This is a genomic window from Hydrogenophaga sp. PBL-H3 (assembly GCF_010104355.1).
Classification (GTDB): Bacteria; Pseudomonadota; Gammaproteobacteria; order Burkholderiales; family Burkholderiaceae_C; genus Hydrogenophaga.
This window is the reverse complement of the sequence record NZ_CP044972.1, coordinates 113,394-223,921: the sequence shown is the minus strand read 5'-3', so window position 1 is coordinate 223,921 and position 110,528 is coordinate 113,394. Positions and strand designations below refer to the sequence as shown.

The following is a 110,528-nucleotide window of genomic DNA, read 5'->3' as shown; positions in this document are numbered from 1 at the left end:
AAACCACGCTTCGAATCAATCGCTTACAGGACCTAGCAGGGAATATGCCAACTTCGTGACCCCTACCCCGTGGGGTTCGTTGCTGCCGCGACCATTACAGTGGCCCGCGCGAGGCTTGAGCAGGCGCGCAAAGCCAACCCGCCGGCCTGCACCCTCTGGGTGCGCACCAAAAAAGTGCCCGCACGAAAAGCAGCCCGCCCCGGGCAATGGCGGCCGTGATGCACCGAAACAGGGAGTGAATCGAGATGAGTCTGTCTTTGGTGCGCAGCCGCGCCTTGCTCGGCCTGGACGCGCGGCCCGTGCAGGTCGAGGTTCATCTGGCCAACGGCTTGCCCAGCTTCACGCTGGTGGGTCTGGCCGACACCGAGGTGAAGGAAGCCCGCGAACGCGTGCGTTCGGCCATCGCCAACGCCGGTCTGGAATTTCCGTCCAACAAACGCATCACGGTCAACCTGGCGCCGGCCGACCTGCCCAAAGACTCCGGCCGGTTTGATCTGCCGATTGCCCTGGGCATCCTGGCGGCCAGTGGCCAGATCAGCGCGGCGCGCCTGGCCGACTGGGAATTCGCCGGTGAACTGTCGCTCGGGGGCGAACTGCGCCCGGTGCGCGGCGCGCTGGCCATGAGCCTGGCGCTGCACCGCGACGCCGGCGTTGACGCCACCAACGCCCGCCTTGTGCTGCCGCCGGGCAGCGCCGAAGAGGCCGCGCTGGTGCCACAAGCCCGGGTCTACCGGGCGAGGCATCTGCTGGATGTGATTGCCCGCTTCCTGCCCGAGAGCGCCGCCGCGTCCGAGCCGCCTGACGACGGCGGCTGGGCCCGATTGAGCGCCCAGGCCATTGCCCACACCGGGCACCCCACCGATCTGGCCGACGTAAAAGGCCAGGCCGCCGCCCGGCGCGCGCTGGAGATCGCCGCGGCCGGCGGGCACAGCCTGCTCATGCTGGGGCCGCCGGGCTCGGGCAAGTCCATGCTGGCCCACCGCTTCGCGGGTTTGCTGCCGCCCATGAGCACACTGGAAGCGCTGGAGTCTGCCGCCGTCGCCTCCCTGGCCAGGCGTTTCGAGCTGGAGCGCTGGGGCCAGCGCCCGACCTGCGCGCCGCACCACAGCGCCAGCGCGGTGGCCCTGGTGGGTGGCGGCTCGCCGCCCCGTCCGGGCGAGATTTCGCTGGCCCACCACGGCGTGCTGTTTCTGGACGAACTGCCCGAGTTCCCCCGCGCCGCGCTGGAGGCGCTGCGCGAGCCGCTGGAGAGCGGCCACATCCGCATCTCGCGCGCGGCCATGCAGACCGAGTTTCCGGCGCGCTTTCAGCTGGTGGCGGCCATGAACCCCTGCCCCTGCGGTTTTCTGGGCCACCCGACCCAGGCTTGCCGCTGCACGCCAGACCAGGTATCGCGCTACCAGGGCAAGCTCAGCGGCCCGCTGCTGGACCGCATCGACCTGCATGTGGAAGTGCCGGCCCTGCCGCCCGAGCACCTGCTGACCCACCGGATGGGCGAAGCCAGCGCCGCCGTGCGCGAGCGCGTGGTGGCCGCGCGCGACCGTTCGCAGGCCCGGCAAGGCATGGCCAACCAGTCGTTGGCCGGCCGGATGCTGGACCAGCACGCCCTGGCCGAACCCGCAGCGCTGCAGTTCCTGCACACGGCCGCCGCGCGCCTGTGCTGGAGCGCGCGCGGCACGCACCGCGCACTGCGCGTGGCGCGCACCATCGCCGATCTGGCGGGCGCCCAGGGCGTGAACGTCTCCCACGTGGCCGAAGCGGTGCAGTACCGGCGGGTGTTGAAGAAGACCGGCGCTTGAACGCGGTCGTCCTGTCATGGGGCAACTGGTAAGGTTTGCGGTTTCCCTTTCCATGCAGGAGACCGACATGACCTACCCCAACACCCAACTCTTCATCCACGGCCAATGGCGCGAGGCCGCCGCCGGCGAGACGCTGGCCGTGTTCAACCCGGCCACCGGCAAAGAGATCGGCCGCGTGGCGCATGCCCGCCAAGCCGACCTGGACCTGGCCCTGGACGCCGCACAAAAGGGCTTTGAAGTCTGGCGCGACAAGCCACCCATCGAGCGCGCCAAGGTCATGCGCGCTGCGGCTGCCTTGATGCGCGAACGCGCGGGCGCCATTGCCGCGCTGCTCACGCAGGAACAAGGCAAGCCGCTGGCCGAGGCCAAAGGCGAGGCCATGGCCGCAGCCGACATCATCGAATGGTTCGCCGACGAAGGCCTGCGCGTGTACGGCCGCATCGTGCCTTCGCGCGGCAACCTCGCCATGCGCCAGATGGTGCTGAAAGACCCGGTCGGCCCGGTGGCCGCGTTCACGCCGTGGAACTTCCCCATCAACCAGGTCGTGCGCAAACTGGCCGCTGCCCTGGCCACCGGCTGCTCCATGATCGTGAAGGCGCCCGAAGAAACCCCGGCCGCCCCCGCCGAGCTGGTGCGCGCGTTTGCCGACGCGGGCTTGCCACCCGGCGTGTTGGGTCTGGTCTACGGCACGCCGTCGGAGATCTCCAGCTATCTGATCGCGCACCCCGTCATCCGCAAGATCACCTTCACCGGCTCCACGCCGGTGGGCAAACAGCTCGCGGCCATGGCTGGCCAGCACATGAAGCGCGTGACCATGGAGCTGGGAGGGCACGCGCCGGTGATCGTGGCCGAAGACGCCGACGTCGCGCTGGCCGTGAAGACCGCGGGCGGTGCCAAGTTCCGCAACGCGGGACAGGTCTGCATCTCGCCCACGCGCTTCCTCGTGCACGAGAGCATTGCCAAAGAGTTCTCGGCCGCGCTGGTGAAGCACGCCGCCGGCCTGGCGGTGGGCGACGGCACGGCCGAGGGCACGCAGATGGGACCGCTGGCCAACCCGCGCCGTGTGACGGCCATGGCCGAGTTCACCAAGGACGCCGTGGAACGCGGCGCCACGCTGGCCACCGGCGGCGAACGCATCGGCGAGGCCGGCAACTTCTGGCAGCCCACCATCCTCACCGACGTGCCGCTGGACGCGCGCGTGTTCAACGACGAGCCCTTCGGCCCCATGGCCGCGGTGCGAACCTTCAAGACGCTGGACGAGGCCATCGCCGAGGCCAACCGCCTGCCGTTCGGCCTGGCCGGTTATGCCTTCACGAGCTCGCTGAAAAACGCGGACCTGCTGGCGCGCCGTGTGGAGGTGGGCATGCTGTGGGTGAACATGCCCGCCATGCCCTCGGCCGAAATGCCGTTCGGCGGCCTCAAGGACTCGGGCTACGGCTCGGAGGGCGGCCCGGAGGCAATGGAGGCTTACTTGAACGCGCGGTCGATTTCGATCATGAACGTCTGACAGCGCGCCGCCCGGCTCACCGGTTGGGGCCGAGGCGGTTCGTCAGCGCCACCACCAGCGCGCTCATGAAGAAAAACGCCTGCAACTCCAGGCGCCAGCCGCCGCTGGAAGCCAGGTCGAGAAAGTGGCCCATGTGCGCCAGGGCCACGGCAAACGCCATGTTGATCGCCATCACCAGCGCAGCCGGCACCACCCACACACCGGCGAGCAGGAACAGCGGTGCGATCAATTCACCGAGGTACACGCCGTAGGCGACGTAGCCAGGCAAGCCCCTGGCCACCAGCATGCCTTCGATGCCCCCCACACCGCCCATCACCTTGGCCCAGCCGTGAAAGATCATGAGGATGGCCAGGGTCCAGCGCAGCAGGAGGACGCCAGCGCGGGGGTGATCGAGGAGTGCGTTGAGGGTTTTCATGGAATGTTCAGATGGTTGAGAAGTCGCCTCGCGGCTGGGCGCTTTGTACATGAGCAGGTTCACACCAACCTAAAAGCAACATAAACTTGCATGTAATTAACGTTTTGACAAGTTTTAAGATGCCCAAGGCTTCACCTTCACTGCAAACGCTGCCTCCGGAAGCAGCCGCGGCGCTCGTTCGCCTCGGTGAACATCTCGCGTTGGCACGCGTGCGCCGACAGGAGTCGCAGCGAGCATGGGCGCAGCGCCTGGGGGTCTCGATCCCCACGCTGGCCCGGCTGGAGCGCGGTGACGCGGGCGTGAGCGCCGGCATTCTGGCCACCGCGCTCTGGATGGTCGGGCGCACGCAGGCGTTGGGCGATCTGGCCGCACCCGAGCAAGATGCCGGCGCACTGGAGCTCGACATCCGCGCCGCACGCCGCACCCGCGCCGTGCGCTCGCAGGCCTCCATCAGCGCGCGCCTGTCGCGCAAGCCGGGGTCGACATGAGCACGGCTTCTCCCTACATCGTGGCCGACACGCTTCACCTCTGGTACCTCGGCCGGCCTGCGCAGCCGGTGCGAGTGGGTTCGCTGCACCTGGTGATGGGTGGGCGCGGCGTGTCGCTGCGTTACGCGCCCGACTGGTTGCGCCAGGGATTTGCGCTCAGCGAAGACCTGCCCCTGATCGACCGCGAACACCTTCCCACCGAGAAGGACTGCGCCGCCGGTGCGGTGGACGACGCACGGCCCGACCGCTGGGGCGAGCGCGTGATCCGCCTGCTGTACCGCCCGCCGCGCCTGTCGCTGCTGGAACTGCTGTATTTCACCGGCGACGACCGCTTCGGCGCGCTCGGTGTTTCGACCTCGTCCGATCACTACCTGCCGCACGAATCACCGGCCTTGCCCCAGCTGGGCGATGCGCAGGCGCTGCACGCCCTGGTGCGCCGCGTACAACAAGGTGCATCAGTGGACGAGGTTGAGCGCCGACTGATCGCGCCGGGGGCCACCATGGGCGGCGCACGGCCCAAGGCCCTGGTGGACATCGACGGCCAGAGCTGGGTGCTGAAGTTCGGTGACGAGGCCAGCTCCTTTGAGGGCCTTCTGGAACACGCCAGCCTGACACTCGCAGCGTTGGCGGGCATCCGCGTGGCCACCACGCGCCCGGTGCCGCTGGCCAGTGGCATCGCCCTGGCCATCGAACGCTTTGACCGCGCGCAGGGCCAGCGACTTCACGCCCTCTCGGCCCACGTGGCATTGCGCGCAGCGGGCAGCGAACCCGGCTACCCCGCGCTGGCCCAGTTGCTGCGTCGGCGCGGTGTGGTGGCCGACGGCTTGTGGCGGCACGACATGCACGAGCTGTTTCGCCGGCTCGTGTTCAATATCCTGATCGACAACACCGACGACCACGAGAAGAACCACGTTCTGCTGGTGCAGGACACCCAGCAGTTGCGCCTGTCACCGGCCTTCGACGTGCTGCCCGCAGGTCAGGCGCTGGGCTACCAGTCGATGCACGTCGGGAAAGACGGCTCCGTCAGCCGCGTGGACAACGCTCTGTCGATGGCCGCCATGTACGGACTGGGTGATCGCGAGGCGCTTGATGAGGCCCGGCGCGTGGCGCGGGTGGTGGACGGCTGGCAGGCCCATTTCAACTCACTGGGCGTGAGCGCCGCCACCACCGCGCTGCTGGCCGATCAGATCGACCGGCCGTTCCTGCGCGAACAACGGCGCTCGCTTCTGAGCGCCTGATTCAAAGGTTCGGCGCCAGCCAGCGCTGCAGTTCTTTTTCGGCCACCGCGCTGCGCTGCGCGAGGTCGGCCAGCTGGTCGTCGCCGATCTTGCCCACGTTGAAATAAGTGCTCTGGGGGTGAGCCAGGTAGAAGCCACTCACGCTGGCGGCCGGTGTCATGGCCAGGCTTTCGGTCAGCGCCATGCCGATGTCTTCGCATTGCAGCAGCTCGAACATGGGGCGCTTGACCGTGTGGTCCGGACAGGCGGGGTAGCCCGGTGCCGGACGGATGCCCTGGTACTTCTCCTTGATCAACTCGTCGTTGCTCAGCGCCTCGTCGGCCGCGTAGCCCCAGAGGTCGGTGCGCACCCGGTGGTGCATGCACTCGGCCAGGCCCTCGGCCATGCGATCGGCCAGGGCCTTGAGCATGATGGCGGAGTAGTCGTCGTGGTCGTCGATGAACTGCTTTTCCTTCTTCTCCACGCCCAGGCCGGCGGTAACGGCGAACACGCCCACGTAGTCGTCGGCCACACCCTTGGGCGCCACGAAGTCGGCGAGACAGCGGCTGGGCCGCATCACGCCGTCCACCTCGAAGCGCTCCGCCTGCTGGCGCAGGCCGTGCCAGGTGAGCGCCACCTCGCGGCGGCTCTCGTCGGTGTAGAGCTCGATGTCGTCGTCATTCACGCTGTTGGCCGGGTACAGGCCCACCACCGCGCTGGCGCTGAGCCAGCGGCCTTCAATCAGACGCTGCAGCATGCGCTTGCCGTCGCTGAACACGCGCCGTGCTTCTTCGCCCACCACCTCGTCTTTCAGGATGTCGGGGAAGGGGCCGGCGAGGTCCCAGGTCTGGAAGAAGGGCGCCCAGTCGATGTACTTCACGATCTCGTTCAGATCGAAGTTCTTGAACACACGCTTGCCGATGAAGCGTGGCTTCTTCGGCTCGAAGTTGCGCCAGTCGATGGGGGTCTTGTTGGCGCGCGCCTTGGCCAGCGGCCACAGCGGCACCTGCTTCTTGTTGGCGTGCTGGGTGCGCACCTTGTCGTAGTCGGCGTTGAGCTCGGCGATGTACTGCGCCGCCTGGTCCGACAACAAGCCCTGCGCCACGCCCACGCTGCGCGAAGCATCAGGCACATAGACCACGGGGCCGCTGTAGTGCGGCGCGATCTTCACGGCGGTGTGCACCCGGCTGCAGGTGGCGCCGCCGATCAGCAGCGGGATCTGCTTCTCGCGGAAGTGCGCGTCCTTCTCCATCTCGCCGGCCACGTACTGCATCTCTTCCAGGCTGGGCGTGATCAGGCCCGACAGGCCCACGATGTCGGCACCCTCGGCCTTGGCCATGGCCAGGATCTCGTGGCAGGGCACCATCACGCCCATGTTCACCACCTCGTAGTTGTTGCACTGGAGCACCACGGTGACGATGTTCTTGCCGATGTCGTGCACGTCGCCCTTCACCGTGGCGATCACGATCTTGCCCTTGGGCTTCACGTCCGCGCCCGAGGCCTGCAGGGCCAGCTTCTCGGCCTCGATGTAGGGCAGCAGGTGCGCCACCGCCTGCTTCATCACGCGCGCGCTTTTCACCACCTGCGGCAAAAACATCTTGCCCTGGCCAAACAGGTCGCCCACCACGTTCATGCCGTCCATGAGCGGGCCTTCGATCACGTTGAGCGGGCGGCCGCCACCGGCCTCGATCTCGCGCCACATCTCTTCGGTGTCCTCGCTGATGAAGTCGTTCATGCCACGGACCAGCGCATGGCTCAGGCGCTCGCGGATCGGCAGCGCGCGCCACTCGTTTTTCTTGCTGTCGTCCTTGGCCGCACCCTTGGCGTTTTCCGCCACCTCCACCAGGCGTTCGCCAGCGTCGGCCCGGCGGTTCAGCACCACGTCTTCCACGCGCTCGCGCAGCTCGGGTTCGAGCTCGTCGTACACACCCACCATGCCGGCGTTGACGATGCCCATGTCCATGCCGGCCTGGATGGCGTGGTACAGGAACACGGTGTGGATGGCCTCGCGCACCGGGTCGTTGCCGCGGAAGCTGAACGACACGTTGGACACACCACCGCTCACCTTGGCACCCGGCAGGTGCTGCTTGATCCAGCGCGTGGCGTTGATGAAGTCGACCGCGTAGTTGTTGTGTTCCTCGATGCCTGTGGCAATGGCAAAGATGTTGGGGTCGAAGATGATGTCTTCCGGCGGAAAGCCCACCTCGTCCACCAGGATGCGGTAGGCCCGTTCGCAGATCTCGACCTTGCGCGCGTAGGTGTCGGCCTGGCCCTTTTCGTCGAACGCCATCACCACGGCGGCGGCGCCGTAGCGCTTGACCAGCCGCGCCTGGCGCTTGAACTCGTCCACGCCCTCTTTCATGCTGATGGAGTTCACCACGCCCTTGCCCTGCACGCAGCGCAGGCCGGCCTCGATGACGTCCCACTTGGAGCTGTCCACCATCACCGGCACGCGCGCGATGTCGGGCTCGCCGGCAATCAGGTTGAGGAACTTCACCATGGCGGCCTTGCTGTCCAGCATGGCCTCGTCCATGTTCACGTCGATGATCTGCGCGCCGTTTTCCACCTGCTGCCGCGCCACGGCCAGCGCCTGCTCGTACTCGCCGTTCAGGATCATGCGGGCGAAAGCCTTGGAGCCGGTGACGTTGGTGCGCTCGCCGACGTTCACAAACAGGCTGTCCGAACCAATGCGCAGCGGCTCCAGGCCGGAGAGCAGCATGGGCGGCACGGAAACGGAAGAGGAGGACAGGGAAGTGGAGACGGAGGACATGAGACTCACCAAGGCAGTGTGGGGACAACAGACTGTGGTGAGCGTCGTTTTGGGCCTGTTCGTGCCCACCCAAGCCTGACGCACGGTGGGGACCGTGAAAGTCCGCCGGCGCTGCAACGCTCCTTGAGAGGCCACGATTTTAACGCGCCAGGCCTCGCGGCAGGCCAACACCCGTTCGGGCTGAGCCTGTCGAAGCCCTGCATGCCAGCTCCGCGTGAGCCCTTCGACAGGCTCAGGGCGAACGGGTCTCTGGTGCGGCGCTCAACAGGCGATCTGGTGCGATGCTTGCTTGACCCTCCCCATGCCCCACCGCACCGACCCCGACCACACCGGCACCGACTGGCACGCCCAGGAGCTGCTGCTGATGCGCGAGGTGATGAAGCTGGTGGGCCGCAGCCTGGCGCCGGCCTTTGTGTTGCGCGAGATGCTGCACCTGATGAGCGAGCTGCTCGGCCTGAACCGCGGGCGCATGGTGCTGGCCGACCAAGGCCACCCCGGGCAGGCCCGCACGGCCTCCATCCGCCACGCCTACGGCCTCACGGCTGGCCAGGTGGCCAGCGGCGTGTACCGCTGGGGCGAGGGCATCACCGGGCGGGTGCTGCAAACGGGCCTGCCCGCCATCGTGCAAGACGTGGACGCCGAACCGCTGTTTCTGTTCCGCTGCGTACCGCGCAGCCAGCTGCCGCCGCAGACCGTGGCCTTCATCGCGCTGCCCATCGAGGTGAACGGCGCCACCATCGGCGTGCTGGCCTGCCACCGCATCCGCAGCCGCCAGCGCCATTTGAACGACGACCTGGCGGTGCTGCGCATCCTGGCCACGCTGGCCGGCCAGCTGCTGCAGCTGGAACAGTTGGTGGCCGAAGAAACCCGCCAGCTCGAAGAGCGCAACGCCGCCCTGGCCCGCGCGCTGGACACCAGCACCGCGCGCTATGGGCTCATTGGCCGCTCGCCCGCGCTGCTGCAGGCGCTGGGCGAGCTGGAGCGCGTATCGCAGTCGCAAGCCACGGTGTTGTTGCTGGGCGAGTCGGGCACCGGCAAGGAGCTGTTTGCCCGCGCCGTGCACCTGGCCAGCGGCCGGCACGACCAGCCCTTCATCAAGGTGAACTGCTCGGCGATTCCCGAGACGTTGTTCGAATCCGAACTGTTCGGCTACGAGCGCGGCGCCTTCACCGGCGCCAACACCGCGCGCCCGGGTTGGTTTGAGCAGGCTAACGGCGGCACCATTTTTCTGGACGAGATCGGCGAGCTGCCGCTGGCCATGCAAAGCAAGCTGCTGCGCACCCTGCAAGAAGGCACGCTGGTGCGCCTGGGCGGCACGCGCGAGCTGAAGGTGAATGTGCGCCTGGTGGCCGCAACCAACCGCGATCTCGCGCGCGAGGTGCAGGCCGGGCATTTCCGGCAAGACCTGTATTACCGGCTCAATGTGATCCCGATCCGCCTGCCCAGCCTGCGCGAGCGGCGCGAAGACATCCGCGCGCTCGCGCTGCATTTTGTGAACCGCGCCAACCAGGCGCACGAGCGCAACGTGCACCTGGCGCCCGAGGCCATGGCGCGGCTGGAGGCGCACAGCTGGCCCGGCAACATCCGCGAACTCGGCAACCTCATCGAGCGCCTGGTGCTGCTGACCGACCACACCCGCGTGACCGCCGTGGCGCTGGAGCGCTTCATGCCCGAGTCCTTGACGCCGCTGCCCGCCACGGAACCGCCGCCGGGCCTGCCCCTGCCCGCCGGCAACGTGCGCGAATACCAGAGCGCCCGTTCACACAGCACGCAGACCTTGAAAGACGCCCTGCTGCGCCACCATGGCAACCAGACCCAGGCCGCCCAAAGCCTGGGGCTCACGCTGCGGCAGTTCAGCTACCGGCTGCGCAAGGCGGGGCTGCGGTGAAGCGTGGGGTTGAGGGGTTGGACTGAGAGCCGGCGCAACGGATGTGTGACAGCATCGGCGCCATTGACCAAGACTTGCGAGACGCCGCCATGAAAACAATCGACGAGATGCTGAACCTGGCATTGCTGACCCCCGACGAGCACCAGCAAATCAGCAACTGGATTGCACAGGCCGATTCGCCCGACGAGATCTTGAAGATGCCGCCGCTGCTGTGGCGGGCGGTCGAACGCGCGAGCGCGGTCATGGGCATCGACGAAGACCTGCTGCGCCCGCCTGCGCTGGATGCTGATGGCGTCGTCAGCCAATAGGCGCTTATCCGGCGGGTGCCCGGCCCGTCCGGACCCGGCTAGTACTGGATGCTGGCCGAGATGGTGACCGAATATTCCTCGGGTGTGTACTTCTTGGGGTCCGCTGGTTCCAGCGGCATGAAGTTGGGCATCACGGACGCCACAGTTCGGCTGACCTCCCTCAATTTGTCGTGGAAGTCTTTCTGGGCGACCAGCAGGGTGGGCGAGGTGAAGGCGTAGGCGGTGTCCACCAGGTTGGGCCAGAGGGTCACGCTCTTGAAGAACATCTCCTGCGCCATTTCGGCCCGGTACAGGTCATCGGGGTGGCACACGTCCCCCACGAGTTTCACATCGGCACCGTCTGTTTTTTTCGTGGGTGGCGGAACCCGCAAACGCAAAAACTTCCAGGCCGCCAGCCGGGTGCCGGCGGGTCCGGGTTGCGGGCTCGTGATGTCGTTGTAAAAACTGTAGTGGTCGGCGGCGTGGGCCACCGTCACGTCCCACAGGTAGACGGCCATGGCCCTGGCCAGGGTATCGCCCTCGAAGATGGCTTTCCCGTCGGGAAAGCCGTGGAGCTGGGCGCTGAGGTAGTTCGCCCAGCGCTCGACATAAGGGTCGTTCGGGCTGGCCTTGAGGATCTCCCGGGCCACCACCGTGCAGAAGGTCAGAAACGGCTGGAAGTACAAGCTCAGGCAATGCCCGTAGTCGACGCTGTCGTCCATCCACGGCTTCATGTAGTTGTATTTCGGGTACCACCCCGCATGCCCATCGTAGCCGGCATAGCCCGCACCGAACAGGCGCTTGATCACCAGGCCCGTGGCGGTGAGCGGGTCGAACCAGGTGCCGGGTGGATCGCTGCTGAGGATGCCGTCGTCGGTCTCGAGCACCGCGTTGTCCACGGCCAGCGCGTAGGTGCTGTGAGGAAACAGCAGCTGGAACAGCGGGTGGTTGCGCGGCACCGCCGTCTTGGTGACGGCGTTGACCGAGTCCATGGGGAAATGCAAGGCTGGATGCCCCACGAACAGGCCGATGTAGGAGGCCGCTTGCAGGGCGTAAGCCTTGGCCAGGTTCCAGGCCGGATCGGCAGGGGTTACGGTCAAGACCATCTGGGCCGGGACGGTGACCTCGATATGGGAACAGGAAAACTGGTCGCCGTTGCGCTTGAAGATGGCATTGACCTGTCGGGCATAGGTGCCCGGCAGCGTGTCGTCCTCGATGAGGCGCATGGGGGCGAAATCCGCCACCCAGGTGTTGCCCTCCGTGTTTCTCAAGGACCGCACAAACACCGAGTTGGTCATCATGCGGACGAACTCGGCATCCGAAGGTATGGGCAGCTGACTGCCCGCCACCGCGTTGGCCGCCGCCCCACCGGGGTAGAACGTCAGGGTCTTGAAGTAGCGCGAACCGATCGCCTGGTTCCAGAGCAAGGTTTCTTCCGGCGGGACGTTCAGGATCTCGGGGGCCTGCTCCATCGGGTACGTCGGACTGGGCTGGGGCCAAGGACCCTTGCGGTGGTACAGAAAGTGGTCGGCTGCCAGTTCAGGCTGGTTCCAGAGCGTGTTTTTCAATTTCAGCATCCTTCAACGTGGAGGTCTGGCATCGACTGCGGGCTTGACCCGCTCGCCTGCGCCGCAGGGTTGCGCGAGGGCTGTGGCACCTCATAGCAAGGGACCGGCTCGGAAAACCCTTTCAGGCTCAACGCACCGACGCTCGTGACAGGCATCTCATCCTCGATCTCGCGAGCCACAACGCTTGATACGAGGATCTGGCCGGCATGCGCGTCTGCGCACAAACGGGCGGCCAGATTGGTCACATTCCCGATGGCCGCATAGTCGCGCCGACCCTCGAAGCCGATGGCGCCAATGGTGGCCATGCCCTGCGCAATGCCGATGCCCATGGCCAGGCTGTACCCGCGTTGCCCCCAGATTTCGTTGAGCCTCGAGAAATCGGCCTGCATTTGCATGGCCATGACGACCGCTCTTTTGGCTGGGTCGGAAACTTCCACCGGGTCGTTGAAGAAGATCATCATCCCGTCGCCGGCAAACCGCTCCAGCGTGGCTTCATGCTCAATCACCAGTTTGCCCATGGCCGCGTGGAACTCGCCCAGAATGCGCATGACTTCTTCGGCGCCATGCTTCACGGTGAATGCGGTGTAGCCCCGCAAATCCAGGAACAGGACGACGATTTCACGGTGGCGTGGCTGGTACAGCTCCTCGCTGGTGGCCGACAGCAGTTTGTCCGCCACCGCCGGGGAGAAGAACCGCCGCAGTCGTTCGAGCCGCTGCACCTGCGCGATGCGGGCAGACAAAGCCAGCGACAGCATGATGGCGTCGATCAGGATGCCGATGTCAACCGCTCTGAAGGTCCATTCCGAAAAGGGAAGCACGGACATCACGGTCAATGCGGTGAAGGTGGAACCCACGAGCCCGGCTGTGGAGGCGCACAGATAGAGCGCTGCCGCCTTGTTGCGCCGCTGCAGGGACAACCACCCCAGGGTGAATGCACCCAGCCCGAAGATGACCACCCAGGCAATCGCGCTGATGACATGCGCCCGGTAGCCGCCCAGCATGGTCACGAAGAACGACAGCACCAGGACAGCCAGAAGGCGCAGCGTCCAAACATGGGCCGCGGGAAGCTTGTTCTTGAGATCGAGAAAGACGAGGGCAAAGACCAGGCCGAAAAAGCTGTACACATAAATGACGATGGATGAGAACCATGCGTACAGCTGTGGAGACTCCGGCATCACCCAGCGGAAGGTATGCCCGTTGTAGGTGGCGTGCATGACCAGAAAGGCTGCCAGCCAGACGCAGTAGGCGAGGTAGGTTTTCTCGCGCGAAGTGAGAAACAGCATCAGGTTGAACAAGAGCAACGACAGCAGGCCGCCGTAGAGGAGGCCGAAGTACAAGGCCTCGGAAGCGGCCAGCCGCTCGAAGGCATCGCGGTCCAGCAATTCCATGCCGATGAAGAATGGGTCGCTGGTCGCTGCGCGCACGACCAGCGTGGCGCCACCCGGCGGCACCGTCAGGGAGAAATTGACCCTGCGAAATGCCTCGGCGCGCTGCGAAAACGGGACGCTGTCGCCGCCTGCCGCGCTCTGCGCAGCGCCGTTGGACGCGACCAGGGTGGCCTGGAGGTCGTCCAGCCAAATGGGGTTGAACACCAGCAAACGTTCCAGCGGTTGGCTTCCGCCGTTCTCCAGTGAAACAACAAACCAGTAGGCTGCCGAGCTGTAACCCGGGCTGAACACACCTTGGTCCAGCTTCTTTGCCAAGCCGTTGCGGGCCAGCGCCAGGACCTCGTCAACGGTGAGGTTGGCCTTCGCATCCATGACCATGGACGCCGACGGTGTCAGGGACACCCGGGCTTGAGACGCGTCCACCCGACGTTCGCCTGCCTGTCCGTCTTGCTCCGTTGCTGCTGCTGTCGGGGGCGGCACGAACCCGAATGCCAGCAATGCGAGTGATATGACGAAAAATCGAAATCGGAATCGCATGCGTGCCAGTTCGAGGCGGAAGGAGATGGGGCCTGTAGGTTGACTGGAATCCCGGGTTTTGTGCCATTGACCCATCCGTTTGAAAGGTTACTGATCGACACAGTGTTGACATTGTGTCGACACAGTGGTGTGGCCAGGACAGGGCCACCTCCAGCGCATTCCCCCAGCCAAACCCCGATAAACCCAGCAAATTCAACGCCCCGCGCGCCTGGACCCCCGTGCCCGACACCCTGGCACGTTGGTTGCGCTAGAGACCTCAGGCAATCCCGCCTTCCGCCACTTCCGCGAGGTCTCCATGAGCATTGAAGCCACCCTGATCGCCCCCGCCCAGCTTGCTGCGCAGCAGTCGTCCGAACCTGTCGTGGTCATCGACACGCGCGACGCGGATACCTTCGCCGCTGGCCACATTCCCGGCGCCGTGAACCTGCGTGAGGTGTTCACGTACCTCGCCACTTCCACGCCAGAGGGTTTGCAATCCCTCAAGGCCACGTTTGCCGACGCGCTGGGCGCGGCTGGTTTGTCGGGCAAGGAAACGGCGGTGTTTTACGAAGACGCGATGAACAGCGGCTACGGCCAGTCGTGCCGCGGTTACTACCTGCTCACCTGGCTGGGCTACCCCAAGATCAAGGTGCTCAACGGCGGCTTCAGCGCCTGGAAGGCCGCGGGCCTGCCCATCTCCACCACGGCCGTGGCGCCCACGCCCGCCACCTTCCCCACCGATCTGCCCACGTCTGACGTGATGCTCACGCAGGACGATGTGAAGGCCGCGCTGGGCACCGACACGGTGTTGCTCGACGTGCGCGACATCGACGAGTGGATCGGCGAATCGTCGTCGCCCTACGGCAAGGACTTCGCACCCCGCAAGGGCCGCCTGCCCGGCGCCAAGTGGCTGGAGTGGTACCGCTTCATGAAGCCTTCCGCGCAAGGCCCGGTGTTCAAGACGCCCGACGAGGTGAAGGCCGAGTGCGCCACCGCCGGCATCACCACCGACGACACCATCTACCTCTACTGCTTCAAGGGCGCGCGCGCGTCCAACACCTTCCTGGCGCTCAAGCAGGCCGGCTTCTCGGATGTGCGCATGTACTTCGGCTCGTGGAACGAGTGGTCGCGCGACGAGAGTCTGCCGATCGAGACCGGCCTGCCGCTGGCCAAGTCCACCAAGAAGCCTGCGCTGGCGCTCGCCGCCTGACACCTTCTCCCCCGACCCTGAACACCTGGAGACACCATGTCCGCTACCGACACGCTTGAGCCTGTGACCACCGTGAAGGCTTACCTGCGCCCCATCGACAGCGAGGGCCTAGCGGCCTTCGCGGCCAAGGGCAAGGCCAACCCCGCCAGCCGTGGCACCAACAAGGTCCACACCGTGATGGAGGGCCAGTACCGGTCCCTGTCCACCGTGGGCAACCACGCGCCGGTGGTGGTGGACGAACCGCTGCACCTGTTTGGCCAGGACACCGCGCCTGCCCCCGGCGAGATCGCGTTGTCGGGCCTGGGCGGGTGTCTCGCGGTGGGCATCACGGCGGTGGCCACCTGGAAGGGCGTGAAGCTCAGCAAGCTCGAGGTGTTCATGGAAGGCGACATTGGCAACCCCGCTGCGTGGGGCGCTGGTGGCGCGCTGGAGAAGACGCCGGCGGAGATGGGTTTCCAGGCGATCCGGGTGAAGGTGCTGGTGGAAGGCGACGCGCCGCGCGAGGTGCTCGACGAGATCGTGCAGCACGCCAATTTCTACTCGCCGGTGGCCAACACCATGCGCAATCCGATTCCGTTCGAGATCGCGCTGGCCTGAACCCTTCCTGACTCGGGCTGGGCTTCGACAGGCTCAGCCCGAACGGGAATTTCCGTTCGCCCTGAGCACCCCCTCCGTTCGCCCTGAGCCTGTCGAAGGGCTTACCCACCTGTTGGAGCTTGAATGAACCCGAATGATTTGCCTCGCGAGCTGACGCAAGAGACCTCGGCCAACACGCTGCTGGCCGCGGTGCGCGAGGTGGCGCAGGGCCCGTTGGCGGCGGTGGTCGAGTCCATCGACCGCACCGGTTACTACCCACGCAGCGAGCTGCAGCAGCTCGCCGCCCTGGGGGCCATGAGCGCGCACCTGGACGGCGACGCCGGACCGGGTGACTTCGGCCTGTCGATCCGCGCCATGGCCGAGGCCTCGCGCGTGTGCGGCGCCACCGGCTTCATGATGTGGTGCCAGGCGGTGTGCGGCCTGTACATGCAGCAGTCGGGCAACCCCGCTTTGAATGGCGAGGTGTTGATGGCCCATGTGCGCGGCGACACGCTGGGCGGCACGGCCTTGTCGAACCCCATGAAGAGCTACGCGCAGATCGAGAGCCTGCTGCTCAAGGCCACGCCGGTGGAAGGCGGCTACCTTGTGAACGGCTCGCTGCCCTGGGTCAGCAACCTCGGACCCGACCACAGCTGCGGCGCCATTGCCGCGGTGGTGAACGGCGACGAGCCCATCGGCCGCGAGGTGATGTTTCTGCTGCGCTGCGGCGCGCCGGGCGTGGAGCTGCGCGAGTGCCCGAGCTTCTCGGCCATGGAGGGCACGGGCACCTACGCCCTGCGCCTGAAAGACCATTTCATTGGCGCGAACGATTTGATGGCCGACGCCGCCAAACCGTTCATTGCCCGCATCCGTGCGGCCTTCGTCATGCTCCAGTGCGGCATGGCGGTGGGTGTGACACAGGGTGCGATCGACTCCATCTGGGAAGTGGAGGCGCAGCTGGGCCATGTGAACCAGTTTCTGGAAGACCGGCCCGACGCATTGCAGGCCGAGCTGGACGCGCTGACCGCCCGTGTGATGAAGCTGGCCCAGACGCCCTACAACCCGTCGGTGGAGTTCTTCATCGACGTGCTAGACGCACGTGCCCACGGTGCCGAACTATCTCTGCGCGCGGCGCAGTCGGCCCTGCTGCACCAGGGCGCGCGCGGCTACCTCATGAGCTCGGCCGTGCAACGCCGTGTGCGCGAGTCGCACTTCGTGGCCATCGTCACGCCCGCCATCAAACACCTGCGCAAAGAGATCGCGCGGCTGTCAGCCGAGGTGATGCCGGCATGAGCACCGATCCCTCCATGCCCCTGCCCACTCCACCGTTCGGGCTGAGCCTGTCGAAGCCCCTGCCAACCGCCGTGGAGAGCGCCCTCGCGCCCTGGCAGCAGTACATCTGCGACGCCTGCGGCTACATCTACAACGAAGCCGACGGCGACCCCGACGGCGGCCTGGCTCCGGGCACGCGCTACGCCGACATCCCCGACGACTGGGCCTGCCCGCTGTGCGGCGTGACCAAGGCCGACTTCACGCCCTACACACCACCCAGCCGGGATGCCCTGCGCGCCGGCCTCGCCCACAGCGCGCCAGTGGCCCCGCGCGGCGCGGCGGGCGTGGTGATCGTCGGTGCCGGTCGCGCTGGCTGGCAGATGGCCGAGGCGCTGCGGGCGCTCGACGCCCGCCTTCCGATCACCGTGGTCACGGCCTGCGCGGGCGACGTGTACGACAAACCCATGCTGTCCATTGCCATGGCTCGCCGCACCGCACCGGATGCGCTGGTGAAGGAAAGCGGCGCGGCCGCAGCGGCGCGACTGAACGTGCGCCTGCTCAGCCACACACACGCCGTGCGCATCTGCGCCGACACGAACCAGCTGCGCACCACACGCGGCGTGCTGCGCTTTGACCGGCTGGTGCTGGCCCACGGCGCGCAAGCCGCCCTTCCGCCCACGCTGCCGGCAGCGCTGTGCTGGCGCATCAACCACCTGGCCGCGTACCAGAAGCTGCGCGCCGCACTCGGCAAGGTTGACGAGACAGGGCCCCAGGACATCGCCATCGTCGGCGCCGGCCTGATCGGCAGTGAGCTCGCCAACGACCTCGCGCTCGGCGGCCACCGCGTCACCTTGCTCGACGTGCAGACCGAACCCCTGGCCCGCTGGAGCGCCGAGGGCGCAGGCAGCCAACTGCTTGACGCCTGGAAGGACCTGACCATCCGTTTCGTGGGCGGCGTGCAAGTGGCGCAACTGGAGCAGGTGGCGGGCCGCTACCGCATCACCACCGCCTGCGGCCAGCGCTTCGCCGCCGACCAGGTGATCGCCGCCGCCGGCCTGGCCACGCCGCCGCGCCTGGCGCAGAGTGCCGATCTGTTGTGGGACAACGGCATCGCCGTGGACCCGGCGAATCTCAAGACCAGCAACGAGCGCATCCACGCCATGGGCGACTGCATCGCCGTGAACGGCCAGCCCAGCCGCTTCATCGAACCCATCGCCCGCCAGGCGCGCGCGATTGCCGCCGACATCTGCGGCACCACGCCCGCGCCCTATGAACCGCGCGCGGCGGTGGTGCGGGTCAAGACGACGTCGCGGCCGCTGACCTTGCATTGAGCGGCATCTGTCAATCGGCAGGCCAGTCTGCGAAAACCAGTGCCCGCCGCAGCGATGCCAACACGGCCACGCGCGGCAGCGCTGCATCCAGTGCAGCTTGATTGAAATGGCGCCACACCGTCGGATCGTGGGCAGCGCCGCCGAAGCGGTTCTCGAAGTCCTGCTTGAGCTGAGCGGTGTTTCTGTCCTGCACAGGGCCGTGATGGACGCTCAGCAACACCGCTTCCAGGCAAGGCTCACAGGACGCGACATGCACTCGGCTCTTGCGGGCCGAGGCCCGTGTCTTGTCGTTCCAGTCGGCGTCGGTGTCCAACAGGGCAACCACCAAGTCGTAGGCCGCGTTGCGCGACTGGCGCAGGGCGACATCCACCACGTGCGCGGCACCCTTGCCACGCGCGTTCTTGATGGTGACCATGACGCCCGATCCGCGCTGCACATAAAGGCCCTTGAGGTGCTGGAGGAACAACACCTCGGCGTCGCCCTCACCCACTACCAGCACAGTGCGCACCACCTGGCGCCGGCGCCTCTCACCCCTCATAGCTGCGGCACAGCTCCGTAGGCGCCCGCCATGTACTTCGCATACAGGTTGTCGTCGCTGCGGATGCCTTCCACGCTGTCCAGTCGCCAGGCGCTGCTTTGGTTGTCCTCGCTCTTCTCCACGAGCGTGACTTGTGATTTGTGAAGGATGTTCAGCACCTCCATGGCGTGGCAGGTGAACAGCAGCTGGCCACCATGGGGGTTGGTCACCGGACTGGCAAACAAGTCCAGGATCGGTTCGAGCATGTGCGGGTGCAGGTCGTTCTCGAACTCGTCGATCACGGCCAAGCCGCCGGTGGCCAGCACCGGAAGGAGTCGGGACAACAACACCAGTGCACCCTGCGTGCCACTGGACTCCAGCGCGAAAGGCAACTCGAACGAAACATGGCCTGCAGCCCGATGGATACCGAAAGGCAGCCAGAACTTGCTCGTCTTGCCATCGGACTGGACTGTTTCAACTTCGCGAACCTGCACATCGCTCAAGCCCAGGTCCCAGGCCGACAACAGGCGCACCAGTTGTTGCCGCTGGGCCTCCTCGGTGGCGAAGTGCGTGGCCGCCTGGATCAACTGGCTGGCGTCGTTCACCATGCGGCCATATTGGTGAATGTTGCTCCAGATCTGGCTGCCAGCCAGCCGCTGTGCCAGCGGCACGCCGTATTGCGCGGCGGTGGCGATCAGGGACGCGTTGGGGCGCACCTTGCGCGCTTCTGAAGGCGCAAAGCCAAAGTCCTGCTGCTTGATGTCGTACGCCTGAGTGGCCTCGTTCCAATCGCGCACGAACACATAGCGCATGCGCTCGTGCCGCGCGTAGAGCGCTTCGTGCAACACGCGCTGCGGCGTGCAGCGCAAGGTGTAGCGCATGAGCTGGCCATCCACATCCAGCTCCACCTCGAACTCGGAAGGCTCGCCCGCTGTTGCCGCATGCGGTTGAAAAGGAAGCGCGGCTGCTGGATCGGATGCAAAGGAGTGGCTGGCAAACCAGTGCAAAAACAGGATCGGTTTGAGCAGAGCGGTTTTGCCGCTGGCGTTGGGGCCAATGACAGCCATCACGCGGCTCACCCGCTCACCCGAACTGGCCAGATGCGACCAGACGGCCTGCGGCACTTTGCGATCAAGCAGCCACGACACCTCGGCGCGCTCGCGGAAAGACTGGAAGTTGGAGAAGGCGTAACGGTGCAACATATCGTCATTAAACCTCATTTCAAACGATTATTTGTATGAACTTTGGTTTATCAACCATAGTAGGCGATTTCAACTTTGACCGGCACACCCCTGGGTGCTCCTGTTCATTCTTTCGAATGCACCTGCGCCAACGCCAGGATCACCTCGCGCACCAGCTTGCGCTGCGGTGCCGGCAGGCCCAGGAAGGCGTCGAACACCTCGCGTTCCTGGTAGCTCACGCCTTCGTCCCAGCGTTTGCGGCTCTCCTGCACGCGGTGGCGCACGGTCTGGCCGAAGCGCAGCACCTCGGGTTCCACCCGCAGGATCTCGGCCAGCACCAGCAGCTTGTCTTGCGCGGGAATCGCCTCGCCACGCAACCAGCGTGACACCGCCTGGAACGACACCGAGCGCCCCCAGTAGTGCGCGTTGAAGAGGTTCAGCAGCACACCGGGGCGCTGCTCCAGGCCGGCGGCCGCCATGGCATCGCGCAGCCGCTGGGCGAATTCGAGCTTGTGTTCCATGCATCGAACGCTAGTTTTCGGCCGCCTTTGGAATCAACTTCGTGTTGTATGCTGAATTCACTTGTTGATTGACTTATTCACCCAAAACCACAACCGTCAGGAGGACAACATGAACCCAGCCGTGTCGCCGCGCGTCACGCCCACCACCGCTGCGCTGCTGCAATGGTGGTTCGATCCACCGTGCACGCAGGCCCGGGCCGGCCTCGGATTTCACGACGAGCAGCGCCGCGAGATCCTGCGCACGATCGCGGCACACGAGGCGCTGGATGGCGATGCGCCCCCGCGCGAGCGGCCGGTGCATCGCGTGGCCCTCTCCACCGGCATCGACCAGATCCGGGTGCTGTTGGCCCTGCTGGTCTGGCAGCTGCTCAACCACCGCGACGCGCTCGCGGCGGGCCTCGACGACCCGCGCTTCACGAGCCACTTCATTGCCGTGGCGCACCACGCCCGCGCCCGCGACCGCCTGTTCGCCACCTTCAGCGGCCAGCCAGTGCCGGGCAGCCACGGCGCGCGCGACTTCGGCACGGCTGGCCTGGTGCGGCTGGCCGAACTGCTGATCCCCGGCCACCGACGCGACGAGGTCTACGGCTTCGTTTGCGCCCACGTCTGCAGCGGCGCGCAGTTCGTGCGCCAGCCGGTGAGCGACGGTGTGATCGCCATCAGCGACGGCCGCCTCGAAGCGCTGGAGTGCCTCGCGCGCCTGCCTCGGGTGATGGTGTTCGACGACGAATCACACCCGCCCCACTGGGCCCGTGGCATAGGCGGCGTGACCAGCCCGGCGTGGCGCCAGCACCTGCGCCGCATCGCCTCAAGCCGGGACGAGCTCTGCGCCCAGGTGGTGTTCTCGCAGGGCGCACACAGGGAAGCTGCGGAGCCCAGTTGGCTCTGAGCACCCTCAGGCGTTGGCGCCTTGCACGTGCAAGGGAATCACGCGGCGCGCCGGCTTCTCGGCGCGAGCCCGCAACTGCCCACACCCGCCCTCCACGTCCTGCCCCGCCGACTGGCGCAGCTTGGTGAGGATGCCGCGGCGGTGCAGGCGGCGCGCTATCTCCTCGGCCTGCTCCCGGCTTGGGCGCTGGTAGGGCAGGTCGTCCACGGTGTTGTACGGAATCATGTTGAGGATGGCGTGCTTGCCGTGCAGCAGGCGCACCAGCCCATCGATCTCGTCGTCGCCGTCGTTGATGCCGGCCAGCAGCGTCCACTGGTACTGGATGGGATAGCCTGTGGCACGCGCGTAGCGCTCACCGGCCTCCACCAGCGCCTCGGGTGTCATGCGCGGGGCGCGCGGCAGCAGCTGTTCGCGCAAGTCTGCTTTGGTGGTGTGCAGCGAGAGCGCCAGCGCTGGCTTCACGCGGGCCTGCGGCAAGGCTTCGAACACACGCGGGTCGCCCACGGTGGAGAACACCAGTTGCTTGTGGCCGATGTTGCCCACAGTGCCCAGCAGGTCGATGGCCTCCATCACGTTGTCCAGGTTGTGCGCGGGCTCGCCCATGCCCATGAACACCACCTTCTTCACCGGGCGCAGCGTTCGCGCCAAGGCCACCTGCGCCACGATCTCGGCGCTGCCCACCTGGCGCACCAGGCCGCCCTGCCCCGTCATGCAGAACACGCAGCCCACCGCGCAACCCACCTGCGTGGACACGCACAGGCCGTCGCGCGGCAGCAGCACGCTCTCCACTGTCTGGCCGTCGGCCAGGGCCAGTAGCAGGCGCGCCGAGCCATCTTCGCCCGGGTGTTCGGATTGCAGCACCGCCAGGCCCGCGAGCTCCTCGGTCAACGCCGGCAGCGCCGCCACCAGCGTGGCCGGCAGGAAGTGCGACACCTCGCGCCGGCCCGCGTCCTGCGGCAAGGCCTGCGACCACAGGCGCAGCACGCGCTGCGCGTGGCGCGGATTGGCGCCCAGGGCGCTCAATCGTTGGCGGATGTGTTCTATACGCATGGGGAGCGAAGCTTACAGCCGGGACATCCCCCGTTCGGGCTGAGCTTGTCGAAGCCCTTGCGCGAACCTTGCTTGCAGGACTTCGACAAGCTCAGCCCGAACGGAGACTTTGGCCCGTTACCGTTCAAACAGGGCTGATAGCGCAGGCCCAGCCTCGTCGATGAAATGCCGCAGCTTGGGCGGCACGAAACGCTGGCCCGGGTAGACCAGGTGGATCGGATCGGTGCGCGCGTACCAGCCCGGCAGCAGCGGCACCAGGTGCCCGTGGCCGATCTCGCGGCGGCACACGTAGTCGGGCAGCAGGGCCACGCCCTGGGCATCGAGCGCGAGCTGGCGGATGAGGCGCATGTCGTTGGCTGCAAAGGCACAACGCAGCGGCACCTGCGCGCGGGTCTTGCCGCGCGAGAGTGTCCAGCTGTCGCGCCCCAGTGGGCTGAAACACAGCGTGGCGTGCTGCGTGAGGTCTTTCGGTGTGCGCAGTGCCGGCGCGCGCGCCAGGTAGTCGGGGTGGGCAAATGGGGCCCAACGCGCCTGGCCGATCAGGCGCGCCACGAGGCTGGAATCGGCCAGCTCGCCGGCGCGCAGGGCGAGATCCAGCCCCTGCGCCACCAGGTCCAGCCGGGCGTCGGAAAACACCAGCTCCACCGCCACGCCCGGGTGGCGTGCGCGGTAGCCGCTGAGGATGGCGAGCAGCTGGTCGTCGCCCATGTCGATCGGCAGCGTGATGCGCAGCAGACCCTGGGCATCGTGTTTGCCGGCATCGAGCTGCGCCTCGGCCTGCAAGATGTCTTCAAGCCCGCGCGCGGCCTGCGCCAGGTAGGTCTGGCCCGCTTCGGTCAGGTGCAGGCGGCGGGTGGTGCGCTGCAGCAGCGTCACACCCAGGCGCTGCTCCAGCCGCGACACGCGCACGCTCAGCGTGGAGGTGGGCATGCCCAGCAGCCGGGCGGCGGCGCTGAAGCCACCGGCCTGCGCCACGCGCACGAACACCAGCGTGTCGTTTAGGTCCATGGCTCGATCTTTCATCTCATTGAAAAATGATTTGTGATCTTACCGACTTATCACGATCGCGCAGGCCCGGTACAGTGCGTCTTCACCAAGGAGAACACCCCATGAAAACCGTGTCTTTCATCCAACGCAGCGCCGGCGGCCACTGGGTAGGTGACGGCTTTCCGGTGCGCAGCATGTTTTCGTACAACGACCGGCCCGAGCGCTTCTCGCCGTTCCTGATGCTGGACTACGGCGGCCCCACGCGCTTCGAGCCCACCACAAAGCAACGCGGCGTGGGCCAGCACCCGCACCGCGGCTTCGAGACCGTGACCATCGTGTACGACGGCGAGGTCTCGCACCGCGACTCCAGCGGCGGTGGCGGCACCATCGGCCCCGGTGAGGTGCAGTGGATGACGGCTGCCGCCGGCATCGTGCACGAGGAGTACCACGGCGAGCGCTTCGCCAAAACCGGCGGCGCGTTCGAGATGGTGCAACTCTGGGTGAACCTGCCGGCGCGCGACAAGATGGCCGCGCCGGGTTACCAGGGCATCACGCGCGAGCAGATTCCCGAGGTCGCGTTGCCAGATGTCAACGGGGTGGGCGCCGGCACGGCGCGCATCATCGCGGGCGAGCTGCTCGGCGCAAAAGGCCCGGCCCACACCTTCACGCCCATGCAGGTGTGGGACCTGCGCCTGAAGGCCGGCCACACCGTGACCCTGCCAGCCGCGGCGGGCCACACCACGGCACCGCTGGTGCTGCGCGGACGGCTGCGGCTGGACAATGGTCAGGAGGTCGTTGCGGCCAACCTGCCCGTGTTCTCGCGCGACGGCGAGGACGTGACGCTGGAGGTGCTGGAAGACAGCACCGTGCTGTGGCTGAGCGGTGAACCGATCAACGAACCGGTGGTGGGCTATGGTCCGTTCGTGATGAACACAGAGGCCGAAATCCACCAGGCCTTCACGGACTTCCAAAGCGGCAAGATGGGCCGCATCACGGCCGAGGCCTGAACAGGAGAACACGATGCTGGAGATGGTGATCACCGCGCGCGCTGCCGACCTGGGCCACGGCCTGAAAGTGCGGCGTGTGCTGCCCTATGCCAAGCGCCGCATGGTCGGCCCGTGGATCTTCGTGGACCACGCCGGGCCGGTGACCATCGCGCCCGAAGACACGCGCGCGGCCGACGTGCGCCCGCATCCGCACATCGGCCTGTCCACCGTGAGCTATTTGCTCAGCGGCCAGGTCCATCACCGCGACAGCCTGGGCGTTGACCAGCTCATCAACCCGGGCGACGTGAACTGGATGACGGCCGGGCGCGGTATCTCGCATTCGGAGCGCTTCACGCACCCCGACTCGTTTGCCGGCGGCGGACTGGAACTCATGCAGCTGTGGGTGGCCCTGCCCGAGAAGGACGAAGAGACCGACCCGGCCTTCACACACTACCCCGCGGCCAACCTGCCGGTGCAGGAGCGGGACGGCGTGTGGATGCGCCTGATCGCCGGTGAGGCCTACGGCATGAAGAGCCCGGTGAAGACGCATTCACCGCTGTTCTACCTGCACACCGAATGGCAGAGTGGCGCCAGCCTGGCCTTGCCCGGCGGTTACAGCGAGCAGGCGTTGTACGTGGCGCGCGGCGAGATCGAACATGCCGGTGAAACCTATGAGCCCGGTCAGTTGCTGGTATTCGGCAACGACACCGACGCGGTGATCACCGCGCGCACCCAGAGCACGCTCATGGTCTTTGGCGGCGAGCCGCTGGGCGAGCGCCATGTCTTCTGGAACTTCGTGTCCTCGCGCAAGGAGCGCATCGAGCAGGCCAAGGCCGACTGGGCGGCGGGGCGTTTTGCGCTGCCGCCCGACGACAACCAGGAATGGATTCCGCTGCCGGGCTGACCGGCGTTCAGGCCCGCGCCAGCAAGCGCCCCACGCTGGCCAGCGCTGCCTCCCGCGTAGCGGCATCGGTGGCGCTCTCCGCCAGGTAGGCCGTCACGATCAGGGGCGCGCGCTGCGGCGGGAATGCGATGCCGATGTCGTTCGCATCGTCCCCGGCTGTGCCGGTCTTCTCACCCACACGCCAGCCGGCCGGCACACCGGCCCGCAGGTGCGTGCCGCCGGTGGTGTTGGCCAGCAGCCATTGCAGCAGCCGCTCGCGCGAGGCCGGTGCCAGTGCATCGCCCAGCAGCAGCTTGTGCACCGTGTGCGCCATCGCGCGCGGCGTGGTGGTGTCCAGCGGTTCGCCGCTGGCGGCGCGGCGGTTCAGTTCGGGCTCGGTGCGGTCCAGCCTTGTCACCGTGTCGCCCAGCCGGCGTGCGAAGGCGGTGAGCGCCGCCGGGCCGCCGTAGCTGGCGAGGATGAGGTTGGCGGCGGTGTTGTCGCTGGTGGTGATGGTGGCCTCGCACAGCTGGGCCAAGCTCAGGCCCTCGCCGCCCACGTGCTTCTCCGTCACGGGCGACCACGGCACCAGGTCCTGCTGGCGGTAGCGGATGCGCCGCTCCAGCGATTCCTCGCTGCGATCCGCGCGGGCCAGCACCAGGGCGCTGGCCAGCAGCTTGAACGAACTCAGCATGAGGAAGCGCTCGTCCGCACGCCAGCCGTGTTCGCGCCCGGTGGCGGTGTCGATGATGTGCACGCCCAGGCGACCGCGGGCCGTGGCCTCGATGTCGCGCAGACCATCCTGCAGGGTGGTCGCGTCCGCCCACGCATTTTTGAAGGGGAATGCGCTCAGGCCGCACAGCAGCCCGGCGCCAGGGGTCAGAAAGAAGGTGCGTCGGTCCATAGGGGTGTTTCGTTGAGGCAAGGCCTGCATCGTAGGCAGTGTGACGCCCGGATTCAAACAGGAATAATCAAGGACCGACCACAGAAAAACTTGGGGACGTCATGGACCTGCCACTCAATGCCTTGCGCGCCTTCGAGGTGTCGGCGCGGCACCTGAGCTTCACGCGCGCGGCGCAGGAGCTGCACCTCACGCAGACCGCCGTGAGCCAGCACGTGAAGAACCTGGAACAGCGCCTGGGCAAGCCGCTGTTCCGGCGCGTGCCGCGCGGGCTGGCCCTCACCGACGAGGGCATGGCCCTGCTGCCGACGCTGGTGGACGCGTTTGCGCGCGTCTCGGCCACGCTGGAGTCATTCAAGGGCGCGCACAAGCGCGAGGTGCTGTCGGTCGGCGCGGTGGGCACCTTCGCCGTGGGCTGGCTGCTGCCGCGCCTGCGCGAGTTCCAGGCACGCCACCCCTTCGTGGAGTTGCGGCTGTTCACGCACAACAACCGCATCGACCTCGCGGCCGAGGGGCTGGACTGCGCGATCCGCTTTGGCGACGGCCAGTGGCCCGGCATGCAGACGCGGCACCTGCTGGACGCGCCGCTGGCTCCCGTGTGCGCGCCATCGTTGGCCCACCGCATCCGCGCGGTGGCCGACCTCGGGCGCGAGACGCTGTTGCGCTCCTACCGTTCTGACGAATGGACGCAATGGTTCTACGCCGCAGGCGGGCGGCCACCGCTGCTCACCGGGCCGATGTTCGACTCCTCGCTGGTGCTGGCCGACGCCGCGGCCCAGGGCGCGGGCGTGGCCCTGTTGCCGCTGGCGCTCTTTGGCCGCGACCTGCAGAGCGGGCGGCTGGTGCGCCTGTTCGACGTGGACGTGGACGTGGGCGGCTACTGGCTCACGCGCCTGAAGACAAGGCGCAAGAGCGCGGCCATGAAGGCATTTCAGGAATGGATGGAGCTGCAGACTCCAGGGGCGCCGCCGCTATGAGCGCGGCGCGGCGGGAGCTCAATACTGCTTGTAGGGCAGGAACTTGCCGGAGAGCACCACATTGACGCGGTCGCCCTTGGGGTCGGCCTGGCGCTGGATGTCCATGCTGAAGTCGATCGCGCTCATGATGCCGTCGCCGAACTCTTCGTGGATGAGTTCCTTGATGGTCGTGCCGTAGACGCTGACGATCTCGTACCAGCGGTAGATCAGCGGATCGGTGGGCACGGCTGTGGGCAGCGAGCCCTTGTACGGCACGACCTGCAGCCACTTCTGCTCTTCCACCGACAGGCCAAAGATCTTGCCGACCACCTTGGCCTCGGCGCCGGACGCCGTCATCTGGCCCAGGCACAGCGCCGTGGTCCATTCCTTGGACTGGCCGACTTTCTTGGCCACGTCGGCCCAGCTGATGCCTTTGGACACCTTGGTGGAGATGATTTTTTCAGTGATGTCGAGTCGGTTCATGGTTGCCTCGTTGCTGTGTGGTGAAGGAAAAGTGAGAAGGGAATCAGTGCGCTTTCGCGCGGCTGACCAGGAAATCAACGATGTGATTGCGCAGGTCGTAGTAGCCGTCGAGGTGGTGGAGTTGTGCGCGTGTGCGGCTGCGCGGCAGCGGGTTGGCCACCACCTCGGCCATGCCGCCGGGCTTGTAAATGGTTTCGGTGCCCACGTTGCCGTCAGTCAACTCCTGCCCGTTCGTCATGAGCAGAATCCGGTCGGCCAGCAAGATGGCTTCGTCCACGTCGTGCGTGATCATGAAAACGGTCTGCTGCGTCTCGCGCACGATGCCCATCAATTCGTCCTGGATCGTGCCGCGCGTGAGTGCGTCGAGCGCACCAAAAGGCTCGTCAAGCAACAGCATCTTGGGCTGGATGGCAAAGGCCCGCGCAATGCCCACACGCTGCTTCATGCCGCCGGAGAGCTGGCTCGGCTTCTTGTCGATGGCAGGCGACAGGCCCACCAGCGCGACGAATTTTTCGGCGTGGGCGTTGATCTGTGCGCGGCTCCAGTCGGGCCAGCGCGACTTCACGGCGAACGCGATGTTCTGCCGCACGGTGAGCCAGGGCATGAGCGCGTGGCTCTGGAACACCACGCCGCGTTCCAGGCTGGGCCCGGCGATCTCGCGGCCGTCCATGAAGCAGTGGCCGGAGCTCGCGGTGTCCAGCCCCGCGAGCACGTTGAGGATGGTGGTCTTGCCGCAGCCGCTGTGGCCGATGATGCAGACGAACTCGCCTTTGTCGATGGCGAACGACACGTCGGCGAACACCGGCTTGTCGGCCTGGTAGGCCTTGGCGAGGTTTTCAACCTGGAGGAAACCGGTCATCTTGGGAGCTTTCGTGGAGGCCGGCGTGAGGGTCTGGGGAATCGACACGCCTTCGCGGGCGCTGGCGTCACTCCACATAGGTCACCGCCTTCTGGAGCTGGGCAAACATCAGGTCGAGCAGCATGCCGACCACGCCGATGAGCAACACGGCAAAGATCACGTTGGTGAGCGACAGGTTGTTCCACTCGTTCCACACGAAGTAGCCCACGCCCGTGCCGCCCACCAGCATCTCGGCGGCCACGATCACCAGCCAGGCGATGCCCATGCTGATGCGCATGCCGGTGAGGATGGTGGGCGCGGCGGCTGGCAGGATCACCTGGAAGGCCTTGCGCATCGGGTCCACCTCCAGCGTGCTGGCCACGTTCAGCCACTCGCGCTTGACGGCGGACACACCGAACGCGGTGTTGATCAACATGGGCCAGACCGAGCAGATGAAGATCACGAAGATGCCGCTGACGTCCGAGTCTTTCAGCGTGTAGAGCGCCAGCGGCATCCAGGCCAGCGGGCTGATGGGTTTGAGCACCTGCACGAAAGGATCGAAGGCCTTGCGCATCAGCGGCGACATGCCGATGAGGAAACCCAGCGGAATGGCCACCGCCATCGCCAGCAGAAAGCCCAGGCCCACGCGGCCCAGCGAATGCGCGAGCTGGATGCCGATGCCCTTGTCGTTCGGACCCTTGTCGTAGAACGGGTCGGACAGATGCCCCCAGCTGGCCCGGGCCACGTCCATGGGCGGCGGGAAGCCGATGCTCTTCTCGACACCGGGGTCCTTGCCCATCATCTTCGCGTACTCGATCTGCTCCGCAGTCATGCCGGTGGACGAGCCGCCGATGCTGGGGCCGCTGGTGGACAGCTGCCAGGCCCCCACGAAAACGCAGAAGAGGATCAGCGAGACCAGGGCCGCGCGCAGGTTGAGGCTGGCAGAGGCCTTCATCTTCAGGCCGCCTTGCTGATGGCAAAGCTCTTCAGGTATTCAGCAGGTTTCGTCGCGTCGAACGCCTTGCCCATGATGGTGTGCTTCGTGTAGCCCGAACCCGCCGCAAAGGGTTGGCCGAGCTCCTTCATGTGCTTGCGCGCGTCGGTGATCAGGAACACCTTCTCGGCCAGAGCCTTGTAGTCCACATCGCCCTTGATGTAGCCCCAGCGCTGCATCTGAGTGAGCATCCACACGGCCATGCTCTGCCACGGCATGGGGTCGAAGTCGGCGCGCTCGGGCACGTTCTGGATCTTGCCCAGGCCGTCGGCAAACCGGCCGGTGAGCACCTGCGTGAGCACGGCCTCGGGCTGGTTGAGGTACTGGCTGGGCGCGATCACCTTGGCGATGAGTTCGCGGTTCTTCGGGTCGCGCGCCATGGCGGCCGAGGTGAGCACCGCGCGGTACAGCGCCGCAAACGTGTTGGGGTTCTTCTGGATGAACTCGGTGCTGGTGCCGAAGGCGCAGCAGGGGTGGCCGTTCCAGAGGTCGCGGGTGAGCACGTGGATGAAGCCGACCTCGTCGAACACCGCGCGCTGGTTGAAGGGATCGGGGCCGAGGAAACCGTCGATGTTGCCGGCGCGCAGGTTGGCCACCATCTCGGCCGGCGGGATCACGCGCAGCTGCACGTCGGTGTCGGGGTTCAGGCCGTTCTCGGCCAGGTAGTAGCGCAGCAGGAAGTTGTGGATCGAGTAGTCGAACGGGATGCCGAACTTGAAGCCCTTCCAGTTCTTCGGGTCGCGGTTGTCCTTGTGCTTGAGCGCCAGCGTGATGGCCTGGCCGTTGATGTTCTGGATCGTGGCCACGTTCATGGGCACGGCGTTGCTGCCCAGGCCCAGGCTGATCGCCAGGGGCATGGGCGAAAGGAAATGCGAGGCGTCGTACTCCTTGTTGATCATCTTGTCGCGCACCAGGGCCCAGCCCGCGGTTTTGGTGACTTCGACGTTGAGGCCCTGCTTGCTGTAGAAGCCCAGCGGGTGCGCCATGATCAGCGGCGTGGCGCAGGTGATGGGGATGAAGCCGATCTTCAGATTCGTCTTCTCCAGCGCGCCCTGCTTCTCCTGCGCCATGGCCTGCAGGCTGGTCACCGGGAGCACGCTGGCGATGGCGGCCATGGCCGTGCCCTTGCCCACCGCGCGCAGGAAGCGCCGACGCACCTCGTCGTGCGGGAACAGCGCCTTGACCAGCGTGGCCTCGATGAACTCGTTGCTGTAAGCCTCGAACTCGGCGGTCTCGCTGCGCCGGCGCAACTCGACGGCCGCCCCGTCCGCAGCCACCTCGGCGTGGTGGTCGGCGATGGTGTGGTCGCGCCCGCAGCTGCACTTCATCATGAGCGGGCGGTCGGCGTTGTAGGGATCGAAGAATTCGGACATGGCGCGCACCTCGTGGGTTGATGGACGAGGGGGTCATTGCAAGCACCGGGCCAGATGCGGCCGGGCGCAAGCCATTCATCGTGCCGAGTGCGAATTCGCGGGACTTGGGCCGACACCGTGTAGGGCTGGCCCTACACGGCGGTGGTCAAAAGCGGCACATCACGGCTTGGCGCGGTGCCGCTCGGCGTAAAGCGCGAGCTCCACGTCGTTCTTGGTGCCGGTTTTCTCCAGCACCCGGGCCCGGTAGGTGCTCACTGTGTTGGGCGCCAGGCCGAGCTGCGCACCAATTTCGCTCACGGTCTGGCCCTGTGTCAGCAGGCGGTAGACCTGGTGCTCGCGGTGCGACAGGGTTTCGGGCCCAGCCTGAGCGCTGGCATGGCCCACGGCAGCCGCCAGCGCCTCGGCCGTGGCCTGCGTGAGGAACACGCCGCCGCCCGCCGCCTTGCGCACGGCGTAGAGCATGTCGTCGGGGTCGGCGCTCTTGTTCAGGTACCCGCAGGCGCCCAGGCGGATGCAGCGCACCGCGTACTGCTTTTCGGGGTAGGTGCTGAGCATGAGCACCGGCAGCAGCGGGTGTTCGCGCTTGATGGTTTGCAGCACGTCCAGCCCGTCGAGTCCGGGCATGGCGATGTCCAGCAACACGAGATCGAGGCCATCGAGGCCACCCAGCGCGCGAACCGCGGCCAGCACCTCGTCGCCGGTCTGCGCCTCGGCCACCACCTGCACGTCGGGTGCGTCGGCCAGGATCTGCTTGAGGCCCTCGCGCACGATGCGGTGGTCGTCGCCGATCAGCACGCGGATGGTTTCGGCCAACACATCAAAAACGGTGGTCATGCAGGGGCTCCCTGAGACATCTGGTGAGGCAGTTCGATCGACAGGCGCATGAGCGTGCCCTGTCCTGGTGCGCTGGTGATCTGGATATCGCCGCCGAAATGGCGGGCGCGTTCGCGCATGCCCATCACCCCGTAGGCGTCGGCGGCTTCAAACGCCTGGGCCGGCGCACCCACCCCATCGTCCTGCACCGCGAGGGTGAGCACCCCTGCCCTCACGACGATGCGCACGTCCAGACGACGGGCGTGCGCGTGCCGCCCCACATTGCTCAGCATTTCCTGAAAGATGCGGAACACACCCATGGCCAGCGGCTCGGGCGGGTCGGGCACGTCGTCCACGTCCATGCACCAGTTCAGGGACATTTCGGCCGACTGCACGAACTCCTGTGCCTGCCATTCGAGCGCGGCCCACAGGCCTTGGTGGTCCAGGATGCTGGGGCGCAGGTCGGTGATGATGCGGCCCACGTTGTCCACCGCGTTCTCGATCAGGCGGCTCATGTTCTGGCACTTGCAGCGCATGCGCGCGCGCATGTCGCCCGCAGCCTCCAGCGTGCGCTGCTCTTGTTCCGACAGGCGCTTGTCCAGCCAGTTCACGTCCATCTTGAGCGCCACCAGCAGGCTGCCGAGCTCGTCGTGCACCTCGCGCGCGATGCGCGTGCGCTCTTCCTCGCGCACCGCCTCGGAGCGCGCCGCCAGTTCGCGAACCTGCTTCAGCGCCGTGGCCAGCGCGAGCGTGCGCTCACCCACGCGTTCCTCCAGCTCGTCCTTGGCTCGCTGCAGCGCGTCGGCCGCGCGCTTGCGCTCGGTGATGTCGACGAAGGTCACGACCGCGCCGCGCACCGCGCCGCCGTCGATGATGGGGTGGCTGGAGTACTCCACCGGGAAGCGGGAGCCGTCGCGGCGCCAGAACACCTCGCTGTCGATGCGGCAGGGCAGGCCTTCCAGAAACGCCTTGAAGATCGGGCAGTCTTCCACCGGGTAGTGCGCGCCGTCGGCGTGCGAATGGTGGGTGAGGTCGTGCATGTTGCAGCCCAGCAGCTCGTCGGGCTCAAAGCCGATCATGCGGGCGCCGGCGTGGTTGATGAACACACACAGGCCGTCCAGGTCGATGCCGAACACGCCTTCGCCGGTGGATGCGAGCAGCAGCGCCAGCGGATCGCCCCAGGTGCGAATGGGCGGGGCTGGCGTGTCGGTCTGCATGCGCTCAACGCACGCAATGAATGTGCCAAAGAGGTGCACGGCGCAAGGCGGGTGACAATGTGCAACACAACACCCCGCAGTCACCGGTACCCACCATGGCCCTGTTCGACAGATTGTTTGGCGAGCGCTACACAGCCGCCCGGGCGCGCAAACGCCGACACCAACGTGTGGGTGTCTCCACCACAGCCCACCGGGCCGCAGACCTGCTTCGCTCCACCAACGCGCTGATCCAGCTCAGCGCGGCCGAGGCGCTCACCGTGGTGGGTTTCATGGAGTTGCGGCGCTGTGCCGAGGGCGAGGCCATCATCCGCCAGGGCCACAGCGGCGGCGAAGACGGCTTCATGGCGCTGGTGATCGAGGGCGAAATCACGGTGGAAGCCGTGACGGTGAGCCGCACCGAGCCGCACACGGTCAACGTGCTTGGGCCGGGTCACTTGATGGGCGAGATGTCGCTGATGGACGGCGAAGCCCGCTCCGCCACCTGCACCGCCAGCACCGAGGTGCGCTGCGCCGTGCTCACGCGGGCCGCCCTGCAGACCCTGATCGCCGAAGAACCCACCACCGCCGCCAAGCTGCTCAGCGCCGTGGCCCAGCGCCTGAGCCAGCGGCTGCGCGAGAACGACACCAAGCTGCAGCTCTACGGTCAACTCGTGCTGTCGATGCAGCAGGAGATTGACCGATTGATTCCCGAGCCGCGTTAGGTGTTCGGAGCCGTTTTGGAGCTCCAGATCATGGTGATCGCGAGGATCGACAGGACCACGCCGAGCGACACCGCCACCGGAATCTTGAACACGTCGATCAGCAGCATCTTGCTGCCAATGAAGACCAGGATCACCGCCAGACCGTAGTTCAACAGGTGGAAGCGGCTGGCTGCGGCCTGCAGCAGGAAAAACATGGCACGCAGGCCCAGGATGGCGAACACGTTGCTGGTGAGCACGATGAACGGGTCCTTGGTGATGGCGAAGATCGCGGGGATGGAGTCGACCGCAAAGATCACGTCGGTCAGGCCCACCAGGCAGATCACCATGAGCAGCGGGGTGGCGATGCGCTTGCCGTTTTCCACCGTCCAGAATTTCTCGCCGTCAAACGACTGGCTCACGGGCAACCATTTGCGCAGCAGCTTGAGCGCGGGGTTGTCGTCCAGGCTGGGCTCCTGGCCCGCAGCCCACCACATCTTCACACCGGTGAGCAGCAGGAAGGCGCCGAACACATAGAGGATCCAGTGGAACTGCGCCAGCAGCCAGCCACCCACCAGGATCATCACCGTGCGCAACACGATGGCGCCCACGATGCCGATCATGAGCACGCGTTTCTGGTAGGCCGCGGGCACGGCGAAGTAGGTGAAGATGAGCAGGAAGACGAAGATGTTGTCGACCGCCAGGCTCTTCTCGATCAGGTAGCCGGTGAGGAATTCGAGCGACTTCTCATTGGCGATCGCACTCGAACCGGTGGTGTCCTTGATGGCCCACCAGAAGAGCGCGTTGAACACGAAGCTCAAGCCGACCCAGACCAGCGACCAGTGGACCGCCTGCTTGACGCTGACCTCCTGCGCGCCCTGCTTCTTGAGCACGACAAAGTCAACGAACAAAGCCGCCACGACGAACACGACGAAGACGATCCACAGCCACAACGGGGCAATGCTTTCCATGAAGAACCTCAGGTTTGGTGTTGAAAAAACACCCCAAGGTCTTGCCATGGCCGCAGCGTTTGCGGTTGGGGATTTCCGGCGACCGGCTGGCCGCGTATTGACGAAAACCCCGCCCACCGATGCCCGGCTTGGTGCCGGGTGGCGGGCTGACTACTCCCCTTGAAGGGAAGCGCGATTGTCGGCGGGAAGCGCAGGCCCCACGAACTGAAAGACCTTCAGGTTTTTCCTGAAGGTCTTGTGTGGATCAAGCGGCTTCCTTGTAGAAGGCCTCGCGCTTGAGGCTGCGTGGCGCCAGTGGCTCCACGCTCTGGTGGATGGCCGCGATGTGCTCCGGCGTGGTGCCGCAGCAGCCGCCCACGATGTTGACCAGCCCTTCGGCCGCGAATTCGCGCAGCAGGCGGCTGGTGTCGGCAGGCGTTTCGTCAAATCCGGTGTCGCTCATGGGGTTGGGCAGGCCGGCGTTGGGGTAGCAGCTGATGAAGGTGTCTCCCGCGACCTTGGCCAGCTCCTGGATGTAGGGGCGCATCAGTGCAGCACCGAGCGCGCAGTTCAGGCCCACGGCCAAGGGCTGCAGGTGGCGCACGCTGGCCCAGAAGGCGCTGACGGTCTGGCCGCTCAGGATGCGGCCCGAAGCGTCAGTGACGGTGCCGCTGATGATCACCGGCAGGCGCTCGCCGCTGTTCTCGAAGAACTCGTCGATGGCGAACAGCGCGGCTTTGGCGTTGAGCGTGTCGAAGATGGTTTCCACCAAGAGCACATCGGCACCACCCTCGACCAGCGCCTCGATCTGCTCCAGGTAGGCCGCGCGCAACTGCTCGAAGGTCACGTTGCGCGCACCGGCGTCGTTCACGTCGGGGCTGATGCTCGCGGTCTTGGGCGTGGGGCCGAGCGCGCCGGCCACGAAACGCGGTTTGTCGGGCGTGCTGAATTTGTCGCAGGCCGCGCGGGCGATGCGCGCCGAGGCCAGGTTCATCTCGCGTGCGAGGTGCCCCATCTCGTAGTCGTCCTGCGCGATCGTCGTGGCGCCGAAGGTGTTGGTCTCTATCAGGTCGGCACCGGCGGCCAGGTAGCCTTCGTGGATGTCGCGGATCACGTCGGGGCGCGTGAGGCTGAGCAGCTCGTTGTTGCCCTTGACGTCCTTGTGGAAGTCCTTGAAACGTTCGCCCCTGTACTGCTCCTCGCCCAGCTTGAAGCGCTGAATCATGGTGCCCATCGCACCATCGAGGATGGCGATGCGGTGTTTCAGGATCTCGGGCAGCGCCTGGGCGCGGGTGTAGGCAGGGGAAGTCATCCCTGGATTGTAAGAAGCGGCCCGGGCCGCAGGGCTCGACCCGCCGGGCGACCTCAGGCTTTCCCCGACAATAGCCGCCATGAAACACCTCACGCCCCAGCAGGCCTGGGCCTGGCTGCAGGCCGAACGCGAGCGCTGTGAAACGCGCAGCGAAGCAACACCGCTGTTTGTGGACGTGCGCATGGAAATCGAATCGCTCTACGTGGGCCGCCCGCCCGGCGTGGAAAACATCCCCTGGTACGAATACCCCGACCTCACGCCCGATCCGGCGCGGTTTGCGAACGCCGTGGAGCAGGAAGCCGGTGACAAGCACCGCCCGGTGCTGCTGATCTGCCGCAGCGGCAAACGCACGCTGGACGCGGGCAAGGCGTTGGAGGCGGCGGGGTTCACCGAGGTGGCGCACGTGGTGCACGGCTTCGAGGGTGAACTCAACGAGGACTTCAAGCGCTCTAGCGTCAACGGCTGGCGTTTTGACGGCCTGCCTTGGGAGCAGATGTAGTGGGTGTGATCGACATCGCTCCCGGCAGCGAAATCCTGGAGACCAGCCTGGGCGTGCTGCAAGAGGTTTTCGGGTTTGACGCCTTCCGTGGTCCGCAGGCCGAGATCGTGGCTCACGTGGGCGGCGGTGGCGACGCGCTGGTGCTCATGCCCACGGGTGGCGGCAAATCGCTGTGTTACCAGGTGCCGGCCATCGTGCGCGAGCGCAGCGGCCAGGGCCTGACCGTAGTGGTGTCGCCGCTGATCGCGCTCATGCACGACCAGGTGGGTGCGCTGCTGGAAGCCGGCGTGGCCGCAGCCTTTCTCAACTCCAGCCTCTCCAGCGAAGACGCGCAGCGGGTGGAAAAGGAAATGCTGCGCGGTGAGCTGACCCTGCTGTACGCGGCGCCCGAGCGCCTGACCACGCCGCGTTTCCTGGCGCTGCTCGACTCGCTCAAGGAGCGCGGCAAGCTCGCGCTGTTTGCCATCGACGAAGCGCACTGCGTGAGCCAGTGGGGCCACGACTTCCGCCCAGAGTACCGGGGCCTGGTCGTGCTGCACGAGCGCTTTGCCGGCGTGCCGCGCGTGGCCCTCACCGCCACCGCCGACGACCTCACGCGCGCCGACATCGTGGAGCGCCTGCAGCTGCAGGATGCGCGCACCTTCATCAGCAGCTTCGACCGGCCCAACATTCGTTATCAGCTGGTGGAGAAAAAAGACGCCACCGCGCAGCTGCTGCGTTTCATCCGCGACGAACACACCAGCGGTGACGAGCACGACGCCGGCATCGTGTACTGCCAGTCGCGCCGCCGGGTGGAAGAGGTGGCCAAGCTGCTGTGCGACGCGGGCCTGAACGCCCTGCCGTACCACGCCGGCCTGGACGCCGCCGTGCGGCAGAAACACCAGGACCGCTTCCTGCGCGAAGAGGGCCTGATCATGGTGGCCACCATCGCGTTCGGCATGGGCATTGACAAGCCCGACGTGCGCTTTGTGGCCCACCTGGACATGCCCAAGAACATCGAGGGCTACTACCAGGAAACCGGGCGCGCCGGGCGCGATGGTGAACCCGCCAACGCCTGGATGGCCTACGGCCTACAGGATGTGGTGAACCAGCGCCGCATGATCGACGAAAGCCCTGCGGCCGACGAATTCAAGCAGGTGCTGCGCGGCAAGCTCGACGCTTTGCTGACCCTGGCCGAGGCCAGCGACTGCCGCCGCGTTCGTCTGTTGTCTTACTTCGGCGAAGAGAGCGAACCCTGCGGCAACTGCGACAACTGCCTGCACCCACCGCAGCTCTTCGATGCCACCGAGTCAGCGCGCAAGCTGCTCTCGTGCATTTACCGCGTGCAGCAGTCCAGCGGCATGGCCTTTGGCGCCGGCCACATCATGGACATCCTGCGCGGCAAGGTCACCGAGAAGGTGACACAGCATGGGCACGACAAGCTCTCCACCTTCGGCATCGGTGCTGATTTGTCGGAAACCCAGTGGCGCGCGCTGCTGCGCCAACTGATTGCCCGCGAAGCGGTGCAGGTGGACGCGGCGCACTACAACACCCTGCACCTGCAGGACGCGGCACGCGAGATCCTCAAAGGCCAGAGTGCCGTGTGGCTCAAATCGCTGTCCGAGAAGGCCGCCGGCCCTGGGCGCACCAGCCGCGCGCGCGGCGCCCGCGCCACCGTGGCAGACGACGGCCAGCCGCTGACCCTGGCGGCGCGCGACAGCCTGGACGCGCTCAAGGCCTGGCGCGCCGGCGTGGCCAAGGAGCACAACCTGCCGGCTTTCGTGATCTTTCACGACGCCACGCTGCGCGCGATCGCCGCCCGCCAGCCCCGCACCCTGGCCGATCTGGACGGCATTGCCGGCCTGGGCGTGAAAAAACGCGAGGCTTACGGCGACGAGGTGCTGCGGGTGGTGAGTGCTTTCGGATGAGCGCCTGAGGGAGTTTCCAGCCCCGACCACCACCATCGGCTGACAAGCCCGACCGCTCATCGTGCCGGGGGCCCTTGCCCTTCTGCCGCCACTCAAGAAAGCCGCTCATCTGACGATGCAAGGGGTGTACCCGGGGAAGCTTCCCCTCACCCCGAACATCTCGAACGGAGCTCAGCATGTTTTCCTGGCTGCCCTGGATTGGCAAAAGCAAAAGGGTTCAGTACCACGACACGCAGGTGCTGGAGCTGGACTTTCTGGTGGACGAATTTCACGCCGCCATGGCCGACATCCAGGACCCGATCCGCGTGCGCATTCACGCCGCGCTCCTGTCTTGCCAAAGCCCCAAGGACCTCTGGTTCCTGCGCAGCAAGCTGTTCGGCCTGATCTCCAAGCACCACTGCGAGAGCGTGGCCAACACCCGCATCGCCCGGCTCGATCAGAAGCTGCGCTTTTTCGTGAACCACCATCCGGACTACTCGGCCGACGAACTGCCGAGCAAACCCATGATGTTGATGCATTGAACCCCTGCGCCGCTTCCGCGGCGCCCTGGACACAACAAAGGCCACCGCGAGGTGGCCTTTTGCATGGAGAGCGTGTTGCCGTTCAGTGCATGAACCCGATGCCGCGCGCCTCGCGCACCTCGGGCTTGATGCGGTGCTCGGCTTCCAGCTGCGAGATGAACTCCTCGGGCTCCAGCGACTCGGCCAGTATCTCCACCTGCCTTTTCACTGCGGCAAAGTCGCCGGGGCAGAGCTGGTCGAGCCGGGCCAGCCGCGCGGCCAGCGCCGCATCCAGCCGCGTGGCATCGCCCCCCAGCGCCTCCACCACAAACATGGTCTCGCGCTGCGCAGCCGTGAGCGGTTTGAAGCGGATCTTGAAGGTGAAGCGCCGCAGCGCCGCCTGGTCGATGCTGTCCATCAGGTTGGTGGTGCAGATGAAGATGCCGGCAAAGCGCTCCATACCCTGCAGCATCTCGTTGACCTCGGTCACCTCGTAGGTGCGCTGCGCGCCGCGCCGGTCCTGCAGAAAGCTGTCGGCCTCATCCAGCAGCAACACGGCCTTCTCGGCCTCGGCCTCGCGGAACATGGCCGCCATCTGCTGCTCGGTCTCGCCCACGAACTTGCTCACCAGGTCGCTGGCACGGCGGATCATCAGCGGGCGTTCGAGCTGCTGGGCCAGGTGCTCGGCCAGCGCGGTCTTGCCGGTGCCGGGCGCGCCGTGGAAACACAGGCAGCCGTGGCCGCGCGCCTTGAGCGCGGCAATCACGCGCGGCAGCTCGTAGCGCGACTCGACGTTGAGCATGTCCAGGCTGTACTGCGTGACGCTGGGCCGCTGCACCAGATCGGGCTTGCGGCCCAGGGCCAGGTCGGCGTTCTTGAGCTGGCGCTCGATCAGGTCGTCAAGCACCGGCGTGGGCGCGCCGCGCGCCTTGGCGCTACGCCGGGCAGCCGGTTTGGCGGGGCTGGCAGCGAGCTGGGCAAAACGCAGCGCCGTGCGGATCTGCGCCGGCGTCAGGCCCTTGCGCTCGGTCAGGCGCGCCACCAGCGCGTCGGACACCGGCGCGTCTTCCAGCGTCTTGCGCACGAGCTGCTCGCGCGCGCCGGGCGGCGGACTCTTGAGCTCGAGGTGGTAGGCGAAGCGGCGGCGAAACGCCGGGTCGATCTGCTCGATGCGGTTGGTCACCCACAGCGTGGGCACAGCGTTGGTTTCCAGGATCTGGTTGACCCAGGCCTTGCCGCTGACGCTGCCGGTGTGGGATGACGCCACGTGTTCGGCGCGCGCCATGATCTGCGCCGCCTCGCTGGAGATCGGCGGGAAAACGTCTTCGACCTCGTCGAATAACAGGGCCGAATGCGCCGTGCCTTTCAGGAATACCTGCGCGATCTGCAACGAGCGGTAACGGTCGCGGCCCGAGAGCGCGTTGCCGTCGCGGTCGGCGTACTCCACCTCGAACAGCTCCAGCCCGGCGGCCTGCGCCACCACGCGCGCCAGCTCGGTCTTGCCGGTGCCGGGCGGGCCGTACATGAGCACGTTCACGCCCGGTTCCTTGCGCGCCACGGCTTCGCGCAGCAGGCCGCAAAGCAGGCGCACGTCTTCGCCCACGTAGTCGAAGTCTTTGGGCGTGAGCGCCGAGCGAGCAGCCGGACGGGTGAACACGGCCATGAGCTCGCTCTGCGTGCGGTACTCGCGCATGAGCACCGGCGGCAGCTTCTCGCTGACCTTCATGAGATCGGCCAGGTCGGTGATGTTGTGCTCGGAGATCAGGTTTTCCACCATGCCGATGCGCTCCAGCCGCGAGCCCGCTCGCAAAGCCTCGCCGACCTCGCTGGCCTTCACGCCGGCCACGTCGGCGATGGCCGCGTAGGCCTCGGGTGCGTTGTTCACCTTGAACTCGACCAGGATGGAGCGCAGGTCGCGCTGGTAACGCGCGAGCGTGCCGTAGAGCAGCAGCGCGCGCTCGGCGCGGTTGAGCTGCAGCAAGCCGGCGAGCGCGTCGATGTTCTTCTCGACCAGCGTGGACTGCTTCTTGAGCGCGTGGCTGAGCCACTCGCCGGTCACGGCGAGCACCGAGAGCAGATCTTTTGGCGACTCTTTGGCGTATTCGTCGAGGTAGAAGAACAGCGTGCCTTCTTCGTAGGGGCCGCGCCAGACGCCGTAGCGCTCCATGAAGGCGGGTGTGGGCAGCTTGTCGTGGCCGCTCCAGAGTTCGTTGTCCTTGCAGCGGCGTTCGAGAAACTCACGCAAGCGCGCGAGCACGGTGAGCGGCCACACCAGATGGCGGCCAGCGAGCGAGAGCAGTGTGTTGAGGTCGCGCCGCACGTTGAAGCGCGGCCCCTGGCGCGCGGCCAGCGTGAGCACGAAGTGCGAGCACATGAGGTCGAGCACCGGGGCCTGGCGCAGGCCGTGCGGCACGAACACGCGACCTTCGCCCAGAAGGGGCGCACGGCCCTCCCGGGGTTCGGTCAGTGTGCGGACCGCGGTGCTCGCGGGCTGCACGGGACGCTTGTTCATCCAGACACCTCCAGAACGCGCTTCCAGTGACGCCGTGCCGGGACATCCGGCATTCAAATGGACCATAACCCAGCTTGATGAATCATGGAAGAGAGTGATGAACCGTGTTTGTGGGATTTGTCCGGCTTTCAGATGGGGAGCCACGCGCCGGCCGGTTCACAATCGCGCGATGCTGGACCTTCAAGACATTCAAGCCGCCGCCGCCCGCCTGACCGGGCAGGTGCTGGACACCCCTTTTGTCGAATCACGGACCATCTCGCAGCTCACCGGCTGCCAGGTGTTTCTGAAGTTCGAGAACCTGCAGTACACCGCTTCGTTCAAGGAGCGCGGTGCATGCAACAAGCTCGCGCAGCTGAGCGCCGACGAACGGGCACGCGGAGTGATCGCCATGAGCGCGGGCAACCACGCGCAGGGCGTGGCGTACCACGCGCACCGGCTAGGCCTGCGCGCGGTGATCGTCATGCCGCGCTTCACACCCGGCGTGAAGGTGGAGCGCACGCGCGGCTTCGGTGCCGAGGTGGTGCTGCACGGCGACACGCTGGAGGAGTCGCGCAGCCACGCCCGCGAACTGGCAGCGCAACAGGGTCTGGTGTTCGTGCACCCGTACGACGACGAAGCCATCGTGGCCGGTCAGGGCACGGTGGCGCTGGAGATGCTGCGCGAGCAGCCCGACCTGGACACGCTGGTGGTGGCCATCGGCGGCGGCGGCCTGATCGGCGGCATGGCCACCGCCGCCAAGGCGATCCGCCCGGACATCGAAGTCATCGGCGTGCAGGCCGAGCGCTTCCCGGCCATGTACAACGCCATCAAGGGCACGCACCTGCCACAGGGCACTAGCACCATCGCCGAGGGCATCGCGGTGGGCACACCCGGCGTGATCACCGAGGCCATCGTGCGCCAGCGGGTGGACGATGTGGTGCTGGTCGATGAGGGCGACATCGAGCAGGCCATCGTGATGCTGCTGGAGATCGAGAAGACGCTGGTGGAAGGCGCGGGCGCTGCCGGCCTGGCCGCGCTGATCAAGCACCCGCAGCGCTTCGCGGGCAAACGCGTGGGCCTGGTGCTGTGCGGCGGCAACATCGACCCGATGCTGCTGGCCTCCATCATCGAGCGCGGCATGGTACGGGCCGGCCGGCTGGCGCGCATCCAGGTCAACGCGCGCGACGTGCCGGGCAACCTGGCGCGCATCACCGCCACCGTGGCCGATGCCGGCGCCAACATCGACGAGGTGCACCACCAGCGCGCCTTCACGCTGCTGGCGGCGCAGAACGTCGCCATCGAACTGGTGTTGCAGACGCGCGGGCGCGAACACATCGCGCAAGTCATCGAACGCCTGCAACAGGCGGGTTTCGAGACCGCGCTGCTCTGAGGCCCCGCCCGTGGTTGACGCTGGCTGAGGTGCTCTGCATCATGGGTCGGTCCTGACACCGAACCGGAGGAACGCCATGAACACCAACGCCTTGTGGGACTCGCTGCAAAGCAATCTGGGCACCCACATCCCGCAGTTGCTCGGAGCACTCGCGATCTTCATCCTGGGCTGGTTCATCGCGGTGCTGGTGCGAGCGGCCACGCGCAAGACCCTGGGCTTCAGCGGGGTGAACCACCGCTTCGGCAAACTCACCGGCACGGGCGTGGACATCGAAGGTGCCGTGGCGCTCGGCCTGTTCTGGGTGGTGATCCTGCTCACGCTGGTCGCGGTGTTCAATTCGCTGAACCTGGCCATCGTCTCCGGACCGTTCTCGGCCTTCGCCACGCAGCTCTTTGAATACGCGCCGCGCCTGCTCGGCGGCCTGGTGCTGGCGCTGGTGGGCTGGCTGGTGGCCAGCGTGGTGCGCGCCATCACGCAGAAGCTGCTCGACAAGACCACGCTGGACGACAAGCTCTCGGCACACGCCGACATGGCACCCATGAGCGAAGGGCTGGCGGGCGCGCTGTTCTGGCTGGTGATCCTGCTCTTCGTGCCCGCCATCCTGGGCGCGCTGCAGCTCGAAGGCCTGCTGGATCCCCTGCGCAGCATGGTGACCAAGGCGCTGGACATGCTGCCCAACGCTGTGGCGGCCTTCGTGATCGGCGGCGTGGGCTGGATCGTGGCCACCGTGATGCGCAACCTCACCACGCACCTCAGCCGCACGGCGGGCGTCGACAAGCTGGGCAGCCGCGCGGGTCTGGCCGAGACGGTGCAGCTGTCCAGCGTGATCGGCATGCTGGTGTTCATCGCGGTGTTCCTGCCCTCGCTGATCGCCGCACTCGATGCGCTGAAGATCGAGGCCATCTCCCGGCCCGCCACCGACATGTTGGGCACCCTCATGCAAGCCGTGCCGCGCATCGTGGCCGCCGGCCTGATCCTGGTCATCACCTGGCTGGTGGCCAGCTTTGCCAGCCAGTTGCTGACCAGCCTGCTGGCCACGCTGGGCTTTGACTCGCTGCCCGCGCGCGTTCAGCTGGCGCACGCGTTCGAGAAGACCAGCGCCTCGCGGGTGGTCGGCCGTGTGGCGCTGTTTTTTGCCATGCTGTTCGCCACGGTGGAGGCGGCCGCGCAGCTGGGCTTCTACCAGGTCAGCGACATCGTGACCAGCTTCATCCGCTTCGGCGGCGACGTGATGCTGGGATCGGCCATCCTGGTGATCGGCTTCTGGCTGGCCAACCTGGCCCATGACGCCATCGACCGCGCCAGCGGCGCAAGCAGCCAGGGTCTGGCGCGCATTGGCCGCTACGCCATCCTGGCACTGGTGATTGCCATGGGCCTGCGCGCCATGGGCATCGCCGACGACATCGTCAACCTGGCTTTCGGCCTCACCTTGGGCGCGGTGGCCGTGGCGGTGGCCCTGTCGTTTGGTCTGGGCGGGCGCGAGGCGGCTGGCAAACTGATGGACCATTGGCTTGCCCGTTTGCGCAAAGAGGACTGAATGACCCATCCACCGCCCCCCGTGTCCGTTGAATCGCTGCAAAGCCTGCTGTCCGCGTGGTTTGCGCCATGGGTTCAGGCCCTGGGCATGCGGGTCGAATCATTTGCCGACGGCGAGGTCACGCTGCGCCTGCCGCAAAGCGACCAGCTCTCCCGCGTGGGCGGCATGCTGTGCGGCCAGGCCATGATGTCGGCCGCCGACACCGCCATGGTGCTGGCCATCGTCACGCAGCTCGGCGACCAGCGCCCCATGACCACGGTGCAACTCAACACCAGCTTCCTCAAGCCGCTCTCCGGCCAGGACGCCCACATCACCGCACGCGTGATCCGCGCCGGCAAGAGCCTGGTGTTCGGCGAAATCGACATCACGGGTGCGACCGACGGGCGCAGCGTGTGCCGCGCCAGCACCACCTACGCCCTGCTCTGAACCGTCTGCCTTAAAATCCCCGGAGTTTTGAACCACCTTGCGGAGAGCCCCATGTCCCACCACGACCACGACACCCCCAGTGACCAGCCCCAAGACGTGGTGGAGTCCATCGTTCCCCTGATGCCCATCGTGCTGCCTGTGGCCGGGGGCGTCTTGATGTTCCTGCTGGCCTTCATCGCCGTGTTCATGGCCTGAGCCTCCACGCTCCGGCAGAAAAGGCCAAACGCCCCACGGGCGTTTGGCCTTTTTGTTTGGCTCCGCAGGTCCCGTCGGACGAGCGTTTAATGCATCACGTTATGCGGGTTTTGCATGTAACCAGTTCGTAACCCGCCGCCCGCTTTCATAAAATCGAGGCAAGGACGACACACGGACCGAGCCGCGGGCACACCAACCCGCCCCTTGTCCCTCTTGCTGCCGGGCGCCAACCGCCCCACAGCCATCAGCGCCGACCGCCCCTTTCAAGCACAAGGGACCCCGACAGCCGCCCAGCTGCAGCTTCTGCAGCCTGCGGCTGTTGGCGTCTCTGGTGCCACCGGTTATCAACTTCTGGAGCCTTTCCCATGAACTCTCCCGTGATGCAGGGCCTGACCCTCAACACCCCGTCCTATGTGAAGAACGCCCGGCTGATCGCCTGGGTGGCCGACATGGCGGCCCTGTGCAAACCCGATACCGTGGTCTGGTGCGATGGCAGCGACGAGGAATACGCGCGCCTGTGCGAACAGCTGGTGAGCGCCGGCACGATGAAGCGGCTCAACCCGATCAAACGCCCCAACAGCTTCCTGGCCTGCTCCGACCCGTCGGACGTGGCCCGCGTGGAAGACCGCACCTTCATCTGCTCGCAGAAGCAGGAAGACGCCGGCCCGACCAACAACTGGAAGGCCCCGGCCGAGATGCGCGCCACCCTGCAGCCGCTGTTTGACGGCTGCATGCGCGGTCGCACCATGTATGTGGTGCCCTTCAGCATGGGCCCGCTGGGCAGCCCCATTGCCCACATCGGCATCGAGCTCTCCGACAGCGCCTACGTGGCCGTCAACATGAAGCTCATGACCCGCATGGGCAAGGCGGTGTTCGACGTGCTGGGCACCGACGGCGAATTCGTACCCTGCGTGCACACCGTCGGCGCGCCACTGGCCGCTGGCGAGACCGACAAGACCGGCTGGCCCTGCAACCCGACCACCAAGTACATCGTCCACTATCCGGAAACGCGCGAAATCTGGAGCTACGGCTCGGGCTACGGTGGCAACGCGCTGCTGGGCAAGAAGTGTTTTGCGCTGCGCATTGCCTCCACCATGGGCAAACAGCAGGGCTGGCTGGCCGAGCACATGCTCATCCTGGGCGTGACCAACCCCCAGGGCAAGAAATACCACGTGGCCGCTGCCTTCCCCAGCGCCTGTGGCAAAACCAACTTCGCCATGCTGATCCCACCCAAGGGCTTCGAAGGCTGGAGCGTCACCACCATCGGCGACGACATCGCCTGGATCAAGCCGCACGCCGATGGACGCCTCTACGCGATCAACCCCGAGGCGGGCTACTTTGGCGTGGCGCCGGGCACCAACACGCTGACCAACCCGAACTGCATGGCCAGCCTGGACCGCGACGTGGTTTTCACCAACGTGGCCCTGACGGATGACGGCGACGTGTGGTGGGAAGGCATGGGCGAGGCGCCCGCCCACGCCATCGACTGGCAGGGCAAGGACTGGACACCGCAAATCGCGAAAGAAACCGGTGCCAAGGCCGCCCATCCCAACGCCCGCTTCACCGTGGCCGCCACCAACAACCCCGCGCTCGATCCGGCTTGGGACGATCCGTCCGGCGTGCCGATCGACGCCTTCATCTTTGGTGGCCGCCGCTCCACCACGGTGCCGCTGGTGACCGAAGCCCGCGACTGGACCGAAGGCGTGTACATGGCCGCCACCATGGGGTCGGAAACCACCGCCGCAGCCTTCGGTGCGCAAGGCGTGGTGCGCCGCGACCCGTTCGCCATGCTGCCGTTCACCGGCTACAACATGAGCGACTACTTCCAGCACTGGCTGGACATGGGCAACAAGCTCACGAGCCAGGGCGCCAAACTGCCCGGCATCTTCTGCGTGAACTGGTTCCGCAAGGACGAGGCCGGCAAGTTCGTCTGGCCCGGTTTCGGCGAAAACATGCGCGTGCTCAAGTGGATGATCGATCGCCTGGAAGGCCAAGGCCAGGGCACCGAACACGCCTTCGGCGTGAGCCCGCGCTACGAAGACATTCACTGGGACGGCTTGAACTTCTCGACCGAGCAGTACAACACCGTGACCCACATCGACAGCGCCGCCTGGACCCAGGAACTCGCACTGCACAGCGAACTGTTCACCCAGCTGGCCCATCACCTGCCACGGGAGCTCGAGGAGACAAAAGCAAAAATCGAGAAGCGCCTGGCCGCATAAGGCCGGAGTCCCCGACTGAGCCCACCGCACGATCTGCGGCGGGTCTGCAATCTCCCGGGTCAAGAAGCCTGGGCGAAAAAAAAGCCACCGGACCCGGTGGCTTTTTTGTGGGCACCCGCTCGGGGCGTGCAAGCGCTCAGAGGTAGCGACCTTGCAGGTGGCGCGCTGCACGGGCATGGCCCAGACGCACCCAGTAAGAAGCAGCAGGTGCTGCGGCCTCGGCTTGCACCGGCAGGCCCAGGGGTGCCAGCGCTTCGTCGAACGTTCCGGCTGGCTCGTCCAGCTCGGCGCGGTTGCGTGCCAGGGTCAACTCGCTCATCAGGCGGGGGTCGAGGCGGGCCATTTCCCACAGGCGGGTTTCCGCGCGGGCTTCGGCCATCGACTGTGACCAGCTGTCGAGCACCACGATGCCGCGGCGAGCAAGTCGGCGGGCCGAATCGGCAAACAAGGCCATACCGGCGAACACGATCACCCACAGGAACACCCAGGCGAGCAAGAGATGCCCATCGGCCCAGGTGCTGACCAGCCGGTCTGCAAGGATGACCATCGCGGCGACCACGGCGGCCAGCAACAGGGCCGCCAGGCTGCGCGAGCTGTCGGTGTGGCGGGGAGACTGTTTGGCCGACGGTGCGCGACCGAGGCCCAGTGAAATGGAAGAGGGGGTGGATGCAAGGCTGCTCATGGCGAACTCCTGTGGAGGAACAAATGTCTTTTGGACAGATCAATACTAGGGTTAACCCGCATCTATTGCCAATTTATCTTTGTGATGCTTTACATTCACTTCGGTGATAAATGATCTGAACTTTCGCACCTTCGACCTGAACCTGCTTCGGGTGTTCGACGAGGTGATGACCGAGCGCAACCTCACCCGCGCTGCCCACAACCTGGCCATGACGCAGCCGGCGGTGAGCAACGCGTTGCGCCGATTGCGCGAGGTGGTCGGTGACGACCTGGTGCGCCGCGCCGGCTACGGCGTGGAACCCACGCCGCTGGCGCTGAGCCTGTGGCCCTCGGTGCGTGACGCCCTGCACCTGCTGCGCGAATCCCTGGCACCGGGCACCTTCGACCCGCTCAGCGCCCACAACGCCTTTGTGTTGACCATGGCGGACGCCACGGCGGCCAAGCTGGTGCCCGGCCTGATGGACATCTTCGAAACCGAAGCACCCGGCGTGAACCTACGGGTCGTTCCCCTGACCACCCGCGATCCGCGCGATCTGCTGGAAAACGGCTCGGCCGATCTGGCCATCGGGCATTTCCCCGGGGTGCTGGCCGAGCTCGGTGCCCTGCACTTGCAGGAAAACAACCCGCAGTTCCTGCACCAGCGCCTGTACGACGGCGAATACGTGGTGGTGATGCGCAAGGGCCACCCCCTGGCCGGACAAGCGTTGAGCCTGGACGCCTACTGCGAAGCGCGCCACCTGCTGGTGAGTTTCTCGGGTCGCCCTTTCGGCTTCGTGGACGAATCCCTGGCCGCGATCTCCCGGCAGCGGCGCGTGGTGCTCACGGTCAACCAGTTCTTCACCGCCGGGCGCGTGGTGGCCACCACCGACCTGCTCACGGTGCTGCCCCGCCACTTCGTCGGCGCCACCGGCATGGAACACGAGCTCGCCCTGGCCGATCTCCCCCTGCAGGTACCGCCCGTGCACGTGGATGCGCTCTGGCACCGCCAGGCCACCCACAACAGCGCTCATCGCTGGCTGCGGCAGACCGTCGAGCGGGCGTCGGCGGTCGGTTTCCGCAATGTCAAGGCAGCACCGGAGTCCACCCGGACACGCAGAGCCCCAAAGGGCCAGTGAAGACACTGGTCGACAATGTCCACATGAACATCCAGCTGCTCAGCGACCTGCACCTCGAAGCCAACCCCGCCTTCGTGCCCGTGCCGGCGATGGATGCCGATCTGCTGGTGCTGGCTGGCGACATCGGCTCGTACCAGGTGAGGCGCGATGGCAGCGTGATGGACGAGCCCGACTGGGGCCTGCAGCGGTTCTCGCCTCTGCCCCAATACGCCGGCTGGCCCGCGCCGGTGGTGTTCGTGCCCGGCAACCACGAGTACGACGCGCTCGATCTGGACCAGGCCCACGCCGGGTTGCGCCAGGTTTGTGACCGGCTCGGCATCCAGTGGCTGGAGCGCGAGACCCTGCAGATGCAGGGCGTGCGCCTGATCGGCACCACGCTCTGGAGCGACTACGACGTATTTGGCGAACAGGCCCCGACGCCCACGCCGCCGCGGCATGGCCGGGCCGGCGCGGTGCCGCCCATACGCCCACCCGATCCGCTCACCCACCGCCTCCAGCAGCGCGAGAAAGCCTTTCGCGCCGCCAACCACTACCTGGTGAAGATGGCGGGCCAACGCCATGGCCGCCTGTTCGACGCCGAGGCCATGCGCACGTTGGCGCAGGAGTGCCAGGCCTGGCTGCGCGATGCGCTGGCCGTGCCGTTCGACGGTCCCACGGTGGTCATCACCCACTTCGCGCCCACGCTGCACAGCATGGACCCGCGCTACGGCCGAAGCCCCGGCACGGCGGGTTTCTGCAACGGCCTTGACGATCTGCTGCCGCTGGCCGACCTGTGGCTGCACGGTCACCTGCACTGCCCGACCGATGTGCAGGTGGGGCGCTGTCGCATCAAGGCCAATCCGCTGGGCTACCACGACAAGAACGAACAGGCCAGCTTCGAGCCCGCGTGCTGCATCCGCGTGAGCGCGAGCGAAGCGACGCACGGCAAGGCGCCCGCTGTTTGAGGCAGCGCAAAGTGCCGCCCCGCGAAGCCCCTACACTCGCCGTTTCCCCCCTGAACCAACAAGGAGAACCTCATGAAGATCCTGCTCGCAGTCGATGGCAGCGCGTACACCAAGAAAATGCTGGCCTACCTGGCGACCCACGACGAGATGTTCGGTGCCAACAACGCGGTGACCCTCATCACGGTGCAAGCTCCACTGCCTCCGCGCGCGCGCGCCGCGGTTGGCGCCGAAGTGGCCAACGGCTACTACGCCGATGAGGCCGCCAAGATCACCGCACCGGTGGTGAAATTCCTCAAGCGCCATGGCATCGACGCCACCGTCGTGCAGAAGGTTGGCTCGGCCGGCGAAGTGATCGCCAAGACCGCCGACAGCGGCAAGTTCGACCTGCTGGTGATGGGTTCACACGGCCACGGCGCCCTGGGCAACCTGGTCATGGGTTCGGTGGCCACCAAGGTGCTGGCCCACTGTGGCGTGCCGGTGCTGCTGGTTCGCTGAACCCGCTTCCACCCAAAGAGAAAGGCCGCATCTGCGGCCTTTCTCTTTGGACGATCAGGATCGAACGTCAGCGCGACTTCAGGCCGTCGAAGCAGGTGCTGAGCACCATCTCGATGATCTCGTCAACGCTGTATTGCCCCGAGCCCTTGAGGAAGCCCAGCACCGGATCGCAGGCCCGTGCGAACAGGGTGTAGAGCACCGCGATCGGGGGCAAGGTGTTGTTGAGGCTGCCATCGGCCTGGGCCTGCGTGATCCAGCCGCCCAGGCGCTCGCTCACGTCCATGAGGCCGTCGACATAGGCCTTGTTGTTTGTCAGGGAAGCGCGCAGGCTGGAGTTGGCGCTGGGCAACGAAGGCATCTCGCCCGCGAGCTGCACCTCCATGGTCCATCGCGCCACCGCCCTGAGCTGCTCGATCGGCCGGCTGTCCGGGCGGCCTTCCAGGCTATCGAGAAATGCGCGCGCACGGTCCATCACACGCACCATGGCCGCAGCGGCCAGGTCTTCCTTGCTGGGAAAGTGTTTGTAGAGGCTGGCCTTGGCAATGCCCACTTCGGCGGCCACCTCGTCCACCGTCATGGCCTCGAAGCCTTTTTCGGCGAGCAAGCGGTTCACCGCCGAGACGATGGCGTCTTCGCGGGCGAGGTGCATCTGCTGGCGAAAACTGCGTTTCTGGGGAGCTTCGGAGGGTGATTTTTCGACTGCGCTGCTCATGGAAAACCTTTGGACACCACTAGAATTCTGCTTCACTTTGACGAAATCGTCGACATCGCTACCGAAACGTAAAGCCGAAGACCCATCGGTCACGACTTCGACGGCCGGGCGTCGCTGCCGGGTCGCAGGTTGTCGGCCGCCGCCGTGCGCAACGCGGTGCTCAGGGCGTCCAGCACGTCGGAGCTCAGGTTCCAGCAATGCCAGTACAAGGCCACACCCAGCCGATGGCGTGGCGCCAGATTGACCAGCTCGCCCGATTCGATCAGCTCGCGCACCCGCAGCTCGGGCAACACGCTCACACCCCAGCCCGCCTGCACGGCGCGCACCTGGCCTTCGCTGGATGGCACGAAGAGTTGCTTGAGCATCACGCGCGGCAGGCCAAAGGCCTTCATCACGAAACCGTGTTGCAGGTTGTCCTTGCGGTTGAAGGCCACGAACGGAACCTTGTGGAAGTTGTGCGCGCTCAGGCCTTTGGGCAGGTGCTGCGCGGCAAAGTCGGCGCGTGCCACGGCCACGTAGTCCATGGTGCCCAGCGCTTCCATCTTGCAGCCCCGCAAGGCCTGCCCGAGAGAGGTGACGCAGCCGAGCACCTGACCTTCGCGCAGCCACTCGTGGGTGAACTCCTGATCGTCGGTGATGATTTCAATCGGCAGGCCGTTCTGCGCCAGCGCGTCCAGCGCCGGCAGTGCCCAGGTGGCGATGCTGTCGGCGTTGATCGCCACCGAAATGCGCTCTTCCTCGCGGCCGCTGCCGGTGGAGCTGGGCGCGAGTTCCTTGAGGTCTTTTTCCAGATCAGCGCGCAGCAGCCGCATCATCTTGGCGTGCTTGAGCATGAGCTGGCCGGCCGGCGTGGGCTTGAGCGGACGGCTTCGCACGATGAGCACGGTGCCGACCTGCGCCTCCAGGGCCCGCAACCGCTGCGACACGGCCGATTGCGTGATGGACAGGCGCTGCGCGGCGCGCTCGAAGCCGCCCTCTTCAATGATGGCGGCCAGGCATTCAAGGGCATCGGGATCGAAGGTGCTCATGGGCTCTATAAGCTGATCTGATGTTTGAAATTTTAGTTTAATTTCTCTTCACTTCGAAGCGCCTTCTTTCGATACTGCTGAGCAGTTTCATCGTTTGGAGGAGTGGGTCATGCAAGTCACCGTATTGGGCGCGGGCATCATCGGCGTGAGCACCGCGTGGCACCTGCTGCAGCGCGGGCACGAGGTCACCCTGGTCGACAGGCAGCCCGACGCTGCGCTGGAGACCAGCTTTGCCAACGCGGCACAGATCTCGGTGAGCTACTGCGAGCCCTGGGCCAACAAGGACGCGCCGCTCAAGACCTTGAAGTGGATGTTCTCCGACGAGTCGCCCCTGCTGTTCCGCCCGCAGCTGGATTGGGCGCAATGGCGCTGGGGTCTGCAATTTCTGGCGCAATGCAACGACGCTGCCTTCGAGCGCAACGTGGCACAACTCGTGGCACTGGGCTCCTACAGCCACGCCGCGCTCAAGGCCGTGGTGGCCGACACCGGCATCGAGTACCACCGGCTGGAACGCGGCATCGCCCACTACTACACGGACCAGAAATCCTTCGACGGCGCCGCCGAGGCCGCCGCCGTGATGCAGCGTTTCGGCGTCAAGCGCCGCGTGGTCTCGCGCAACGAGCTGCTCACCATCGAGCCCGCGCTGCGCGCCTTTGCCGATCGGATTGTGGGCGGCACCTACACGCAGAGCGACGAGTCCGGCGACGCACGCACCTTCACGCAACAACTGGCTGCCCGGTGCGGCCAGCGCGGCGCGAGGCTGATGTTCGGCCACGACATCGAGCGCCTGGACAGCGATGGGCGCGAAATCCGCGAGGTGCGTGTGCGCGACCGCCAGAGCGGTGTGGCGCGCGTGCTCAAGGCCGACGCCTTTGTGGTGGCCTGCGGCTCCTACACCACGCCGCTGCTCAAGTCGATCGGCGTGAACGTGCCGATCTACCCGGGCAAGGGCTACAGCGCAACGCTGCCCCTGCTCAAGCCCGAACAGGCGCCCAGCGTGAGCATGATCGACGACCAGCTCAAAATCGCCGTCTCGCGCCTGGGCAACCAGCTGCGCGTGGCCGGCACGATCGAACTCGGCGGTTTTGATCTCTCGCTGGACACGCCGCTGGCGAAGAAGCGTTGCGAGATGCTGGTGCACCGCATCGAACAGGTGTTCCCCGGCGTGGCCGACACCCGCACACCCGAACAAGGCGGTGATCCGCAGTTCTGGTGCGGCCTGCGCCCGGCCACACCGACCAACATTCCCCTGATCGGCCGGTTGCCGCTGAGAAACCTCTGGATCAACGCCGGCCACGGCACCTTGGGCTGGACCCACGGCGCAGGCTCCGGCAAGGCCCTGGCCGAGTTGATTCATGGGGAGCAACCCGCCATGGACTTTGGCTTTCAGGGCGTGCCACCGCAGGCACCTCGCGCCTCAACGCGGTTCAGCGTCGCCCCGCCACCCACGCGGGCCTGAAATCGCGCGGCTCAGCCGCCACCCGAACCACGCGTCAATGCGCCAGATCCAGCAACCCGGAGAACGCGTGTTATGTGTCGGCTTGTATGCGTCGACCCATCTGCACGTCCAGGGCGACCAGATTCACCGCGCCACCACCCGTTGCGCCCTTGACTTCGGTGCCGAGAACGGCTGCGAGCTGCCCCGTGGCCTGGCGTCTGCGCATCTCCAGCTGGAACAGGCGGTCTTCGTCCACGGCGTAGCCACAGCCGAAGAAAGCGTCGGGCACGCTGTCGCCGTACACGTGCGGGACGCCGAACTTGTCGCGCACGATTTCGGCCGCTTGCGACGAGGGGGGGATGAAGAGAAGCGAGCCAGCCAAAACAAGGTTGGCGCGAATTGCAGGTGAGAACATGTTGAGACTCCTGATTAGGATGTCCAGTGTTCCCATGCTGGTGATCGGTGTGAATACGGCCCTCACGCGGGGGCGTGCCATGCGACCTCAGGGCCGCAGGCGCTCCACCATCCAGCGCTGCAGATCCATCCACATCTGCCGCATTTCGCTCTCCAGCGGCGCGCGAAAGGCGTTGGCCAGCTCGATCGTGACCACGGGCATGCCGCGGTGCACGCCGCCGTAGTTGCCCAGGCTCCCGGGAAAGATGCCCACCTGGTCGAGGTAGAGGCGTCCGAGCTTGGGCGGTGGGGCGCCCGGTCCGTCGAAGTCGAGCACGCCGTAGGGGGCGTGGATGCTCACGATCAGGTGCGGCTGAAAGCGCGCCATCTCGTCGTGCAGAAAGCGCGACTCGGGTTCGGACAGTGGGCTGGGCCCGGGCCAGCGGCGCGGGTCCTTTCGGGTGCGTTGCTCCCAGTACACCTTGGCTTCCCGTTCCCAGTGGGGGGTGGGAAAGTTGCGGTTGAGGTCCACGCCTCTTGCATTCACGCGCTGGGCGGGTCGCGCCAGAAGGCCGTCCGGGTTGAGCACGGGAATGAAGCGCCAGTGGGCATCGGCAGGGTCATTGAGCGCGTGCTGGATCCAGTGCAGGGCCACCGAGGCCGACGACATTTCGTCGCCGTGGATGGCGCCCACCACCAGAACCCGCAGCCGCGCCTGCGGCGCCACCACGTCGCGCGCATACAGCGTGCGGCCCTGCGTCGAGCGGCCCTCTGTGGGCATCAGGCCGGCCGCATCACAGAGCGCGCGCCCCATGTGCGGCAGGCGGGCCGAGAGGTGCACACAGGGCGCCGCGGCGGCTGGCACGGAGGTGCGGTGGTGTGGCGGCCCGCGCAGCGGCGAGGTGGCCCGTGCGCCCGTGGCCAGCAAGCACACACCGACGAACATCACGAGGACGGCCAGTGGCGTCTGCTGTTTCGCGCGGAGCAGGGTGCGGTGCATGACGGCATTCTAGGGACGGCACCGCACCGAGGCACCAATCGCCGAGAATGGGCGTTCCGCTGTCCCACGCACCTGCTCCACATGCCTTCTGAACGCTCGCTTCCCACCCAGGCCCGTGCCCCCGACTTCTCAGTGCGGGAGTTCCGTGCCTCGCTGGGCATGTTCGCCACCGGGGTGACCATCGTCACCGCGCGCACCGACAGCGGCGAGCTGGTGGGGCTGACCGCCAACTCGTTCAACTCGGTCTCGCTGAGCCCGCCGCTGGTGCTCTGGAGCCTGGGCAAGGCGGCCGGCTCGATGGCTGCGTTTTCCAACGGACGGCACTACGCCATCAACGTGCTGGCCGCCGACCAGCAGGCGCTGGCCGAACAGTTTGCGGCCAAGGACACCGACCGCTGGGCCGGGGTGGCGTTTCGAGAAGGCGGCAACGGCGCACCCTTGCTCCACGGTGCCGCCGCCACCTTCGAGTGCTTCAACCGAAGCCAGTACGCCGAGGGCGACCATGTGATCTTCGTGGGCGAGGTGGAGCGCTGCGCGCACCGCGCCGAGGCCTCGCCGCTGCTGTTCCACGGCGGGCGCTTCTACACCGAACACCCGCTCTGAATAACGGGTGCGCCCGCCCCCCGAGCCGGGGCGACAGCCGACTCGAACCGACCTCGCGACAATCGTCGGCATGAGCCTCACCACCGTTCGCAAAACCCACCTCGACTCCCTTGCCATCACCTTGCTCGTGGTGTGCTGCGCCTTCTGGGGCTTTCAGCAGATCCTGATCAAGGGCACGGTGGCCGAAGTGCCGCCGTTGTGGCAAGCCTCGCTGCGCTTCTGGGGCGCAGCCCTGCTGATCTGGCTGTGGTGCGCAGCGCGTGGTGTGCCGCTCTTCAAGCGCGACGGCACGCTCAAGGCCGGGCTGCTCGCGGGTTCGCTGTTTGCCGGCGAATTCGCCTTCATTTACCTCGGGCTGATGCACACCACGGCCTCACGCCTCACGGTGTTCCTCTACACCAGCCCGTTTGTGGTGGCGCTGCTGCTGCCGCGCGTGGTGCCCGGTGAAAAGCTGCGGCGCATCCAGTGGGTGGGCCTGGTGATCGCGTTCGCCGCTGTGGCCCTGGCCTTCGGCGAAGGCTTCATGCACGGCTCGCCGGTGGCCGGCCAGTGGCTGGGCGACGGCATGGCGCTGGCCGCCGGCGCGCTCTGGGGCCTGACCACGCTGACCATCCGCGCCACCACACTGTCCACCGCCAGCGCGGAAAAGACGCTGTTCTACCAAGTGGCCGTCACCGCCGTGGTGGCGCCCTTCGTCTCGCTTGCACTGGGCGAGACGTGGTCGCTCGATTACTCGGCGCACGCCTGGGGCTCGCTGGCCATCCAGACCGGGGTGGGCGCGTTCGCGAGCTACCTCACATGGATGTGGATGCTGCGCCATTACCCGGCCACGCAGATGTCCACCTTCACCTTCCTCACGCCAGTGTTCGCGCTGGTGTTCGGCGTGGTGCTGCTGAACGAACCGCTCACGCTGCAGCTGGTGCTGGCCTTGGTGGGTGTGGCAATCGGCATCGTTCTCGTGTCGAAGCGCTGAACCCGTTCAGTTCTTCTTCGACAACCCAAGGCGCTCGATCGTGTTCTTCTCCGCTGCAAACGTGCGTGCCGCATAGGCCGTGTAGTCGGCCGTGTTCATGTAAATCGTGGGCTGGTAGAACTTGTCGAAGGTGGCCTTGACTTCGGGGTCGTCCAGCGTGGACTTGAACGCATCGTGCAGCACCTTCACCACGGCCGGGTCCATGCCCTTGGGGCCACCGATGCCGAAGGGCGATTCGGTGATGGTGTCCCAGCCGCTCTCCTTCACCGTGGGCACATCGGGGAAAGCCTTGTTGCGCTCCCGCCCGAGCGTGGCCAGCAGGCGCAGCTTGCCACTCTGCACATGCGGGGCAAATTCGGTGGTGCCGCTCATCATGCGGATGTGGCCCCCCAGGATGGCGGTCATGATTTCGGCCGAGCCCTTGAACGGAATCGGATTGAGCTGGATGCCGGCCTTCTCGCTGAACTCTTCAATGGCCAGGTGCGGCGTGGTGCCCGTTCCGGTGTGACCGTATTCCAGCTTGCCCGGGTTGGCCTTGGCGTAGGCCACCATCTCCTTGAGCGTCTTGAACGGTGCGTCGGCGGTGCAGGCCAGGCCAAAGGTGTAGCCGGTGAGGCAGACGATGTGGGTGATGTCCTTCACCGGGTCGAAGGGCGTGGTCTGCATGTGCGGCAGGCGGTAGATGCCCAGCGGCAGCTGCGTGAGGGTGTAGCCATCGGGCTTGGCCTGCACCATGGCGCTGGCGCCCAGCGTGCCACCCACGCCGGGCTTGTTGTCGATGATCACCGGCACGCCCAGGGCTTTGCTCGCGCTCTGGGCCAGCGCGCGCATCACGCCGTCGCTGCTGCCGCCGGCGGGCCAGGGCGCGATCAGGGTGATGGGGCGCGAGGGAAACTTGTCTTGCGCCCACGCCGCGCTGCTGAGCAGGCCAGGCACGGCCACCGCAGCGGCGCTGCTGGCAGCCAGGGTGAGCGCCTGGCGGCGGCTGACGGAACGGTCGCTGGACGGCATGGCGGGTCTCCGGTGTTGTGCGAGACCGCCAAATTAGCGCAAGGCCCGCGTCGCCAACAGCGGGTTAGCCCGAAGGGCCAGGTGCTCAGTCTGCTCGACGACGCGCGGCGAAGTCCACGTACCAGTCCAGGCAACCCGGGTTGGCCATGGCCTCCTTGTTGATGACCTTCTCCAGCGGCTGGCCGAGCAGCAACTTCTTGATCGGCAGCTCCTGCTTCTTGCCCGAGAGCGTGCGCGGGATCTCGGCCACCTGGAACACATCGTTGGGCACGAAGCGTGGCGAGAGCGCGGTGCGGATGCTGTCGGTGATGCGCTGGCGCGTGGCCTCATCGAGCACCACGCCCTCGCGCAGCACCACGAAGAGCGGCATGTAGCTTTCACGCCCGAGGTACTCCAGATCGACCACCATCGAGTCCATCACCTCGGGCAGCGCTTCGACCGCGCTGTAGAGCTCGCTGGTGCCCATGCGCAAGCCGTGGCGGTTGATGGTGGCGTCCGAGCGGCCATAGATCACGCACGAGCCGTCGGGGTGGATGCGCAGCCAGTCGCCGTGTCGCCAGACGGCGCCGGCGGCTGCGTCGAGGTCACCACCACCGGGCTTGCGGCCGTGGCCCGTCGGGTACATGTCGAAGTAACTGCCGAGCAGGCGCTTGTTATCCACATCACCCACGAAGTACAGCGGCATCGACGGGATGGGCTGCGTGCACACCAGCTCGCCCACCTCGTCGATCACCGGCAGGCCCTGCTCGTTCCAGGCTTCCACCGCGCAGCCCATGAGGCGGCATTGCATGCGGCCCGGTGTTTGTGGCAGGTCGCGGTTGCCGCCAATGAAAGCGCCGGCGAAGTCGGTACCTCCAGAAATATTGCACCACCAGATGTCGCGCTGTGCTTCGCTCTGTGCGATGACCGCGAACTGCGAAGCGCCCCAACGCTGCGCGTCCTCCGACAAGGGCGACCCCGTGGTGCCCAGGGCGCGCACGGCCGAGAGATCGCCGCAGGTCGACAGGTCCACGCCGGCCTTGAGGCAGTTCGCGAAAAACGCCGCGCCCGCGCCGAAGAAGGTCACGCCCTGCTCGGCCGCGAATCGCCACAGCGTGGTCCAGTCGGGCTTGTCTTTGGAACCGCCGGGGTTGCCGTCATAGATCACGCAGGTGGTGCCGCCGAGCAGGCCGCCGGTCTGTGCGTTCCACATCACCCAGCCGGTGGAGCTGTACCAGTGGTAGCGCTCGCCCCAGCTGTTGGGCTCATAGCTGCAGCCAATGTCGTTGTGCAGGATCTTGAGCGCCAGCGCCACGATGGTGGTGCCGCCGTGGCCGTGCACGATGGGTTTGGGCAGGCCGGTGGTGCCGCTCGAATACACGATCCACAGCGGGTGATCGAACGGCAGCCACAGCGGTTCGAACTGCGCCACGGCCGCGTCCATGCGCGCCGTGGCCTGGGCGAAATCGACGCAGGGTGCGCCGGCCTGCAGCGCGCGGTCGGCGGCGTCCGTCGGGTCATCGGCATCGGTCGCCAGATTGGTGTGCAGCACCACATGGCGCACCGTGGGCAGCGCCGCGCGCAGCTCGGCCACCACGGCCAGGCGGTCGAAGTCGCGCGCGCCGTAGGTCACGCCGTCGCAGGCAATCAGCACCACCGGCTCGATCTGGCGGAAGCGGTCGAGCACGGCGTGGGTGCCCATGTCGGGCGCGCAGATGCTCCACACGGCGCCAATGCTCACCGTGGCCAGAAAGGCCACCATGGCTTCGGGGATGTTGGGCAAATAAGCGGCCACTCGGTCGCCGGGCTGCACGCCCTGGGCCTGCAGGTGCAGCGCCAGCGATGCCACCTGGCGGCGCAACTCGGGCCAGCTCATCTCCACGTGGCGGCCCTTTTCATTGCGGCTCACGATGGCCATGAACCCGGCATCGTGCGCGGGCTGCACGTGGCGAAAAACCTGCTGCGCGTAGTTCACCTTCGCGCCCACAAACCACTTCGCACCGGGCATCACGTTGCGCTCCAGCACGGCGGTGTGCGCCGTGGGAGAGCGCATGTCGAAGTAGTCCCAGATGCTTTGCCAGAACGCTTCCAGGTCGGTGGTGGACCAGCGCCAGAGGGCGTCGTAGTTGTCGAAATGCAGGCCGCGCCGTTCGGCCAGCCACTGCTGGTAGAGCCTGATTTGCGGGACGAAGGGGGGTGGGTTTGTCTCGTTCATGCCGTTGTCCTTTTTGGTCAGCAGGTTAACAGCGCAGCCGGGTTTGGGGGGACTTGCAAGCCCCGGGTTTGTACGGGTGTTCAATTTTTTTGTACAGCCGTTCAATATCGCCATGCCCAGCCGTCACGCCCCGCTCACCGCCACGCCGCGCACCCGCCAGGGTGCCGCCGCGTCGCGCAACGCGCAGCGCCCCGACCGTCAGCAGGCCATCCTGCTGGCGGCCGAAAAGCTGTTTGCGCAGAGCGGCTACCACGCGGTGACGATCCGCCAGATCGCCGAAGAAGCCGGCGTGCCGCTGGCGCTGGTAGGCTATTACTACGGCCCCAAACAAGACCTGTTTCATGCCATCTTTGCGCACTGGAACCAGACCATCGAGGAGCGCCTAGCCGCACTCGACGCCGCCTCGCTCGACCCCCAGGACCCGCAGACGCTCACGCGCATCGTGGAGGCCTTTGTCGGCCCGGTGATCAAGCTGCGCACCAGCCCCGAGGGCCACCACTACGCCCAACTGGTGGGCCGTGAGCTGGCCTACAACAGCCAGGAGGCTGACCGCGTGCTGCGCGAGTTCTTCGACCCCATGGCCCACCGCTTCATAGACGCCCTGCACAGCGCCTTGCCGCACGCCGCGCGAGCGGACGTGGCCTGGGGTTACCAGTTCGCGCTCGGCGCGTTGCTGCACCACCTGGTGGACGACCGTGTCGCCCGTCTGTCACTGGACGTGAACCGTCCCGGTGACCCCGCGGCCGGGGAGCGTCTGGTGCGCTTCATCGTCGGCGGCCTGCGCGCTGCCCTGCCCATCCCGACCCCCCCGCTCTCAACCCGCCACCCGACCCCATCCACCACAAGGAGACTTTGATGAAACGACGCACCGCCTTGGCCGCCCTGGCCGCTGTTCCCGCCGCCATCAGCCTGCCCGCCTTCGCGCAGGCGAGCACGAAGATCGTCTTTGGCTACACCGCCGTGACCGATTTCGCCTCGGTGTTTGTCGCGGCCGAGAACGGCTACTTCAAGAAGCGTGCGCTCGACGTGGAGCTCAAGTTCATCCCGATCAACTCCACCATCCCGGCCGCGGTACAGGCCGATTCGCTGCAGATCGGCGGACCCACGCCCAGCGTGTTCCTGCAGTCGGTCGACGGCGGGCTGGACCACGTGGTGGTGGCCGGTGGCGGCGTGACCTCCAAGACCATCACCGGCTTCGGCCTGGTGGCCAAGGCCGGCAGCGGCATCCGCAACGCCAAGGACTGTGTGGGCAAGAAGATCGGCGTGCCCGGCCTGGGCGCCTTCCTGCACGTGACCTTCCGCGGCTGGCTCAAGACGCAGGGCGTGGACTTCAAATCGGTCAACTTCGTTGAAGCCTCGTTCCCCCAGCACGGCGACCTGCTGCGTGGCGGCTCGGTTGATGCCGTGGTCAGCGCCGATCCGTTCATGAGCCGCATCACCGACAGCGGCATCGGCTACGTGGCCTCGTACTACTCGACCTTCCTGCCCGAGAACCAGCCCACCATCATCCACACCGCGCGGCGCGAGTGGGTGGCGCAGAACGCTGGCGCGGCGCGTGCCTTTCGCGAAGCGGTGCAGGAAGCCGCCGCCTTCATGCAGCAGCCCAAGAACAACGACGCGGTGCGCGCGGCCATCGGCAAATACATCAAGCTGCCGCCCGAGGTGATCGCCAAGATCCAGATCTCGCCTCCCGGACCCGTGGTCACCGAGAAACAGCTCACCTACTGGGTGAACCTGATGAAGGACCAGGACATGCTCAAGACCACGCCCGACGTGACCCGCCTGATTGCCAAGTGAGACACGCCACCCCCCACGCCCCTGCAACGACCATGGCCGAAACCGTCCTGCACTTCAACCGCGTGGCCATCGCCCTGGGCGGACGGGAGATCCTCTCGCCGGTGGAGCTGTCCATCCGGCGTGGCGAGTTCGTCTGCGTGATCGGTCCTTCGGGCTGCGGCAAGACCACGCTGCTGCGCGCCGCCGCCGGCTTCGTGGCGCCCAGCAGCGGAAGCGTGCAGCGCCAGGGAAAGGCCATCACCGGCCCCAGCCGCGAAGTCGCTTTCGTGTTCCAGGACTACGGGCGCGCCTTGCTGCCCTGGCGCACGGTGCAAGCCAACGTGAGCCTGGCGCTGGAGGCGGCGAACGTGCCGGCGGCCGACCGGCCCGGGCGCATCGCGCGCGTGCTGAAGACTGTGGGCCTGAGCGCGCACGCCGATAAGTTTCCGGCCCAGCTCTCGGGTGGCATGCAGCAGCGCGTGCAGATCGCGCGCTGCCTGGCGCAACAGCCCGACGTGATGCTGATGGATGAGCCCTTCGGCGCGCTGGATGCGATGACGCGCGAGACGCTGCAGGACGAGCTGGCGCGGCTGGTGCGCGAGGAAGGTCTCACGGTGATGTTCGTCACCCACGATCTGGAAGAGGCGCTGTACCTGGGCGACCGCGTGATCGCGCTGCGCAGCAACCCCACGCCCGCGCTGCCCAGCCTGGCCGCGCTGATCGACGTGCCGCTGCCGCAACCGCGCGACCAGCTCAGCACCAAGGAGCACCCGGAGTTCCTGCGCCTGCGCCGCGAGCTGTACCACTATCTGGGCCACTGAATGAAAGCCTTGGTCTTCCCGGCCGTGCTGCTGGGTGCACTCGAACTCTGGGCCCGCACCACCGGCCAGGGCAGCGACGCCATTGCACCACCCACCGCAGCGCTGCGCGCCTTCGGTAGAGCGCTCATGGACGGCTCGCTGCTGGAGGCCACGGCATTCACGCTGGGCAGCGCCGCGCTGGGCCTGCTCATCGGCGCGCTCGGGGGTTTGTTGCTCGGCACGCTGCTGGGCCTGTCGCGCCGCGCCGGGCAGTGGGGCTATCTGAGCGTGGAAGTGGCACGGCCCATCCCGTCGGTGGCGCTGATTCCGCTGGCCATGCTGGTGTTTGGCTTCGGCCTGCGCATGGAAGTGAGCGTGGTGGCCTTCGCCTGCCTGTGGCCCATGCTGGTGCTCACGCAGACCGCGGTGTTGCAGGTGGAGCCGCGCCTGATCGAGGTGGCGCGCGCGCTGCAGCTCTCGCCGCTGCGGCGCTTCGCCTGGATCGTGGGCCCGGCCATCGTGCCGCGCCTGTTCGTGGCACTGCGCCTGAGCGTGGCCATCGCGCTGGTGGTGGCCGTCACGGTGGAGATCGCGGCCAACCCGCACGGCATGGGCTACGCCATGATGATCGCGCAGCAAAGCCTCGACCCTGCGCTGATGCTGGCTTGGCTGGCGTGGATCGGTGTGGTCGGTTACGCCATCAACGCTGGCGCGCTCGCGCTGCAGCGCCGGGTGGCGCGCCTCATGGGGGAGCCAGCGGCATGAACCGGCGTTACACAACGATCGTGATGCTGGGCAACGCCACCGGCTCGGTGCTCGTGCTGGGCGGCTTCGTCGCGCTGTGGTGGGTGGCCAGCGCAGGCGGTTGGGTCAACCGCGCCTTTCTGCCCACGCCGCAGGCCACGCTGCAAAGCCTGGTGCAGGGCCTGGCCGGTGGCGATCTGGCGGCCTACACCTGGGCCACGCTCAGCCGCATGGTCAGCGGCTGGGTGCTCGCCAGCGCGCTGGGCATTGCGTTGGGCGCGCTCATCGGTGCTTCAGCGCGTGCCCGCGACTGGATCGCACCCACGCTCGAATTCATCCGGCCGCTGCCGGCCTCGGCCGTGATGCCGCTGGCCATCGCGCTGTTCGGCCTGTCGGGCAACATGGTGCTGGCGGTGGTGGCGTTTGGCGCCATGTGGCCGGTGTTGCTGGCCACGCTGCATGGCCTGGCCAACGTGCACCCGCAGCTGCGCGAGGTGTCGCGCTCACTGGAACTGAGCCACCTCGCCTTCGTGCTCAAGATCGGCCTGCCCAACGCCATGCCCGACATTCTGGCCGGCATGCGACTGTCGCTCACGGTCTCGCTCATCGTCTCGGTGGTGGGCGAAATGATCGCCTCGCAATCGGGCCTGGGCCAGGCCATTCTGCTGGCCGCGCGATCGTTCCAGGCCAGCGATCTGTTCGCCGGCATCGTGCTGCTCGGTGCCATGGGCTTCGTGAGCAACGTGCTGCTCGCCCTGGCTGAAAAGTCCCTGCTGCGCTGGCAGCGCCCCTGATTTCAACGTTCCTGGAGAACCCCATGCCACGACGATTCGTCGACCTCTCGATCTACCTGGAAAACGACGTGCTGAGCGATCCGCCGGCCTTCGCGCCCAAGATCCAGTACTTCACGCACGAGCACACCTTCGAGCAGATTGAGCCCTTCTTTCCGGGCTTGAAGAAGGAAGACCTGCCCGACGGCGAGGGCTGGGCGGTGGAGCTGGTGCAGCTCTCCACCCACAACGGCACCCACCTGGACGCGCCCTACCACTTCCACTCCACCATGGACAAGGCGCTGGGTGAGAAGAAGCCGGCCATCGCGATCCACGACGTGCCGCTGGAGTGGTGCTTCCAGCCCGGCGTGAAGCTGGACTTCCGCCACTTCGCCGACGGCTACGTGGTCACGGCCGCCGATGTGCAAGCCGAGTTGAGCCGCATCGACCACACGATCAAACCGCTGGAGATTGTGGTGGTGAACACGCGCGCCGGTTCGCGCTACGGCCACAGCGACTATGTGGCCGCCGGTTGTGGCATGGGCTACGAGGCCACCATGTACCTGCTGGAACGCGGCGTGCGCCTGACCGGCACCGACGCCTGGAGCTGGGACGCGCCCTTCGTGCACACCGCGCAGAAGTACGGCGAAACGAACGACGCCTCGCTGATCTGGGAAGGCCACAAGGCCGGGCGCGACATCGGCTACTGCCACATCGAGAAGATGCACAACCTCGAAGCCCTGCCAGCCGATGGATTCTTCATCTCCTGCTTCCCGCACAAGATCCGCGGCGCCTCGGCGGGCTGGACGCGTGCCGTGGCCATCTTTGACGACGCCTTGCAAGCCACGGCATAGCCCCCACGCTCCGCCGCTGCGCGGGTCGCTGCCCCCCGAGGGGGCTGATCCGGCTTGGGGCGGCCCGGCGCCGGATCGCCCTTTTCACGCACAGGAACTCCCATGGAACTGAACCACACCCACGACCCCGAAGCGCGCAGCTGGCTCGAATCGGCCAACGCCCCGGGCACCGACTTCCCGATCCAGAACCTGCCCTTCGGCGTGTTTCGCCGCCAGGGCTCCAGCGAAGCCTTCCGCGGTGGCGTGGCCATCGGCGACCAGGTGATCGACCTCGCAGCCATTGCGCGCGAAGGCGCGGTGTCGGGCCCGGCGGCGCAGGCGGTGAACGCCTGCACCGGCGACGCGCTCAACGACTTTCTGGCGCTGGGCCCTGCCGCCTGGCGCGCGCTGCGCCACGCGCTGTTTGATCTGCTCAAGGCCGGCGCCAGCGGCCCGGGCGTGAACGCGCTGCGCGCCAGCCTGGTACCTTTGGCCGAGGTGGAGATGCGCGTGCCCACGCGCATCGGCGACTACACCGACTTCTACACCTCGATCCACCACGCGCGCAACGTGGGCCGCGTGATCCGACCGGACGACCCGCTCTCGCCCAACTTCCAGTGGCTGCCCATTGCGTACCACGGCCGTGCCTCCAGCGTGGTGGTCAGCGGCACACCGTTTCGCCGGCCCATGGGCCAGGCCATGGCACCAGGCGCGAAGGCGCCGGTGTATGGCGCCTGCCGCCGGCTCGACTTTGAACTCGAAATGGGCTTCTACATCGGCCCGGGCAACGCCATGGGCGAGCCCATTGCGCTCGTCGAGGCCGAAGACCACATCTTCGGCATGTGCCTGCTCAACGACTGGTCGGCGCGCGACCACCAGTTCTGGGAAATGAACCCGCTCGGCCCCTTCCTGGGCAAGAACTTCTGCACCACCGTCTCACCCTGGATCGTGACGCTGGAGGCGCTTGCGCCCTACCGCCTGCCGTTCGAGCGGCCCACGGGCGACCCACAACCGCTGGCCTACTTGGAGGGCGAGGCCAACCGCCGCCAGGGCGCCATCGACGTGCAACTGGAAGTGCAAATCGAATCGCGCCAGCACCGCGAGCGCGGCGTCAAACCCGATCGCCTGTCAGCCACGAGCTTTCGCCACCAGTACTGGACCATCGCGCAGATGGTGGCCCAGCACAGCGTGGGCGGCTGCAACCTTCAACCAGGCGACCTGCTGGGCACCGGCACCATCTCCGGCCCCACGCTGGACGAAGCCGGCGCCATCGTCGAACTCAGCCTGGGCGGCACGCGCAGCCTGCCGCTGCCCGGCACCGGCGAGGAGCGCACCTTCCTGGAAGATGGCGACGCCATCGTCCTGCGCGGCTGGTGCGAGAAACCGGGTGCGGCGAGGATCGGGTTTGGCGAGAGTCGGGGTGAGGTGTTGCCGGCCATTGGGTGAAAACCAGATGCAGCTCTGTGAGGCGATTTGGGCACATTGAGCTGGTTGCCGCTTTGCAGCGTAAAGAGACTTTCCGCTTGTCGCTCTACAGCAGATACCCGGGCTCGCAGATGACCGCTGCATCCGTCTGTCGATAAGTACGGAACAGACCGGCTCGCAAACGTGGTTCTGGCTCTGGCCATCTGAACCGGCAGAAATGATGGGGCGACGGCGCTGCCGGAGTACTGGCTTTCGGGGTGCTGAGCCGAGCCGGCATCTATGAGGTGTCGGGATCATTGACAGGTTGGGGGTCGCGCGAGGCAGAGTCGGGCGCAAGTCATTGATTAAACGCACATTCACATCGAAGGCATGCCTTTTGCTCTGGAAAAGCTTCTACCGAATTTTTGGGGCACCTCCTTGAACCAGCTAATGAAATGCGTTTTCTGCGCTTGCGCGGCACTGGCCTCCCTTCCCGCACTGGCTGGCGTCGTGGTCGGAGCAACCTCGATCTCAAGCCCTCAAGGAAATTTTGCAGGTTCTTTCGATCTCGGAAACATCATCAATCAGAGTGGCTTGTCGGCCGGCTATGTGAACGGAGTCACGGACTTTGATGCCTACACTGCCGTCACGACTCACACTGGCTTGCGTGCGGGATTCACGGGATTCACCGCCTCGTTAAATGAGGGGCCGCAGCAGTTCACCTTCAACCTCGGTTCCGTACTGACCGTGAATGCGCTTGCCATCTGGAACACCACCAGCACCGGGGCCATTACGCAGATCCGAGTGCTTCTCGACGACGATGATGTGTTCGGCAACGGATTCACATCCGAACTCGTCGGATCCAGCGGTCTGGGCTTGTCAGAGGCGGCGCAGGTGTTCAACTTCAGCGCGATAGATGCCCAATACATCCACATCGAAGGTCTGGCCTCCCTGCTGCCTCGGGCTGTCTACGGACTTGGCGAGGTCGTGTTCAGTGCAACCCCCGAGAGCACCGTGCCGGAGCCAAGTACGTTGCCGCTCATCGGTGCAGCGCTTGTAGGCTTGGTGCTGGCACGTCGCCGCGTCTAGGACCAGGCAAAAGGGGTCGCGCCCAGCGTGTGAGGATTGCGGCGGCGCCTCCAGTGCACGTCGCTCTGCCGGCACTACCGTCCCCTCGCGAAAGCACGCATGATGCGCCACGCGGTCCTACACCGGCAAGGTCAGCTCGCGCTGACTGGCATCGGCCACGGTCTTTGTGCAGCGTGAGTAGCGTCTCGCCCATTTGCTCGGCGATGCTTGCGAAGCGGATGAGGATCAGCACATCCGGGTCGGCCCCGTTCTGCGCGGCCACAAATGCTTTGCACACCAGGTATGCCGTTCCACAACTGGCGGCTCCAGCGCCACGCACACGGCTTCCGTAGAAGTCCGGTGAGCGCCGGCTCGTCGGGGTGCTGCGGGTATTCACCGACTCCAGTCCAGGTCACCACGGTCGCCAGGGCCAGTAGGTATCGTTCGCGGCCCGCCGTGTCGGCCGCGCTACGCGAGTGACCGGTCAGGGAGGTGCAGCGGACATCCGCCTTGTTGACGATCGTTCGACCGATTTCGGCTCACGCTGCCGTTCACCTGCCGCCCCTGAGCGGCTGCAGACAGTCTCAGGACTAAACCGCTCGCGCGGTAGTCTCCGAGCTGAGATGGTTGGTTGACGTCGATGGCGCACGTGCCGATGTTGTGAGCCGAGGCAATTGGCCTCGGTCACGACAGGAGCACCATCATGAACGCACCCCATCCGACGGTTTCTCCGTTGCGCCAACGCATGCTCGAAGACATGCGGATGCGCAGGCTTGCACCCCAGACGCAGACCGCCTACATCCGAGCCGTGCGCCGGTTTGCAGCCTACCTTCACCGGCCTCCGGATACCGCCACCGTCGAAGACCTGCGCAACTTCCAGCTTCACCTGGTTGACGAAGGCACCTCACCCACGACCCTCAACGCCACCATCACCGGGCTGAAATTCTTTTGCGAGATCACCCTGGATTGCGCAGAGTTGACAGCCAAGATGCAGCCCGTTCATGTGCCTCGCACCTTGCCGGTGGTGCTCAGCCGCGAGGAAGTGGCTCGTCTGATTGCCGCAACTGGAAACCTCAAGCACCAGACTGCGCTGTCCCTGGCCTATGGCACAGGTCTGCGCGCCAGCGAAGTCGTGTCTTTGAAGGTCGGCGACATCGACAGCCAACGCATGACGCTGCGCGTGGAGCAAGGCAAGGGCAGCAAGGACCGCTACGCCATGCTCTCGCCAATATTGCTGGAGCGCCTTCGGGTCTGGTGGCGTGTGGCCCGGGCGCAAGGCAAGATGCTCGATGGTGGCTGGCTGTTCCCAGGCTTGAACCCGGTCGAACCGCTGACCACTCGGCAGCTCAACCGCGCTATTCACATGGCGGCCGATGCCGCGAACATCGACAAGCGCGTGTCCATGCACACCCTGCGCCACAGCTTTGCCACTCACTTGCTGGAGCAGAAGGTGGACATCCGCGTGATCCAGGTCCTGCTCGGGCACAAGAAGCTGGAGACGACGGCCATGTACGCGCAGGTGGCCACCGACATCCTGCGCGAGGTGGTCAGTCCGCTGGAGCAACTGAGCACCGCGTAGGCCCACCATGGGCACCGCTGCCCTGGAGGTGGCGGACATCTTCCGCACCCACGGGCCGGCCTGGCGGCAAGCCCAGCGCTCCCACCTGAGCCTGGGGCAGCTCAAGGTCATGACAGCCATCGAGCAGTGCCGCAGCGCGGCGCTGGGGGGACATGTGCTGCGCTGTGAAGCCTGCCAGCGCCTGCAGGTCGCCTACAACTCGTGCCGCAACCGCCACTGCCCCAAGTGCCAGGCCAGTGCTGCGCAGCGCTGGCTGGATGCGCGCCAAGCCGACCTGCTGCCCGTGGACTACTTCCATGTGGTCTTCACGCTGCCCGCACCCATCAGCGAGATCGCGTACTGGAACAAGGCCGTCGTCTACGGCCTGCTGTTTGAGGTGGCGGCACAGACGCTGCGCACCATCGCCGCCGATCCCCGGCACCTGGGTGCCCAGATCGGTGCCACCCTGGTGCTGCACACCTGGGGTTCGGCGCTCACGCACCACCCGCACGTCCACGGCATCGTGCCCGGCGGCGGGCTCTCGCTGGACGGGGAGCGTTGGGTGGCGTGCCGACCGGGCTTCTTCCTGCCGGTGCGCGTGCTCTCGCGCCTGTTCCGGCGGCTCTTCCTGGAAGCACTGGAGCAAGAGCACCGCGCAGGCACGTTGCAGTTCTTCTCGCAATACGCCGCGCTGGCCGATCCGAAGGCCTTTGCGCGGTGGCTCGCACCGCTGCGCCGGTGTGAATGGGTGGTCTATGCCAAGAAGCCGTTTGCGGGTCCACAGGCTGTGCTGGCCTACCTCTCGCGCTACACGCACCGGGTCGCGATCTCCAACTCGCGCCTGGTGGCGCACGACGAGCATGGGGTGACGTTTCGCTGGAAGGACTACCGCAACAAGGGCCGAGGCCAAGGCAAAACACGCCACAAGACGATGACACTTGCGCCCGAGGAGTTCATGCGCCGCTTCCTGCTGCACGTGCTGCCTAGCGGGTTCCACCGGATCCGGCACTACGGTCTGCTGGCCAACAACCATCGGCGGGAGTGCATCGAGCAGGCGCGCCAGCTGCTTGTGCCTGAGGAACCAGGCGGGCAGATCGAGAGGTGCCGGTGTGCTGGTGCTGAGCCGGTCCGGCCGACCTTCGTGTGCGTTCACTGCGGCGCGGCGATGCTCATCGTCGAGACGTTCGCGCGCGGGCAGCCCATTCGCACACCTCACCAGCGAGGACCACCATGACCGCATTCGCATGCGTGACCTTGTTGGTGTCTGGAGCGGGCTCACCGCAGCTCGTCGGGGACAGCTGCACCCGATCTAGAAATCGACGGTGTTGCTCGTGCGAGAACTGCTGCAACTGTTCATCTGAAACCGCGCGGCACTCAGCAGTGACGACATCGCTCCGGGATCAGGCGGCGCAAATACCGCTCCCCGCAACACTGCACTCCGTCAAATCCCCATAGCTGCCAACTGGTACGCCCAGATTGGTACTCCCCGCGGTTTCCTCCCTAGAGGCTTGTACGACGCCCACCCTTGGTGGTAAGCGTGAGTCGTCGGCGCGCCTGTGCGGGAGGGCGTCCTACAACCCTTAACTAAAACTGCCATCCAGTCAACCAGTCCAAGCGTCTCCCCCTGACGAAACGTCCACTCCCACAAGAGAGCCATGCTCTGTGCCGCCGGGCACAATGCCAGCCGGCGCGAAGAGGCGCGCCCGCACCCCTCAACAACAAGGAGACACCGCATGGGACTGTTCAACTGGACAGAGAAGACATCCGCCACGCTCGACAACGGTGGCGTGATCGCCCCCGACGAGCGACTGCCCTGGCCGCAGACCACGGTGATGGGCGTGCAGCACGTCATTGCCATGTTTGGTGCCACGGTGCTTGCGCCGTTGCTCATGGGCTTCAACCCCAACGTGGCGATCCTCATGAGCGGCATCGGCACGCTCATCTTCTTCTTCATCACTGGCGGCAAGGTGCCGAGCTACCTCGGGTCGAGCTTCGCCTTCATCGGCGTGGTGATCGCTGCCAGCGGCTACGCCGGCCCCGGCCCCAACGCCAACCTGGGCGTGGCGCTGGGCGGCATCATCCTCTGTGGTCTGGTCTACACCGTCATCGGCGTCATCGTGCACGCCACCAACGTGAAGCACCACAAGTCCCGCCCCATGGCCGGCATGGAAGTGGACGAGGTGGACGAAGGCGCGGCCGTGCACTGGATCGAACGCCTGATGCCGCCGGTGGTCACCGGCACCGTGGTGGCCGTGATCGGCCTGAACCTTGCGGCCATCCCGATCAAGAACATGGCGCCCACCGGCTTTGATGCGTGGATGCAGGCCATCACCTTCATCAGCGTGGCGCTGGTGGCCGTGTACGCACGCGGCATGACGCAGCGCCTCCTGATCCTGGTGGGCCTCATCGTGGCCAGCGTGGTCTATGCCGTGCTCACCAACGGTCTGGGTCTGGGCAAGCCCATCGACTTCTCAGGCATCGCCAACGCCGCGTGGCTCGGCCTGCCGACTTTTGCCGCACCGGTGTTCCAGGCACAAGCCATCCTGCTGATCGCCCCGGTGGCGCTGATCCTGGTGGCCGAGAACCTGGGCCACATCAAGGCCGTGAGCGCCATGACCGGGCGCGACCTCAACCCGTATCTCGGCAAGGCCTTCATCGGTGACGGCGTGGCCACCATGGTCAGCGGCGCGGCGGGCGGCACCGGCGTGACCACCTACGCGGAAAACATCGGCGTGATGGCCGCCACCAAGATCTACTCCACCGCCATGTTTGTGGTGGCAGCGGTGATTGCCATCGTGCTCGGCTTCAGCCCGAAGTTCGGCGCGCTGATCCAGGCGATCCCGCTGGCCGTGATGGGCGGCGTGTCCATCGTGGTGTTCGGCCTCATCGCCATTGCCGGCGCCAAGATCTGGGTCGACAACAAGGTTGATTTTTCCGACAACAAGAACCTGCTGGTTGCCGCCATCCCGATCATCCTGGGCACGGGCGAATACACGCTGAAGTTTGGCCAGTTCGGTCTGGGCGGCATCGGCACCGCCACCTTCGGCGCGATCTTTCTCTACTGGCTGCTCAGCCGCGGCAAGGCGTGATCACCATGACCGTCTGGAAACAAGCCATCTCGGTTGAAGAACTGACGCGCATCCATGTGGGCACGGCCGTGGAACACCTGGGCATCGAGTTCCTGGAGGTCGGCCCCGACTTCATTCGCGCGCGGGTGCCGGTGGACACGCGCACCAGACAACCCTACGGCCTGCTGCACGGCGGCGTGAGTGTGGTGCTGGCCGAAACGCTGGGCTCGTGCGGCGCCGCCTACAGCTGTCCGGAAGGCCACCGCGCCGTGGGTCTGGACATCAACGCCAACCACCTCAAAGGCGCCACCAACGGCTGGGTGACCGGCATCACGCGAGCGGTGCACATCGGGCGCACCACGCAGGTGTGGCAGATCGACATGACGAACGATGCGGGTGAGCTGACCTGTGTGTCGCGGATCACGATGGCGGTGTTGGCGCCGAGGTGATGGGCGCGTCTCCTCCCGTGGTTGACGGATCGGGGGAGGTGAAACCATAATGGTTCCATTATGGAGGCCCCCTGCCATGCCCACAACCCTGACTCTGAAGAACATTCCTGACGCGGTGTACACCCGTCTGAAGGCATCGGCCGAGCTGCACCGGCGCAGCATGAACAGCGAAGCCATCGTGTGCCTGGAAGCCATGCTGGTACCCACCGAGATGACACCCGCAGAACGGCTGGGCCGCGCACGTGAGCTCCGGGCAACGCTGAAATCCACCCGGTTCCACGCCCGTGACATCGACGCGCTGAAGCGCGAAGGGCGAGCATGATCGTTGTCGATTCGAACGTGCTGGCCTACCTGTATTTGCCCGGGGAATTCACGGAGGCCGCAGAAGCCCTGTTCAGCAACGACCCGGCGTGGGCTGCACCCCTTCTTTGGCGCAGCGAGTTCCGCAACATTCTTGCTGGCTACCTGCGGCGCAAGAGCCTCACCTTTGAGCAGACCGTTACGCTGCAAGAGGAAGCCGAGGACCTGCTGGCAGGCCGCGAGTACGAGGTTGACTCGAGAAGCGTTCTTGAATTGGTTCGCGGCAGCGACTGCTCAGCTTACGACTGTGAATTCATCGCACTGGCCGACAAGCTCGGCGCCAAGCTCGTGACGATGGACAAGAAGCTTCTGAAGGCTTTTCCGACCCGCGCTGTTGCCTTGACATCTGCCTGACGAAGTGCGGGCGCGCGGTGCCTCAAACCCGCTCACACCGCCCCATCGCGGTCGCCTGCCCCCGGAAGTCGCTGCTCCAGGTTTGTGCTGCCGTGTCGATCTGGATGCGTTCGTTGTCGATGGCGGTGAGGATCACCGTCTCCTGGATCGCAAAGGTGTAGACCGGCACGCCGTCGATCTGCACCGAGCGCACGCGCTTCTTGTCGTAGCCGATGCGGACCGTGCGGGTCCAGGTGGTGCGGGCGGGCAGGTAGACCGCTTCGCAGACCAGCGTCACCTGGTCGGCCTGCGTGGCGGCCTTGGCTGGGGGCTTGCTTTGTGCCGAGACGGCGAAGGACAGCACGGCTGCCACGCAGGCTGCCGTGATCAGCGCGGCTTTCATTCGGCCGCGCCCTTGGCCATGCGCTCGCTCTTCCAGTACACGTCGTCGCCGCCGTTCATGCGGTTGAGCACGCGGGCCAGCACGAACATCAGGTCGCTCAGGCGGTTGAGGTACTGGCGCGGTGTGTCCTTCAGGGCTTCTTCGTTGCCCAGCGCCACAACGGCGCGTTCGGCGCGGCGTGCCACGGTGCGGCACACGTGGGCCTGGCTGGCTGCGCGGGTGCCGGCGGGCAGGATGAACTCTTGCAGGCGCGGCAGGGTTTCGTTGTGGGTGGCCAGGGCTTCGTCGAGCGCGAGCACGGCTTCGGGCTTGAGCAGCTCGTAGCCGGGGATGGACAGCTCGCCGCCGAGATTGAAGAGCTGGTGCTGGATCTCCACCAGCAGGGTGCGCACATCGGGCGCCATGTCTTCGCAGAGCAGCACGCCGATGTGGGAGTTGAGTTCGTCCACGTCACCCATGGCGTGCACGCGCAGGCTGTTCTTGGAGACGCGGGTGTTGTCGCCCAGCCCGGTGGTGCCGGCGTCGCCGGTGCGGGTGGCGATCTGGGTGAGGCGGTTGCCCATAGGGATGTCCTTGAATTGGAGGGGGTTGCTGGATTGTGCAACTTTGACTTGCCGTAACGGAGTGCAGGGAAATGTGTCTGAGGCAAGGGTGATGTGAGCGAGGCAACGCGAGGCAAGAACGCTGGCTTCGATCGCCGTTGAAGGCGGTAATGACCACCTGTTCCACTCTCAGGAGACCCCGATGACGCAACGCCGACAACGACTCGCCGACTTTGAAGCCCGCAGCGTGCAACTGCTCGCCGCCTGCACCCTGGGCCTGGCCGGCATGGCGAGCGTTCCAACGGCGCACGCCGCCCGCATCACCGGGCAGGCCACCAGCCTCACGGGCGCCGCTGGCAACACCAGCACCACCGGCAACACGCGGATCAACCGCACCCCGGCAGCCCTGCTGCAAGCCGGGAAAGCCCGCAGCTGAGCAGGCCCGCAAACGGCACCAGGCCCGGGGCTGCGGGCTTAAACTGGCCGGCTGCACCCAACAGCCCGGAGACAGCCCATGAACGCCCCCACCGCCCACAGCCACCTCGCCCCGCAAGTGCACCAGCGGGTGGTGCCGCCCGAGTTGATCGCAGCGCTGCAGTCGCGCTTTGGTGCGCAGTGTTCCACCGCCCTGGTGGTGCGCGAGCAGCACGGGCGCGACGAGTCGGTCTATGAGGTGCCACCGCCGGCCGCCGTGGTGTTCGCGCAAAGCACACAAGACGTGGCCGACGCGGTGAAGCTGGCGGCCCAATACCGCGTGCCGGTGATCCCGTTCGGCGTGGGCTCATCGCTCGAAGGCCACCTGCTCGCGGTGCAGGGCGGCATCAGCATCGACGTGAGCCGCATGAACAGCGTGCTGTCCATCAACGCCGAGGACCTCACCGTGACGGTGCAGCCCGGTGTGACGCGCAAGGCGGTGAACGAGGCCGTGAAGAGCGAGGGCCTGTTCTTCCCGATCGACCCGGGAGCGGACGCGTCGATTGGCGGCATGAGCGCCACGCGCGCCAGCGGCACGAACGCCGTGCGCTACGGCACCATGCGCGAGAACGTGCTGGCACTCGAAGTGGTCACCGCCCAGGGCGAGGTCATCCGCACCGGCACGCGCGCCAAAAAGTCGTCGGCCGGCTACGACCTCACGCGCCTGATGGTGGGCAGCGAGGGCACGCTGGGCGTGATCACCGAAGTCACGCTCAAGCTCTACCCGCTGCCCGAGGCCATCTCGGCCGCGACCTGCTCCTTCCCCACCATCGAGGCCGCCGTGCGCACCGTGATCCAGGTGATCCAGCTCGGCGTGCCGATCGCGCGCTGCGAGCTGATCGACCACAACACGGTGCGCATGGTCAACGCGCACAGCAAGCTCGGCCTGCGCGAAGAAAACATGCTGCTGATGGAGTTCCACGGCTCACCCGCGAGCGTGAAGGAACAGGCCGAGACGGTGCAGGAGATCGCAACCGACTTTGGTGGCCAGGCCTTTGAGTGGGCCACCACGCCCGAGGAACGCACGCGGCTGTGGACCGCACGGCACAACGCCTACTTCGCCGCCATCCAGAGCAAGCCGGGCTGCCGCGCGATCTCCACCGACACCTGCGTGCCCATCAGCCGCCTGGCCGACTGCCTGCTCGATTCGGTGCTGGAAGCCGACGCGGCGGGCCTGCCCTACTTCCTGGTCGGCCACGTGGGCGACGGCAACTTCCACTTCGGTTATCTGATCGACCCCACCAAGCCCGAGGAGCACACGCTGGCCGAGGAGCTCAACCACAAGCTCGTGGCGCGCGCGCTCAGCCTAGAGGGCACCTGCACCGGCGAGCACGGCGTGGGCCTGCACAAGATGGACTTTTTGCTCACCGAAGCCGGTGCGGGCGCGGTGGACATGATGCGCACCATCAAACGCGCGCTCGACCCGGACAACATCATGAACCCGGGAAAGATCTTCCCGATCTGAGTCGACGGCCTGCGCGCACGGGCCGCTTCAGAAGAACGCCATGGTCCGCACCTCGATGCTCTCGCGTTTGGGCGCGTCGGGCGCTGTGTCCGGGTGCTCGAACGCGGTGTGGCCCATGAAACGGCACCGACCATCGGTGGCCGCGTCGTAGGTCTTGAGCAACAGCGCCTGGTGCGCTTCCATCTGCGGGAAGTAGAGCCAGCGGTGGCGCGGTGAGTGGCGCATCACGTAGATCTCGCCTGTGCGCTCGCGGTACTTGAGGTCCATGCGCAGCATGTCGCCCTCGTCGTGCGTCGAGGCGTCGCACATGGCCAGCGGTAGTTCTTCGACACGGCGGTAAAGCGGCTTCCACACATTGAAGAAAGCCACCCGGCGTTGCAACAGGCCGTCGGCCTCGTCGGGCAGGATGTCGCGCACACGCTGCGGGCCGCTGTTGACGGTGTAGTCGCTGTGCACCAGCAGCACGGCCGGGCGCTGCACCGTGGTCTGTGCCTTGAGGTCGGCCGGCAGGCGCTTGCGGATGGTGTGATCGAACACCTCCACTCGCCGCGCGCCAGTGTGGCGTTTCACGAAGTCCACCACCTGCGGGTAGAACGCCGAGACCACGGCGGCATCGTCGTCGAAGCGGGTGAACTCGGCGCCGAAGTCGTGCAGCTCGAAGCCTTCCTTGTCGAGCGACAGGCGCTCGCGCTCGGGCCAGGCGTCGTGGATGCTGACCTCCTGCAAATCGGTCCCCGGCGGATTGAGCACGGTGCCGGGGTCGGGCTCGTAGAAGTAGTAGTCCGGCGGGACGCCGTTGTCGACCGAGTAGTTGAGGGTCGCTCGAACGGGGGGTGTCGCTGTCATCGGGCGTTGCATGGTCTCTCGGTGTTCATTGTTTCTGGGTGGTGAAGCCTTCGCCCACCCAGGTTTTTTGCCAGCTGGGCAGCTGCTCCACGCTCTCGGTGAGCCAGCGGCGCAGGTGGGGGTGTTCGTTCAGCGGGAGGCGCTGCCAGCCGTGCAGGTGCATGGGCGCAGCCAGCGCGATGTCGGCGATGGTGGGGCCGTCGCCCACGATCCACCGGCGGCCGTCGAGGCGTTTTTCCAGAATGTCGGCGAGCTTGTGGAACTGCGCGGCGTTGGTCTCCAGCACACTCGCATCGGGCTGCCCACCCAGCAGGGGTTTGACGCAGTTTTCAACCAGGTAGACATAGCAGCTCGGGAACCAGCTGGAGGACTCCCAGAGCAGCCAGCGGTTGATGTCGGCGCGCTGACGCAGGTCGGTGGGGTAGCAGGCGGCGTTGCCCATCAGGTCGGCGGCGTACTGCAGGATCGCATTGGATTCCCAGAGCACCAGATCGCCATCGACCATGGCGGGCACCGAGGCGTTGGGGTTGATCGCCATGTAGGGCTCGCCCTTCTGCTCTCCCTTGAAGTAGTCCACATGGACCAGCTCGTAAGGTGCGCCGATGAGCTCCAGTCCGGCGAGCACCTTGCGGCAGTTGATGGTGATCGGGTCGGCGTGAATCTGCATGTTGTCTCCAGTGTTTTATGGCGGTGATCGAAGGGTCACCTGCGCGCAGTCTAGGCATTGACTTCGCTGGGTGCATCTGCTGGAATGCCAACCGTTTGTGTCCAGACTGGCAACAATCGTGACGCCCTCGCCCCTCGCTGCCTCCATCTCCTCCGACATGCTCACGGCCTTTCTCAAGGTAGCCGACCGGCTCAGCGTGAGCGGTGCTGCGGACGAACTGGGCCTGGACAAGAGCGTGGTGAGCAAGCGCGTTGCCCAGCTGGAGCACAAGGTGCAGGCCACGCTGTTCAGCCGCAGCACGCGCAAGGTGGCGCTCACGCCCGCGGGCGAGGCGTATGTGGACTACGCGCGGCGCGCACTCGGCGAGATGCTGGCGGGCGAGGAGCGGCTGCGTGCGCTGCGCTCCGAGGTGAGCGGGCGCATCCGCATGACGGCCCCGGTGTCCTGGGGACAACGCGTGCTGGCCAAGCAGTTGCCGGAGTTCCTGCGCATGCATCCCTCCATCGAGGTGGAGCTTCAGCTGGTGGACCGCATGCTCGACATCGGCAGCGAACGCATCGATGTCGCCCTGCGCTGGACCGCCCATTCCCTGCAGGAGCTCAGCGCCGTGCAGATTGCGCCCGTGGGCTGGCTGCTCGCCGCCTCACCGGCCTACCTGGCTGCGCACGGTGTGCCCTCGGTACCCGACGATCTGCGGGGCCACAACTGCCTGTGCTACTGGCGCGAGAGCGCCGACGATGTGTGGACCTTGCTGCCCTGCGGCGAAGCCGCACCCGGCCTCGTCGCGCAGCAGGTGCGCGTGGGTGGCCGGTACCACGTGGACAACCCCGAAGCCGTGGCCGAAGCGGCGCTGTCGGGTCTGGGCATTGCACTCCTGCCCGACTACCTGTGTCAGGACGAACTGGCCACTGGCCGCCTGTTGCGCGTGTTGCCGCTGTGGACACCTCAGACCAAGTTCGGCTCGCACATCACGGCCATCGGCGCGCCCGAGCGCATGGCGCTGGCGCGCAACCGGCTGCTGGTGGGGTTCCTTCGGGACAGTCGCTGGAGGGCTTGAGCGGGCGCCCCCTGCGGTGCCGGACCTGCGGTGTCGCAGGCCGCACGAACGCCATGAACGGCCTACGATGAACCTCTCTTTTCACCAAGGCACGGAGGTCATATGGCAGGTTGGTACGAACTGAACAGGAACGACAAGGGCCAGTATTCGTTTGCCCTGAAGGAGGCAAACGGCGAGGTCGTTCTGCGCAGCGAACTCTACGAGACGCGCGCTGGCGCCGACAATGGAATCGCCTCGGTCCAGAAGAACAGCACCAACGAATCCGCCTACACGCACAGCGACGCCTCGGACGGCCGGTTCTATTTCAATCTCAAGGCCGCGAACCACCAGATCATCGGCACCAGCCAGATGTACAAGACGGCGGCCGCACGCCGCGCCGGCATGGAGTCGGTCCGCACCCACGGACCGAGCACGGTGGTCAAGACCGGGGATTGACCCGGCAGGCGGTGTGTGTGCCAGCGCATGGACCGCGTGCGCTGGCTGGCGTATGTTCTACAGTCGGCTCGCGCCGGCTCGCTGCATTCCGCGACAGGGCCCAGGCGCGACGCGAACCGTTGAATGGAGGCCCACATGCGCCATCTGCTTCTTGCCTTGCCACTCCTGTTGCTGCAGGTCCCCACAGCCCAGGCCCAGATCTCCGTGAGCATCGGCATCAACCTGCCGGTGTACCCCCAGCTGCAGCGCGTGCCGGGTTACCCGGTGTACTACGCGCCCCAGGCCCCGGGCAACTTCTTCTTCTACGACGGCCTGTACTGGGTCTTCGAGGACGACGACTGGTACTACAGCAGCTGGTACAACGGCCCATGGCGCCTGATGGAGCCCGTGTACGTGCCCGTCTACCTGCTGCGCGTGCCCGTGCGCTACTACCGCCGCCCACCGGTGTATTTCACCTACTGGCGCGCCGATGCGCCGCCGCGCTGGAACGAGCGCTGGGGCCGCGACTGGGAGCGGCAACGCAGCGGCTGGGACCGCTGGGACCGCAACAAGGCCCCCGCGCCCGCGCCCCTGCCCGACTACCAGCGCAACTACCCGCAGGGCCGCTACCCGCAGGCCGAGCAGCAGGACAACATCCGTTCCGAGAAATACCGCTACCAGCCGCGCGAGCCGGTGGTGCGCCAACAGCTTGCGCAGCCGCAACGGGTGGCACCCAGCCCCCGGGAACGGGAGGACGTGCGCAGGCCTGAGCGGATGGAACGACCCGAACGACCCGAGCGACCCGAACGGGTCGAACGCATGGAGCGGCCCGAGCGGATGGAACGGGCCCAGCCCCAGTACCAGCCCCGGTCCGAGGAACGCATGGCGCCAGCGCCGGATCGCCGCGCCTATGAACAACGCCGGTCCGAACAACGCGCGGCGCCCGAACCCAGGGTCGAGATGCAGCGCCAACCGCAGATGCAACCCAGGGAGCGGGTCGAGCAACCCCGCATGGAGCCGTCCAACCGCGGTGGCGGTGGGCAGGACCGCCAGCCCCGTCAGCGCCGGCTGGAGGACGAAGAGCCCGGACGCGGCAACGAACGTGGCAACCGGGGCTGAGTTCGCGCTCAGCGGCCGCCGCGCAGCTTGTCGATCAGGCCGTTGAGTTCGTCCAACGAGCCGAACTGGATGGCCAGTTCGCCCATTTCTTCAACACGGCCGTGGCGCTTGACGCGCTTCTTCACGCGCACCTCGACCTCGGCCATCAACAGGTCGGACAACTCTTCTTCCACGCGGCGGATGTCGCGCGACTTGTCTTTCTTGAGCTTCTGAGGCGACAGCGCGAACTCGGCGCCGAGCTTCTTCACCAGACTCTCGGCCTCGCGCACCGACATTTTTTTCGCCGCGATCTGGTTGCCGGCGGTGATCTGGCTGGCCTTGTCGAGCGCCAGCAAGGCGCGCGCGTGGCCCATGTCGAGGTCGCCAGCCATCAGCATGGTTTGCACCGGCTCGGCCAGCTGCAGCAGGCGCAGCAGGTTGCTGGCGGCGCTGCGCGAGCGGCCCACCGCCTGGGCGGCCTGTTCGTGAGTGAGCCCAAACTCTTTCACCAAGCGTTGCAGGCCGTGGGCTTCTTCCAGCGGGTTGAGGTCTTCGCGCTGGATGTTCTCGATCAGCGCCATGGCGGCGGCCGACTCGTCGGGCACGTCGCGCACCAGCACAGGCACGCTGTCCAGCCCGGCCAGCTTCGAGGCGCGGAAGCGGCGCTCGCCGGCAATGATCTCGAACTTGCCGGCGTTCGGGCCGCCGGCCAGCTTGCGCACCAGGATCGGCTGCATCACCCCCTGGGCCTTGATGCTCTCGGCCAGCTCGTAGAGTGCGCCCTCGTCCATGCGCGTGCGCGGCTGGTACTGGCCCGCCACCAGCTCGGTGAGCGGCAGGTTGGAGGGCAGGCTGCCGGGCTCAACCGGTGCAACGTCCAACACTTTGGGGCCCAGCAGGGCTTCGAGTCCACGGCCGAGGCCCTTGGGTTTTTTGGTGACCATGGGTCGTCTTTCGAGAGTCAGAGGTTCATGAGTTCGGCGAGCACCGCGTGGCCGGCCGGCCAGTCGCCCAGGCCGGACTCGGCGTTGATGTGACCGGCCTCGCCCAGATCGACGAAGCGCGAGCCCCAGGCGGCGGCCAGTGCCTGCACGCGCTCGAAGCTGCAATACGGGTCGTTGCGGCTGCCCACCAGCACGCTGGGGAACGGCAGGCGATGCATGGGAATGGGCGACCAGCTGGGCAGCACTGGGCGCATTTCCTCGCGCTCGGCGTCGCCGGGTGCAACGAGCAGCGCGGCTTTCACCCGCGCAGTGTTCTGCGAGTGCGCGGCCCAGGCCGCCGTGTGCAGGCAACCCAGGCTGTGGGCTACGAGCACGGCGGGTTCGTCACAGGTGAACAGCACCTCCTCCAGTCGGGCGATCCAGTCGCCACGGCGGGGCTGCAGCCAGTCGTGCTGGTCCACCCGACGGTAGCCGTGTGCCGCTTCCCAGCGGCTTTGCCAGTGGTCGGGGCCGCTGTTCTGCCAGCCGGGCAGGATGAGGACGTTCTGGGGTTTCACGTGAATCAGCGCTTCGCTCACAACTTGCCGATGCGCGCCACCATCTCGGCCGCGAAGGTCACGAAAGCCTGGCTGCCACGAGCGGACGGGTCGAACACCACACCGGGCAGACCGTAGCTCGGCGCTTCGGCCAGGCGCACATTGCGCGGGATCACGGTGTCGAACACCTTGTCGCCGAAGTGGGCCTTGAGCTGGTCACTCACCTGCTGCTGCAGGGTGATGCGCGGGTCGAACATCACGCGCAGCAGGCCGATGATCGCGAGATCGTGGTTGAGGTTGGCGTGCACCTGTTTGATGGTGTTGACCAGGTCGGTCAGGCCTTCGAGCGCGAAGTACTCGCACTGCATGGGCACGATCACACCGTGCGCGGCGCACAGGCCGTTGAGGGTGAGCATGCTCAGGGACGGCGGGCAGTCGATCAGCACGAAGTCGTAGCTGTCGAGCACCTCTGCCAGCGCGGTCTTCAGGCGCTTCTCGCGCCGCTCCACCTCCACCAGCTCCACCTCGGCGCCGGCCAGTTCGCGGTTGGCGCCGAGCACGTGGTAACCGCACTTCTCCGAGTACACCGCCGCCTCGGCCACCGAAGCCGACTCCAGCAACACGTCGTAGACCGAGAGCGCCATTTGCCGCTTGTCCACACCCGAACCCATGGTCGCGTTGCCCTGGGGGTCGAGGTCGACCATCAAGACACGCTGGCCCACCTTGGCCAGGCCAGCGGCCAGGTTCACCGTGGTGGTGGTCTTGCCGACGCCGCCCTTCTGGTTTGCGATGCAAAAGATTTTGGCCATGTGTTCTTCTTATTTGGAGATGGCCAACTTGATGCCGAAACCGATGAGAAAGACGCCGGCGACTTTCTCCAGGACTCGCCCAATGACGGGGTTGGCGCGCATGCGCTCGGCCAGAAAGTGGGTGAGCAAGGTCACGACCAGGCCATAGGCGAAGGTGAGCACAGCAATGGTGGCGGCCATGGCGCCGAAGGTGACCAGTCCCTGGTGACGGGCCGGGTCCACGAACAGCGGGAAGAAGGCCATGTAGAACACCACAGCCTTGGGGTTGAGCAGGGTGATGACGATGGCCTGCTGAAAATACTGACGCGGGCGGATGTTGAGGATGGGCGCGTCGCCTGGTTTGGCGACGAGCATTTTGAAACCGAGCCAAGCCAGATAACCTGCGCCCAGCCACTGCACCGCGCTGAAGGCGGCTGGGTAGGCTGCCAGCAAGGCCGCCACGCCGGCCACGGCGAGCCACATCAGCACCTGATCCCCGGCCATCACGCCCAGCGTGGCCGCCAGTCCACCCCTAATACCACCCTTGCTGGTGGAGGTGACCAGTGCCAGATTGCCTGGCCCCGGGATGAGCAAGAACACGACGATGGCGGCGGCGAATGCGCCGTAATCTGCGATGCCGAACATGGAGAACCCCCGGGAAGTGGAGGGTCGAGTTTACGTGAAGGGTTTGCGCGACACCGCCCTGCCCGGCGCGCCTGTGATGCTCAGGCTACAGCGTCGGGGTTGGGGCGCATCCAGACAATGCAGCGATCGGCATCCAAGCCGGGCACCTGAAGCTGTTCCACGTGAAACACATCGACTCCAGGACGTGCAGACGCCAGCGTCTCCAGCTCGTCGCCGGGGTGTTTGCCCTTCATGGCCATCCAGACACCGCCTTCGTTCAGGGCGCTCTTCGACCAGTTCGTGAAATCCACCAGTGAGGCAAAGGCACGCGAACACACCACGTCGTAGCCCTGCCCCGACAAGGCGTTGAGGCTCTCCACCCGAGCGTGCAGCCCGCGCAGGTTGGGCAGCTTCAGCGTGGCCGCCGCCTGCTGAATGAAGGCGGCCTTCTTGGCCACCGTGTCCACGCAGGTCACATCGATCTGCGGGCAGGCGATGGCGATCACCACGCCAGGCAGACCGCCGCCGGAGCCGACGTCCAGCAGCTTCACCGACCGATCGCCCACTTGCCTGAGCAAGGGTGTGATTGCGGCCAGGCTGTCGAGCAGGTGGTGCGTCATCATCTCGGCAGGATCGCGCACGGCGGTGAGGTTGTAGACCTTGTTCCACTTCTGGAGCAGGCCCAGGTAGTCGAGCAACAGGCCGACCTGACGCTCGTCGAGCGCGAGCTGGAGCGACTGCAGGCCGACCTGCAGGGTGGTCCTCAAGTCGCTCATGCCTCGGCGTCCGCCGCAACCGCCAGCGTGGCGAAGCCCTTGAAGCCACCCTTCTTCAGGTGGATCAGCAGCAGCGAGATGCTCGCGGGCGTGATGCCCGAAATGCGCGAGGCCTGGCCCAGCGTCTCGGGCCGGTGTTTGGCCAGCTTCTGCCGAGCCTCGAACGACAACGCAGTCACCTGCAGATAGTCCAGATCGGTCGGCAGCTTCAGGCCTTCGTAGTGAGATGCCCGCTCCACTTCGTTTTTCTGGCGGTCGATGTAGCCCGAGTACTTGGCCGCGATCTCCACCTGCTCCACCACCGGCTCCAGCAGATCACCCAGTGTTTCACGTGAAACGTCGGGGCCGGCGTACTTGCCACCGTCCAGCCCCACAAGTTCCGAATAGGCCACGCCGGGGCGGCGCAGCAGGTCAAACAGGTTGTGTTCGTGTTCGATGGCCTTGCCCAGCACCCGCTCCGATTCGGCGGCTGGCAAGCTGCGCGGGTTCACCCAGGTGGCTTTCAGGCGCTCTGTTTCACGTGAAACAGCGTCGCGCTTGCGGCAGAAGGCGTCCCACTGCGCGTCGCCCACCAAACCCATGCGCCGGCCAGCTTCGGTCAGGCGCATGTCGGCGTTGTCTTCGCGCAGCTGCAGCCGGAACTCGGCCCGACTGGTGAACATGCGGTAGGGCTCGGTCACGCCCTGGGTGATGAGGTCGTCCACCAGCACGCCCAGGTAAGCCTCGTCGCGGCGTGGCAGCCAGGCGTCCTCGCCCCGGCACTGCAAGGCAGCGTTGATGCCGGCGAACATGCCCTGGGCCGCGGCCTCCTCGTAGCCCGTGGTGCCGTTGATCTGGCCGGCAAAAAACAGACCCTGGATCTGTTTCGTCTCGAAGCTGCTCTTGAGCGAACGCGGATCGAAGTAGTCGTATTCGATGGCGTAGCCCGGGCGCAGGATGTGTGCGTTCTCCAGGCCCTTCATGCTGCGCACCAGCTGGTACTGGATGTCGAACGGCAGGCTGGTGGAGATGCCGTTGGGGTAGACCTCGTGCGTGGTCAGGCCTTCGGGCTCCAGAAAGATCTGGTGGCTGTCCTTGTCGGCGAAACGGTTGATCTTGTCTTCCACGCTGGGGCAGTAGCGCGGCCCCACGCCCTCGATCTTGCCGGTGAACATGGGGCTGCGGTCGAAGCCGGAGCGGATGATGTCGTGCGTGCGCTCGTTGGTGTGCGTGATCCAGCACGGCACCTGCTGCGGGTGCATGGCCACCTGGCCCATGAAGCTGAACACCGGCACGGGCTTGTCGGCGTTCATGCCGCCGGGCACGCCGTCGCCGGGCTGCTCGGTGCACTGGCTGTAATCGATGCTGCGGCCATCCAGACGCGGCGGCGTGCCGGTTTTCAGGCGGCCCTGTGACAGCTTCAACTCTTTCAGGCGCCCCGAAAGCGACACAGCGGGTGGGTCGCCCGCGCGGCCGGCCGCGTAGTTGTTCAGGCCCACATGGATCTTGCCGTCGAGGAAGGTGCCGGCGGTCAGCACAACGGTGCGGCTGCGAAAGGCGATGCCCACTTGCGTGACGGCGCCCACCACGCGGTCGCCCTCCACCATCAAGTCGTCCACCGCCTGCTGGAACAGCCAGAGATTGGGCTGGTTCTCCAGCGTGCGGCGGATGGCGGCCTTGTAAAGCACGCGGTCGGCCTGGGCGCGGGTCGCGCGCACGGCCGGACCCTTGGAACTGTTGAGGATGCGGAACTGGATGCCGCCTTCGTCGGTGGCCAGCGCCATCGCGCCGCCCATGGCGTCCACCTCTTTCACCAGGTGGCCCTTGCCGATGCCGCCGATGCTGGGGTTGCAACTCATCTGGCCCAAGGTCTCGATGTTGTGGGTCAGCAGCAGGGTGCGTTGTCCCATGCGGGCGGCCGCAAGCGCGGCTTCGGTGCCGGCGTGGCCGCCGCCAACGACGATGACGTCAAATTCCTGGGGGTACAACATGGTGGTGATCGCTTCCGGGGTGCTGTCGGCCCGGCGCCCCGGGCAACCCGCGATTGTCCCACCGTTGCAACATTTCTGCCCTGCCCCGCCATCCGGTCAACGGCCAAGCCCCGCAGGCACTAGCGCGGTGCCCGGATGGCGGTGATTCCAGCGGATTCCTACCCTGAGCGTCAGCCCACTCCCGGGCAGAACGCAGCAAGGATTCCCATGAAAACACCCTGGCTTGTGGCCAGCTCCGCCGCCCTGGTCTGCCTCAATGTCCACGCCGGCGCCGGCTTCATGTTCGGCATCAGTCACAATCTCGGCGGCGACACCGGCGTCACTTTCAAGATCCTGTCCTCGGACCGCCGGCACCAGCCGGTGCTGGCCGCGGGCGTGAGCTTCTTCCCCGGCGAGGGCCGTCGGATCGGCCTGGACGTGAGTGTGGGCTACAGCTTCCAACGCACCACCGTCACCTTCAGCCGCGACCTGGTCTTGGACCGCTTCCAGATCGCCTGGGGCTTGTCCAGCACGCGCTGCCCGCCAGCGCCAGCGCCGGCACCCGCGGCGATCCCCGCACCACCACCCCCTCCCCCTCCCCCTCCCCCTCCCCCGCCACCGCCACCGCCACCTCCACCGCCACCCGATCCTGAAGAGGGCGACTACTTCGACAGCGCCTTCTGATCGAAGGCCGCCACAATGGCGGCATGACCCAACCCCTACCCCTCCTCGTTTTCGCCGGCAGCACCCGCAGCCAATCCTTCAACCGCAAACTCGCCACCGTCGCCGCCGGGCGTGCCCAGGCCGAAGGCGCACAGGTCACCCACATCGAGCTGGCCGACTTCGATTTGCCGATCTACAACGCCGAGCTGGAGGCGCGCGGCACGCCCGCCGCCGCCGTCAGGCTCAAGGAACTCTTCCACGCCCACCCGGCCTGGATCATTGCATCGCCCGAGTACAACGGCAGCTACACCGCGCTGCTGAAAAACACCATCGACTGGGTGTCCAGCCCCATCAAGGGTGACCCGCTCTGGGCCAGCGGCGCCAAGCCATTTGCCGGCAAGGTGGTGGGCTTGCTGAGCGCCTCACCAGGTGCCCTTGGCGGACTGAGAAGCTTGTCTCACCTCACTCCACTGCTCCTGAATTTGCAGTGCTGGGTGGCGCCGAAGCAGTTTGCCCTGTCCAGGGCTGGCGAAGCTTTCGACCCCGACGGTCAACTCTCCACCGAGGCTGCGCGCAACGCGGTGCACGGCGTGGTCGACCAGGTCTTGTGGGCCGGCCAGCGCCTGCGGCCCTGAGAGAGCGCGCTCAAGGCGCCTTGGTGCGCTGCAGGATCTGATCGGTCAGCTTCTGGTAGACACCGTCAAAGTGGTGGCCCCCGGCCATGGGCACCGGGGTCACGAACTCGGTGGACACGTGCGGGCACAGGGTCTCGCGGTCGTCGGTGCCGTAAATGCACAGCGTTTTGGCCGCAGTCATCTTCTGCAGCTCGGGCATCAGCAGCAAGCCCGCGGTGTTCTTGCTGACCCAGTTGGTCAGGCGGAATTCAAACGAGGCCTTTTCGCCCGGCCCGATGAGCACGGTGTGGGCCAGCAGCGTGCTGGAGGTGGCGGGCAGGCGGTTGACTGCGAACGGCAACACGTCGGCGCCCTGCGAATAACCGATCAAGACCACGCGGCTCTTCTTCCACTGGACGGCAAAGGTGCGCATCACGCGGTCGAGGTCTTGCGCCAGGCCATCGGGCGTGCGGGCCGACCAGAAATAGCGCAACGAATCAAGCCCCACCACCGGCATCCCGGCGGCCGCCAGCTTGGCCGCCAGTTGTTTGTCGATGCCGGCCCAGCCACCGTCACCCGAGAGCAGCACGGCCAGGGTGTCCGACGGCACGGTGCTGGGCACCAGCACCAGCGGCAGGTCGGCCACGCCGCTCTCGGGCGCCACCGGTGCCACCACCAGGTCTTTGGTGAGCTTCTGGTGCGCGGCCAGCAGCGCATTCAGCGCACCGGGACCCGTGGCACCGGCGTGGTCCGCGCCCGGCACCTGCACCAGTTCAGCGCCACCCACCTGGGCCACGAACTTCTGCGCCGCCGCCGGGCTGCACAGCTTGTCTTCGCTGCCCTGCAGCGCCACCCAGGGCGCTCGCAGCTTCGTCGTGGGCAGCAGCGCCAAGGGGGCGCCACGGGTTCGCTGGGTGAAGTGCACGCCCTCGCCTTTGCACAGCGGCTTCTTCAAGGCCAGCTCGGGGCAGAAGCCCATGGAGATGGCGCCGGCAAAGGTGTCTTCGGGCGCCTGCGCGAGCATGGCGTAGGCCAGCGTGCCGCCCAGGCCCGGGCCCACCAGCAGCGGCGGGAAATACGCCGGCAGGCGCGCGTAGCCCTGCAGAAAATGCGAAAGGTTTTCCAGGTCGCCGTCGGGCAGCAGGCAGTCGCCGCTGTCCTTGCCGATGCGCGCGAGCATGTTCGGCGTGTGGATGCCCGCCACCGCGGCGCCCTGCTCGGCCAGGGCCTGCGCCTGGGCGGCAAGTGCGGGCGTCCAGCCGGCGTCACCCGAGAGGAACAGCACAAACGACTTCGCCTCGCCCTTGGGTCGGACCAGCGAGACGTCCTTGAAATTGCCGTGCGAGATCTTTTCCTGCGCGTGGGCCGGCGCGGCGGCGCCCAGCGCCAGGGCCGCGGACAGGAGGGAGGTGGCAATGAGGTTCATTTGGTGATCACCCGGCGCAGGCCGCCGGCGATGAGCGCGGCCACGTCGGCGAGGATGAAAAAAGGTGCAAAACCGCCCGGGCAGGCGAGGTAACGGGGCTCCCAGGTGGGGTCGAATTTCTCCTTGAAACCCCGCAGACCCTGGAAGTTATAGAAGTTCTCGCCGTGGTTGAACAGCAGGCGGCCCAGCCGGTGCCAGTTGGGTGCCAGCGGATGCTGGGCCATGCCCGAGAGCGGCACCATGCCCAGGTTGAAGCGCTGGTATCCCTCGGCCTTGAAGTGCAGCAGCGTCTGCGCGAACAAGAAATCCATCGAGCTGCGCGGCGCATCCGGCAGCTGGCGCATCAGGTCCACGCTGGCCTCCTGCTTCTGGTCGGTGCACAGCAGCGTGGCAAAGGCCACCAGCCGATCGGCCTGACGTACCACGGCGATCGGCTGGCGCAGCACGTAATCGCGGCGGAAAGCGCCGAGCGAGAACGACTTTTCAGCCGTGTTGTGGTCGCTCAACCAGGCGTTCGAGATCGCCTCCAGCTCGTCGAACACGCCCTCGGCCTGACCAGGGGCCAGCACCTCGAAACGCAGCTCTTCGCGCTGCGCACGCGCCACGCCATGGCGCAGGTTGGCGCGGCGCTTGCCCTCCAGGCTGAAGCCGGGCAGATCCACCAGCGCACATTCGCCCAGCTTGTAGACACGCAGGCCCGCGTCCAGGTACACCGGCAGCGCCTCGGGGCGCACCTGGTAGAAGGCCGCGCGCCCACCGGCTTCGCGCACCTGCTCCACGAAGCGCCAGACCAGCTCAGTCCACTCGGCCACAGGCCCGACCGGGTCGTACAGGGCCACCCACGAGCGCCCGCGCCGCCCGAACATGATGAAGGTCCGCTGCGAGTCCGACACCATCAGGCTCTTGTCGCCCATCATCACCAGTCCGGCACCCGCCGAGCCCTGCGCGCGCACCACGCGCGCTGCCTGGTCGAGCGCGCCGGGGTCCGGCTTCACAAGCGCGGTGCGCGGGCGGCGCAACAGCTGGCTCAAGGCCAGCATCAGCGTGATCACGGCCACCCCCACCATCGCGCGAAGCGAGCGCGGTGCGTAGCCGTCGAACTCGAACTGCCACCACACCTGGTTCACGTATTCGACATCGCGGTAGACAAAAAACAGCAGCGCCGTGAGCGCGGCCAGCACCGCCGCCACCGCCGCCAGCCAGCCCCAGGTGAAGGCCTGCGAGAACAGCGCGGCCTGGCGGTTGAAGTGGCGGCGCGAGAGCGCCAGCGACGTGCCCAGCACGATCAACAACACCGCCTCGGACACCGCGATGCCCTTGGGCAGGCACAACACCAGGCTCAATAGCACCAGCACCAGGCCGGCCCACCACGAAGCGTCCAGCCGCAGGAACATGCCGCGCGCCACGAACAACAGGGCCAGCCCGACGATGCTGCCCAGGAAGTGCGCCGCCTCCACCACCGGCAGCGGCATGGTCTGGGTGAGCAGGTCGGTGGCGTCCTGCGTGGCCGGCGTCACGCCCGAGACCAGCAGCGCCACGCCCACCACCCAGGTGAAGGCCGACAGCAGCAGCGGCGACAGGCTGGTGGCCGCCTTCACCACCGGTGTGGCCGCGCCCCGGCGCCACTCGGTGGCCGCCAGCCAGGCCACGGCCAGCGCCAGCGGCAGCAGGTGGTAGATCACGCGGTAGAGCACCAGCGCACCCGCCAGCTGCTCGGCCGGCACCCGCTGGCCCAGGGCCAGCAGCATCACGGCTTCAAACACCCCCAGGCCGCCCGGCACATGGCTGATCACGCCCAGCGCGATGGCCAGCGCAAAAAACCCCACGAAGGCGGGGAACGCCACCGCGTCCGCCGGCAACAGCACCCACAGCGCCGCGGCCGCCGCCACCACGTCCACCGCCGACACCAGCAGCTGCTGCGCCGCAATGGACGCGCTGGGCAGGCGCAACACCAGACCGGGAAACACCTTCTGCTCACCGCCCCGCATGCACAACCCGAGGAACACACCTGCGGCCACCATCACGGTCACGCCCGCGAATTTCAACAGCGCGGAAGGCACCCCCAGCATGACCTGGACCGTGGCCGAACCCCACACCAGCGCGGCCGCGCCCACCACCGCAATGCCCAGCGTGAAACCCACGGCGTTGAAGACGATGGCACGCGAGATCAGCCCCGCTTCCAGCCCGGCCGCGCCGTACAGGCGCATGCGCACCGCACCGCCCGTGAGCACACCCAGACCGATGGTGTTGGACAGGGCATAGGCGATGAACGCGGTTTTGCCGACCACCGGGTAGGGCAGGCGTGCACCGGCGTAGGTCAGCGCAGAGAGGTCGTAGAACGTGAGGGCGACATAGCTCAGCGCCGTGGCCAGCACCGCCAGCAGCAACACCGGCGGTGGTGTGGCCCGCACCGCATCGACGATCTGGTCGTAGCTGAGCTCGGCCATGACCTTGTGCGCGGCCTGCACCACCAGCGCGCCCAGCAGCAGCGCCAGCGCGGCATAGACCCACAAGCGCCACTGGCTGAGCCGTGAAATCAGTGTTTCGGGAGCGGGAACGGTCACAAGCGCCATGGGGTGGCTCAGTGTAGCGCCGGCACCCTGCGCAGGAACGACAATCGCGGGCATGACCACGGCGTCCCTCCGCGCACCCACAACCCCCTGCCGCCCCGGCTGCGCCGCCTGCTGCACCGCTCCCTCCATCAGCACGCCCCTGCCCGGCCTGCCGCTGGGCAAACCGGCGGGCATGGCCTGCCCGCAGCTCGACACCGACCTGCGCTGCCGCCTGTTCGGCCTGCCCGAGCGCCCCGCGGTGTGCAGCTCGCTGGAGCCCGGCCCCGAGATGTGCGGCGAGAGCCGCGAACACGCCATGGGCTGGTTGACCCGGCTGGAGCGCGACACCCAACCCCACCACCCATGAACAGCACCGACCGGCAGTCCCTCGCCCACCTCTACCCAGCGCTGGAAGCAGCCGTGTCGGCCCCCGACGCCGAGTCCCTGGCGGTGATGGACGTGCCCGCCGGCGCCACCTTGTTTCGCGAGCAGGAGCGGTGTGGCGGTTTCCCGCTGCTGCTCAGCGGCGAGGTTCGGGTCTCGCGCTCGGCCAGCAGCGGGCGCGAGCTGGAGCTCTACCGCGTGGTGCCGGGCGAGATGTGCCTGGTCTCGTCGTCCTGCCTGTTCGTGGACCAGCCACTGAGCGCCCACGGCGTGACGGTCAAGCCCACCCGGCTGGCCCTGCTGACACCCGCCGCCTTTCGCGCCGCGCTGGCCCACGCCGGCTTCCGCGACTTCGTGCTCGGCCTGTTCGCCGCGCGGCTGGCCGACCTCACAGGCCTCATCGAAGCCATCGCTTTCCAGCGCCTGGACAGCCGCCTGGCCGCCTCCTTGCTCGGCCACGGCACCCAGGTGCACGCCACCCACCAGGCGCTCGCCGACGAGCTGGGCACGGTGCGCGAGATCGTGACCCGCCTGCTGCACCGCTTCGAGCGCGACGGCTGGGTGGAACTCTCGCGCGAGTGCATCACCGTGCGCGACAGCGCAGCCCTGCGCACCCTCGCCGCGCTGCAACCCCGCTGAGCGCCTGCGGCCTGTGTGACCCAGGTCACATACCCGCAGCGCGCGGGCGGGCCCAATGGCCGCACACCGCCCGCGTCAGGGTGGCCACTGTCAAACGGAGAAACACCATGACCAAAAACGTCGGCGGCATCGACCGCGCCCTTCGCATCACCATTGGCCTGGCCCTGATTGCCGCGGCCGCCACCGGCACCGTGGGCCTGTGGGGCTACATCGGGGTGCTGCCGCTGCTCACCGGCCTGGTGGGCTGGTGCCCGCCGTACTCCATGCTGGGCTTCAACACCTGCTCCGTGAAAAAGTGAGCCCGGCCCTGGGGCTCACCAGCGTTTGTTGAGCCCCAGGCGCAGTTGATCGGCACGCAGACGGGCGCGGGTGGTGAACACGTCGGCCGGGAAGGCGCCTGCGGTGTTGCTCAGGTTGTTCGATGCGCTCGACACACGGCCCAGGTCCAGATGCAACACCTCGGCCTTGACAGACCAGCCGCCCTCAAGACCGTGCTCATACCCCAGGCCGAACACCCACCCCCACTGGCTCGTTGACAACGAGGTGCTGGCTCGCGCGGCCGGATCGTCGTCAAGGAACTGTGCGTCCACATTCACACGGGCCAGGGCCAGGCCCGCCGTTGCGTACAGAAGGGAACGCCGCCACGCATACCCCACGCGACCGCGTGCGGTGATCAACCCATCGGCTTTGATCGACTGGCGCAGCTGGTAGGAAAACGGCGCGCAGCAAGGGTAGACAGCGCCTGCGGACCGGGAGCCCCGCAGGTTCATGTTGCCCAGGTCCACCTCGAAGCCCGCGACGCCCCGACCGCGCTGCCAGTTGCGCCCCCAGGACAACCCGGCCGAGACCGCACTGGGCGACAGACCGCCCCGACCCGAGGCCGCGATGGCACCGACACTGGAGGCTTCGAAATAGGTACCGGCGGACAGCTCGTACCCCGAGCCCACGAATTCGGTGCTCGTGGACAGGCGCGTCCGCGCCGAGGTATGGGCGCCATGGACACCCAGGTAAGACCCGCTCCAGTCCATCTCCGTGGCCCCCGACACACCCGCCCACACGCCACCCACCAGCACCAGACACGCACGTAGAGCCACGGCCTCACCCCTTGAAGTTGAAAGACCTTCAACGGTAGGGATGGCGGCGCCGAATGAACATCGGCGCCTCACCGCAGGCAGCACGGCCGTCTGTCCTTGCAGGGACAGGACAGACGCGTCCAGGCGGCATACAGTGCAAGGCTCGCGTCCACTCCCAACGCGCCAGGAGACACACCATGCACATCCCGTCCCTCAGAGAAGTGGTCAGCGCCGAAGAATGGGCGCTGCGCTGTGACCTCGCCGCCTGCTACCGGCTGGTGGCCGCCTACGGCTGGAGCGATCTGGTCTTCACCCACATCAGCGCCAAGCTGCCCGACTCGGTCACCGGCGGCGAACACCAGTTCCTCATCAACCCCTACGGCCTCATGTTCGACGAGATCACGGCCAGCAGCCTGGTCAAGGTCGACATGGCCTGCAACAAGCTGCTGGACTCACCCTTCCCGGTGAACCCGGCCGGCTTCGTGATCCACAGCGCCGTGCACGAAGCGCGGCCAGAAGCCGGCTGCGTGATGCACACCCACTCGCGCGCCGGCGTGGCCGTAAGCGCACAGAAGGCCGGCATCCTGCCCATCAGCCAGCAAAGCACCTTCGTGCTCGCCTCGCTGGCGTACCACACCTACGAAGGCGTGGCCCTGCGGGCGGAAGAAAAGGTGCGCCTGCAGGCCGACCTGGGCAAAGCCAACCACCTCGTGCTGCGCAACCACGGCCTGCTCACGGTGGGCAAGACCATCCCCGACGCCTTCCTGGCCATGTACACGCTGGAGAACACCTGCCGCATCCAGATCGATGCGATGGCCGGTGGCACCGAACTCACCCAGGTCGACCCCGCCATCCTGGCCAGCATGGCCGACGTGATGCGCGTGGCCACGGCCGGGCTTGGGTCACAACTGGCCTGGCCGGCGCTGCTGCGCAAGGTGGAGAAGCTGGATGCGGGGTACAGGACCTGAGCGTTCCGCAACGGCAGGTGGCCATCAACGATTGGTGGCTGGCCCGGATCAGCATCAGCCCAGATAGAAGTCCATGGGAATCAACTCGATCCCCCATCCCCCCGCCTCACCCAGCGAGGCTGCGGGGTGCATGGCTGCGAGGCGCAAGGCTTCGTCTCGGCTCTCGGCTTCGATGATGAACAGACCACCCACCATTTCCTTGGCCTCGGTGTAGGGTCCGTCGCTGATCTGTGGCTTGCCACCGCGGGGGCGCAGCGTCATCCAGTGCCTGGACTCGGAAAGTGACGCAGAGACCAGAACCTTTCCAGTGGCGCGCATCTTCTCGTCCATAGGCGGGCATTGGCTCACCAGTGCCTGCACGTCGTCTGGCGTCATCGCGGCGAATTTGTCGGGGTTGTAGTACGCAAGGCCGAGGTACTTCATGACGGACTCCTTTGTGGGTTGCTGCTGTCTTCACGACGAAGCGGGCACCCGGCCATCGACAAGATCCCGATTTCTCCGGGTGATCGCGCCACACAGCGGCAGCAGCGTCGCCCCCTCAGACACCCCGCCCGACAAAACCCGTCATGCCGTCGAGCACCGTGCGCAGCCGCATGAGCTCACGCGAACCGTCCAGCCGGGGTGACCACGCCGCCAGCTTCGACACCCAGCCCAGGCGCGGCAGCAGGTGCGCGATGAAGTCGCGCAGCGCCGGGCCGCCGGTGCCGGCGTCGGCGTAAGCCTGCAGCACCGCGCGCACCGCGTCTGGCCCGAGCGGCTGCAGATAGCGGGCGAGGGACAAGAGCAGTTGCAGCGCGTCGTACACCTGCACCGTGGCCAGCGCCATGCCGGGTTGCAGGCGCTCTTCAAAGTCGAGCCGGGCGAAGTGGTCGCCGTTCCAGGTGAGGTTGCGGGTCTGGGCGCCGCCGTGCCAGTGGCCGCGGGTGTGGAAGGCAGCGAGGTCGGCGCTGGCGGCGCACATCAGCGCCAGGCGCTCACCTTCGGGCGAGCGGTGCAACACGTGGTCCAGCGTGTCGCCGATGTCGCTGGTGGTGAGCGAGAAACCGTCGAAGGCCAGCACGGTGGGCACGTGTTCACCAGCGGCGGCCAGGGCCAGCAGGCGCTGGTGCTCAAAGGCCAGCAGCTCGGCGCCGTCGGTCTGGCGCACCGCACGCCAGGGCACCGGCACCCCCACGAAATGCGCAAACAGCCAGATGCCGGCGGACTTGCGCCAGCTGCGCAGCGGCCGGTCGGCGGTCTTGGTCCAGGTCTTGGCAGACGCGGCGGGAGCGGCAGTGGCGGCGGGGGTGTTCAAGCAGCCGGATTATCCCGAAAGCCAGAGCACCCGCGGAACTGGCTTTGCCAGGCCGCAGGGTGCGCCCCCTGGAGGGGGTGACGCCGCAGGCGGCGCGGGGGGGTGCCTTTGATCAGGCCGCGTTACCGTAACGCTCCAACTCCCAGTCGCTCACCTGCTGGCTGTAGCTGGCCCATTCGGCATGCTTCAGGGTCAGGAACTCGTGGCAGAACGCATCGCCCACGGCGGCGCGCAGCGGTGCGTCCTGCTCCAGCGCCTGCAGCGCGGCAAACAGGTCGCGCGGCAGCCGGTCGGGCAAGGGCTCACCGCGCGCATGCAACTCGTACAGGTCGTCGGTGCAGGGCGTGGCGGCGGGCAGACCCTTCTCGATGCCCGACAGGCCGGCGGCCAGCGTGCCGGCGATGGCGGCGTACACGTTGCACGAGGGGTCGGGCAGGCGCCATTCGATGCGGCCGGCCACGGTGCGCACGAGGCAGGTGCGGTTGTTGTCGCCCACGGCTTTCCACACCGGTGACCAGGTGGTGCCCGACGCGCTGCGGCTGGCGGCCAGGCGCTTGTAGCTGTTGACCGTGGGCGCACACAGGGCGGCCAGCGCGTCGGCATGGTGCAGCAGGCCGGCGGCGAACTGGTGGCCGGTGGTGCTCAGGCCCAGCGCGCCAGCCGGGTCGGCCATCACGGCATGGCCGTTGGCGTCGGTCAGGCTCAGGTGGAAATGCAACCCGCTGCCCGGCGCGTGCGCCAGCGGCTTGGGCATGGTGGAGAACACAGCGCCGTGTTGCGCCGCCACCGCCTGCGCGGCGAGCTTGAAGAGCTGGTAGCGGTCGGCCGCGGCCAGCGCGTCGTCGTGCTGGTAGTTGATCTCGTACTGGCCGCAAGCGTCTTCGTGGTCGATCTGCTGCAGCCCGAAGCCCAGCGCGGTGAGCGTCTGGCGCATCGCGTCGAGAAACGCGAAGTTGCGGCTGATCGCCTGCAGGTCGTATGAAGGTTTGGCGAGGCCGTCCAGCGCGTCAGCCACCTGCCAGCGGCCCTGGTTGTTGCGATTGAGCAGGAAGAACTCGGGCTCGATGCCGACCCACAGCGTCCAGCCGCGCGCCTTCAAGCGTTCAACCTGGCGCTTGAGCACCTGGCGCGAACAGGTGTCCAGCGGCTCGCCGCCGGCAAAACCGTCGCACACCGCGTGCGCCACGCCAGGCATGAAGGGCAGCGGACGCAGGCTCTCGGGCACCACGCGGCCCATGTACTCGCTGCGCGCGCCCATGCGCGGCAGGCCGGTGCCGCTGATGCTGGGGCCCGAAAACCCCGCCCCGCTGCTCACCGCACCGGGCAGGCCGTCGAGCGGCACCAGCTTGCCCTTGGGGCCACCGGGCAGGTCGGTGAAGGTGGTGAGCACCGAGTGGATGCCCTGGGCGCGCAGGGCCGCGATGCGCTCATCCAAAGTCAAGCTCAAGCCAGCACCTCGGCCAGCGCAGCATCGAACACCGCCAAGCCCTCGGCAAACACGCTGTCTTCGATGGTCAATGGAAAGAGGAAACGGATCACGTTGCCATACACGCCGCAGGTCAGCAGCAGCAGGCCGCGTTTGAGGGCTGCGGCCTGCACCTTCTTCGTGGTGTCGGCATCGGGCGCACCTTTCGCGTCGATGAACTCGCAGGCCACCATGGCGCCCAGGCCGCGCACGTCGCCCATTCGTTTGGGGTACACGGCGCGTTTGGCAATCAGGTGGCCAATGAGCTGGTCGCCCAGCTTCTGCGCGCGCTCGGGCAAGCGTTCTTCAGCCATCACGTCCAGCACCGCGTGCGACGCGGCGATGGCCAGCGGGTTGCCCGCGTACGTGCCACCCAGGCCGCCCGGGGCCGGGCCGTCCATGATCGCGGCCTTGCCCGACACGGCCGAGAGCGTGGTGCCACCGGCCATGCTCTTGGCCATGGTCATGAGGTCGGGGCTCACGCCGTAGTGCTCCATGGCAAACATCTTGCCGGTGCGCGCAAAACCGGTCTGCACCTCGTCGGCCACCAGCAAGATGCCGTGCTGGTCGCACAGTTCACGCAGCCACTTCACCGCGGCCGGCTGGATGGGGTTGAAACCGCCCTCGCCCTGCACCGGTTCAAACACGATGGCCGCCACGCGGCTGGGCTCGATGTCGCACTTGAAGAGCTGCTCCATCGCGCGCTTCGTGTCGTCCAGCGAACTGCAGTGGCACGGAAACGGCACGTGGTAAATCTCGGGCGGGAACGGGCCAAAGCCGGCTTTGTAGGGCTGCACCTTGCCGGTGAGCGCCACCGAGAACATGCTGCGGCCGTGGAACGCCCCACCGAACGCAATGACGCCGGTGCGCCCGGTGCTGTAGCGCGCGATCTTCATCGCGTTCTCGATGGCCTCGGCGCCGGTGGAGAAAAACGCGGTCTTCACCGGCCCGGCGATCGGCACGATGGCGTTGATGCGCTCGGCCAGCGCCACGTATTCCGTGTACGGCACCACCTGGTAACAGCTGTGCGTGAAGCGCTGCAACTGCGCCGCGATGGCCGCCTGCACCTTGGGGTGCACGTGGCCGGTGTTGAGCACCGCGATGCCGCCTGCGAAGTCGATGAATCGGCGGCCCTCGATGTCCCAGAACTCGGCGTTCTTCCCCTTGTCGATGAAGAAGTCGCCCATCACGCCCACCCCGCGGGGTGTGGCGTCGAGCCGGCGCTGGTGCCAGGCGGCGTTGGTGTTGTCGGTCTTGAGTTCGTTCATGGCGTTCATGGGTGTCTCCTTCAAATGGGTGAATCGATGCGAATCCAGGTGGTTTTCGTCTCGGTGTACTTGTCGAACGCGTGCAGCGACTTGTCACGCCCCACACCGCTCTGCTTGAAACCACCAAACGGCACGGTGATGTCGTCCTCGTCGTACTGGTTCACGTGCACAGTGCCCGCGCGCAGCGCACGCGCGACGCCGTGCGCCTTGTTGATGTCGCGGGTCCACACGGCGGCCTGAAGGCCATACACGCTGTTGTTGGCCTCGCGCACCACCTCGGCAGCGTCAGTGAAGCTCAGCACCGAGAGCACCGGGCCAAAGATCTCCTCGCGCGCGATCGTCATCTGCGGCGTCACGCCGTCGAAGATCGTGGGCAGCACGTAGTTGCCGCCGGCCACCGGCATCGCTGCCTCGCCGCCGGCGATCAGCTTCGCGCCTTCGCTCTTGCCCAGGCCGATGTAGCGCATCACGTTGTCCATCTGCACCTTGTCGACGATGGCACCCATCACGGTGGACTTCTCCAGCGGGTTGCCTGGCTGGTAGCCCGGCACCAGCTTCAAGGCCTTCTCCAGGAAGGCATCCTTGATCGAGGCCTCGACGAACAGGCGCGAGGGCGCGTTGCAGCTCTCGCCCTGGTTGAAGAAGATGCTGCCCACCGCCGCCTCCACTGCGCGGTCGAGGTCGGGGCAGTCGGCGAACACGATGTTGGGCGACTTGCCGCCCAGCTCCGTCCAGGCACGCTTCAAGTTGCTCTGCCCGGCCATCACGTGGATCTGCTTGCCCACGCGCGTGCTGCCGGTGAAGGCGATGCAGTCCACGTCCATGTGCAACGCCAGCGGGCTGCCCGCCTCGGGTCCGTAGCCCGGCACCACGTTGAACACGCCCGGCGGAATGCCCGCAGCCAGCGCCAGCTCGGCCAGGCGCAGCGCGGTCAGCGGGCTTTTCTCCGAAGGCTTCAATACCACCGAGTTGCCGGCGGCCAGCGCCGGTGCGATCTTCCAGGCCGCCATGATCATGGGGTAGTTCCAGGGCACGATCACGCCCACCACCCCCACCGGCTCGCGCGTGATCAGCGCCAACGCGTTGCGCCCCGTGGGCGCGATCTCGTCGTACACCTTGTCCACCGCCTCGCCGTACCAGCGGATGCAGTTGGCCGCGCTGTTCACGTCCACGCCCTTGGCGTACTTGATGGGTTTGCCCATGTCCAGCGTTTCGGTCAGCGCCAGCTCGTCGGCGTGCGCGCTGAGCTGCTCGGCGAACTTGATCATGATGCGCTTGCGCTGCGCCGGCGCCATGCCGCTCCAGCGGTGGTCTTCAAACGCGGCGCGGCCGGCAGCCACCGCAGCGTCGATGTCGGCCTCACCACAACGCGCCACGGCGGTCAGCAGGCGACCGTCCACCGGTGAAATGCAGTCAAAGGTCTGGCCATCGCGCGCGGCGGTGCGTTCGCCGTTGATGAATGCGCGGCCGTCGAAGGTGGGAGTGGTCATGGTGGCGGTAGAAAAATGCCGTTCGCCCTGGGCTTGTCGAAGGGCTCACCCCCGTGCTGGCGAGGGCTTCGACAAGCTCAGCCCGAACGGAGAAGACGGGCAAGTGGCCTCATGCTACGCCCGAAACCCGGGCCACACAGCATCCACTTGCCCCGGCCGCCAGCGATCCAGTGACCCTGGGCGCGCCCTCAGTTCGGGTTGAGCGCCACCAGCTCGGCCCGGGTGGCCGCCGCAATCTCGCGCTCGCGTTTTCGCGTCGCCCGCGCCACCCAGACCGCGTAGCTCACGATACCGATGGTCACCGTCACGATCAGCAGCGTGGCCGCGGCGTAGATGGTCGGGTTGATGCCGCGCCGGGCGTAGCCAAAGATCACCTGCGGCAGCGTGTTCACGCCCGGGCCGGAGAGGAATTCGGAGATCACCACGTCGTCGAACGAGAGCGTGAACGACAGCAGGAAGGCCGCCAGGATGGCCTGGAAGATGTTGGGCAGCGTGATCAGGAAGAACACCTGGAACGGGCGCGCGCCCAGGTCCATGGCGGCCTCCTCGATCGAGCGGTCCATCTCCATCAGGCGGCTCTGGATCACCACCATGCCGTAGGCCATGCCCAGCAGCGTGTGGCCGAAGATGATGGTGAGCATGCCGCGCTCGGGCCAGCCAAACGCGTTCTGCGCGCCCACCATCAGCAGCAGCAGCGACAGGCCGATCACCACCTCGGGCATCACCAGCGGCGCGTTGACCATGCCCGAGAAGATGGTCCGGCCGGCGAAGCGGCGGTAGCGCACCAGCACGAAGGCGGCGAAGGTGCCGAGCACGGCCGAGAGCACGCCTGTGACGGCCGCCACCTTGAGTGAAAGCCAGAAGCCTTCGACGATCTTGCTGTCGCGCGTGAGCGCCTCGTACCAGCGCAGCGAGAAGCCGGTGAAGTTGGCGTCCTGGCGTGTGCTGTTGAAGCTGAACACGATCATGAAGAACAGCGGCAGGTACAGGAACAGGTAGACCGCCGCCAGCCAGAACTTGCCGAAGTGCTTTTCAAGGATCTGCTTCATGTCACTTCACCTCGTCGCTGGTGTAGTGGTAATAGATCGCCAGCGGCACGACGATCAGCGCGATCATCACCACCGCCAGCGCGGTGGCGCGCGGCCAGTTGTTGCTGGTGAACATCTCGTCCCAGACCACGCGCCCGATCATGATGTTCTCCGGCCCGCCCAGGAGCGAAGGGATCACGAACTCGCCCACCGAGGGAATGAACACCAGCATGAAGCCCGCCACGATGCCGGCCTTGGACAGCGGCACGGTGATGAGCCAGAAGGCCTTGAACGGCGTGGTGCCCAGGTCGTATGCGGCCTCCAGCAGGCGAAAGTCCATCTTCACCAGCGTGGCGTACAGCGGCAGCACCATGAAGGGCAGGTACACATAGGTCATGCCCACCAGCATGGAGACGTTGGTGTAGAGCATGAGGATCGGTTCGCTCGTGATGCCCACGGCCATGAGCAGCTGGTTGAGCACGCCCTGGTCGGCCAGGATGCCTTTCCACGCGTAGACGCGCAACAAAAAGGAAGTCCAGAACGGCAGCATGACCATCATCAGCAGCGCCGGGCGCACGCTGGCCGGCGAACGCGCGATGAAATAGGCGAAGGGGTAACCGAACACCAGGCACAGCACGGCCGTCCACAGCGCGTACCAGATCGAGCGCAGGTAAGCCTCGATGTAGATGGTCTTGAACAGCACGCCGCCTTCGTCGCGGAAGATGGTCCAGTAGTTCTCGTACTTCAGGCTGAGCAGGCCGGTCTGGCTGTCCCAGATCGGCTTGAACGGGTTGATGCTCTCGCCCATGTCCACGAAGCTGATGTAGAGCAGGATCAGGAAGGGCAGGAAGAAGAAGACGAACAGCCAGACATAGGGCACGCCGATGACGAAGCGCTTGCCGGGCATGGGCAGGTTCATGGCCATGGTCAGTCCCTCAGCACCACACCGGCCTTGTCGTTCCACCAGAAGAAGACCGTGTCCTCCCAGGTGATGTCCGACAAATCCTGCCGTGAGGTGTTGGCCTCGGTGATTTTGAGCTTGCTGCCGTTGCTGGCCTGCACGATGTAGGTGTTGTAGGAGCCGAAGTAGGCGATCTCCTTGACCGTGCCTGTGAACAGGTTGGCAGCCACGCCGTCGGGGCGGTGCTTGCTGATCTCGATCTTCTCAGGCCGCACGGCCAGCGTCACCACCATCCCCAGGTGACCTGGCACGCCGTGGCCAACCTGGATCTCGCCGATGCCCGTGCTCACCGCACAGCGGTCGGGCTCGTCCACGCTCAGCTTGCCTTCGAACAGGTTCACGTTGCCGATGAAGTCGGCCACGAAACGGTTGGCCGGGTGCTCGTAAATCTCTTCGGGCGTGCCCACCTGCAGCACGCGCCCCTTGCTCATGATGGCAATGCGGCTGGCCATGGTCATGGCCTCTTCCTGGTCGTGCGTCACCATCACCACGGTCACGCCCACCTTCTCGATGATGTTGACCAGTTCAAACTGGGTCTGCTCGCGCAGCTTCTTGTCGAGTGCGCCCAGCGGCTCGTCGAGCAGCAACAGCTTGGGCCGCTTGGCCAGGCTGCGCGCCAGCGCCACGCGCTGCTGCTGACCACCCGAGAGCTGGTGCGGCTTGCGCTGGGCATAGGGCGTCAGCTGCACCAGGGCCAGCATCTCGTCGGTGCGTTGCTGCACCTCGGCTTTGGGCAGGCCCTCGCGTTTCAGGCCAAAGGCCACGTTCTCCCAGATGTTGAGGTGGGGAAACAGAGCGTAGGACTGGAACATCATGTTGACCGGCCGCTCGTACGGCGGCATGGCCGCCACGTCCTGGCCGCCCAGCAGGATGCGCCCCGAGGTCGGCTTCTCGAAGCCGGCCAGCATGCGCAGCAGGGTGGACTTGCCACACCCCGAGCTGCCCAGCAGGGCAAAGATCTCGCCCTTGCGGATCGACAGCGAGACTTCGTCCACCGCCACGGCTTCGTCGAAGCGCTTGACCAGCTTTTCGGTGACCAGATAACCCGCCTGGGTGCCCGTCTCTGCCATGTTCATTCCTTGTTGTTGTCCGGGAAAAGTGGATCAAGGGTCAAAAAAAGGGCTGTTCATACGGTGCGTACGAACAGCCCAGGGTCGGGTCTGAAGAGAACCGGACGCCTTACTTGCCCTTCTTGAAGCTGTTGTAAGCGTTGGCCAGGGCTTCACGCGCTTCGTTGGTGAAGCTGCTCGGCGGGATCATCTTGGCGAAGTAGGCGGACTCCACAAAGATCGTCTTGTTGCCCGCGATCTCGGGCTTGATCTTGTCGGTGGCCGCCTTGTTGCCGGTGGGGTAGTTCATCTCGTTGGCCATGGCCGCGGCGTTCTCCGGGCGCAGGTAGAAGTCGATGAAGGCCATGGCGTTGTTCGGGTGCTTGGCATCCTTGGTCACCGCCATGGTGTCAAAGAAGATCAGCGCGCCGGTGCTCGGCAGCAGGGCTTCGATCACGTCCTTGGAACCGTTCTCCTTGGCGCGGCCAGCCGCGATGTTGACGTCGCCCGACCAGGCCACGGCCACGCAGGCCTTGCCGCCAGCGATGTCGTCGATCATGGTGGAGCTGAACAGGCGCACGTCCTTGCGCACCTTCTTCAGCATCTCGTTGGCCAGCTTGTAGTCGGCCGGGTCGTTCGAGTAGGCGTCCTTGCCGATGTAGTGCAACGCCACCGGCATGATTTCGGTGGGTGAGTCCAGGTAGGCGATGCCGCAGGACTTGAGCTTGCTCGTGTACTCGGGCTTGAACACCAGGTCCCAGGCGTTTTCAGGCATGGCCATGCCGCCCAGGGCCTTTTCGACCTTGGTCTTGTTGATGCCCACGGTGGTGAAGCCCCAGGCCCACGGCACCAGGTGTTTGTTCTCCGGGTCGGCCTTGGTCAGCGTGGTCAGGATCGCCGGGTCCATGTTGGCCAGGTTGGGGATCTGCTCCTTCTTGAGCGGCTGCAGCAGACCGCCTTCGATCTGACCTTTGGCGAAGACGGTGCCGGGCACGACGATGTCGTAGCCGGTGTTGCCCGCCACCAGTTTGGCGTGCAGCGCCTCGTTGGTCTCGAAGGTGTCGTAGTTGACCTTGATGCCGGTTTCCTTCTCGAAGCTGGCGATCATGCCTTCGGGGATGTAGTCGGGCCAGTTGTAGATGTTGAGCACCTTCTCGTCGTCGAGCACCGGGCCGGCGGGCACGGGCGGGGCGGCTGGAGCAGCGGCCACCGGCGCAGGCGCGGCAGGTGCCGCCACGGGCTCTTCCTTCTTGCCGCAAGACGCCAGCAGGACCGCCGACATTGCAATAACCAAAACGTGTTTCTTCATGGTGGTGCTCGCTCCTGAGAGGGGTTGATCAATGACAAATCGAACCGAAAGGCGTGGAAAAAGACTCGGAAACCAACTAGCAAGTTCCAGACCCGCCGCCGCCCGAAAAGCACCGCGTCGGTGCGTTTGGGCGTACTGCAGGGGGCATTCTATTCACGCATGCTGGCCGGCGGCACGCAGCTGCGCCAGCGTGGCGTCCAGGCAGGTGCGGATCAGCGTCATCATCTCGTCGATCTGGGCGCGTGTCATCACCAGCGGTGGCGCGATGATCATGCGGTCGCCCACGGCCCGCATGATCAGCCCGTTCTTGAAACAGTGGGCGCGGCACATCATCCCCACGCCCAGGTCCGGGTCGAAGGTGGCGCGGGTGGCCTTGTCCTTCACCAGCACCAGCCCGGCCACGAAACCGCAGGTCTCGGCCACGCCCACCAGCGGGTGGTCGTTCAGTTCGGCAAAGCGCTCCGCGAGATACGGGCCGGTGTCCTCGCGCACCCGGCCCACCAGGTTCTCGCGCTCCATCAGCTCGATGTTGGCCAGCGCCACCGCGCAGGCCACTGGGTGGCCGCTGTAGGTGTAGCCGTGGTTGAACTCACCGCCCTTGTCGATCAGCACCTGGGCCACGCGGTCGCCCACCATCACGCCGCCCAGCGGGATGTAGCCACTGGTCACACCCTTGGCAAACGTCACCAGGTCGGGCCGGATGCCGAACTTCTCGTAGGCGAACCAGTGGCCCAGGCGCCCGAAGGCGCAGATCACCTCGTCGCTGATGAGCAGGATGCCGTGCTTGTCGACGATGCGCTGGATCTCGGGCCAATAGGTGGCCGGAGGAATGATCACGCCGCCCGCGCCCTGCACCGGCTCGGCAATGAAGGCCGCCACCTTGTCGGCGCCGAGTTCCAGGATCTTCTCCTCCAGCCAGCCGGCGGCCCGGATGCCGAACGCGTCCTGGCTCTCGCCTGGTAGCGCATTCTCGAAAAAGTAAGGTTGGCCGATGTGCGTGATGTTGGGAATGGGCAGGTCGCCCTGGGCGTGCATGCCGCTCATGCCACCCAGCGATGCGCCGGCCATGGTGGAGCCGTGGTACGCGTTCATGCGGCTGATGATCACCTTGCGCTGCGGCTGGCCGAGCAGGTCCCAGTAGCGGCGCACCATGCGCACGTTGGTGTCGTTGCTCTCGCTGCCGCTGCTGCTGAAGAACACGTGCTCAAACGAACGCCCACCCACCTTGGGGGCGAGTGTCGCCAGCTTGGTGGCCAGCTGCACCGCCGGCACGTTGGTGGTCTGGAAGAAAGCGTTGTAGAACGGCAGCGTCATCATCTGCTGGTACGCGGCGTCGGCCAGCTCCTTGCGGCCATAGCCCGCGTTCACGCACCACAGCCCGCTCATGCCGTCGAGGATCTTGTGGCCCTCGGAATCCCACACGTAGATGTTGTCGGCGCGGGTGATCACGCGAGAGCCACGCGTGGCGAGGTCGCCGTGGTCGGTGAACGGGTGGATGAAGTGGGCGCTGTCGGCGGCCTGGATGGCCTGGGTGTCGTGCTGTTCGGCGCGGCGAACCAGGGCGGGCGGGGCGATGAGGGTCGAGGTGTTCATGCGGGGCTTCTCTTTCACGCTTTCAATCAGACATGCAGCAGCAGGTGTTCACGTTCCCAGGGCGAGATCACCTTCATGAACTCGTCGAACTCCAGCTCCTTGATCTCGGTGTAGATGGTGATGAATTCCTTGCCCAGCACGTCGTGCAGGTCGGTCTCGCGGCGCAGCCAGTCCAGGGCCTCGCCCAGGCTGCGCGGCAGTGCGTAGGGCGAGAGGTAGGCGTCGCCCTTCATCTCGGGCTTGGGCTTGATCTTGTTCTTCAGGCCCAGGTAGCCGCAGGCCAGCGTCATGGCCATGGCGACATACGGGTTGGCGTCGGCGCCGATCACGCGGTTCTCCACGCGGCGCGCCTCGGGGCTGGAGATCGGCGAGCGGATGCCCACCGTGCGGTTGTCGTGGCCCCACTCGATGTTGATGGGGGCGGCGGTGTGGCGCGAGAGGCGCCGGTAGCTGTTCACGTAGGGCGCCACCAGCACCATGGCCGCGGGAATGTAGCGCTGCAGGCCGCCGATGTAGTGGTAGAACGATTCGGACGGTGTGCCGTCGTCGTTGCTGAAGATGTTCTTGCCGGTCGCCTTGCTCAAAATGCTCTGGTGCACGTGCATCGCCGAGCCGGGCTCGCCGGCGATCGGCTTGGCCATGAAGGTGGCGTACATGTCGTGGCGCAGCGCCGATTCGCGCACCGTGCGCTTGAAGAAGAACACCTCGTCGGCCAGGCCCAGCGGGTGGGCATGGAAGAAGTTGATCTCCATCTGGCCGGCGCCGGCCTCGTGGATCAGCGTGTCCACGTTGAGCTTCATCTTGTCGCAGTAGTCGTAGATCTCCTCGAACAGCGGGTCGAACTCGTTGACCGCGTCGATGCTGTACGACTGGCGCGAGGTCTCGGCCCGGCCGCTGCGCCCGATCGGGGGTTTGAGCAGCGTGTTCGGGTCGGTGTTGCGCGCGGTCAGGTAGAACTCCAGCTCGGGCGCGACCACCGGGTCCAGGCCCTCGGCGTCGAAGAGTTCACACACGTGGCGCAACACGCTGCGCGGCGCAAAGGGCACCAGCTTGCCGTCGTGGTCGAAACAGTCGTGGATCACCTGCGCGGTGGGGTCGGTGGCCCAGGGCACGATGCGCGCCGTGGTGGGGTCGGGGCGCAGCTGCATGTCGCGGTCGGTCGGCTCGATCACGTCGTAGTAAGGCCCGCTGGCCGGGAACTCGCCTGTGACCCCCATCGCCACGATGGCCTGCGGCAGGCGCATGCCGCGGTCTTCGGTGAACTTTTCGCGCGGCAGGATCTTGCCGCGCGCCACCCCGGTCAGGTCGGGCACCAGGCACTCGACTTCCGTCACGCGGTTCTGGTTGAGCCAGTTTTCCAGATCGTTGAAGGTCATTTTTTTGTCAGTGGCTGTCATGTGCCGTCTCCTGCGGTGTGTGGTGTGGATCGATCTGGGAAAAAAGCTGGCGCCAGCGTCAGGCGCTGGAACTGGCCGCGCTGCGGTTCAGGTCGGCCGCTTGCAGGCGCAGGCTGTGGCGCGAGCGGCAGGCGCGGCCAAAGGCCTCGAAGATGGCGGCGTAAAACGGTGTTTCCCAGCAGCGCCATTCGGGGTGGAACTGCACGGCATAGGCAAAGGTGCGTGCGCCGCGCACGCCAAACGCCTCCACCACCCCGTCGGGCGCGTGGGCCAGCGCTTCCAGGCCATCGGCCAGGCGGTTGATGCCCTGGCCATGCAGCGAATTCACCTGCGTCTCGGGGCCACCGGCCCACTCCTCGAACACGCTGCCCGGGGCAAAACGCACGCTGTGGCTCGGCGCGTACTGCTCGACGGGCGGCGCGCCACCGGGCTCGCGGTGGTCCATCAGGCCGGGCACTTCGTGCACCCGCTGGTGCAGCGTGCCACCCAGGGCCACGTTGATCTCCTGGAAGCCACGGCAGATGCCCAGCAGCGGCACACCCTCGCGCACGCAAGCTTTGACCAGCGCCAGCGTGAGCAGGTCGCGCTCGGCATCCAGCGGCAGGCTGGGGTCGGCCACGTCCTCGGCAAAGTGGGAGGGGTGCACATTGGAGGGCGAGCCGGTCAGCATCACGCCGTCCACCAAAGAGAGCAGGTCGCTGATCTGATCGTTGTCGGCCAGCGGAAACATCACCGGCTGGGCCTGGGCCCCCACCTTGACGGCCCGGGCGTATTTGTCGCCCAGCAGCAAATAAGGCATCTGGTGCCCGTGGTCACCCATGAGGCGGTGGTCGGCGGGCAGCCAGACCATGCACGGCGGCTTGTTCATGTTCTCTCCAAGGCAATGAGACCCATTGTGAGGACACAATTGGTTCACACTGGGGGCCAGTTAGGACCACCCCGTGGTGCCACTTCACACTCAAATGCCATGTTGTCCGAATTCCTGCTCGCCGAAATGAACCGCCTGGGCACGCAAGACGCGTTGCCGCTGCACCGCCAGCTCTACGAGGCGCTGCGCCGCGCCATGCTCGACGGCAAGCTCGGCGCCGGCGAGCGCCTGCCCTCCAGCCGCGATCTGGCCGAAGACCTCTCGCTCTCGCGCAATACCGTGGTGGCCGCGATCAACCAGCTCAGCGTCGAAGGGTATCTGGCCAGCCGCGTGGGCAGCGGCACCTTTGTGAACGACAACGTGCCGCGCGCCACGCCGGGCCGGGGTGCGCGCCACGGCGGCCAGCCGGCCACCCTGCAGGCCGGGCGGCTGTCGGTGCGCGGCGTGGCGCTCTCCAGCACCTTCTGCGCCACCGCGCTGGAGGTGCAGCCCTTCACCCCCGGCATGGTCGACTTCAGCGCCTTCCCCCTCGCGCTGTGGCAGCGGCTGCAAAACAAACACTGGCGCATGACCTACCCGGACATGCTGGACTACAACACCTCGGGCGGCTACGCGCCGCTGCGCCGCGCCGTGGCCGACTATTTGCGCGTGTTCCGCAGCGTGCATCTGGAGGCCGACCAGGTGGTCATCACCAGCGGCACGCAACAGTCGCTCGAACTCTGTGCGCGCCTGCTGGCCGACCACGGCGACACGGTGTGGGTGGAGGACCCCGCCTACTGGGGCGCGGTCAAGGCCTTCATGGCCACCGGGCTGGCCATCCACCCGGTGCCGGTGGACGAGCAGGGCATCAGCCCGAGCGCGGGCGACAGCGCGAAGCCGCCGCGCCTGATCTACGTGACGCCCTCGCACCAGTACCCCACCGGTGCGGTGATGACCCTGCCCCGGCGCCACCAGCTGCTGGCCACGGCGCGCGCGCACGACGCCTGGGTGCTGGAAGACGACTACGACAGCGAGTACCGCTTCAGCGGCCCACCCATCTCCAGCCTCGAAGGCCTGGACACCGATGGCCGCGTGCTCTACATGGGCACCTTCTCCAAGGTGCTCTACCCCGGCCTGAAGCTGGGCTACCTGGTGGTGCCCAAGCCGCTGGTGACCGCGTTCAAGCAGGCCCACTACGACCTCAACCGCCCGGGTCAGATGCCGGTGCAGGCCGCGCTCGCCGAGTTCATCGAGATGGGCCATTTCGCCAGCGCCCTGCGCCGCGCGCGGCAGAGCTATGCCGAGCGCCGCCAGTGCCTGCTCGAAGCGCTCAAGCCCGTGCTCACCCCCGGTGGCCCCTACATCAGCGGTGCCGAGCAAGGCCTGCACCTGTGCCTGCGCCTGCCCGGCCACATTGACGACCAGGCCCTGGCCCAGCGCATCGCCCAGCAGGGCATGACGGTGCGCCCGCTCTCGGCTTATTGCCTGCAACGCGGCGACCTCAAAGGCCTGGTGATCGGCTACGGCTACGCGCCGCTGGCCGACATCGCGCGCTGCGGACCGGTGCTGGCGGCGATGGTCGAACAGGCGCTCAGGGCCTGACCGCTGCGGGTGGACATCCCACTGGCGGTATCTGTCCGGTAAAGACCCTTCCACGGCGATGTTTTGCACCACATCGTGGTGCGCCAACGCACAGACCACCGATTCGTCAGCCCTCAATCTCGACGTCACCCCCACAGGAGACGTTGACATGAAACACATTTTCGGAATCTTGCTGACCACCGCTTCGGTGGCTTTCAGCGCCCAGGCCATGGCGCAGGCCACCCTCTACGCCAACGACAACCTCAAGGGCGAGTCGTTGCGCATGACCGCCCAGGTCCCCAGCCTGCAACGCTACAACTTCAACGACCGCGCCTCATCCATCGTGGTGGTCGGCAACCGCTGGGAGGTCTGTGAAGAGGCGGGTTTCCGCGGTCGCTGCACCGTGCTGCGTCCAGGCCGTTACAACGCGTTGTCCGACATCGACCTGGAAGACGGCATCTCCTCGGCCCGCATGATCGAGGCCAGCGAGCGGATCAGCGACGACCGATACGCCCCACTGCCCGGTGCGACCCAGGCCCCTGCGCAACTCACCTTCTTCGAGCGCGACGGTTTCCAGGGCCTCTCCTACAGCGCCACCGGTCAGGTCCCCAACCTGCGCCGCACCGGCTTCAACGAACGCGCCTCCTCGGCCGTGGTCACCGGCGAACGCTGGGAAGTCTGTGAAGAAAACCGCTACCGCGGCCAGTGCATGGTTCTGCGCCCAGGACGTTATCCCTCGCTGCAATCCATGGGCCTGAACGACGACATCAGCTCGGTGCGTGTGCTGCCCCGCAATGTCCGCGTGGCCGACAACCGCTACGCACCGCTGCCGGTGGTGTCACAGATCATGTTCTACGAGCGCGAGGGATTCGCCGGCCGCACGTTCACCACCGAAACACCGCTGGCCAACCTGCAGCGCGCCGGCTTCAACGACCGCGCGGCGTCGGTGATCGTGGCCGGTGAGCACTGGGAGGTGTGCGCCGACGCCCGCTTCCGCGGCCAATGCGTGGTGCTGCGCCCCGGGCGTTACGCCTCGCTGGCGTCCATGGGCCTGAACGACCGCATCGTCTCGGTGCGAGAAGCCGAAGACGACTCGCGCGCCAACAACGAACGCAGCAACCCCAACGCCATGCCCGTCTACGACAGCCGCCGCCGCGACAACGAGCGCCTGTATGAGGCCGACATCACCTCATCGCGCGCCGTGCTGGCCACATCGGGCCAGCGCTGCTGGGTCGAGAGCGCGCAGGCACCGCCCGTGCAGGCCAACGCCAACGTGCCGGCCGCCATCGCCGGCGCGCTGCTCGGCGGCATCCTGGGCCACCAGGTCGGCAACGGCACGGGCAAGGACATCGCCACCGTGGGCGGCGCGGTCGCCGGTGCGGCCATCGGCGCACAGGTCGGTCGCGACGGCAAACCCACGAGCCAGGACGTGCAACGCTGCGAGAACGTGCCCGGTGGCGCCCAACCCGCGTACTGGGACGTGACCTACAACTTCCGTGGCACCGACCACCGCATCCAGACGGCATCAGCGCCCGGCAACCGCATCACCGTCAACGAACGCGGCGAGCCGCGCGAGTAAGGCAGTCGCTGCGGCCGGCCTGGTGCGCAGCGTCTACAGTACCTTGCATGATCGGCCTCGCACGCAACCTGACCACGCTCGTCCAGGC

At 66.6% G+C, this 110,528-nt stretch carries 108 protein-coding genes and 1 riboswitch (1 of these 109 only partly in view); of the genes, 57 read left to right on the top strand and 51 right to left on the bottom strand.

The window, feature by feature from the left end; genetic code table 11:
* Positions 1 to 245 precede the first annotated feature (245 nt).
* A complete protein-coding gene (locus tag F9Z44_RS01045) occupies positions 246 to 1,799 on the top strand; it encodes a YifB family Mg chelatase-like AAA ATPase (protein WP_159602833.1) in 1,554 nt (517 codons plus the stop codon).
* Between the two features lie 67 nt (positions 1,800 to 1,866).
* Entirely contained in the window at positions 1,867 to 3,306 is a 1,440-nt protein-coding gene (locus F9Z44_RS01040) for an NAD-dependent succinate-semialdehyde dehydrogenase (protein WP_159602831.1), read from the top strand.
* A gap of 16 nt (positions 3,307 to 3,322) precedes the next feature.
* Here the strand turns inward: F9Z44_RS01040 and F9Z44_RS01035 are convergent, their stop codons facing one another.
* A complete protein-coding gene (locus tag F9Z44_RS01035; RefSeq protein ID WP_159602829.1) occupies positions 3,323 to 3,721 on the bottom strand; it encodes a DoxX family protein in 399 nt (132 codons plus the stop codon).
* A 119-nt stretch (positions 3,722 to 3,840) separates the two neighbouring features.
* On the opposite strand from F9Z44_RS01035, the gene F9Z44_RS01030 reads away from it, so the two are divergent.
* Together F9Z44_RS01030 and F9Z44_RS01025 are read left to right on the top strand one after the other, a co-directional pair.
* Complete coding sequence (locus F9Z44_RS01030) at positions 3,841 to 4,209, top strand: helix-turn-helix domain-containing protein (RefSeq protein WP_159602827.1); 369 nt, start codon at positions 3,841 to 3,843, stop codon at positions 4,207 to 4,209.
* Positions 4,206 to 5,447, top strand: coding sequence for a type II toxin-antitoxin system HipA family toxin (locus tag F9Z44_RS01025; RefSeq protein ID WP_159602825.1), 1,242 nt, complete (start codon positions 4,206 to 4,208; stop codon positions 5,445 to 5,447). Before F9Z44_RS01030 ends, F9Z44_RS01025 begins: the two co-directional genes overlap by 4 nt.
* Before the next feature lies 1 nt (position 5,448).
* On the opposite strand, the gene metH is transcribed toward F9Z44_RS01025, so the two are convergent.
* On the bottom strand, positions 5,449 to 8,145 hold the full coding sequence (gene metH / locus F9Z44_RS01020) for a methionine synthase (protein ID WP_236574320.1): 2,697 nt from the start codon (positions 8,143 to 8,145) through the stop codon (positions 5,449 to 5,451).
* A gap of 83 nt (positions 8,146 to 8,228) precedes the next feature.
* Positions 8,229 to 8,327, bottom strand: a riboswitch (S-adenosyl-L-homocysteine riboswitch).
* A 170-nt stretch (positions 8,328 to 8,497) separates the two neighbouring features.
* Between metH and F9Z44_RS01015 the strand changes: the two genes are divergently transcribed.
* Together F9Z44_RS01015 and F9Z44_RS01010 are read left to right on the top strand one after the other, a co-directional pair.
* Positions 8,498 to 10,084, top strand: coding sequence for a sigma 54-interacting transcriptional regulator (locus tag F9Z44_RS01015; protein ID WP_159602821.1), 1,587 nt, complete (start codon positions 8,498 to 8,500; stop codon positions 10,082 to 10,084).
* Between the two features lie 89 nt (positions 10,085 to 10,173).
* The gene (locus tag F9Z44_RS01010; RefSeq protein WP_159602819.1) at positions 10,174 to 10,392 is read left to right on the top strand and encodes a hypothetical protein; all 219 of its coding nucleotides are present in this window, start codon (positions 10,174 to 10,176) and stop codon (positions 10,390 to 10,392) included.
* Between the two features lie 38 nt (positions 10,393 to 10,430).
* Here F9Z44_RS01010 and F9Z44_RS01005 read toward each other — a convergent pair whose 3' ends face one another.
* The gene (locus F9Z44_RS01005; protein ID WP_159602817.1) at positions 10,431 to 11,939 is read right to left on the bottom strand and encodes a hypothetical protein; all 1,509 of its coding nucleotides are present in this window, start codon (positions 11,937 to 11,939) and stop codon (positions 10,431 to 10,433) included.
* A gap of 2 nt (positions 11,940 to 11,941) precedes the next feature.
* The gene (locus F9Z44_RS01000; protein WP_159602815.1) at positions 11,942 to 13,705 is read right to left on the bottom strand and encodes a 7TM diverse intracellular signaling domain-containing protein; all 1,764 of its coding nucleotides are present in this window, start codon (positions 13,703 to 13,705) and stop codon (positions 11,942 to 11,944) included.
* A 454-nt stretch (positions 13,706 to 14,159) separates the two neighbouring features.
* Between F9Z44_RS01000 and F9Z44_RS00995 the strand changes: the two genes are divergently transcribed.
* The 4 genes from F9Z44_RS00995 to F9Z44_RS00980 all read left to right on the top strand — a co-directional run bounded on the left by F9Z44_RS00995 (position 14,160) and on the right by F9Z44_RS00980 (position 18,232).
* Positions 14,160 to 15,053, top strand: coding sequence for a sulfurtransferase (locus tag F9Z44_RS00995; protein WP_159602813.1), 894 nt, complete (start codon positions 14,160 to 14,162; stop codon positions 15,051 to 15,053).
* A gap of 36 nt (positions 15,054 to 15,089) precedes the next feature.
* Positions 15,090 to 15,650, top strand: coding sequence for an OsmC family protein (locus F9Z44_RS00990; protein ID WP_159602811.1), 561 nt, complete (start codon positions 15,090 to 15,092; stop codon positions 15,648 to 15,650).
* Positions 15,651 to 15,773: 123 nt separating this feature from the next.
* A complete protein-coding gene (locus tag F9Z44_RS00985; RefSeq protein WP_159602809.1) occupies positions 15,774 to 16,922 on the top strand; it encodes an acyl-CoA dehydrogenase family protein in 1,149 nt (382 codons plus the stop codon).
* Complete coding sequence (locus F9Z44_RS00980) at positions 16,919 to 18,232, top strand: FAD-dependent oxidoreductase (protein WP_159602807.1); 1,314 nt, start codon at positions 16,919 to 16,921, stop codon at positions 18,230 to 18,232. The genes F9Z44_RS00985 and F9Z44_RS00980 overlap by 4 nt, the downstream gene beginning before the upstream one ends.
* A 10-nt stretch (positions 18,233 to 18,242) precedes the next feature.
* Here F9Z44_RS00980 and F9Z44_RS00975 read toward each other — a convergent pair whose 3' ends face one another.
* The 3 genes from F9Z44_RS00975 to F9Z44_RS00965 form a co-directional block, all read right to left on the bottom strand.
* Complete coding sequence (locus tag F9Z44_RS00975; protein ID WP_159602805.1) at positions 18,243 to 18,740, bottom strand: hypothetical protein; 498 nt, start codon at positions 18,738 to 18,740, stop codon at positions 18,243 to 18,245.
* Positions 18,741 to 18,766: 26 nt separating this feature from the next.
* A complete protein-coding gene (locus tag F9Z44_RS00970) occupies positions 18,767 to 19,951 on the bottom strand; it encodes an AAA family ATPase (protein ID WP_159602803.1) in 1,185 nt (394 codons plus the stop codon).
* Positions 19,952 to 20,055: 104 nt separating this feature from the next.
* Positions 20,056 to 20,451: a helix-turn-helix domain-containing protein gene (locus tag F9Z44_RS00965; RefSeq protein ID WP_159602801.1), complete on the bottom strand. Its 396-nt coding sequence runs from the start codon at positions 20,449 to 20,451 to the stop codon at positions 20,056 to 20,058.
* Between the two features lie 109 nt (positions 20,452 to 20,560).
* Here F9Z44_RS00965 and F9Z44_RS00960 point away from each other — a divergent pair, with 109 nt between their 5' ends.
* Positions 20,561 to 21,340 carry a hypothetical protein gene (locus F9Z44_RS00960; protein WP_159602799.1) on the top strand — a complete coding sequence of 260 codons (780 nt, stop codon included), beginning with the start codon at positions 20,561 to 20,563 and terminating at the stop codon, positions 21,338 to 21,340.
* 6 nt (positions 21,341 to 21,346) lie between these two features.
* Here F9Z44_RS00960 and F9Z44_RS00955 read toward each other — a convergent pair whose 3' ends face one another.
* Both F9Z44_RS00955 and F9Z44_RS00950 read right to left on the bottom strand, forming a co-directional pair.
* Entirely contained in the window at positions 21,347 to 22,390 is a 1,044-nt protein-coding gene (locus F9Z44_RS00955) for an RNA methyltransferase (RefSeq protein ID WP_159602797.1), read from the bottom strand.
* 117 nt (positions 22,391 to 22,507) lie between these two features.
* The gene (locus tag F9Z44_RS00950; protein ID WP_159602795.1) at positions 22,508 to 23,398 is read right to left on the bottom strand and encodes a LysR family transcriptional regulator; all 891 of its coding nucleotides are present in this window, start codon (positions 23,396 to 23,398) and stop codon (positions 22,508 to 22,510) included.
* 101 nt (positions 23,399 to 23,499) lie between these two features.
* Between F9Z44_RS00950 and F9Z44_RS00945 the strand changes: the two genes are divergently transcribed.
* On the top strand, positions 23,500 to 24,384 hold the full coding sequence (locus F9Z44_RS00945) for a pirin family protein (protein ID WP_159602793.1): 885 nt from the start codon (positions 23,500 to 23,502) through the stop codon (positions 24,382 to 24,384).
* A 13-nt stretch (positions 24,385 to 24,397) separates the two neighbouring features.
* Entirely contained in the window at positions 24,398 to 25,267 is an 870-nt protein-coding gene (locus tag F9Z44_RS00940) for a pirin family protein (protein WP_159602791.1), read from the top strand.
* A 7-nt stretch (positions 25,268 to 25,274) separates the two neighbouring features.
* Here the strand turns inward: F9Z44_RS00940 and bla are convergent, their stop codons facing one another.
* Entirely contained in the window at positions 25,275 to 26,150 is an 876-nt protein-coding gene (gene bla / locus F9Z44_RS00935) for a class A beta-lactamase (protein WP_159602788.1), read from the bottom strand.
* Between the two features lie 101 nt (positions 26,151 to 26,251).
* Here bla and F9Z44_RS00930 point away from each other — a divergent pair, with 101 nt between their 5' ends.
* Complete coding sequence (locus tag F9Z44_RS00930) at positions 26,252 to 27,124, top strand: LysR family transcriptional regulator (RefSeq protein ID WP_159602786.1); 873 nt, start codon at positions 26,252 to 26,254, stop codon at positions 27,122 to 27,124.
* Positions 27,125 to 27,142: 18 nt separating this feature from the next.
* Here F9Z44_RS00930 and cynS read toward each other — a convergent pair whose 3' ends face one another.
* The 6 genes from cynS to F9Z44_RS00900 form a co-directional block, all read right to left on the bottom strand.
* Positions 27,143 to 27,586 (bottom strand): cyanase, encoded by a 444-nt coding sequence (gene cynS / locus F9Z44_RS00925; RefSeq protein WP_159602784.1) that lies wholly within the window; start codon positions 27,584 to 27,586, stop codon positions 27,143 to 27,145.
* 43 nt (positions 27,587 to 27,629) lie between these two features.
* Positions 27,630 to 28,523 carry an ABC transporter ATP-binding protein gene (locus F9Z44_RS00920; RefSeq protein ID WP_159602782.1) on the bottom strand — a complete coding sequence of 298 codons (894 nt, stop codon included), beginning with the start codon at positions 28,521 to 28,523 and terminating at the stop codon, positions 27,630 to 27,632.
* Entirely contained in the window at positions 28,513 to 29,379 is an 867-nt protein-coding gene (ntrB, locus tag F9Z44_RS00915; RefSeq protein ID WP_159602780.1) for a nitrate ABC transporter permease, read from the bottom strand. Before ntrB ends, F9Z44_RS00920 begins: the two co-directional genes overlap by 11 nt.
* A 2-nt stretch (positions 29,380 to 29,381) precedes the next feature.
* Positions 29,382 to 30,791 (bottom strand): CmpA/NrtA family ABC transporter substrate-binding protein, encoded by a 1,410-nt coding sequence (locus tag F9Z44_RS00910; RefSeq protein WP_159602778.1) that lies wholly within the window; start codon positions 30,789 to 30,791, stop codon positions 29,382 to 29,384.
* 159 nt (positions 30,792 to 30,950) lie between these two features.
* Complete coding sequence (locus F9Z44_RS00905; RefSeq protein WP_159602776.1) at positions 30,951 to 31,625, bottom strand: response regulator transcription factor; 675 nt, start codon at positions 31,623 to 31,625, stop codon at positions 30,951 to 30,953.
* Positions 31,622 to 32,821, bottom strand: a complete 1,200-nt coding sequence (locus F9Z44_RS00900; protein WP_159602774.1) for a sensor histidine kinase — start codon at positions 32,819 to 32,821, stop codon at positions 31,622 to 31,624. The genes F9Z44_RS00905 and F9Z44_RS00900 overlap by 4 nt, the downstream gene beginning before the upstream one ends.
* A 59-nt stretch (positions 32,822 to 32,880) precedes the next feature.
* On the opposite strand from F9Z44_RS00900, the gene F9Z44_RS00895 reads away from it, so the two are divergent.
* Positions 32,881 to 33,522: a Crp/Fnr family transcriptional regulator gene (locus tag F9Z44_RS00895; protein WP_159602772.1), complete on the top strand. Its 642-nt coding sequence runs from the start codon at positions 32,881 to 32,883 to the stop codon at positions 33,520 to 33,522.
* Here the strand turns inward: F9Z44_RS00895 and F9Z44_RS00890 are convergent.
* Both F9Z44_RS00890 and F9Z44_RS00885 read right to left on the bottom strand, forming a co-directional pair.
* Entirely contained in the window at positions 33,519 to 34,469 is a 951-nt protein-coding gene (locus F9Z44_RS00890) for a TerC family protein (protein WP_159602770.1), read from the bottom strand. The two genes, F9Z44_RS00895 and F9Z44_RS00890, sit on opposite strands and share 4 nt — an antisense overlap.
* Positions 34,470 to 34,713: 244 nt before the next feature.
* Positions 34,714 to 35,760 (bottom strand): homocysteine S-methyltransferase family protein, encoded by a 1,047-nt coding sequence (locus tag F9Z44_RS00885; RefSeq protein ID WP_159602768.1) that lies wholly within the window; start codon positions 35,758 to 35,760, stop codon positions 34,714 to 34,716.
* A 79-nt stretch (positions 35,761 to 35,839) separates the two neighbouring features.
* Between F9Z44_RS00885 and F9Z44_RS00880 the strand changes: the two genes are divergently transcribed.
* From F9Z44_RS00880 to F9Z44_RS00870, 3 genes are all read left to right on the top strand, one after another.
* The gene (locus F9Z44_RS00880; RefSeq protein WP_159602766.1) at positions 35,840 to 36,259 is read left to right on the top strand and encodes a rhodanese-like domain-containing protein; all 420 of its coding nucleotides are present in this window, start codon (positions 35,840 to 35,842) and stop codon (positions 36,257 to 36,259) included.
* A 5-nt stretch (positions 36,260 to 36,264) separates the two neighbouring features.
* Complete coding sequence (gene recQ, locus F9Z44_RS00875; RefSeq protein WP_159608536.1) at positions 36,265 to 38,166, top strand: DNA helicase RecQ; 1,902 nt, start codon at positions 36,265 to 36,267, stop codon at positions 38,164 to 38,166.
* A gap of 176 nt (positions 38,167 to 38,342) precedes the next feature.
* Positions 38,343 to 38,687: a hypothetical protein gene (locus tag F9Z44_RS00870; protein ID WP_159602764.1), complete on the top strand. Its 345-nt coding sequence runs from the start codon at positions 38,343 to 38,345 to the stop codon at positions 38,685 to 38,687.
* An 82-nt stretch (positions 38,688 to 38,769) separates the two neighbouring features.
* Here the strand turns inward: F9Z44_RS00870 and F9Z44_RS00865 are convergent, their stop codons facing one another.
* Entirely contained in the window at positions 38,770 to 41,040 is a 2,271-nt protein-coding gene (locus F9Z44_RS00865; protein ID WP_442907302.1) for an ATP-binding protein, read from the bottom strand.
* A 307-nt stretch (positions 41,041 to 41,347) separates the two neighbouring features.
* Between F9Z44_RS00865 and F9Z44_RS00860 the strand changes: the two genes are divergently transcribed.
* The 5 genes from F9Z44_RS00860 to F9Z44_RS00845 all read left to right on the top strand — a co-directional run bounded on the left by F9Z44_RS00860 (position 41,348) and on the right by F9Z44_RS00845 (position 46,927).
* Entirely contained in the window at positions 41,348 to 42,547 is a 1,200-nt protein-coding gene (locus F9Z44_RS00860) for a threonine ammonia-lyase (RefSeq protein WP_159602760.1), read from the top strand.
* A 76-nt stretch (positions 42,548 to 42,623) separates the two neighbouring features.
* Positions 42,624 to 44,084, top strand: coding sequence for a mechanosensitive ion channel (locus F9Z44_RS00855; protein ID WP_159602758.1), 1,461 nt, complete (start codon positions 42,624 to 42,626; stop codon positions 44,082 to 44,084).
* A gap of 21 nt (positions 44,085 to 44,105) precedes the next feature.
* The gene (locus tag F9Z44_RS00850; protein ID WP_236574219.1) at positions 44,106 to 44,510 is read left to right on the top strand and encodes a PaaI family thioesterase; all 405 of its coding nucleotides are present in this window, start codon (positions 44,106 to 44,108) and stop codon (positions 44,508 to 44,510) included.
* Between the two features lie 51 nt (positions 44,511 to 44,561).
* Positions 44,562 to 44,705 carry a hypothetical protein gene (locus tag F9Z44_RS22720; protein ID WP_201449992.1) on the top strand — a complete coding sequence of 48 codons (144 nt, stop codon included), beginning with the start codon at positions 44,562 to 44,564 and terminating at the stop codon, positions 44,703 to 44,705.
* 365 nt (positions 44,706 to 45,070) lie between these two features.
* The gene (locus tag F9Z44_RS00845; RefSeq protein ID WP_159602754.1) at positions 45,071 to 46,927 is read left to right on the top strand and encodes a phosphoenolpyruvate carboxykinase (GTP); all 1,857 of its coding nucleotides are present in this window, start codon (positions 45,071 to 45,073) and stop codon (positions 46,925 to 46,927) included.
* 136 nt (positions 46,928 to 47,063) lie between these two features.
* On the opposite strand, the gene F9Z44_RS00840 is transcribed toward F9Z44_RS00845, so the two are convergent.
* Entirely contained in the window at positions 47,064 to 47,609 is a 546-nt protein-coding gene (locus F9Z44_RS00840) for a hypothetical protein (RefSeq protein ID WP_159602752.1), read from the bottom strand.
* A gap of 106 nt (positions 47,610 to 47,715) precedes the next feature.
* Here F9Z44_RS00840 and F9Z44_RS00835 point away from each other — a divergent pair, with 106 nt between their 5' ends.
* From F9Z44_RS00835 to F9Z44_RS00825, 3 genes are all read left to right on the top strand, one after another.
* Complete coding sequence (locus tag F9Z44_RS00835) at positions 47,716 to 48,723, top strand: LysR family transcriptional regulator (protein ID WP_159608535.1); 1,008 nt, start codon at positions 47,716 to 47,718, stop codon at positions 48,721 to 48,723.
* 23 nt (positions 48,724 to 48,746) lie between these two features.
* Positions 48,747 to 49,667 carry a metallophosphoesterase gene (locus F9Z44_RS00830; protein ID WP_159602750.1) on the top strand — a complete coding sequence of 307 codons (921 nt, stop codon included), beginning with the start codon at positions 48,747 to 48,749 and terminating at the stop codon, positions 49,665 to 49,667.
* A gap of 72 nt (positions 49,668 to 49,739) precedes the next feature.
* Positions 49,740 to 50,162 (top strand): universal stress protein, encoded by a 423-nt coding sequence (locus tag F9Z44_RS00825; protein ID WP_159602748.1) that lies wholly within the window; start codon positions 49,740 to 49,742, stop codon positions 50,160 to 50,162.
* A gap of 67 nt (positions 50,163 to 50,229) precedes the next feature.
* Here F9Z44_RS00825 and F9Z44_RS00820 read toward each other — a convergent pair whose 3' ends face one another.
* Positions 50,230 to 50,874: a TetR/AcrR family transcriptional regulator gene (locus tag F9Z44_RS00820; RefSeq protein WP_236574218.1), complete on the bottom strand. Its 645-nt coding sequence runs from the start codon at positions 50,872 to 50,874 to the stop codon at positions 50,230 to 50,232.
* Between the two features lie 89 nt (positions 50,875 to 50,963).
* Positions 50,964 to 51,902 carry a LysR family transcriptional regulator ArgP gene (locus F9Z44_RS00815; protein ID WP_159602746.1) on the bottom strand — a complete coding sequence of 313 codons (939 nt, stop codon included), beginning with the start codon at positions 51,900 to 51,902 and terminating at the stop codon, positions 50,964 to 50,966.
* Between the two features lie 109 nt (positions 51,903 to 52,011).
* Between F9Z44_RS00815 and F9Z44_RS00810 the strand changes: the two genes are divergently transcribed.
* Positions 52,012 to 53,361 (top strand): D-amino acid dehydrogenase, encoded by a 1,350-nt coding sequence (locus F9Z44_RS00810; RefSeq protein ID WP_159602744.1) that lies wholly within the window; start codon positions 52,012 to 52,014, stop codon positions 53,359 to 53,361.
* 70 nt (positions 53,362 to 53,431) lie between these two features.
* Here F9Z44_RS00810 and F9Z44_RS00805 read toward each other — a convergent pair whose 3' ends face one another.
* Both F9Z44_RS00805 and F9Z44_RS00800 read right to left on the bottom strand, forming a co-directional pair.
* The gene (locus F9Z44_RS00805) at positions 53,432 to 53,755 is read right to left on the bottom strand and encodes a penicillin acylase family protein (protein ID WP_159602742.1); all 324 of its coding nucleotides are present in this window, start codon (positions 53,753 to 53,755) and stop codon (positions 53,432 to 53,434) included.
* Positions 53,756 to 53,842: 87 nt separating this feature from the next.
* A complete protein-coding gene (locus F9Z44_RS00800; RefSeq protein WP_159602740.1) occupies positions 53,843 to 54,733 on the bottom strand; it encodes a M14 family murein peptide amidase A in 891 nt (296 codons plus the stop codon).
* An 81-nt stretch (positions 54,734 to 54,814) separates the two neighbouring features.
* Between F9Z44_RS00800 and F9Z44_RS00795 the strand changes: the two genes are divergently transcribed.
* The gene (locus F9Z44_RS00795; protein WP_159602738.1) at positions 54,815 to 55,336 is read left to right on the top strand and encodes a flavin reductase family protein; all 522 of its coding nucleotides are present in this window, start codon (positions 54,815 to 54,817) and stop codon (positions 55,334 to 55,336) included.
* A gap of 70 nt (positions 55,337 to 55,406) precedes the next feature.
* Positions 55,407 to 56,309 carry a DMT family transporter gene (locus F9Z44_RS00790; RefSeq protein ID WP_159602736.1) on the top strand — a complete coding sequence of 301 codons (903 nt, stop codon included), beginning with the start codon at positions 55,407 to 55,409 and terminating at the stop codon, positions 56,307 to 56,309.
* A gap of 6 nt (positions 56,310 to 56,315) precedes the next feature.
* Here F9Z44_RS00790 and F9Z44_RS00785 read toward each other — a convergent pair whose 3' ends face one another.
* Together F9Z44_RS00785 and F9Z44_RS00780 are read right to left on the bottom strand one after the other, a co-directional pair.
* Complete coding sequence (locus F9Z44_RS00785) at positions 56,316 to 57,320, bottom strand: tripartite tricarboxylate transporter substrate binding protein (protein WP_159602734.1); 1,005 nt, start codon at positions 57,318 to 57,320, stop codon at positions 56,316 to 56,318.
* Between the two features lie 85 nt (positions 57,321 to 57,405).
* Positions 57,406 to 59,514 (bottom strand): acetoacetate--CoA ligase, encoded by a 2,109-nt coding sequence (locus F9Z44_RS00780; protein WP_159602732.1) that lies wholly within the window; start codon positions 59,512 to 59,514, stop codon positions 57,406 to 57,408.
* Between the two features lie 112 nt (positions 59,515 to 59,626).
* Between F9Z44_RS00780 and F9Z44_RS00775 the strand changes: the two genes are divergently transcribed.
* The 14 genes from F9Z44_RS00775 (at position 59,627) to F9Z44_RS00710 (ending at position 72,698) form a co-directional block, all read left to right on the top strand.
* Positions 59,627 to 60,370, top strand: coding sequence for a TetR/AcrR family transcriptional regulator (locus tag F9Z44_RS00775; protein WP_159602730.1), 744 nt, complete (start codon positions 59,627 to 59,629; stop codon positions 60,368 to 60,370).
* Positions 60,367 to 61,311: an ABC transporter substrate-binding protein gene (locus F9Z44_RS00770; protein ID WP_159602728.1), complete on the top strand. Its 945-nt coding sequence runs from the start codon at positions 60,367 to 60,369 to the stop codon at positions 61,309 to 61,311. The genes F9Z44_RS00775 and F9Z44_RS00770 overlap by 4 nt, the downstream gene beginning before the upstream one ends.
* A gap of 32 nt (positions 61,312 to 61,343) precedes the next feature.
* Positions 61,344 to 62,111, top strand: coding sequence for an ABC transporter ATP-binding protein (locus F9Z44_RS00765; RefSeq protein ID WP_159602726.1), 768 nt, complete (start codon positions 61,344 to 61,346; stop codon positions 62,109 to 62,111).
* Complete coding sequence (locus tag F9Z44_RS00760) at positions 62,112 to 62,855, top strand: ABC transporter permease (RefSeq protein ID WP_159602724.1); 744 nt, start codon at positions 62,112 to 62,114, stop codon at positions 62,853 to 62,855.
* Entirely contained in the window at positions 62,852 to 63,628 is a 777-nt protein-coding gene (locus F9Z44_RS00755; protein WP_236574217.1) for an ABC transporter permease, read from the top strand. The genes F9Z44_RS00760 and F9Z44_RS00755 overlap by 4 nt, the downstream gene beginning before the upstream one ends.
* Before the next feature lie 23 nt (positions 63,629 to 63,651).
* Positions 63,652 to 64,458 carry a cyclase family protein gene (locus tag F9Z44_RS00750; RefSeq protein WP_159602722.1) on the top strand — a complete coding sequence of 269 codons (807 nt, stop codon included), beginning with the start codon at positions 63,652 to 63,654 and terminating at the stop codon, positions 64,456 to 64,458.
* A 102-nt stretch (positions 64,459 to 64,560) separates the two neighbouring features.
* Positions 64,561 to 65,883, top strand: a complete 1,323-nt coding sequence (fahA, locus tag F9Z44_RS00745; protein ID WP_159602720.1) for a fumarylacetoacetase — start codon at positions 64,561 to 64,563, stop codon at positions 65,881 to 65,883.
* 348 nt (positions 65,884 to 66,231) lie between these two features.
* Positions 66,232 to 66,930 (top strand): PEP-CTERM sorting domain-containing protein, encoded by a 699-nt coding sequence (locus F9Z44_RS00740; protein ID WP_159602718.1) that lies wholly within the window; start codon positions 66,232 to 66,234, stop codon positions 66,928 to 66,930.
* Positions 66,931 to 67,612: 682 nt separating this feature from the next.
* The gene (locus F9Z44_RS00735) at positions 67,613 to 68,488 is read left to right on the top strand and encodes a tyrosine-type recombinase/integrase (RefSeq protein ID WP_159602716.1); all 876 of its coding nucleotides are present in this window, start codon (positions 67,613 to 67,615) and stop codon (positions 68,486 to 68,488) included.
* A gap of 7 nt (positions 68,489 to 68,495) precedes the next feature.
* Positions 68,496 to 69,701, top strand: a complete 1,206-nt coding sequence (locus F9Z44_RS00730) for an IS91 family transposase (protein ID WP_159602714.1) — start codon at positions 68,496 to 68,498, stop codon at positions 69,699 to 69,701.
* Between the two features lie 499 nt (positions 69,702 to 70,200).
* Positions 70,201 to 71,556, top strand: a complete 1,356-nt coding sequence (locus F9Z44_RS00725) for a solute carrier family 23 protein (RefSeq protein WP_159602712.1) — start codon at positions 70,201 to 70,203, stop codon at positions 71,554 to 71,556.
* A 5-nt stretch (positions 71,557 to 71,561) separates the two neighbouring features.
* Positions 71,562 to 71,984, top strand: coding sequence for a hotdog fold thioesterase (locus F9Z44_RS00720; protein WP_159602710.1), 423 nt, complete (start codon positions 71,562 to 71,564; stop codon positions 71,982 to 71,984).
* A 76-nt stretch (positions 71,985 to 72,060) separates the two neighbouring features.
* Positions 72,061 to 72,306: a FitA-like ribbon-helix-helix domain-containing protein gene (locus F9Z44_RS00715; RefSeq protein WP_159602708.1), complete on the top strand. Its 246-nt coding sequence runs from the start codon at positions 72,061 to 72,063 to the stop codon at positions 72,304 to 72,306.
* A complete protein-coding gene (locus tag F9Z44_RS00710; RefSeq protein ID WP_159602706.1) occupies positions 72,303 to 72,698 on the top strand; it encodes a type II toxin-antitoxin system VapC family toxin in 396 nt (131 codons plus the stop codon). Before F9Z44_RS00715 ends, F9Z44_RS00710 begins: the two co-directional genes overlap by 4 nt.
* A gap of 22 nt (positions 72,699 to 72,720) precedes the next feature.
* Here F9Z44_RS00710 and F9Z44_RS00705 read toward each other — a convergent pair whose 3' ends face one another.
* Entirely contained in the window at positions 72,721 to 73,080 is a 360-nt protein-coding gene (locus F9Z44_RS00705) for a hypothetical protein (protein ID WP_159602704.1), read from the bottom strand.
* Complete coding sequence (locus tag F9Z44_RS00700) at positions 73,077 to 73,643, bottom strand: cob(I)yrinic acid a,c-diamide adenosyltransferase (RefSeq protein WP_159602702.1); 567 nt, start codon at positions 73,641 to 73,643, stop codon at positions 73,077 to 73,079. Before F9Z44_RS00700 ends, F9Z44_RS00705 begins: the two co-directional genes overlap by 4 nt.
* Positions 73,644 to 73,824: 181 nt before the next feature.
* On the opposite strand from F9Z44_RS00700, the gene F9Z44_RS00695 reads away from it, so the two are divergent.
* Complete coding sequence (locus F9Z44_RS00695) at positions 73,825 to 74,058, top strand: hypothetical protein (protein WP_159602700.1); 234 nt, start codon at positions 73,825 to 73,827, stop codon at positions 74,056 to 74,058.
* A gap of 78 nt (positions 74,059 to 74,136) precedes the next feature.
* On the top strand, positions 74,137 to 75,561 hold the full coding sequence (locus tag F9Z44_RS00690; protein WP_159602697.1) for an FAD-binding oxidoreductase: 1,425 nt from the start codon (positions 74,137 to 74,139) through the stop codon (positions 75,559 to 75,561).
* A 27-nt stretch (positions 75,562 to 75,588) separates the two neighbouring features.
* Here the strand turns inward: F9Z44_RS00690 and F9Z44_RS00685 are convergent, their stop codons facing one another.
* Positions 75,589 to 76,419, bottom strand: a complete 831-nt coding sequence (locus F9Z44_RS00685) for a CmcJ/NvfI family oxidoreductase (RefSeq protein WP_162147743.1) — start codon at positions 76,417 to 76,419, stop codon at positions 75,589 to 75,591.
* A 13-nt stretch (positions 76,420 to 76,432) separates the two neighbouring features.
* Positions 76,433 to 77,074 carry a glutathione S-transferase family protein gene (locus F9Z44_RS00680; RefSeq protein WP_159602693.1) on the bottom strand — a complete coding sequence of 214 codons (642 nt, stop codon included), beginning with the start codon at positions 77,072 to 77,074 and terminating at the stop codon, positions 76,433 to 76,435.
* Between the two features lie 118 nt (positions 77,075 to 77,192).
* Between F9Z44_RS00680 and F9Z44_RS00675 the strand changes: the two genes are divergently transcribed.
* From F9Z44_RS00675 to F9Z44_RS00665, 3 genes are all read left to right on the top strand, one after another.
* Positions 77,193 to 78,131: a LysR family transcriptional regulator gene (locus F9Z44_RS00675; protein WP_159602691.1), complete on the top strand. Its 939-nt coding sequence runs from the start codon at positions 77,193 to 77,195 to the stop codon at positions 78,129 to 78,131.
* Between the two features lie 102 nt (positions 78,132 to 78,233).
* Positions 78,234 to 78,566, top strand: a complete 333-nt coding sequence (locus tag F9Z44_RS00670) for a YegP family protein (protein WP_159602689.1) — start codon at positions 78,234 to 78,236, stop codon at positions 78,564 to 78,566.
* Positions 78,567 to 78,701: 135 nt separating this feature from the next.
* Positions 78,702 to 79,664: a hypothetical protein gene (locus tag F9Z44_RS00665; protein ID WP_159602687.1), complete on the top strand. Its 963-nt coding sequence runs from the start codon at positions 78,702 to 78,704 to the stop codon at positions 79,662 to 79,664.
* A gap of 8 nt (positions 79,665 to 79,672) precedes the next feature.
* Here the strand turns inward: F9Z44_RS00665 and F9Z44_RS00660 are convergent, their stop codons facing one another.
* From F9Z44_RS00660 to mnmG, 6 genes are all read right to left on the bottom strand, one after another.
* Positions 79,673 to 80,587, bottom strand: coding sequence for a ParB/RepB/Spo0J family partition protein (locus F9Z44_RS00660; protein ID WP_159602685.1), 915 nt, complete (start codon positions 80,585 to 80,587; stop codon positions 79,673 to 79,675).
* Positions 80,588 to 80,604: 17 nt separating this feature from the next.
* Positions 80,605 to 81,144 carry an RBBP9/YdeN family alpha/beta hydrolase gene (locus F9Z44_RS00655; protein ID WP_159602683.1) on the bottom strand — a complete coding sequence of 180 codons (540 nt, stop codon included), beginning with the start codon at positions 81,142 to 81,144 and terminating at the stop codon, positions 80,605 to 80,607.
* A 17-nt stretch (positions 81,145 to 81,161) separates the two neighbouring features.
* The gene (locus tag F9Z44_RS00650) at positions 81,162 to 81,932 is read right to left on the bottom strand and encodes a ParA family protein (RefSeq protein WP_159602681.1); all 771 of its coding nucleotides are present in this window, start codon (positions 81,930 to 81,932) and stop codon (positions 81,162 to 81,164) included.
* Positions 81,933 to 81,941: 9 nt separating this feature from the next.
* Positions 81,942 to 82,556 carry a LysE family translocator gene (locus F9Z44_RS00645; RefSeq protein WP_159602679.1) on the bottom strand — a complete coding sequence of 205 codons (615 nt, stop codon included), beginning with the start codon at positions 82,554 to 82,556 and terminating at the stop codon, positions 81,942 to 81,944.
* 80 nt (positions 82,557 to 82,636) lie between these two features.
* Positions 82,637 to 83,311, bottom strand: coding sequence for a 16S rRNA (guanine(527)-N(7))-methyltransferase RsmG (gene rsmG, locus F9Z44_RS00640; RefSeq protein ID WP_159602677.1), 675 nt, complete (start codon positions 83,309 to 83,311; stop codon positions 82,637 to 82,639).
* On the bottom strand, positions 83,308 to 85,281 hold the full coding sequence (mnmG, locus tag F9Z44_RS00635) for a tRNA uridine-5-carboxymethylaminomethyl(34) synthesis enzyme MnmG (RefSeq protein ID WP_159602674.1): 1,974 nt from the start codon (positions 85,279 to 85,281) through the stop codon (positions 83,308 to 83,310). Before mnmG ends, rsmG begins: the two co-directional genes overlap by 4 nt.
* Before the next feature lie 207 nt (positions 85,282 to 85,488).
* On the opposite strand from mnmG, the gene F9Z44_RS00630 reads away from it, so the two are divergent.
* Together F9Z44_RS00630 and F9Z44_RS00625 are read left to right on the top strand one after the other, a co-directional pair.
* The gene (locus tag F9Z44_RS00630) at positions 85,489 to 85,944 is read left to right on the top strand and encodes a hypothetical protein (protein WP_162147739.1); all 456 of its coding nucleotides are present in this window, start codon (positions 85,489 to 85,491) and stop codon (positions 85,942 to 85,944) included.
* 23 nt (positions 85,945 to 85,967) lie between these two features.
* Positions 85,968 to 86,558, top strand: a complete 591-nt coding sequence (locus F9Z44_RS00625) for an NADPH-dependent FMN reductase (RefSeq protein ID WP_159602671.1) — start codon at positions 85,968 to 85,970, stop codon at positions 86,556 to 86,558.
* A gap of 10 nt (positions 86,559 to 86,568) precedes the next feature.
* Here the strand turns inward: F9Z44_RS00625 and F9Z44_RS00620 are convergent, their stop codons facing one another.
* Together F9Z44_RS00620 and mprF are read right to left on the bottom strand one after the other, a co-directional pair.
* Positions 86,569 to 87,963, bottom strand: coding sequence for an AcvB/VirJ family lysyl-phosphatidylglycerol hydrolase (locus F9Z44_RS00620; protein ID WP_159602668.1), 1,395 nt, complete (start codon positions 87,961 to 87,963; stop codon positions 86,569 to 86,571).
* Complete coding sequence (gene mprF / locus F9Z44_RS00615; RefSeq protein ID WP_159602665.1) at positions 87,960 to 90,536, bottom strand: bifunctional lysylphosphatidylglycerol flippase/synthetase MprF; 2,577 nt, start codon at positions 90,534 to 90,536, stop codon at positions 87,960 to 87,962. The genes F9Z44_RS00620 and mprF overlap by 4 nt, the downstream gene beginning before the upstream one ends.
* Positions 90,537 to 90,588: 52 nt before the next feature.
* On the opposite strand from mprF, the gene F9Z44_RS00610 reads away from it, so the two are divergent.
* From F9Z44_RS00610 to F9Z44_RS00600, 3 genes are all read left to right on the top strand, one after another.
* Positions 90,589 to 90,882, top strand: coding sequence for a YkgJ family cysteine cluster protein (locus F9Z44_RS00610; protein WP_159602662.1), 294 nt, complete (start codon positions 90,589 to 90,591; stop codon positions 90,880 to 90,882).
* On the top strand, positions 90,879 to 91,538 hold the full coding sequence (locus F9Z44_RS00605; protein ID WP_159602659.1) for a Crp/Fnr family transcriptional regulator: 660 nt from the start codon (positions 90,879 to 90,881) through the stop codon (positions 91,536 to 91,538). The genes F9Z44_RS00610 and F9Z44_RS00605 overlap by 4 nt, the downstream gene beginning before the upstream one ends.
* 107 nt (positions 91,539 to 91,645) lie before the next feature.
* The gene (locus F9Z44_RS00600; RefSeq protein WP_159602656.1) at positions 91,646 to 91,837 is read left to right on the top strand and encodes a YgaP family membrane protein; all 192 of its coding nucleotides are present in this window, start codon (positions 91,646 to 91,648) and stop codon (positions 91,835 to 91,837) included.
* 15 nt (positions 91,838 to 91,852) lie between these two features.
* On the opposite strand, the gene F9Z44_RS00595 is transcribed toward F9Z44_RS00600, so the two are convergent.
* Positions 91,853 to 92,632 (bottom strand): outer membrane protein, encoded by a 780-nt coding sequence (locus tag F9Z44_RS00595; RefSeq protein ID WP_159602653.1) that lies wholly within the window; start codon positions 92,630 to 92,632, stop codon positions 91,853 to 91,855.
* Positions 92,633 to 92,808: 176 nt separating this feature from the next.
* Between F9Z44_RS00595 and F9Z44_RS00590 the strand changes: the two genes are divergently transcribed.
* The gene (locus F9Z44_RS00590) at positions 92,809 to 93,579 is read left to right on the top strand and encodes a class II aldolase/adducin family protein (RefSeq protein WP_159602650.1); all 771 of its coding nucleotides are present in this window, start codon (positions 92,809 to 92,811) and stop codon (positions 93,577 to 93,579) included.
* A gap of 54 nt (positions 93,580 to 93,633) precedes the next feature.
* Here the strand turns inward: F9Z44_RS00590 and F9Z44_RS00585 are convergent, their stop codons facing one another.
* The 12 genes from F9Z44_RS00585 to F9Z44_RS00530 all read right to left on the bottom strand — a co-directional run bounded on the left by F9Z44_RS00585 (position 93,634) and on the right by F9Z44_RS00530 (position 107,301).
* A complete protein-coding gene (locus tag F9Z44_RS00585) occupies positions 93,634 to 94,002 on the bottom strand; it encodes a YciI family protein (protein WP_159602647.1) in 369 nt (122 codons plus the stop codon).
* Positions 94,003 to 94,117: 115 nt separating this feature from the next.
* Complete coding sequence (locus F9Z44_RS00580; RefSeq protein WP_159602644.1) at positions 94,118 to 94,873, bottom strand: hypothetical protein; 756 nt, start codon at positions 94,871 to 94,873, stop codon at positions 94,118 to 94,120.
* Positions 94,874 to 94,985: 112 nt separating this feature from the next.
* Positions 94,986 to 96,320 (bottom strand): type III glutamate--ammonia ligase, encoded by a 1,335-nt coding sequence (locus F9Z44_RS00575; RefSeq protein WP_159602641.1) that lies wholly within the window; start codon positions 96,318 to 96,320, stop codon positions 94,986 to 94,988.
* Entirely contained in the window at positions 96,317 to 97,606 is a 1,290-nt protein-coding gene (gene gabT / locus F9Z44_RS00570; protein WP_159608532.1) for a 4-aminobutyrate--2-oxoglutarate transaminase, read from the bottom strand. The genes F9Z44_RS00575 and gabT overlap by 4 nt, the downstream gene beginning before the upstream one ends.
* A 20-nt stretch (positions 97,607 to 97,626) precedes the next feature.
* Complete coding sequence (locus tag F9Z44_RS00565; protein WP_159602638.1) at positions 97,627 to 99,096, bottom strand: aldehyde dehydrogenase; 1,470 nt, start codon at positions 99,094 to 99,096, stop codon at positions 97,627 to 97,629.
* A 188-nt stretch (positions 99,097 to 99,284) separates the two neighbouring features.
* On the bottom strand, positions 99,285 to 100,145 hold the full coding sequence (locus tag F9Z44_RS00560; protein ID WP_159602635.1) for an ABC transporter permease: 861 nt from the start codon (positions 100,143 to 100,145) through the stop codon (positions 99,285 to 99,287).
* Between the two features lies 1 nt (position 100,146).
* A complete protein-coding gene (locus F9Z44_RS00555; RefSeq protein WP_442907301.1) occupies positions 100,147 to 101,043 on the bottom strand; it encodes an ABC transporter permease in 897 nt (298 codons plus the stop codon).
* 8 nt (positions 101,044 to 101,051) lie between these two features.
* The gene (locus tag F9Z44_RS00550) at positions 101,052 to 102,155 is read right to left on the bottom strand and encodes an ABC transporter ATP-binding protein (RefSeq protein ID WP_159602629.1); all 1,104 of its coding nucleotides are present in this window, start codon (positions 102,153 to 102,155) and stop codon (positions 101,052 to 101,054) included.
* A gap of 109 nt (positions 102,156 to 102,264) precedes the next feature.
* Complete coding sequence (locus F9Z44_RS00545; protein ID WP_159602626.1) at positions 102,265 to 103,443, bottom strand: extracellular solute-binding protein; 1,179 nt, start codon at positions 103,441 to 103,443, stop codon at positions 102,265 to 102,267.
* Between the two features lie 153 nt (positions 103,444 to 103,596).
* Positions 103,597 to 105,036 (bottom strand): aspartate aminotransferase family protein, encoded by a 1,440-nt coding sequence (locus F9Z44_RS00540; protein WP_159602623.1) that lies wholly within the window; start codon positions 105,034 to 105,036, stop codon positions 103,597 to 103,599.
* Between the two features lie 26 nt (positions 105,037 to 105,062).
* A complete protein-coding gene (locus F9Z44_RS00535) occupies positions 105,063 to 106,433 on the bottom strand; it encodes a glutamine synthetase family protein (RefSeq protein ID WP_159602620.1) in 1,371 nt (456 codons plus the stop codon).
* Between the two features lie 58 nt (positions 106,434 to 106,491).
* A complete protein-coding gene (locus F9Z44_RS00530; protein ID WP_159602617.1) occupies positions 106,492 to 107,301 on the bottom strand; it encodes a gamma-glutamyl-gamma-aminobutyrate hydrolase family protein in 810 nt (269 codons plus the stop codon).
* Between the two features lie 99 nt (positions 107,302 to 107,400).
* Here F9Z44_RS00530 and pdxR point away from each other — a divergent pair, with 99 nt between their 5' ends.
* The 3 genes from pdxR to F9Z44_RS00515 form a co-directional block, all read left to right on the top strand.
* Positions 107,401 to 108,882 carry a MocR-like pyridoxine biosynthesis transcription factor PdxR gene (gene pdxR, locus F9Z44_RS00525; protein ID WP_159602614.1) on the top strand — a complete coding sequence of 494 codons (1,482 nt, stop codon included), beginning with the start codon at positions 107,401 to 107,403 and terminating at the stop codon, positions 108,880 to 108,882.
* Positions 108,883 to 109,030: 148 nt separating this feature from the next.
* Positions 109,031 to 110,440, top strand: coding sequence for a beta/gamma crystallin-related protein (locus F9Z44_RS00520; RefSeq protein WP_159602611.1), 1,410 nt, complete (start codon positions 109,031 to 109,033; stop codon positions 110,438 to 110,440).
* A gap of 47 nt (positions 110,441 to 110,487) precedes the next feature.
* Positions 110,488 to 110,528, top strand: the 5' end (the start) of a protein-coding gene (locus F9Z44_RS00515; RefSeq protein ID WP_159602608.1) for a thioesterase family protein. Its footprint extends 457 nt past the window's final position; only the first 41 of its 498 coding nucleotides appear in the window; it begins with the start codon at positions 110,488 to 110,490; its stop codon lies off the right edge, out of view.

Excerpts from the sequence above, each read along its gene's own strand:
- F9Z44_RS00955 (WP_159602797.1), bottom strand. The coding sequence starts at position 22,390 with ATGCGTATAGAACACATCCGCCAACGATTGAGCGCCCTGGGCGCCAAT.
- F9Z44_RS00805 (WP_159602742.1), bottom strand. The coding sequence starts at position 53,755 with ATGTTCTCACCTGCAATTCGCGCCAACCTTGTTTTGGCTGGCTCGCTT.
- rsmG (WP_159602677.1), bottom strand. The coding sequence starts at position 83,311 with ATGAGCGACTTGAGGACCACCCTGCAGGTCGGCCTGCAGTCGCTCCAG.
- F9Z44_RS01025 (WP_159602825.1), top strand. The coding sequence starts at position 4,206 with ATGAGCACGGCTTCTCCCTACATCGTGGCCGACACGCTTCACCTCTGG.
- F9Z44_RS01010 (WP_159602819.1), top strand. The coding sequence starts at position 10,174 with ATGAAAACAATCGACGAGATGCTGAACCTGGCATTGCTGACCCCCGAC.
- F9Z44_RS00820 (WP_236574218.1), bottom strand. The coding sequence starts at position 50,874 with ATGAGCAGCGCAGTCGAAAAATCACCCTCCGAAGCTCCCCAGAAACGC.
- F9Z44_RS00905 (WP_159602776.1), bottom strand. The coding sequence starts at position 31,625 with ATGACCACCGTTTTTGATGTGTTGGCCGAAACCATCCGCGTGCTGATC.
- F9Z44_RS00680 (WP_159602693.1), bottom strand. The coding sequence starts at position 77,074 with ATGCAGATTCACGCCGACCCGATCACCATCAACTGCCGCAAGGTGCTC.
- F9Z44_RS00735 (WP_159602716.1), top strand. The coding sequence starts at position 67,613 with ATGAACGCACCCCATCCGACGGTTTCTCCGTTGCGCCAACGCATGCTC.
- F9Z44_RS00535 (WP_159602620.1), bottom strand. The coding sequence starts at position 106,433 with ATGACAGCCACTGACAAAAAAATGACCTTCAACGATCTGGAAAACTGG.
- F9Z44_RS00920 (WP_159602782.1), bottom strand. The coding sequence starts at position 28,523 with ATGTGGAGTGACGCCAGCGCCCGCGAAGGCGTGTCGATTCCCCAGACC.
- F9Z44_RS00885 (WP_159602768.1), bottom strand. The coding sequence starts at position 35,760 with ATGACTTCCCCTGCCTACACCCGCGCCCAGGCGCTGCCCGAGATCCTG.
- F9Z44_RS00540 (WP_159602623.1), bottom strand. The coding sequence starts at position 105,036 with ATGAACACCTCGACCCTCATCGCCCCGCCCGCCCTGGTTCGCCGCGCC.
- F9Z44_RS00940 (WP_159602791.1), top strand. The coding sequence starts at position 24,398 with ATGCTGGAGATGGTGATCACCGCGCGCGCTGCCGACCTGGGCCACGGC.
- F9Z44_RS01040 (WP_159602831.1), top strand. The coding sequence starts at position 1,867 with ATGACCTACCCCAACACCCAACTCTTCATCCACGGCCAATGGCGCGAG.
- F9Z44_RS00890 (WP_159602770.1), bottom strand. The coding sequence starts at position 34,469 with ATGGAAAGCATTGCCCCGTTGTGGCTGTGGATCGTCTTCGTCGTGTTC.
- F9Z44_RS00810 (WP_159602744.1), top strand. The coding sequence starts at position 52,012 with ATGCAAGTCACCGTATTGGGCGCGGGCATCATCGGCGTGAGCACCGCG.
- gabT (WP_159608532.1), bottom strand. The coding sequence starts at position 97,606 with ATGAACGAACTCAAGACCGACAACACCAACGCCGCCTGGCACCAGCGC.
- F9Z44_RS00550 (WP_159602629.1), bottom strand. The coding sequence starts at position 102,155 with ATGGCAGAGACGGGCACCCAGGCGGGTTATCTGGTCACCGAAAAGCTG.
- F9Z44_RS00855 (WP_159602758.1), top strand. The coding sequence starts at position 42,624 with ATGAACACCAACGCCTTGTGGGACTCGCTGCAAAGCAATCTGGGCACC.
- F9Z44_RS00870 (WP_159602764.1), top strand. The coding sequence starts at position 38,343 with ATGTTTTCCTGGCTGCCCTGGATTGGCAAAAGCAAAAGGGTTCAGTAC.
- F9Z44_RS00660 (WP_159602685.1), bottom strand. The coding sequence starts at position 80,587 with ATGGTCACCAAAAAACCCAAGGGCCTCGGCCGTGGACTCGAAGCCCTG.
- F9Z44_RS00560 (WP_159602635.1), bottom strand. The coding sequence starts at position 100,145 with ATGAAGCAGATCCTTGAAAAGCACTTCGGCAAGTTCTGGCTGGCGGCG.
- F9Z44_RS00710 (WP_159602706.1), top strand. The coding sequence starts at position 72,303 with ATGATCGTTGTCGATTCGAACGTGCTGGCCTACCTGTATTTGCCCGGG.
- F9Z44_RS01030 (WP_159602827.1), top strand. The coding sequence starts at position 3,841 with ATGCCCAAGGCTTCACCTTCACTGCAAACGCTGCCTCCGGAAGCAGCC.
- mnmG (WP_159602674.1), bottom strand. The coding sequence starts at position 85,281 with ATGTTGTACCCCCAGGAATTTGACGTCATCGTCGTTGGCGGCGGCCAC.
- F9Z44_RS00740 (WP_159602718.1), top strand. The coding sequence starts at position 66,232 with ATGCCTTTTGCTCTGGAAAAGCTTCTACCGAATTTTTGGGGCACCTCC.
- F9Z44_RS00790 (WP_159602736.1), top strand. The coding sequence starts at position 55,407 with ATGAGCCTCACCACCGTTCGCAAAACCCACCTCGACTCCCTTGCCATC.
- F9Z44_RS00965 (WP_159602801.1), bottom strand. The coding sequence starts at position 20,451 with ATGGAACACAAGCTCGAATTCGCCCAGCGGCTGCGCGATGCCATGGCG.
- F9Z44_RS00715 (WP_159602708.1), top strand. The coding sequence starts at position 72,061 with ATGCCCACAACCCTGACTCTGAAGAACATTCCTGACGCGGTGTACACC.
- F9Z44_RS00545 (WP_159602626.1), bottom strand. The coding sequence starts at position 103,443 with ATGAAGAAACACGTTTTGGTTATTGCAATGTCGGCGGTCCTGCTGGCG.
- F9Z44_RS00670 (WP_159602689.1), top strand. The coding sequence starts at position 78,234 with ATGGCAGGTTGGTACGAACTGAACAGGAACGACAAGGGCCAGTATTCG.
- F9Z44_RS00880 (WP_159602766.1), top strand. The coding sequence starts at position 35,840 with ATGAAACACCTCACGCCCCAGCAGGCCTGGGCCTGGCTGCAGGCCGAA.
- F9Z44_RS00625 (WP_159602671.1), top strand. The coding sequence starts at position 85,968 with ATGACCCAACCCCTACCCCTCCTCGTTTTCGCCGGCAGCACCCGCAGC.
- F9Z44_RS00590 (WP_159602650.1), top strand. The coding sequence starts at position 92,809 with ATGCACATCCCGTCCCTCAGAGAAGTGGTCAGCGCCGAAGAATGGGCG.
- F9Z44_RS00980 (WP_159602807.1), top strand. The coding sequence starts at position 16,919 with ATGAGCACCGATCCCTCCATGCCCCTGCCCACTCCACCGTTCGGGCTG.
- F9Z44_RS00865 (WP_442907302.1), bottom strand. The coding sequence starts at position 41,040 with ATGTGCTCGCACTTCGTGCTCACGCTGGCCGCGCGCCAGGGGCCGCGC.
- F9Z44_RS00665 (WP_159602687.1), top strand. The coding sequence starts at position 78,702 with ATGCGCCATCTGCTTCTTGCCTTGCCACTCCTGTTGCTGCAGGTCCCC.
- F9Z44_RS00960 (WP_159602799.1), top strand. The coding sequence starts at position 20,561 with ATGAACCCAGCCGTGTCGCCGCGCGTCACGCCCACCACCGCTGCGCTG.
- F9Z44_RS00760 (WP_159602724.1), top strand. The coding sequence starts at position 62,112 with ATGAAAGCCTTGGTCTTCCCGGCCGTGCTGCTGGGTGCACTCGAACTC.
- F9Z44_RS00530 (WP_159602617.1), bottom strand. The coding sequence starts at position 107,301 with ATGAACAAGCCGCCGTGCATGGTCTGGCTGCCCGCCGACCACCGCCTC.
- F9Z44_RS00755 (WP_236574217.1), top strand. The coding sequence starts at position 62,852 with ATGAACCGGCGTTACACAACGATCGTGATGCTGGGCAACGCCACCGGC.
- F9Z44_RS00685 (WP_162147743.1), bottom strand. The coding sequence starts at position 76,419 with ATGCAACGCCCGATGACAGCGACACCCCCCGTTCGAGCGACCCTCAAC.
- F9Z44_RS00945 (WP_159602793.1), top strand. The coding sequence starts at position 23,500 with ATGAAAACCGTGTCTTTCATCCAACGCAGCGCCGGCGGCCACTGGGTA.
- F9Z44_RS00825 (WP_159602748.1), top strand. The coding sequence starts at position 49,740 with ATGAAGATCCTGCTCGCAGTCGATGGCAGCGCGTACACCAAGAAAATG.
- F9Z44_RS00970 (WP_159602803.1), bottom strand. The coding sequence starts at position 19,951 with ATGTTGCACCGTTACGCCTTCTCCAACTTCCAGTCTTTCCGCGAGCGC.
- F9Z44_RS00565 (WP_159602638.1), bottom strand. The coding sequence starts at position 99,096 with ATGACCACTCCCACCTTCGACGGCCGCGCATTCATCAACGGCGAACGC.
- F9Z44_RS00725 (WP_159602712.1), top strand. The coding sequence starts at position 70,201 with ATGGGACTGTTCAACTGGACAGAGAAGACATCCGCCACGCTCGACAAC.
- F9Z44_RS00610 (WP_159602662.1), top strand. The coding sequence starts at position 90,589 with ATGACCACGGCGTCCCTCCGCGCACCCACAACCCCCTGCCGCCCCGGC.
- F9Z44_RS00785 (WP_159602734.1), bottom strand. The coding sequence starts at position 57,320 with ATGCCGTCCAGCGACCGTTCCGTCAGCCGCCGCCAGGCGCTCACCCTG.
- F9Z44_RS00860 (WP_159602760.1), top strand. The coding sequence starts at position 41,348 with ATGCTGGACCTTCAAGACATTCAAGCCGCCGCCGCCCGCCTGACCGGG.
- F9Z44_RS22720 (WP_201449992.1), top strand. The coding sequence starts at position 44,562 with ATGTCCCACCACGACCACGACACCCCCAGTGACCAGCCCCAAGACGTG.
- F9Z44_RS00995 (WP_159602813.1), top strand. The coding sequence starts at position 14,160 with ATGAGCATTGAAGCCACCCTGATCGCCCCCGCCCAGCTTGCTGCGCAG.
- F9Z44_RS00840 (WP_159602752.1), bottom strand. The coding sequence starts at position 47,609 with ATGAGCAGCCTTGCATCCACCCCCTCTTCCATTTCACTGGGCCTCGGT.
- metH (WP_236574320.1), bottom strand. The coding sequence starts at position 8,145 with ATGCTGCTCTCCGGCCTGGAGCCGCTGCGCATTGGTTCGGACAGCCTG.
- bla (WP_159602788.1), bottom strand. The coding sequence starts at position 26,150 with ATGGACCGACGCACCTTCTTTCTGACCCCTGGCGCCGGGCTGCTGTGC.
- F9Z44_RS00815 (WP_159602746.1), bottom strand. The coding sequence starts at position 51,902 with ATGAGCACCTTCGATCCCGATGCCCTTGAATGCCTGGCCGCCATCATT.
- fahA (WP_159602720.1), top strand. The coding sequence starts at position 64,561 with ATGGAACTGAACCACACCCACGACCCCGAAGCGCGCAGCTGGCTCGAA.
- F9Z44_RS00765 (WP_159602726.1), top strand. The coding sequence starts at position 61,344 with ATGGCCGAAACCGTCCTGCACTTCAACCGCGTGGCCATCGCCCTGGGC.
- pdxR (WP_159602614.1), top strand. The coding sequence starts at position 107,401 with ATGTTGTCCGAATTCCTGCTCGCCGAAATGAACCGCCTGGGCACGCAA.
- F9Z44_RS00720 (WP_159602710.1), top strand. The coding sequence starts at position 71,562 with ATGACCGTCTGGAAACAAGCCATCTCGGTTGAAGAACTGACGCGCATC.
- F9Z44_RS00910 (WP_159602778.1), bottom strand. The coding sequence starts at position 30,791 with ATGTCCGAATTCTTCGATCCCTACAACGCCGACCGCCCGCTCATGATG.
- F9Z44_RS00830 (WP_159602750.1), top strand. The coding sequence starts at position 48,747 with ATGAACATCCAGCTGCTCAGCGACCTGCACCTCGAAGCCAACCCCGCC.
- F9Z44_RS00520 (WP_159602611.1), top strand. The coding sequence starts at position 109,031 with ATGAAACACATTTTCGGAATCTTGCTGACCACCGCTTCGGTGGCTTTC.
- F9Z44_RS00705 (WP_159602704.1), bottom strand. The coding sequence starts at position 73,080 with ATGAAAGCCGCGCTGATCACGGCAGCCTGCGTGGCAGCCGTGCTGTCC.
- F9Z44_RS01000 (WP_159602815.1), bottom strand. The coding sequence starts at position 13,705 with ATGGTCATGGATGCGAAGGCCAACCTCACCGTTGACGAGGTCCTGGCG.
- F9Z44_RS00620 (WP_159602668.1), bottom strand. The coding sequence starts at position 87,963 with ATGAACCTCATTGCCACCTCCCTCCTGTCCGCGGCCCTGGCGCTGGGC.
- F9Z44_RS00750 (WP_159602722.1), top strand. The coding sequence starts at position 63,652 with ATGCCACGACGATTCGTCGACCTCTCGATCTACCTGGAAAACGACGTG.
- F9Z44_RS00600 (WP_159602656.1), top strand. The coding sequence starts at position 91,646 with ATGACCAAAAACGTCGGCGGCATCGACCGCGCCCTTCGCATCACCATT.
- F9Z44_RS00630 (WP_162147739.1), top strand. The coding sequence starts at position 85,489 with ATGAAAACACCCTGGCTTGTGGCCAGCTCCGCCGCCCTGGTCTGCCTC.
- F9Z44_RS00555 (WP_442907301.1), bottom strand. The coding sequence starts at position 101,043 with ATGAACCTGCCCATGCCCGGCAAGCGCTTCGTCATCGGCGTGCCCTAT.
- cynS (WP_159602784.1), bottom strand. The coding sequence starts at position 27,586 with ATGAACCGACTCGACATCACTGAAAAAATCATCTCCACCAAGGTGTCC.
- F9Z44_RS00950 (WP_159602795.1), bottom strand. The coding sequence starts at position 23,398 with ATGGACCTAAACGACACGCTGGTGTTCGTGCGCGTGGCGCAGGCCGGT.
- F9Z44_RS00695 (WP_159602700.1), top strand. The coding sequence starts at position 73,825 with ATGACGCAACGCCGACAACGACTCGCCGACTTTGAAGCCCGCAGCGTG.
- F9Z44_RS00690 (WP_159602697.1), top strand. The coding sequence starts at position 74,137 with ATGAACGCCCCCACCGCCCACAGCCACCTCGCCCCGCAAGTGCACCAG.
- F9Z44_RS00930 (WP_159602786.1), top strand. The coding sequence starts at position 26,252 with ATGGACCTGCCACTCAATGCCTTGCGCGCCTTCGAGGTGTCGGCGCGG.
- F9Z44_RS00985 (WP_159602809.1), top strand. The coding sequence starts at position 15,774 with ATGAACCCGAATGATTTGCCTCGCGAGCTGACGCAAGAGACCTCGGCC.
- F9Z44_RS00730 (WP_159602714.1), top strand. The coding sequence starts at position 68,496 with ATGGGCACCGCTGCCCTGGAGGTGGCGGACATCTTCCGCACCCACGGG.
- F9Z44_RS00775 (WP_159602730.1), top strand. The coding sequence starts at position 59,627 with ATGCCCAGCCGTCACGCCCCGCTCACCGCCACGCCGCGCACCCGCCAG.
- F9Z44_RS00605 (WP_159602659.1), top strand. The coding sequence starts at position 90,879 with ATGAACAGCACCGACCGGCAGTCCCTCGCCCACCTCTACCCAGCGCTG.
- F9Z44_RS00990 (WP_159602811.1), top strand. The coding sequence starts at position 15,090 with ATGTCCGCTACCGACACGCTTGAGCCTGTGACCACCGTGAAGGCTTAC.
- F9Z44_RS00585 (WP_159602647.1), bottom strand. The coding sequence starts at position 94,002 with ATGAAGTACCTCGGCCTTGCGTACTACAACCCCGACAAATTCGCCGCG.
- F9Z44_RS01015 (WP_159602821.1), top strand. The coding sequence starts at position 8,498 with ATGCCCCACCGCACCGACCCCGACCACACCGGCACCGACTGGCACGCC.
- F9Z44_RS00795 (WP_159602738.1), top strand. The coding sequence starts at position 54,815 with ATGCCTTCTGAACGCTCGCTTCCCACCCAGGCCCGTGCCCCCGACTTC.
- F9Z44_RS00900 (WP_159602774.1), bottom strand. The coding sequence starts at position 32,821 with ATGCAGACCGACACGCCAGCCCCGCCCATTCGCACCTGGGGCGATCCG.
- F9Z44_RS01035 (WP_159602829.1), bottom strand. The coding sequence starts at position 3,721 with ATGAAAACCCTCAACGCACTCCTCGATCACCCCCGCGCTGGCGTCCTC.
- F9Z44_RS00650 (WP_159602681.1), bottom strand. The coding sequence starts at position 81,932 with ATGGCCAAAATCTTTTGCATCGCAAACCAGAAGGGCGGCGTCGGCAAG.
- F9Z44_RS00645 (WP_159602679.1), bottom strand. The coding sequence starts at position 82,556 with ATGTTCGGCATCGCAGATTACGGCGCATTCGCCGCCGCCATCGTCGTG.
- mprF (WP_159602665.1), bottom strand. The coding sequence starts at position 90,536 with ATGGCGCTTGTGACCGTTCCCGCTCCCGAAACACTGATTTCACGGCTC.
- F9Z44_RS00800 (WP_159602740.1), bottom strand. The coding sequence starts at position 54,733 with ATGCACCGCACCCTGCTCCGCGCGAAACAGCAGACGCCACTGGCCGTC.
- F9Z44_RS00845 (WP_159602754.1), top strand. The coding sequence starts at position 45,071 with ATGAACTCTCCCGTGATGCAGGGCCTGACCCTCAACACCCCGTCCTAT.
- F9Z44_RS00700 (WP_159602702.1), bottom strand. The coding sequence starts at position 73,643 with ATGGGCAACCGCCTCACCCAGATCGCCACCCGCACCGGCGACGCCGGC.
- F9Z44_RS00780 (WP_159602732.1), bottom strand. The coding sequence starts at position 59,514 with ATGAACGAGACAAACCCACCCCCCTTCGTCCCGCAAATCAGGCTCTAC.
- ntrB (WP_159602780.1), bottom strand. The coding sequence starts at position 29,379 with ATGAAGGCCTCTGCCAGCCTCAACCTGCGCGCGGCCCTGGTCTCGCTG.
- F9Z44_RS01045 (WP_159602833.1), top strand. The coding sequence starts at position 246 with ATGAGTCTGTCTTTGGTGCGCAGCCGCGCCTTGCTCGGCCTGGACGCG.